The following is a 112,995-nucleotide window of genomic DNA, read 5'->3' on the forward strand; positions in this document are numbered from 1 at the left end:
ATGCAGAGCACGGTCTTCCGGGACCGGCCGGCCGCGCTGTGGGAGTTCACCTTCAAGGGCCGGGCCCGGGAGTTCCGGGCCGTCGACCTCGGCTTCGGGCGCCCCGGCGGGAACGAGTACGCGCTGTACCTGTCGGCGCCCAGCGCCGACTGGGACAAACACAAGAAGGTCTTCGACGTCGTCAGGGACGGCCTGCGGCTGCCCGACGAGCACTGACGGCTTCCCCACGAGCACCGACACGCCGGATCGGGGGTCCCTCAGGGGCGACCCTGATGCCCGCCCGCAGCCTGCCGTGTGACGATCTGTACATGACCACCGCTCCGCCGCCCGGCAGCCCTCCCTTGCGCAAGCTCTACCGCAGTGCCGACGGACGCATGCTCGGCGGCGTGGCGCGCGGCCTGGCCGGTCACCTGGCCCTGCCGGTGTCGTGGGTGCGGGTGGCGTTCGTCGCGCTGCTCATGGCGAAGGGCATGGGCGCGCTGCTGTACGCGGTGTTCTGGTTCGTCGTGCCGCTGGGCGTCGGCGGCGTGGAGGCGGCTCCCCGTCAGGTCTTCGACGAGGCGGGGGCCGACGGCCGGCGCCGGTTGTTCGCCCGCAAGCCCGACCGGGGGCAGGTCTTCGCCCTGCTGGCCCTGGTGGTCAGCGCCGTCGTCTTCCTGGACCGGCTGCGCCTGGGCAGCGCCGACGCCTACCTGTGGCCCGTGCTGCTGATCGGCGCGGGCGTCGCCCTGGTGTGGCGTCAGGCCGACAACGCCCGCCGTGCGCACTGGATGGAGGTCGGCCGCAGCAGCCGCGTGCTGCCGCTGGCCCGCGCCGCGGCCGGTGTGCTGCTCGTGGGCGTCGGCGTGACGGGCATAGCGGTGCTGCAGGGCTCGGCCGGGCACCTGGGCACCGTGCTCCAGGCGTCGCTGGCGGTGCTGGTCGGCATCGCGCTGCTGGCCGGTCCGTCGGTCGTGCGGATGGCCCAGGACCTCTCCGCGGAGCGCACGATGCGCATCCGGGCCCAGGAGCGTGCCGAGGTGGCCGCGCACGTCCACGACTCCGTCCTGCACACCCTCACCCTGATCCAGCGCAACGCGGAGGATCCGCGCGAAGTGGCCCGCCTCGCCCGGTCCCAGGAGCGGGAGCTGCGCAACTGGCTGTACGACCCGGAGGGCCGCGGCAAGGACGAGGACGCCGAGCCCAAGACGCTGGCCGAGGCCGTGCGCGGCACGGCGGGCGAGGTCGAGGACCTCCACGGCGTGCAGATCGAGGTCGTCGTGGTCGGCGACTGCGCCCTGGACGAGCGTCTGGGCGCCCAGCTGCAGGCCGCCCGCGAGGCCATGGTCAACGCGGCCAAGTACGGTGGCCAGGGCGGTGCCGTGCAGGTGTACGCGGAGGTGGAGGGCCGTACGGTCTTCATCTCGGTGCGCGACCGCGGGCCGGGCTTCGACCCGGACGCGGTGCCGGAGGACAGGATGGGCGTCCGCGAGTCGATCATCGGCCGGATGCAGCGCCACGGCGGCACCGCGCGACTGCGATCCGCACCCGGTGGGGGGACGGAAGTGGAGCTGGAGATGGAGAGGGCGGAGAAGGCGACATGACGACCGAGGAGACCGAGGGCGCCGCGCGGCGGCACGTGCGGGTGGTGCTGGTCGACGACCACCGGATGTTCCGCACGGGCGTGCAGGCCGAGATCGGCGACACGGCCGCGACGGGCGTGGAGGTCGTCGGCGAGGCCGCCGACGTCGACCAGGCGGTCACGGTGATCACCGCGACCCGGCCCGACGTGGTCCTGCTGGACGTGCACCTGCCCGGGGGCGGCGGCGTGGAGGTGCTGCGCCGCAGCGCGCCCCTGATGGCCGCCCAGGAGGCGCCCGTGCGCTTCCTCGCGCTGTCGGTCTCCGACGCCGCCGACGACGTCATCGGCGTGATCCGCGGCGGGGCGCGCGGCTACGTCACCAAGACGATCACCGGCACGGACCTGATCGACGCGATCTTCCGGGTCAAGGACGGCGACGCCGTCTTCTCGCCCCGCCTGGCCGGCTTCGTCCTCGACGCCTTCGCCTCGACGGACGCCCCGCCGGTCGACGAGGACCTCGACCGGCTCACGCAGCGCGAGCGCGAGGTGCTGCGCCTGATCGCGCGCGGCTACGCCTACAAGGAGATCGCCAAGCAGCTGTTCATCTCCGTCAAGACCGTGGAGTCGCACGTCTCGGCGGTGCTGCGCAAGCTGCAGCTGTCCAACCGGCACGAGCTGACCCGCTGGGCGACGGCGCGCCGGCTGGTCTGACCACACCCTGCTGCAGGGCCTGTCCGACCACGCTCCGAGCACGGCCGTGCGTGCACGGTCGTGTGAGCAGGGCCGCTGGAACCTTCCCGTCCGGCTGTGCCTCTAAGCGGACGTGAGTCTGACGGGAACACCCTTCTTGCTGACCGTGGTCGCGCTGGTGCTGCTGGCCCTCGTGCTGCCGCTCACGCTGTGGACGAAGATCGGCGGTCCCCGGCTGCTGCGGCAGGCGGCGCGGCTGGTCATGCTGCTCTTCGCGCAGGTCACCGGCATAGCCCTGGTGTTCGTGATCGTCAACAACGCCAACGGCCTCTTCGACACCTGGGGCGACCTGCTGGGCACCGGCGACCACGTCAACGCGGCCGCCGACCTCGGCCCGGACGGCACCGGCGGCAAGAAGGTCGACCACGAGCCGAAGGTCGTCCAGTCGTTCCGTCCCGCCTCCGACAAGCGCATGGGCCCGGGCGTCCAGGAGACCCAGCTGAAGGGCCGGATATCCGGCGTCGAGGGCGAGGTGTACGTCTGGCTGCCGCCGCAGTACGACGACCCGGCGTACAAGGACAAGAAGTTCCCCGTGGTCGAGGTGCTGCCCGGCTTCCCCGGCTCGGCCAAGGCGTGGTTCGGCACGCTGAACGTCAACACCCAGCTCAAGCCCATGATGGAACGGGGCGAGGTCGCCCCCTTCGTCATCGTCGCGCCCCGCACCGCCCTGCTCGGCGACACCGACACCGGCTGCGCCAACATCCCCGGCAAGGTCAACGCCGACACCTGGCTCAGCGTCGACGTCCGCAAGATGGTCACCGACACCTTCCGCGTCGAGGACAAGCCCGACGGCTGGGCCGTCGCCGGCTACTCCGCGGGGGCCCACTGCGCCACCCGGCTGGCCGTCGCCCACCCCGACCGCTACCGCGCCGGCGTGGGCCTGTCCGGCTACAACGACCCCGCCGGCGAGCCCGCCTCCCTCACCGCGCGCACCCCCGAGCTGCGCGAGGAGAACAACCCGCTGAAGATGCTGCAGCGGGCCGCGACCCCGCCGCGGGTGGCGCTGTTCCTCTCCGGCGCCGAGGCCGACGGCTACCAGGGCGGCCTGGCGCTCAAGCAGGCGGCCAAGCCGCCGACGACGGTCCAGGTGACCTTGATACCGGCGGGCGCGGGCGGCCACGGGACGGCCGTGTGGAAGCGCCAGGTGCCGGACGTCTTCAAGTGGCTGACCAAGCAGGTCGCGCACTGAGGTCCCGGAGCCACTGAGGTCCCGGAGCCACCAAGACCCCGGGCCGCTGCTCACGCCGGCCGGGACGCGCCCGCGAAGGGCATCTCGTCGATCGGCGCGACGCGCACCGGCGCCCCCGGGTGCGGGGCGTGGATCATCTTCCCGTCGCCGACGTACAGCCCGACGTGGCTGATGCCCGAGTAGAAGAAGACCAGGTCGCCGGGGGCGAGCTGGGAGCGGGCGATGCGCCGGCCCGCGTTGATCTGGGTGTACGTGGTGCGCGGCAGCGACACCCCGGCCGCCTGCCAGGCCGCCTGGGTCAGCCCCGAGCAGTCGAAGGCGTCGGGCCCCGTGGCGCCCCACACGTACGGCTTGCCCAGCGCGGCGTACGCGAAGGCCACGGCACGCGCGGCGCGGCCCTGGACGGCCTGCGACACCGCCTCCTGCGCGCCGGCCGCCGCCCCCGCCGCGGTGTCCGCCGCGGCGGGGGCGGCGGAGGTGGCCGTGTCGGCGGCCCCGACGGCCGTGCGCTCGGCCGCCGAGAGCCGGTCCAGCAGCTGCCGGGCCGAGTCCAGCCGCTCCTCGATGGTGCGCTTGTGCGCGGCGAGTGCGGCCTCCTCCTGCCGGATCTCCTTCAGCCGGTCCTCGGCGGTGGTGCGCACCTGCTGGACGTCGCGCAGGTCCTGGCGCACCCGGGCCAGGGCGCCGGCCTGTTCCTGGCCGGCGCGCTCGGCCAGGGAGGCGTCCTGCAGGAACCGGTCCGGGCTGCTGGAGAGCAGCAGCCGCACGCCGGCGGGGACGCCGCCCTGGCGGTACTGGGCGGTGGCGAAGGAGCCCAGCGCGTTGCGGGCGGCGTTCAGGCGCTCGGTGCGGCGGGCGGCCTCGTCCTGGAGCCGGCCGAGCGCACTGCGCGCCCGCTCGGCGCGCTCCTTGACCCCGTTGTACTGCTCGGTGGCCACCTCGGCCTGCTGGTAGTACCGGCTCACCTGGGCCCGGACCTCGGCGACGGTGGGCGTGGGGGCGGCGTGCCCGGTGCCCTCCAGGACCGTGGCCGTGGCGGCTCCCGCGAGGGCGAGCGTGGCCGCGGTGCGGGCCGTGCCGCCGGCGAGCGGGCGCTGCTTGGGCTTTCGGTGCGTCGCCACGTCGGCCGTCACTTCCTTCTTCGTCCAGCGGGCTTCTTCGTCCAGCGGGGTTTTCGTCCAGCCGGGCCGGCGGCGGCCCGCACGAGGGGGGAGGGGCGGGCCGCCGCGTCTGGAGGAGGACGCTAAACCTCGGACCCGGCCGGAAACGGGCATGACCGCTATTGCCCTGAATCTGCTGTTTGCCGACCGGCAATGGCGTACGGTCCCGGCCGAGTCGTAAGGATCCGGCCACGGACTGATCGAAGTCCCGATCCCCGGCCACCTGCCGACGGGCGGGTGGTATGGCCCCATTAGGGTCGCTGGCATGGACGTACTCATTCACGCCGTCGTCGGCCTGCACATCGTCGGCATCGCGGCCCTCCTCGGCGGCTTCCTGACCCAGATGAAGGCCATGGGCCAGGGCACGGCGCGCATGACGCCGGCGATGCTGCACGGCGCGCTGACCATGCTGGTCACCGGCGTCGCGCTGGTCGGCCTGCACCAGACGCAGGGCGACACGATCAACACCATCAAGATCGGCGTGAAGCTGGCCCTGCTCGTGGTGATCCTCGGCCTGGTCTACGTCAAGCGGGACGAGGAGAAGGTCGAGTCCGCGGCGCTCGGCACGGTCGGCGCGCTGACCGCGGCCAACATCTTCATCGCCGTGCTGTGGGTCTGACGACCGGCGCGTGTGTGGTGCGGGCCACTGTCGGCCGGATCGTCCGGCCGGGTGTCGGTGGGGCCGCCTAGACTCGGGAGGCGATGAGCAGCCTCTTTGACGACAGCTTCCTGGCGGACTTCGCCCCCTCGGACCCCTCCGGCGAGGAGGCCCCGCCGCCCCCGGAGGACACGGAGCCCGAGCCCCTGCCGGACGACCTGTTCGGCGGGGCGTTCGACGTGCCCGTCCCCCGCGAGGCGTACTACCGCGACGGCGCCCACCGGCCCGTCGTGGACCCCGAGGCGCTGCTGGACGGGATGAACGACCAGCAGCGCGCCGCCGTCGTGCACACCGGCTCGCCGCTGCTCATCGTCGCGGGCGCGGGCTCCGGCAAGACGCGCGTGCTCACCCACCGCATCGCGCACCTGCTGGGCGCGCGCGGCGTCCACCCCGGCCAGATCCTCGCGATCACCTTCACCAACAAGGCCGCGGGCGAGATGAAGGAGCGCGTCGAGCAGCTGGTCGGCCCGCGCGCCCACGCGATGTGGGTGATGACCTTCCACAGCGCGTGCGTGCGCATCCTGCGCCGCGAGAGCAAGAAGCTCGGCTTCACGTCGTCCTTCTCGATCTACGACGCGGCCGACTCCAAGCGGCTGATGGCGCTCGTCTGCCGCGACCTGGACCTCGACCCGAAGAAGTTCCCGCCGAAGTCCTTCAGCGCGAAGATCTCCAACCTCAAGAACGAGCTCATCGACGAGGAGGCCTTCGCCGCGCAGGCCGCCGACGGCTTCGAGAAGACGCTGGCCGAGGCGTACGCGATGTACCAGTCGCGGCTGCGCGAGGCCAACGCGCTGGACTTCGACGACATCATCATGACCACGGTCCACCTGCTGCAGGCCTTCCCGGACGTGGCCGAGCACTACCGCCGCCGCTTCCGGCACGTCCTGGTCGACGAGTACCAGGACACCAACCACGCGCAGTACACGCTCGTGCGCGAGCTCGTGGGCACGCCGGAGACGTCGGGCGAGGAGGGCCCCGCCGAGCTGTGCGTGGTGGGCGACGCCGACCAGTCCATCTACGCCTTCCGCGGCGCGACCATCCGCAACATCCTCCAGTTCGAGGAGGACTACCCGGACGCCACCACGATCCTGCTGGAGCAGAACTACCGCTCCACGCAGACCATCCTCAACGCCGCCAACGCGGTGATCGAGCGCAACGAGAACCGCCGCCCCAAGAACCTGTGGACGCAGGCCGGCGCCGGCGCCGCCATCACCGGCTACGTCGCCGACACCGAGCACGACGAGGCCCAGTTCGTCGCCGACGAGATCGACCGCCTCACCGACGCCGGCGACGCCAAGGCCGGCGACGTGGCGGTCTTCTACCGCACCAACGCCCAGTCCCGTGTGTTCGAGGAGATCTTCATCCGGGTCGGGCTGCCCTACAAGGTCGTCGGCGGCGTGCGCTTCTACGAGCGCAAGGAGGTCCGCGACGTCCTCGCGTACCTGCGCGTCCTGGCCAACCCCGAGGACACCGTCCCGCTGCGGCGCATCCTCAACGTGCCCAAGCGCGGCATCGGCGAGCGCGCCGAGGCCATGATCGACGCACTCGCGCTGCGCGAGAAGGTCAGCTTCGCCCAGGCCCTGCGCCGCGTCGACGAGGCGTACGGCATGGCGCCCCGCTCCACCAACGCCGTCAAGCGCTTCAACGCGCTGATGGAGGAGCTGCGCACCGTCGTGGAGTCCGGCGCCGGACCGGCCACCGTGCTGGAGGCCGTCCTGGAGCGGACGGGCTACCTCGCCGAGCTGCAGTCCTCCACCGACCCCCAGGACGAGACCCGCATCGAGAACCTCCAGGAGCTCGCCGCGGTGGCCCTGGAGTTCGAGCAGGAGCGCACGGAGGACGAGCCGGGCACGCTGGCCGACTTCCTGGAGAAGGTCGCCCTCGTCGCCGACTCCGACCAGATCCCCGACGAGGACGAGGAGGGCAGCGGCGTCATCACGCTGATGACCCTCCACACGGCGAAGGGCCTCGAGTTCCCCGTCGTCTTCCTCACGGGCATGGAGGACGGCGTCTTCCCCCACCAGCGCGCCCTCGGCCAGACCAAGGAGCTGGAGGAGGAGCGGCGCCTGGCCTACGTGGGCATCACCCGCGCCCGCGAGCGGCTCTACCTGACCCGCTCCAGCATGCGCAGCGCCTGGGGCCAGCCCTCGTACAACCCGCCGTCGCGGTTCCTGGAGGAGATCCCCGACCAGTACGTGACGTGGCGCCGCACCGGGGCCGCCACGCCGTCGGCGTCCTCCCTGGGCGCCGGCTCCGGGATCACCTCCGGCTTCTCCTCGCGCAGCACCACGTCGCGGGCCCAGCCGAGCGGCTTCGCGACACGGCGGGCGAAGGACCGGCAGGTGGTCGCGCTGACCATCGGCGACCGCGTCACGCACGACTCCTTCGGCCTCGGCACGGTCGTGGGCGTCAAGGGCAGCGGCGACAACGCGGAGGCGACGATCGACTTCGGCGACGAGAAGCCGAAGCGGCTTTTGCTTCGCTATGCGCCGGTGGAGAAGCTCTGACGTTCGGCTGAGGGGCGCCCCCACGGGGCGCCCCTGTCAGGTCGGGTCCAGGTCGTGGCTGCGCAGCCACGGCAGGGGGTCTATGGCCGAGCCGCCGGGGCGTACCTCGAAGTGCAGGTGCGGTCCGGTGGAGTTGCCGGAGTTGCCGGAGTAGGCGATGACGTCGCCGGCCTTCACCGGGCCCGAGCGGATCTTGTAGCTGCTCAGGTGGCAGTACCAGGTCTCGGTGCCGTCGGCCGAGGTCACCTTGGCCATGTTGCCGTAGGCCACGTTGTACTGCGTGGTGACCGTGCCGTCGGTCGCCGCCATGACGGGCGTGCCGTAGGCGACGGGGAAGTCGATGCCGGTGTGCACCGACATCCAGTTGACGCCCGCCTGGCCGTAGTAGGCGCTCAGCCCGTGCTGCGTGACCGGCAGCGAGAACTTCGGCCGCTCCCGCTCCTTGCGGGCGGCCTCCTCGGCCTTGCGCTTGCGCTCCTCCTCCTGCCGGAGCTTGAGGTCCAGCCGCTCCTGGGTGCGGCTGGCGCGGGAGGCGAAGTCGTCGGCGCCCTGGCTGAGCCCGGCGAGCTGAGTGTCGAGCTTGCTGTTGGCGGCCGCGGTCTTGACGGAGGCGTCGGGGGCCGCGGCGGCGGTGGTCTGCTTGTCGTCCTTGGCGGCGCCGCCCGTCACGACGGACGCGGCGGCGATGCCCGCGACGCCCATGACGGCGACCGAGGGCACGGCGACGGTGAGCAGGGCGCGGCGGTGCGGGCGCTGGCCCGGGCGGTGCCCGGCGCGGCCGGCGGCGCCGCCCTTGCGGCGGCCGGAGCGGGCCTGGCGGGGGAGGGGGACGGCCGGCGCGTCGTCGGGCAGCGCCTCTGCGGGCGCCTCGGCCTCGGGCTCCTCGATGACGAGCATGGCGCGGGTCTCGGCGTCGGCCATGGTCGCGGCCGCCGGTGCGGGGTCCGCGGTGGCGGCCGAGAGGTCGACCATGAGGGTCGGCGTCGGCTGGGCGGCCGCGGGTGCGGCGTCGGCGTACGCGCTGGTGTCCCAGGTCTGGGTCTGCTGGGCGGCGAGGTCGCCCCACTGCCCGGAGGCGTCCCAGTACGTGTTCTGGCCGCCGTGGGTGTCCCACGTGGCGGCGTGGCCGTGGCCGGCGGTGTCCCACTGGCCCGACTGACCAGACTGACCAGACTGGTCCCACTGGCCGGAGTGCTGCTGACCGCTGTCGTACGAACCGCTGCCGTAGGAGCCGGTGTCGTAGGAGCCGGTGTCATGGGAACCCGTGTGCCAGGCGCCGGAGTCGTACTGGCCCGACTGCGCGGGATCACTCCAATGGCCGGAGGTGTCCCATTGCCCGGAGGGGTGCCCGCCGTAGGTCTCGTAGCCGCTGGTGTTCCACGTCTGGGTGTGGCCCTGGGCGTCCCAGGAGCCGGTCGTGTCCCACTGACCGGTGCCGGTGCCGTCGTAACCGGCGTAACTCTGCTGCTCGTACGAGGAGGGGTAGTGCCCCTGCCCAAAAGGGGCGTCGGGAGCGGGAACGGGCCGATCCGGGCCCGCCGACGGGTGACGGTCGTTCACCACCACATCCATTTCGCCTTGGCAGTCAGGAGAATTAGCGGCGACTGTACCCGGCGGTATGCGGCGGCGACAATCTTCCCCCTCTTACGGGCGTGGAGTACCCGGGTATTTAGCCGCCTTTTGGCGGACTGACCCACTCCGGAAGAGATGGTGTTCGATATTCGTTCGAGAACGGTCAGGCGACCGAGACGGCCCCCGCCGCCCCCGCCTGCGCCTCTTCGGTGGTCAGCGCCTGCCTGATGCCCGCGGCCACGGCCGCATGCACCGGAAGTGCCAGATGTCCCACTCCGCTCACCCGCACGTTGCGCACCCGGAGATCGGGATGGTCGATTCGGGCGGTCTCGACCGGAACCATGATCTGATCCAGGTCGCTCCAGAAACCGATGAATTGTGTTGCACAATGCGGCGCCGGCTCCGCCAGCTCACGGATCACCTCGGAATCCGGACGCATCTGCCGCACCAGTGGATGCGCGGACGCGAGCGGCGCCACCCGGGTGCCGCCGTGCGGCGTGCCGAGGGTGACCAGCGTGCGCACCCGCGCGTGGCCACCCAGCCGCTGGACGTAATAGCGCGCGATCAGCCCGCCCAGGCTGTGCCCCACCATGTCGACCCGCTCGTGCCCGGTGCGCGCGCAGACCTCCTCCACGTGCCGGCCCAGCAGCCCGGCCGCCGTGCGCAGGTCGCACGTCAGGGGCGAGTAGTTGAGCGACCACACCAGCGGCCAGCCGTGCCGGCGCAGGGAACGGCGCAACAGTACGAACACCGAACGGTTGTCGATGAACCCGTGCAGCAGCAGCACCGGCGGCCGGCCCGCCGCCGGCCCCACGGACTCCTGCGGCGGCAGGGGCTCCGCCGCCAGTGCCTCCCCGCGGGGCACCGGAAGGCGGACCGGGCGCCGCTCCTGCGCCATGCCCGTCGGATACATGAGGACGTGCGCGGTCAGGATGACGAGCTCCAGCACGGTGGAGCGGACGAGCGCCGCCGTCGGGCGCACAAGAGCACAAGAGCGTATGAGAGTACAGAGAAAGGGCAAGGCCTTCATGGCCGACCGACCTCCCGAACAGCACACAGAAGGCGACCCTTTCCCCCGTGTGCCCTCGCGGGCAGCCGGTGGGCGGCGGGCCGTACCGCTGCGCCGTGCGGCTGCCGGCACAGGGGCCCGGCCGCGCCCCGCGGCTCCCCTCGCGACTGCTCCGTGGTCCGGCGGCTCGACGCGGAAGCGGGTGCGGTGACCCATGAGACGCGGGGTACGGGAGCGGTGCGTAGCGAATGTGGTGTCCCACGTGTGATTTCCCCCTCCCTCCGACCCGCGAAACGACCGGGTGCGGGATGCTGGACGTAACGTTCGTTCACATGGAGGCAGTGATGGGAGTGACCGGTCCGATCCGCGTGGTGGTGGCCAAGCCGGGCCTCGACGGCCACGATCGCGGGGCCAAGGTCATCGCGCGTGCGCTGCGCGACGCCGGCATGGAGGTCATCTACACCGGGCTCCACCAGACCCCCGAGCAGATCGTCGACACCGCGATCCAGGAGGACGCCGACGCCATCGGCCTGTCCATCCTCTCCGGCGCCCACAACACCCTCTTCGCCAAGGTGATAGAGCTCCTCAAGGAGCGGGACGCGGAGGACATCAAGGTCTTCGGCGGCGGCATCATCCCCGACGAGGACATCCCCCCGCTCAAGCGGATCGGCGTCGCCGAGATCTTCACGCCCGGCGCGACCACCACCGCGATCGTCGAGTGGGTCAACGCCAACGTCCGCCAGGCCGCCGAGGCCTGACGGGCCGCCCGGGTCGCTTGGGTCACCCGGGTCACCCGGGTCGTCCGGCGAGCTCCGCCAGCATCGTGGCGCGGAGGCGCAGCGTGCCCATCAGCCGCTGGAACGCCTCCGCCCAGTACCCCGGCGCACTGCCGGCCTCGGGCTGCCGCGGCAGCAGCTCCAGGGCCGCCAGCCGGTCCGCCTGGGCCGGGTCCAGACAGCGCTCCGCCATGCCCATCACCCCGCTGAAGCTCCACGGATAGCCGCCGGCGTCCCGCGCGGCGTCCAGCGCGTCCACCACGGCCGCCCCCAGCGGCTCGGCCCACGGCACCGCACACGCCCCCAGCAGCCGGAACGAGTCCGCCAGGCCGTTCGCCGCCACGAACCGCGCCACCCACTGCGCTCGTTCCCCCGCCGGCAGCGCCGACAACAACCTCGCCGGATCCAGCCACGCCGCACCCGGCGGCTCCGGCGGCGCGGCCGGCGGGCCCAGCAGCGCCCTCGCCCACCGCGCGTCCTGCTGCCGCACCGCCGCCCGCGCCCACGCCGCGTGCAGCTCCGGCTGCCAGCCGTCCGCCACCGGCAGCGCCACCGCCTCCTCCGGGCCGCCCACCCCCAACCGCTCGCACCACACCGCCAGCGGCGCCGCCTCCACCAGCTGACCCAGCCACCACGACCGCTCCCCGCGACCGGACGGCGGCTTCGCCACCACCCCGTCCCGCTCCATCGCCCGGTCGCACTCGTGCGGAGCCTCCACCACGATCCGCGGCCCGCTGCCCGCCGTACGGTCCAGGGCCACGCAGGACCGGGCCCGCTCCGCCATGCGCGCCGTGAGCGCCGAACCGGGCAGGGTGCACAGCAACTCCGCCGCGGCCGCCCTGACATTGCGGCTGCGGTCCGCCAGCGCCGCCTCCAGGAACGGCTCGTCGTCCGGGCCGAGACCCTCGCGCAGGGCATCGAGGAACAGCAACCGGTCCTCGGCACGCTCCTGCGCCCAGCTCCCCGCCAGCAGCTCCCGGCCCGCGGCGGCATCCCTGCGCCGCAGCGCGGTGAGCACCGCCACCCGCTCGGCGAACAGCCCCTCCTCCCACGTGCGCTGCCGCTCCTCCTCGCCCTCCGGCACCGCCCCGTGCGCACGCAGCGCGTACTTCCACTGCGGATTGAGCCGCGCCAGCCACAGGGCCCGGGGGCCGCCGAGGACGAGCGCCTCCGGACGCAGGTCGCTGCGGGCACGCGCCACCTCCAGCAGCGTGGGCAGCAACTCCTCGGGCGCCCGGTAACCGTGCCGGTTGGCGGCGGCCAGCCACTGCGGCAGCAACTCGGTCAGATCCGGCGCGCCGCCGTGCCGGGTGCCGCCGGCGAGCAGCGAGGCCAGGCGCCGGCGGGCGGCGGGCGGCAGACCGGGGCGGGGATCGTCGCCGGCGGGCGGGGGGAGGGGGCGGGGGATGCCGGGTTGCAGGGCGGCTCTGTGCTGCACGGTGCGGACGGCGGCTTCGTCGAGCAGGGCGACGGGGTCGCCGCCTTTGCGGTCGGTGCCGAGCAGTGCGGTGGCGACGAGCTCGTCCCAGTGTGCGGTCATGGCTCCTCCTGTGGTGTGTTGCCGGTACGCCTGCGGCGAGCCGTTCCCCAGCCCCGCCCTCTCCCCGTCTCCTAGCGGGGCTCCGCCCCCTAGCACCCCCGGGACCGGGCTCCGCCCGGTGTCCTCAATCGCCGGACGGGCTGAATTCGGCACCCGCCGGTTTGTGGGCAATCGTTCCGCTGGGCGGAACGGGTGGGCACAAACCGGCCCACCGGGCAGTACCACCCCGCGGCAGCCCTCACAGCGGCAGCAGCTCCTCCGCAGCCCACACGCCCAGCGGTGCGAACCCGCGGTGGCCGCACTCGCCGAACACCCGGACCGGGCGGCCCCCGGAGACCGCTGCCAGGTGCCACAGGCCCCCGTCGTCGCCCGGTACGGGCACCGCCTCCCCGGCCGCCGGATCGGCCAGCTGCCACCCCTCCTCCGCACCCCCCGGAGGGACCGGCACCACCCCCTCCAGCACCACCGGCCACCCCTCCACCCACGGGTCGTCCGCCAGCACCTCGCCGTACACCCGCAGCGCATCCGCGATGCCGGATCCCGGCGGCGGAGCCGCCGCCGGTGCCGGGGCGTCATAGGAAGGCCCCAATGCGGCCCGCAGCGGCCGCGCCCCCGCGTAGAACGCCAGCTCCGCATCGATCTCCAGCCCGACGGGCAGCGTCAGTTCGACGGGCCGCCCGCCCCCGCCGTACGCGAGCAGCAGCGCCATGCGTCCCGTCTTACGCCCCCGCAGCCAGATGCGCCGTGTCGTCAGGCGTCCGTCGTCGCTGTCGCGCTGGGCGAGGACGAGCCAGTGGTCCCGCACGGGCGGTCCGGTGGTGTTGGCCGGGAGGCCGACGCGGGAGCGGACGGTCGCGGCCAGGGCGGGCGGGAGCTCGTCCACCCGCAGGAAGCCCTGGTTCAGCGTGTGCAGGAGGGCGCATTCCTCCAGCATGTGTGAGGCCCGGGCCGCGCCGATGCCCGCCAGGTCGCGTACGCGGGCGGCCAGGCCCGGGGCCTGGGCGTCGACCATGCGGGCCGCCGTCTCGTCCCACTGCCCGTAGCCCGCGCCTTCCGCGGCGGCGAGTCCGCCCTGCAGGAGGTCGGTCAGTCGCTGCTCCAACTCGACGGCCCCCGCCGCGATCCGCTGTGTACGCCGCTCGGCGCGCCGCCGCCGCGCCAGCCACTGACCGACCCAGTCCGGCACGGCCGCCGCCTCCGCCTCCGGCACCTCGGCCGGCTGCCGGGACCACAACAGCAGCAGCCCGAGCGCGTGTTTGCATGGTGTCTTGCGGCTGGGGCAACTGCACTGGAAGTTCGTCCCTCCCAGGTCCACCACCGTCCGGTACGGCGTGCTGCCGCTGCCCTCGCACCACCCCCACACCGCGCTCGTACGCCTGCCCGTCCCCGACCACGGGCCGGGCCGCCCGAGCCGGTCGCCGGCCGCCCGTGATGCCGCGTCAGGTGCCAGTGCCAGCACCTGTTCCGCCGTCCTGCGCTCCCCCTGCGGATTCATGTCCACGACGCTAGGACCCCCCACTGACAACCGCCCGGAACCGCAGGTCAGGGCGATTGTCAGTGGGTGGGTGCAGGGTGGTCGCACATCCCGGAAGCGCACGACGAGGGGGACATCCGTGACCGTGCCCGGAACCGAGACCCAGGCCCTGCGACCGCACGCCGAGGACGCCTTCGCCGGCGAGCTGAAGGCCCTCGCCGCGGCCGACGACCGTCCCAGGCCCGCGCGGTGGAGGCTGTCGCCGTGGGCCGTCGCCACCTACCTGCTCGGCGGCACGCTGCCCGACGGCACCGTGATCACGCCGAAGTACGTCGGCCCGCGCCGCGTCGTCGAGGTGGCCGTCACCACGCTCGCCACCGACCGGGCGCTGCTGCTCCTGGGCGTGCCCGGCACCGCCAAGACGTGGGTGTCGGAGCACCTGGCCGCCGCCGTCAGCGGCGACTCCACCCTGCTGGTGCAGGGCACCGCAGGCACGGCGGAGGAGGCCGTCCGCTACGGCTGGGACTACGCCAGGCTGCTCTCCCACGGCCCCGGCCGCGAGGCCCTCGTGCCCAGTCCCGTCATGCGCGCCATGGCCCAGGGCACGACCGCCCGCATCGAGGAGCTCACCCGCATCCCGGCCGACGTGCAGGACACGCTCATCACGATCCTGTCCGAGAAGACCCTGCCCATTCCCGAGCTGGGCCAGGAGGTGCAGGCCGTGCGCGGCTTCAACCTCATCGCCACCGCCAACGACCGCGACCGCGGCGTCAACGACCTCTCCAGCGCGCTGCGCCGCCGCTTCAACACCGTCGTCCTGCCGCTGCCCGCCACCGCCGAGGAAGAGGTCGGCATCGTCGCCCGCCGCGTCGACCAGATCGGCCGCTCGCTCGAGCTGCCCGCCGCGCCGGACGCCGTCGAGGAGATCCGGCGCGTGGTGACGGTCTTCCGCGAACTGCGCGACGGGGTGACCGCCGACGGCCGCACCAGACTCAAGTCGCCCTCCGGCACGCTGTCGACGGCCGAGGCCATCTCCGTCGTCACCGGCGGCCTCGCGCTGGCCGCGCACTTCGGGGACGGCGTGCTGCGCGCCGGCGACGTGGCCGCCGGCGTCCTCGGCGCGGTCGTCCGCGACCCGGCGGCGGACCGCGTCGTCTGGCAGGAGTACCTGGAGACGGTCGTACGCGAGCGCGCCGGCTGGAAGGACTTCTACCGCGCCTGCCGCGAGGTGAGTGCGTGACCGGGCCCGCGCTGCTGGGGGTGCGCCACCACGGCCCGGGCTCCGCCCGGGCGGTGCGCGCGGCCCTGGAGCGGCTGCGGCCGGCCGCCGTGCTGGTCGAGGGACCGCCGGAGGCCGACGCCCTCGTCCACCACGCCGCCGATCCGCAGATGCGTCCGCCGGTCGCCCTGCTCGCCCATGTCGCCGGCGACCCCGGCCGGTCCGCCTTCTGGCCCTTCGCACGCTTCTCGCCCGAGTGGGTCGCCATCCGCTGGGCCCTCGACCACCGGGTGCCCGTCCGTTTCATCGACCTTCCCGCCGCGCACACCCTGGCCCTGGGGGAGCAGGACGACGGCGAGCAGGCCGGGCACGACCCGCTGGCGTTGCTCGCCGCGGCCGCCGGTCACGACGACCCCGAGCAGTGGTGGGAGGACGTCGTCGAGCACCGCCGCGACGACGATCCCTCCCACGACCCCTTCCCCGACCCCTTCCATGCCGTCGCCGAGGCCATGGGCGCACTGCGGGCGAGCCTGGGCGCGGCCGCCACCGGCGGGCGCGACGCCCGGCGCGAGGCGTACATGCGCCTCGAACTGCGCCGTGCCCGCCGCGCATTCGGCGACGGCATCGCCGTCGTGTGCGGCGCCTGGCACGTGCCCGCCCTCACCGGGAAGCACACCGTCACCGCCGACCGGCAGCTGCTCAAGGGGCTGCCCAAGGTCAGGACGGAGCTGAGCTGGGTGCCCTGGACCCACCGCCGGCTCGCCCGGCGCAGCGGCTACGGCGCCGGCATCGCCTCCCCCGGCTGGTACGCCCACCTCTTCGAGGCCCCCGACCGGCCGGTGGAGCGCTGGATGACCGCCGTCGCCCGGCTGCTGCGCGCCGAGGACCATCCCGTCTCCTCCGCGCACGTCATCGAGGCCGTACGGCTCGCGCAGACCCTCGCGGCCGTGCGCGGCCGTCCCCTGCCCGGGCTGGGCGAGACCGTGGACGCCGTGCGGGCCGTGATGTGCGAGGGCTCCGACGTCCCGCTCGCCCTGATCGGCGACCGGCTCGTCGTCGGCGACGACTTGGGCGAGGTCCCCGCTGCCGCACCCGCCTCGCCCCTGCAGCGCGACCTCGCCGCACTGCAGCGCAGCCTGCGGCTCAAGCCCGAGGCGGCCGCCCGCGACGTCGACCTCGACCTGCGCAAGGACACCGACGCCGCCCGCAGCCGGCTGCTGCACCGCCTGCGGCTCCTCGGCGTCGCCTGGGGCGAACCGGTCCGCTCCCGCGGCGGGCTCGGCACCTTCAAGGAGCCGTGGCGGCTGTGCTGGGAGCCCGAGCTGTCCGTGCGGCTCGCCGAGGCGTCCGCCTGGGGCACCACGGTGGAGGGCGCGGCGACGGCCCGGGCCGTCGCCGCGGCCGGGGAGGCCACCGCCCTCGCCGACGTCACCACCCTCGCCGAGCAGTGCCTGCTCGCCGGGCTCGGCGACGCCCTGCCCGACGTCATGCGCGCCCTCGCCGACCTCGCCGCCCTCGACTCCGACGTCGGCCACCTGGCGCAGGCCCTGCCCGCCCTCGTACGCGCCGTCCGCTACGGGGACGTGCGCCGCACGGACACCGCCGCCCTGGCCGGGGTGGCCGCGGGCCTGGCGGAGCGCGTCTTCGTCGGACTCCCGGCCGCCTGCTCGGGCCTCGACGCGGACGCCGCGGCCGGCATGCGCGGCCACGTCGACGCCGTCCACCAGGCGGTCGGCCTGCGGGCCGGGGCCGGGGCCGGTGACGGCGGCATGCGGGAGCGGTGGTCGGCCGTCCTCGCCACGCTCGCCGGGCGCAACGAGCTGCCCGGCGGCATCCGCGGCCGGGCCGCGCGGCTGCTGCTCGACGACGGCCGGCTGGAGGAGGAGCGCGCCGCCCGCCTCATGGGCCTGGCCCTCTCACCCGGTACGGACCCGGCCGAGGCCGCCGCCTGGATCGAGGGCTTCGTCGGCACCGGCGCCTCCGGCGGCATGCTCCTGCTGCACGACCAGCGCCTGCTGGGCCTGGTCGACACCTGGCTCACGGGCGTTGCGCCGGACGCCTTCCCGGCCGTCCTGCCACTGCTGCGCCGCACGTTCGCGGCCTTCGACCCGGGCATGCGCCGGGCCCTGGGCACCCGCCTGCGCCACGGCGCCGCCGCCCCCGCCCCGTCCGCCTCCGCACCACCGGGCTTCGCCCCCACCCGGGATCCCGCCCGCGCAACCGCGGTCCTGCCGACCCTGCGCCTGCTCCTGGGCCTGCCCACCCCCACCGGGCCGGCCGGGGCCGCATCCGACACCGAAAGGGCATCCGCATGACCGCCGACAGTCAGAACAGTCAGGGGAGCCCCGACCCCGTCGCCGAGCGGCTGCGCCGCTGGCGGTTGGTGCTCGGTGGGGAGCAGGACGGCACCGGGGCCGGGCTGCAGTCGCAGGACGTGGCCGTCGATCGCACGCTGGAGGCCGTCTACGGCGGTGGCGGTGCGGGGCTCGGGGGCTCCGCGCCGCGCGTGGTCCGGTGGCTGGGGGACATCCGTACGTACTTCCCCGCCTCCGTCGTCCGGGTGATGCAGCGTGATGCCATCGACCGCCTGGGGCTGTCGACGCTGCTCCTGGAGCCGGAGATGCTGGAGGCCGTCGAGGCGGACGTCCACCTCGTGGGCACGCTGCTGTCGCTGAACAAGGCGATGCCGGAGCGCGTGCGGGCGACCGCCCGGGCCGTCGTCGGCAAGGTCGTCCGCGAGCTGGAGGCGCGGCTGACGCAGCGCACCCGGGCGACCCTCGCCGGCGCGCTGGAGCGGTCGGCCCGCACCAGCCGGCCGCGGCACCGCGACATCGACTGGAACCGCACCATCCGTGCCAACCTCAAGAACTATCTGCCCGAGTACGGCACGGTCGTCCCCGAGCGGCTCGTCGGCCACGGCCGGGCCGCGCGGGCGGTGCGCAAGGAGGTGGTTCTGTGCGTCGACCAGTCCGCTTCGATGGCTCCCTCCGTCGTGTACGCCTCCGTCTTCGGCGCCGTCCTGGCGTCGATGCGCTCCCTCGACACCCGGCTGGTGGTCTTCGACACGTCCGTCGTGGATCTGACCGACCAGCTGGCCGACCCGGTGGACGTGCTCTTCGGCACGCAGCTGGGCGGCGGCACCGACATCGACCGGGCGCTGGCCCACTGCCAGTCCCGCATCACCCGCCCGGCGGACACGGTCGTGGTCCTGATCAGTGATCTGTACGAGGGCGGGATGCGCGGCGGCATGCTCAAGCGGGTGGCGGCGATGAAGGCGTCGGGCGTGCAGTTCGTGGCGCTGCTGGCGCTGTCGGACGAGGGGGCGCCGGCGTACGACCACGAGCACGCGGCGGCCCTGGCGGCGCTGGGCGTCCCGGCCTTCGCCTGTACGCCCGACCTGTTCCCGGAGGTGATGGCGGCGGCGCTGGAGAAGCGTCCGCTGCCGGTGCCGGCGGGGCGCCCGGCCGGCTGATCACGCCGACGGGTGATCGCAGCATGCTGTGAGCGTAATCACGGCCGGAGTGTGACCTGCGATTTAGGGGTCGCCCTCCCGCGGGGATAACCTGCGAGACGGACATGCCGCGTCAACGGTGAACGTGTGCCGCCCTCGTAATAGATCGCGTCCTCACGCTGCCCCGCGGCACGCCCGCGCAGACAACGAACCGCGATATCCAGAAAAGGGACGGACGCGCGTGGACCTGTTCGAGTACCAGGCGAGGGACCTCTTCGCCAAGCACGGTGTACCGGTGCTGGCCGGTGAAGTCATCGACACGCCTGAGGCGGCGCGCGAGGCCACTGAGCGTCTGGGCGGCCGTTCGGTCGTCAAGGCTCAGGTGAAGGTCGGCGGCCGCGGCAAGGCCGGCGGCGTGAAGCTGGCCGCCACCCCGGACGAGGCCGTCGCCCGCGCGACGGACATCCTCGGCATGGACATCAAGGGCCACACGGTTCACAAGGTCATGATCGCCGAGACCGCTCCGGAGATCGCCGAGGAGTACTACGTCTCGTACCTCCTCGACCGCACCAACCGCACCTTCCTTGCCATGGCGTCGGTCGCCGGCGGCATGGACATCGAGGAGGTCGCGGCCACGACCCCCGAGAAGCTCGCCAAGGTGCCGGTCGACGCCAACGAGGGCGTCACGATCGACAAGGCCCGCGAGATCGTCGCGCAGGCCGCCTTCCCGGCCGAGGTCGCCGAGCAGGTCGCCGAGGTCCTCGTGACCCTGTGGAAGACCTTCGTCGCCGAGGACGCGCTCCTCGTCGAGGTCAACCCGCTCGCCAAGGTCGCCGACGGCCGCGTCATCGCGCTCGACGGCAAGGTCTCCCTGGACGCCAACGCCGCGTTCCGCCAGCCCTCGCACGAGGAGCTCGAGGACAAGGCCGCCGCCGACCCGCTGGAGGCCGCGGCCAAGGCCAAGGGCCTGAACTACGTCAAGCTCGACGGCCAGGTCGGCATCATCGGCAACGGCGCGGGTCTCGTCATGAGCACCCTCGACGTCGTCGCCTACGCCGGTGAGAACCACGGCGGCGTCAAGCCCGCCAACTTCCTCGACATCGGTGGCGGCGCCTCCGCCGAGGTCATGGCCAACGGCCTGGAGATCATCCTCGGCGACCCGGACGTCAAGTCCGTCTTCGTCAACGTCTTCGGCGGCATCACCGCCTGCGACGCGGTCGCCAACGGCATCGTCCAGGCCCTGGCCCTGCTCGAGTCCAAGGGCGAGAAGGTCGAGAAGCCGCTCGTCGTGCGCCTCGACGGCAACAACGCGGAGCTGGGTCGCAAGATCCTGACCGACGCCAACCACCCGCTGGTGCAGCAGGTGGACACCATGGACGGCGCCGCCGAGCGCGCCGCCGAGCTGGCCGCTAAGTAAGGGACGAGGTCACCAGAAACATGGCTATCTTCCTCACCAAGGAATCCAAGGTCATCGTCCAGGGCATGACCGGCTCCGAGGGCCAGAAGCACACCAAGCGCATGCTGGCTTCCGGCACCAACATCGTCGGTGGCGTGAACCCGCGCAAGGCCGGCACGACGGTCGACTTCGACGGCACCGAGGTCCCGGTCTTCGGCTCCGTCAAGGAGGCCATGGAGAAGACCGGCGCCGACGTCACGGTCATCTTCGTCCCGGAGAAGTTCACCAAGGACGCCGTCGTCGAGGCCATCGAGGCCGAGATCGAGCTGGCCGTCGTCATCACCGAGGGCGTCGCGGTCCACGACACCGCCTCGTTCTGGGCGCTGGCCCAGGCCAAGGGCAACAAGACCCGCATCATCGGCCCCAACTGCCCGGGTCTGATCAGCCCCGGCCAGTCCAACGCGGGCATCATCCCGGCCGACATCACCAAGCCCGGCCGCATCGGTCTGGTGTCGAAGTCCGGCACCCTGACCTACCAGATGATGTACGAGCTGCGCGACATCGGCTTCAGCTCCTGCGTGGGCATCGGCGGTGACCCGATCATCGGCACCACCCACATCGACGCCCTCAAGGCGTTCCAGGAGGACCCCGAGACCGACCTGATCGTCATGATCGGCGAGATCGGTGGCGACGCCGAGGAGCGGGCCGCGGACTTCATCAAGGAGCACGTCACCAAGCCGGTCGTCGGCTACGTGGCCGGCTTCACCGCGCCCGAGGGCAAGACCATGGGCCACGCCGGCGCCATCGTCTCCGGCTCCTCCGGCACCGCGCAGGCCAAGAAGGAGGCCCTCGAGGCCGCGGGCGTGAAGGTCGGCAAGACGCCGTCCGAGACCGCCCTCCTGGCGCGCGCCGTCCTGGCCGGCTGACACCGGTAGCGACACGCCGCACGGGCCCGTCCCCCCTCGGGGGTACGGGCCCGTGCCCGTACCCCGGGACCCGTACGGCCCCTGCGACTCGTGCGACCCGTACGGCCCGTACGACACGACGGTCAAAAGGCGGCTACCAGCTCAAAAGCCGCGTTCTTGGCAGCATGGCCCTGTGAGCCACTACGCCGAGCAGGCCGAGCACGGGACGTCGTCACCGACGTACCGGCTGCCCGCCACGGCCGCCACGTCGGCCAGCACGGCCTTCGTCGGCGGAGTGCTCGCCGCCGGCCTCGGACTCGGCGCCTTCGCCATGGTCGTCCTCGCCATGTGGATCACCTCCCCCTACCCCGACAGCGGCCCCGGCGGAGCCCTGCGCATCGCCGCCGACCTGTGGCTGGCGGCCCACGGCGCCGCCCTCGTGCGCACCGAGACGCTGCCCGGCCCCGCCGCGCCCCTCGCGCTCACCCCGCTGCTGTGCGCCCTCGTGCCCTGCACCCTGCTCTACCGCGCCGCCCGGCACGCCCTCGAACCGCCCGAGGACATGCCGCCCGAAACCCCCGGCCCACCGCCCCGCGCCGCCTTCACCGCCATGGCCGGCGGCTACCTGCTCGTGGCCCTCGCCGCCGTCGTCTACGCCTGGTCCAGCCCCGTACGGCCCGACGCGCTCAGCGCGCTGCTGCAGCTGCCGCTGGTGACGGGCGCGTTCGTCGGCGCCGGCGTGTGGACGGCCGCCGGCCGGCCCGGACTGCCCGCCCCGCCCTTCGTACGCCGCACCGTGCCCGGACGGCTGCGCGGCTGGTTCACCAAGGCCCACCTCGCCGGCGTCGTCCGCGCGGCCGCCGTCACGACGGCAGTGCTCCTCGGCGGCGGACTCCTCCTCGTCGGCGGCGCCCTCGCCCTGCACGCGGGCGCCGCCCAGGAGGCGTTCGTCCAGCTGGCACCCCGGTGGTCGGGACGGGTGGCCCTCGCCCTCGCGAGCGCGGCCCTGCTGCCCAACGCGGCCATCTGGGCCGTGGCCTACGGGCTCGGGCCCGGCTTCACCGTCGGCGGCGGCAGCCTCGTGGCACCGCTGCACCCCACGCCCGACCGGCCCCTCCTGCCGCGCTTCCCCCTTCTCGCCGCACTGCCGTCGCCCGGCGAGGCCGGCCCGCTCGTCCTGGCCGCGGCCGCCGCCCTGGCCGCCGCTGCCGGCATCGCCCTCGCCCGCAGCGCCGTACCGCGCCGCGAACCGGCGGGCTACGGACTCGTCGCGGCGACCGCGGCGCTCGGCGCCCTGCTGTGCGGAGCGGTGATGACGGTCCTGGCGTACGCGGCGTCGGGCGCCATCGGCAACGGCACGCTCGCCTCCTTCGGCCCCCTGTACTGGCACACGGGGGCCGCGGCGGCGGCCTGGTCGGGCGCCATCGGCGTACCCGGGGCACTGGTGGTGCGGTGGCGCCGCCGCGCAGCGCGCAACGAGCCACTGCGGGACGAGGAAGGGGAACCGGTGCCGGTGCTCAAGGGGTGGCGGCGGGTGGGGTGGCTGCTGGGCCTGGCGGTCGAACCGGAGCCGGCGGTGCCGGCGGCGCCGATGCCTGATGCGGCGCCCGAGCCGGAGCCGGAGGCCGCGAAGCCGCGGCGGAGCTGGTGGCGGTCGCTGCTCGGGTGGTTCGGCTTCCGCGCCCCGGGAGAGGCGAAACCGCCGGCGCCGGACGAGGACGTCGTCTACGAGCCGGAGACGCTGCCGCTGATCTCGACGCGGCACGTGCGGCCGGCGGGGGAGGCGGAGCGCCGCCGGCGCTGGGCGGAGCTGAAGGATTCGGGCGGCGGCATCATGACCGATTTCCCCCCGGAGGAGCGCTGAGCGGGCCGGTTGCTGCCCGGTGGGCCGGTTTGTGCCCACCCGTTCCGCCCTGCGGAACGATTGCCCACAAACCGGCAGGGCCGGGGGTCCGGGGGCGGAGCCCCCGGTTTCGGGAAGGGGCGGGGTGGGGGAAGGCCCCGCAGGGCCCACCCCCCACCGCTCAGTCCTGGTTGTCCAGCAGCGGGCGGAGTTGCTTCGGCAAGTGCGTCTCGCACGCCGCCTTCGACGCCTGCGTCAGCGCGTCGTCCACGCACGTGTAGTAGTCGCGGTACGCGATGTGGAAGGCGAACGTCGCCGCCACGATCGCCAGCGCCAGGCCGCCCGTGACCAGTCCGCTCACCGCCGCCGTGGTCTGCGGCCGCAGGCCGCCGGGGACGGGTGGGGGCGCCGGGGTGTCGGGGCCGGGCGGCTTCGGTTTGGCGCGCAGGGAGCTGACGCCCCAGTAGACGGAGAGGGCGCCGAGGAGCAGGGCCACCTGGGGGATGCTGAAGAGGGCGAAGAAGAAGCCCCACATGCCGGCGAGGAGTGCGTAGCGGGCGCGCCGCTGGGCGGGGTCGGTGGGGTCCCAGCGCAGGCCGCCGGGGCCGCCGGGGCCGTTGCCGGGTCCGCCGCCGAAGTCGCCGCCCTGCCGGCCGGGCTGCCGGTTGCTCCACTGGCTGCCCCACGCGGGTGGCTGCTGCTTGTCGCGGTCGGGTTCGCCGGGGCCGGAGTCCGAGCCGGAGTCGTCGGAGTCGCCGGACGGGAGGCGCGGCTGCCAGGGCCGGTCCTCCCGGCCCTCCGGCGGTGCCGCGAAGGGATTGTCCCGGGTGTCCCGGGTGTCCCGGTCGTCGTCCCGCTCATGCATGTGGGGCATGTGGAGTGTGTCTTCCCCTTGATGGTCGTCCTGCGTCGAGCGTACGGCGACGCGTCCCGTGCCGACGCTACCCGGCGGGCGTGCCCCCGTCCCGTGGGGCCGGTTCCGCGTGCCGGTATCGTTGCTGGCGGTCGGCGGCTTCGTAGGGTCCCCCGTATCCGGCAGTGCCCTGCTTTCGTACGACCGCACAAATCGCAGCACCCGCACCCGCGAGAAAGGGCCTGCCGTGGCCGCCCCTGCTGGACGTCCCGCCCGCGTCGTCGTGCTCGTCTCCGGTTCGGGCACGAACCTGCAAGCGCTGCTCGATGCCGTGGCCGCCGATCCCGAGGGCTACGGCGCCCGTGTGGTGGCGGTCGGTGCCGACCGTGCGGGGATCGCCGGTCTGGAGCGGGCGGAGCGCGCCGGGCTGCCGACGTTCGTGTGCCCGGTGGCGGAGTACTCCTCGCGGGATGCGTGGGACGTCGCGCTGACCGCGGCGACCGCGGCGTACGAGCCGGACCTGGTGGTCTCCGCCGGTTTCATGAAGATCCTCGGCAAGGAGTTCCTGGCGCGCTTCGCGGGCCGGGTCGTGAACACCCATCCCGCGCTGCTGCCCAGTTTTCCCGGCGCCCACGGTGTGCGCGACGCCCTCGCGTACGGCGTGCGGGTGACCGGGTGCACGGTCCACTTCGTCGACGAGGGCGTCGACACGGGCCCGATCATCGCCCAGGGCGTGGTCGAGGTCCGGGAGGACGACGACGAGTCCGCGCTGCACGAGCGGATCAAGGAAGTCGAGCGCACGCTGCTCGTCGATGTCGTGGGGCGTCTCGCCCGCGACGGCTACCGCATAGAGGGACGAAAGGTAAGGATCCCGTGACCGCCGAAGTGACCGCCGAAGGTATGAAGCGGCCCGTCCGCCGGGCGCTGGTCAGCGTCTACGACAAGGCCGGGCTGGAGGAGCTGGCCCGTGGCCTGCACGAGGCCGGCGTGGAGCTGGTCTCCACCGGTTCGACGGCCGCCCGGATCGCGGCCGCGGGCGTGCCCGTCACGAAGGTCGAGGAGCTGACCGGTTTCCCGGAGTGCCTCGACGGCCGGGTCAAGACCCTGCACCCGCGCGTGCACGCCGGCATCCTCGCCGACCAGCGCCTGGAGGCGCACCGGGCGCAGCTGGAGGAGCTGGGCGTCGCCCCGTTCGAGCTGGTGGTCGTCAACCTCTACCCGTTCCGGGAGACGGTGGCCTCCGGTGCCTCCCCGGACGAGTGCGTCGAGCAGATCGACATCGGCGGTCCGTCGATGGTCCGCGCCGCGGCGAAGAACCACCCGTCGGTCGCCGTCGTGGTCAACCCCGGCCGGTACGCGGAGGTGCTCAAGGCCGTCGCGGACGGCGGTTTCGACCTCGCCGCCCGCAAGCGCCTGGCCGCGGAGGCGTTCCAGCACACGGCCGCGTACGACGTGGCGGTGGCCAACTGGTTCGCCACCGGCTACGCGGCCGCGGACGACAGCGGTTTCCCGGAGTTCCTGGGCGCCGCCTTCTCCCGCTCGAACGTGCTGCGCTACGGCGAGAACCCGCACCAGCCCGCCGCCCTGTACACGGACGGCAGCGGCACCGGCCTGGCGGCCGCCGAGCAGCTGCACGGCAAGGAGATGTCGTACAACAACTACGTCGACACCGAGGCCGCGCGCCGGGCGGCGTACGACCACGCCGACCCCTGTGTCGCGATCATCAAGCACGCCAACCCGTGCGGCATCGCGACCGGCGCGGACGTCGCCGAGGCGCACCGCAAGGCCCACGCCTGCGACCCGCTGTCGGCGTTCGGCGGTGTGATCGCCGTCAACCGCCCGGTCTCCGTCGCGATGGCCGAGCAGGTCGCGGAGATCTTCACCGAGGTCGTCGTCGCGCCGGACTACGAGGACGGCGCGGTCGAGATCCTCGCCCGCAAGAAGAACATCCGCGTGCTGCGCTGCCCCGACGCCCCGTGCGCGGTGAAGGAGGCCCGGCCGGTCGAGGGCGGGCTGCTGCTGCAGGAGAAGGACCGCCTGCAGGCCGGTGGCGACGACCCGGCGAACTGGACGCTCGCCACCGGCGAGGCGCTCGGCGCCGAGGAGCTGGCCGAGCTGGCCTTCGCCTGGAAGGCCTGCCGCGCGGTGAAGTCGAACGCGATCCTGCTGGCCAAGGGCGGTGCCACGGTCGGCGTGGGCATGGGCCAGGTCAACCGCGTGGACTCCGCGAAGCTGGCCGTCCAGCGGGCGGGCGAGGAGCGGGCCCGCGGTTCGTACGCCGCCTCGGACGCGTTCTTCCCCTTCCCGGACGGGCTGGAGGTGCTCACGTCCGCGGGCGTGAAGGCCGTGGTCCAGCCGGGCGGCTCGGTCCGCGACGAGCAGGTCGTGGAGGCCGCGAAGGCGGCGGGCGTGACGATGTACTTCACCGGCACCCGCCACTTCTTCCACTGACGCGCGTAAGGGCCGCGCCCCAATGGGGCGCGGCCCTTACGGCCGGTGCACCGACGGAATCAGTAGCGGGGGCGCTGGAACCATTCCGCCGACGTCCGCTTCGCAGCGAAAACGATCACCAGGATGGAACCGACGAAGGTGATCAGACCGAGGCCGTAGACGCCCAGCGTGAAGATGCCGCTGATGATGCCGAAGGAGGCGTAGACGATCGAGCCGACGCGCACGCCGTTGCGGCCCTTTGCGTAGCGCAGGGCCAGGACGAAACCGATGATCGCGAAGATCGCGGCGAGTGCCACGAAGAAGGAGATGACGCCCTTGCTGACGTCGGCGATGGTGTCCACGTCGACCGTGTCGCCCCGGGCCGTGGTGACCGTGCCGTTCGTTCCGGCGTCGCGGACCGCGTCGCTGATCTTGTTCGCGGCGTACGCGAAGAAGCCCGCCACGATGACGTGGATGACGGCGATCACGAGGAGCAGGACGTTCGCCGCCTTGGTGAGGCCCGGCATCGCCACCGGCCCCTGCGGCATCGGGTAGCCGCCGGGTGCCTGCGGGTACGCGCCGTACGGCGGGGGAGCCTGCTGCGGGTATCCGTAGCCCGGCGCGGGCGGCTGCTGCTGCGGGGGTCCGTAAGGGTTGTTGGGCTGGCCGAAGCTCATGGCGGGGAATTCCTTCGTCGACGTCGTGCGGGGACGACGCGGGCTGCCCGACGGGTGAGCCGGCTCGGCGGCCTTCCCCCCGGCTCGATGCCCGCGGCACGCCGATCATCGTTATTTGACATTCGAATTTTGTCCAGCTGATACCGCCCTATGCCTTTGTTCCTTTGGTGCAGATTGGAACCGGGGCCACTCGATCCGCGAGGATGGAAACATGACCGCCCAGATTCTCGATGGCAAGGCCGCCGCGGCCGCGATCAAGTCCGAACTGGCCTCCCGCGTGGAGGCGCTGAAGGCCCGGGGCGTCACCCCCGGCCTGGGAACGATCCTGGTCGGCGACGACCCCGGCAGCCAGAAGTACGTCGCGGGCAAGCACCGCGACTGCGCCGAGGTCGGCATCGCGTCGATCCAGCGCGAGCTGCCCGCCACCGCCACGCAGGAGGAGATCGAGGCGGTCGTCCGGGAGCTCAACGAGGACCCGGCCTGCACCGGCTACATCGTCCAGCTGCCGCTGCCCCGCGGCATCGACGAGAACCGCGTCCTGGAGCTGATGGACCCGGCCAAGGACGCCGACGGGCTGCACCCGACCAACCTCGGCCGGCTCGTCCTCAACGAGCCCGCCCCCCTGCCCTGCACCCCCAACGGCATCATCACGCTCCTGCGCCGGCACGGCGTCGAGCTGAACGGCGCCGAGGTCGTCGTCGTCGGCCGCGGCGTGACCATCGGCCGCCCCATGCCGCTGCTGCTGACCCGCCGCTCGGAGAACGCCACCGTCACCCAGTGCCACACCGGCACGCGCGACCTGGCCGCCCACCTCAAGCGGGCCGACATCATCGTGGCGGCGGCCGGCGTGCCGCACCTGATCAAGCCCGAGGACGTCAAGCCGGGCGCCGCCGTCCTCGACGTCGGCGTCAGCCGCGACGAGAACGGAAAGATCGTCGGCGATGTGCACCCGGGCGTGCACGAGGTCGCGGGCTGGATCTCCCCCAACCCGGGCGGCGTGGGCCCGATGACCCGCGCCCTGCTGCTGGTCAACGTCGTGGAGGCCGCCGAGCGCGCCGCCGGAGCCGCCGATGAGCACTGAGGGCAAGGAGCCGCGCCGGGGGGCCGGTGACCGGCCCGCCGGCCGGCTCACCCGCCGCCCGCCCCGGGTCACCCGCGACACCGCGCGCCCCGAGGGCGGCGGCCGCGCCGCGCCCGGCGGCGCCCCCGCCCCGGCCCGGCAGTGGCCGCTCCTGGCGGTGCTCGGCGTCACGGGGCTGGGCCTGCTGATCGTGGCGTTCGACGCGTTCCGCGTCGGCACGCTCGTGGTGGGCCTGGCGATGCTGGGCGGCGCCGCGCTGCGCTGGTGGCTGCCGTCGGTGGGCTGGCTGGCGGTGCGCTCCCGCTTCACGGACATGCTCACGTACGGCGGGATGGGCGCGGCGATCGTCCTGCTGGCGCTGATGGCCCAGCCGCACGCGTGGCTGAGGATCCCCTTCCTCGCGGGGATACTCCACTTCACGGTGCAGTGAGCGGCTCGGCGCCATGAGCACGCGACGGCGGCCCGTCCTCTCCCCCGTGAGAGGACGGGCCGCGCGCCGCTTCCCGCGGATCAGGCTCAGTGCGCGTCGAAGGCCCTCGCGTACAGGGAGTGCTTCGGCCCGGAGATCCGCAGGCGGATGTAGTACGCGTCGCCGGCGCGCACGTCGCCCGTCACCACCTGCTTCTCCGCGCCGTCGGCGCACCAGTCGGAGCCGTTGCTCCGGCCGACGACCTTGCGGTCCTTGGTGCGCACGATCTCGGCCTTGATCTTGGCGCCGTCGTGTCCGTAGCAGCCGTAGACAATGTGCAGGTTGCCGCGGTCGGGCACGAAGTCCGGCGTGGACCACTTGTTGGTCGGTCCGTGCGGCTGGTTGAAGAGCATGTGCCAGCCCTGCGTCCCGGCCCCGGCGGCCGGTGCGGCCTGGGCCGCGGGGGCGGCCAGCGCGAGGCCCGCTCCGAGGGCGGCCGTGGCGGCCGCGGCGGCGATGCTCCTGCGTGCGTTCATGGTCGGTTCCTCCCGTTGGTGTGGCGGCCGGTGCGGGGTGGACCGCACCGGCCGCTGGGTGCAGGAATGACTGTGATGCGCCACATCCGCAACGGCCAGTGGATCTCGGGGATTTGGGACGCGGCGGGACGTCCCTGCCGCTGACCTGGGGGGACGCCGCGTCCCAGGACGCCGCCGCGGGACGCCGGGCGGCTCGCCCGCGTGACCGGAAACCGTGCCGCCTGCCCGCAGGCGCGGGAACCGGGGGCTGCGGCTCGCCATCATGTGCGCACGGAGGCATCTCGCCTCCGGGGGAACGCGTGCGCGTATGGGGTGGAACATGACGCGTTGGACGGAGCTGCCCGGCTCGCTCGACGAGAGCGTGAGCCGGCTGGTCGTGCAGCTCAGAAGACTCAAGGACCACAGCGGGCTCAGCCTGTCCTCGCTCGCGGCCAAGACGTCGTACAGCCGTTCGTCCTGGGAGCGGTACCTCAACGGCAGGGCGCTGCCACCGCGCGAGGCCGTGGAGCAGCTCGCCCGGTTGTGCGGCGCCGACGTCCCGCGGCTGCTGGTGCTGCACGAAGTGGCCGAGCAGAGCTGGGCGCAGGAGAGGCAGGAGAAGGAGAAGAAGGAGCCGGACGCGCAGGACGCGCAGGACGCGCAGGGGGCGCCGCCCGTCGATGCCGGCCCCGGGCCGGCGCCCGCCGGGCACCGCGCCGGGCGGTGGACGGCCGTCCTCGTCGGTGCCGTGGTCGTGCTGGCCGTCGCCCTGGTCTCGGTGCTGCTGCTCACCCGTCCGTGGGAGGAGGACGACGGGCCGCCGTCGTCGGGTGGTGACACCCCGGCCCCGTTCGTCTTCGTGCAGGGCCGCTCCCGCCCGTGCGACGTGGAGAAGAAGGGCGGTGAACTGCGCGCCGGTTACAGCTCGACGCACACCACGCTGATGGACCTGAAGAGTTCGGGCTGGGAGGTGCTGGAGGCGCAGTGCCTGCTGCGGTACCACGGTTACGACCCGGGGATCACGGACGGCTCCTACGGGGAGCGCTCGAAGGCCGCCGCCCAGCGCTTCCAGAAGGACCGCGGCCTGGTCGTCGACGGCATCGTGGGGCCGGACACCTGGGAGGAGCTGCGCCGGTGAGCGGCGGGGCGCCCCTCCCGGCGGAGTGCGAGCGGCTGGCGGCCGGGTTGCGGGAGCTGAAGGACCGTACGGGGCTGAGCCTGGCCGCGCTGGGGCAGCGCACCTCGTACAGCAAGTCGTCCTGGGAGCGCTGCCTCAAGGGCAGGCAACTGCCGCCGCGGCAGGCGGTGGAGGCCCTGTGCCGGCTGGCGGGCGAACCGCCGGAGCGGCTGCTGGCGCTGTGGCAGCTGGCGGAGACGGCCTGGAGCGGCCGCGCCGGTTCCGCACCGCCGGCGCGGGAGACGGCGCGGGAGCCGGGCCGGGAGCCGGCGCTGCGGCAGGTGCGTGCGGAAGCCCCCACCAGGACCCGCCCGAAGCGGGTGTACGTGCTGTCGGGCGCCGGTGCCCTCGTCGCCGCCGTCGTGCTGCTGCCGGTGCTGCTGTCCGGCACCGGGCAGGACGCGGAGGTACGGGATTCCCGCAGCGCGGCGGCCGAGCAGCTCTCCGAGCCGGGGTGCAGGGGGCAGGGGTGCGACGGTGCGAACGCCTACGACATGGGGTGCGGCGCCCAGGGCATGGTGGTCACGCTGCTCAAGCAACGGGCGAGCGACGGTCAGCGCCTGGAGATCCGCTACGCCGAGCGCTGCGGGGCGGTGTGGGCGCGGGCCATGGGCCTGCACCTGGGCGACCGGGTCGAGCTGCGGCTGCCGGGTGCGGGGACGAAGGCGGTCACGGCCGCGAGCCGGCGGGAGACGGAGACGTACGTGTCGACGCCGATGACGGTCACCGGGGACCCGAACCGGGCCGAGGTCTGCCTGGTGCCGGCGGCGGGCGGCCGGCAGGAGTGCTTCGGCCGCGTCTGAGGCGACGCGGCCTGAAGTCGTCGCGTGGGAAGCGTGGCAAATGGGTAGGAAGAGGGTGTCGGAGTGCCGATGGCCGGTCCTCCACCCCCGTGGGAGGACCGGCCACCGGCCACCCTTCGAGGATCATGATCGCGACAAGCCGGAGCAAGGTCGGCGGTGCCGCTGTGGCACGCGCGTGACCGTTCCGGTACGAGGTCGCCCTTTCGTAGCAAGGGTGCCCGGACGTGTCACCGAACGGTGACAGGCGGCGCGCACGCCGCATGCCCGGGCGTGCGCCGGGGGCGCGCGCCCCACCGCGTGGATCAACCCCGAATGCTCTCGTGCGCCGGGTCCCCGGGAACTGACATGCTGATCCGAGGCATCCCCATGGGTAGCCGGAACCAGGCCGTGGAAGGGCGACGGGAGACCGCCGTACGCCACCGGGGGACAGGGGAGGGCAATGCCACGTTGGAGGGCGCTACCGGACGAACTCGATCCGCAGGTGCGCGAGTTCGCCGAACAGCTGCGCAGACTCGTCGAGCGCAGCGGGCTGAGCATCGCCGCCGTCGCCGACCGCACCGGGTACAGCAAGACGTCCTGGGAGCGCTACCTGAACGGCAGGCTGCTGCCGCCGCGCGGCGCGGCCGAGGCCCTCGCGGAGGCCACCGGCACCGATGTCGGGCACCTGGGCACGCTGTGGGAGCTGGCCGAGCGGGCCTGGAGCCGCTCGGAGCTGCGGCACGACGTGACGATGGAGGCGATCCGGGTCGCCGAGGCGCGCGCGGCCCTGGCCGGCTTCGGCACGCCGCCCGCGAACGGCGCCGCGGCCGCGCCCCGTACGGCCGCGCTGCACGGCGAGGGCCTGGGGGAGGGCCCGGACGGCACCGACCTCGGGCTGCCGCGGACGCCGGGCGCCGCCGACGTGCGGGACAAGGCCATTCCCGTACGGAAGCAGCGCAAGCCGAAGCGGTCGCGGAAGCCCAAGGAGGAAGCGGGCCCGTCGGAGCCACCGCAGGCGCAAGCGCCCCCGCCCCCCGGCCGGTTCGGCCCGCCCGCGGCCGCCCCGCCGCCCACCCGCCGCCGCAACGCGGTGCTGTTCGCCGTGGGCGCCGTGGGGGCGCTGTTCGTCGTCGCCGCGGTCGTCCTGCTGGTCGGCGCGGACGACAAGGGCAGGACGGCGCCCGGCGCCGCCGCCACGCCCAGCGTGTCCGTCGCGCCGTCGCTGCCCTCCGGCGTGCGGTGCACCGGGGCGGACTGCGCCGGCAAGGACCCGGAGAGCATGGGCTGCGGCGGCCGGCACGCCACGACGGCCGGCTCGGTGACGGTCGGCGCGGCGTACCTGGAGGTCCGCTACAGCGAGGTCTGCGGGGCGGCCTGGGCGCGCATCACGCAGGCCGGCCCGGGGGACACGCTGCGGATAACGTCCGCGGGGAGCGCCGGGGGCACGGAGAGCGGGCGGGTCGACCGGGGTGCGGACGGCCACACGCGCATGGTCGCCGTGTCCGACTCCCGGCAGGCGTCGGCGTGCGCAGCCCTGGTCTCGGGCCGCACGGGCTGCACGAAACGCCTCGCGGCGCAGAGCGCCCTGGGCCCACTGGGCTAGCCCCGCAGGGGCGCGGGGAACTGCGCGACAAGCCACGACGCGCCCGCAGGCGGGATGCCGTGCTTCGCCCGCTGCAGGCCGTCGGTGGCTGATCGCGCAGTTCCCCGCGCCCCTACGGGGCGCCGGACAGGCCCGGCGGCGCCGGTGCGGCACCGTGGTCCGCGAACCGTCCGCAAGGACGGTGAGGTGTTGCACACCGGGTCGGGGGTGCGGGGCGGGCGCGGTCGGATAGCCTGACGCCGGATCTCTTGATACCGAGAGAGATCCGCACACCTTGGGCAGGGACACCCACCAGCCAGTTCGCAGGAGACCGCCATGACCCGCACTCCCGTCAATGTCACCGTCACCGGCGCCGCCGGTCAGATCGGCTACGCGCTGCTCTTCCGCATCGCCTCCGGTCAGCTCCTCGGCGCGGACGTGCCCGTGAACCTGCGCCTGCTGGAGATCCCGCAGGGTCTGAAGGCCGCCGAGGGCACCGCCATGGAGCTCGACGACTGCGCCTTCCCGCTGCTGCGCAACATCGAGATCACCGACGACGCGAACGTGGCGTTCGACGGCGCCAACGTCGCGCTGCTGGTCGGCGCCCGTCCCCGTACCAAGGGCATGGAGCGCGGTGACCTGCTGGAGGCCAACGGCGGCATCTTCAAGCCGCAGGGCAAGGCCATCAACGACCACGCCGCGGACGACATCAAGGTCCTGGTCGTCGGCAACCCGGCCAACACCAACGCCCTGATCGCCCAGGCCGCCGCGCCGGACGTGCCGCGCGAGCGCTTCACCGCGATGACCCGTCTGGACCACAACCGCGCGCTGTCGCAGCTGGCGAAGAAGGCCGGCGTGGGCGTCTCCGAGATCAAGAAGCTGACGATCTGGGGCAACCACTCCGCCACGCAGTACCCGGACATCTTCCACGCCGAGATCGCCGGCAAGAACGCGGCCGAGGTCGTGAACGACGAGCAGTGGCTCGCCGACACCTTCATCCCGACCGTGGCCAAGCGCGGTGCGGCGATCATCGAGGCCCGTGGCGCCTCCTCGGCGGCCTCCGCGGCGAACGCCGCCATCGACCACGTGCACACCTGGGTCAACGGCACCGCCGCGGGCGACTGGACCTCGATGGCCATCCCGTCGGACGGCTCCTACGGCGTGCCCGAGGGCCTGATCTCCTCCTTCCCGGTCGTCGTGAAGAACGGCACCTACGAGATCGTCCAGGGCCTGGAGATCAACGAGTTCTCCCGCACCCGCATCGACGCCTCGGTGCAGGAGCTGGTGGAGGAGCGCGACGCCGTTCGCGAGCTCGGCCTCATCTGACCGAATTTCGCCTGGTCTGCCCCGACCGACCTCGTACGGGTGTCTCATGGTCACCCGTACGAGGCCGGTTTCCGGCCCGCCAATCGCCTCCCGACGGGGGCGGGGGCGGGCCTTCTGGCTTATTCTGGGTTCTTCCGAAAATGCGTCAACTCACTTTGTTCGAAGTGAAGTTCGACGGATCGGGGGATCGAAATGAGTCAATCCGCCCAGGAGTCCCCGACAGAGGCCACCCGGTTACTCTGCGCGGGGACGTACCTCGACATCGAGTTCCGCCGCCGCGTCATCGAAGAGCTGGTGGAGCATGAAGAAAGACCCACGGCCCCCTCGCTGGGCGTGGACGTGGTGCCGGTGCTCACCCACGCACTGCGCGCCCGCGGCCAGGACACCCTGACCGCCCTGTTCCTGCTGGCCCTGTGGGTGGCCTTCTTCGCCGTCGACCTCTCCACGGCGTCCCCGTCCTCCCAGGGAGTCGACCCCCTCACCGGCGCTCCCGTCGCCGAGGGCCCCGCCTTCCCGATCTGGTCGGGCGCCTACGCCCTGGTCTGTCTGATCCACTGGGGCGCCCACGCCGCCGCCGGCCGCGGCTCCGCCGCGTACGTCGTGGACAAGCGGACCCTGCGCCAGGCCCTCATCGGCAGCGGCGCCAACCGCGCCCTGCGCGCCCTGCTGCCGGTGGGCGTGCCGCTGATGACCCTCGCCTACTGGGTCGCCGCCTTCTGGGCGCTGGCCCAGGGCGCCCAGAACTGGGCGGCGATCGTCTTCCCGCTGCTGCTGGTGGTGCCCGTGTGGGCGCACCGGACGCGGGTCGCGGCCGTGATGCGCTCGGAGCTGAGCCGGCAGTCCTTCGCCACGGTGCCCAGGGCCTTCCCGGAGTCCGCGTACCACCGCAGGATCGCCCGGGCCATCGACCGCGAGCAGTACGCGGGCCTGACGATCTACGACCCCTCGCGGCCGTTCATCGGGATGGGCCGGCCGTACGAGCCCTGGTCCTTCGCGATGGAGCTCACCCGCAAGAAGGGCGCGCCCGGGGTCAATGGCGGCCCGGTGCCGCCGTTCACCGGCCGCACCGTCGTGGAGCTGATCCGGCCCCGGCTGGAGGGCCTGCGCCAGGCCGCCGCCGAGACCAGCCGGGACCGGCTGCGGGAGCTGGAGATCGACGAGTTCGTCTACCTGCCCGTCGGCCCGCAGCGGCCCGCCGTCTCCTACGACGAGCACACGGTGCAACGGCACCTGGCCGAGGCGGTCAACGAGGGCGGCGAGGCGCGCCGCTACTTCCTGCGGGTGCGCATCGGCGCGTGGGACGAGCAGGTCGTCGTCTCGGTCCTGGTCCGCGTGCACACCCAGGGCGGCATGCTCGTCCTGGAGGTGGTGCCGCACGTGCTGACGCCGGTGCGGCCGGAGTTCCGGGCGGTCGACGTGATCGCCGCGCGCGGCGACGACGACCTGCTGCGCGACGGCGTACGGGCGTTCCTGACGGCGCCCGCCGCCGGCTTCGCCTCCCTGGTGTCCACCGCGCGCTCGGCCGTCTCCGGCTTCCGTACCTGGCTGGCCGACCCCCGGCGGGCGGCGCCGGACGGACCGGCGACCTCGGTGCGCGAGCTCGCGGCGGCCCCGGACGTCTCCCTGTTCCAGGAGATGGACGTCAGCCGCTACGTGAAGACGGTCACCGACCGCATCGCCAGCGGGGTCCGGGCGGCGCTGCGCTCCCAGGGCTACGAGACCGACCAGTTCGAGCAGCAGATCGTGCAGATCAGCGAGGGCGGCATCTACATCGGTGCGATGAGCGGCGGCGCCGTCGCCCAGGGCGCCGGTGCCGAGGCCAAGCACCTCGCGGGAAGCGGGGGACGATGACGAGGGACGACAAGGACGAGGCCGAGGGCACCGGCCGCACGGGCGGCGGGGGCATCTCCATCGGATCGATCAGCGGCGGCGCGGTCGCCCAGGGCGAGCGCGCCAAGGCGGAGGACCGCTCCGAGCGCGTGGGCCAGCCGGAGGCACCGCCGGCCGGCGGTGCGGCGCCCGTGCCGCCGCCGGGAAACGGGGGGATGGCCGTCGGGGCGATGTCGGGCGGCGCCCTGGCGCAGGGCCGCGAGGCCCAGGCCACGGACGCCTCGCGGCAGCTGGTGACGGCCACGCCCGAACTGCTGGCCGCCGTCGCGCGGATGCGCGAGGAACTCGCGGTGCAGCAGCGCACCGCCGGTGACGGCCTCGACGAGGTCGACGCGGAACTGGCGGCCGTGCAGCGGGAGGCGGAGGTCGCCGGGCGGACGGGGCGCAGCCGGCTCGCCCGCCTGCGCACGCTCCTGACCAGCGGCGCCACGGCGGTCGGCGGCCTGGCGTCGCTGGCCGCCGTCGTCGAGGCGATCAGCCGCTTAGTGGCGTGAGGCGGCGAGGCACATGAGTTCCTTCTGGGACGCCGATCAGCAGAAGTGGGTCAGCCGGCCCTCCGACGGTACGGCGCCGTCGCACGACCCCGGCGACGAGCCGCCCTCCGGCGCCTCGCGCGCCTCGGTGCTGGCGGGCGCGCTGGCCGGGGTGGTGCTGGCCGGCGGCATCGGCACCGGCATCTGGGCGCTCGTCCACAACGGTGACGACGACAAGGGCGGCAGCACGAACCTCGTCACGCCCAGCGCGAGCCCGTGGCCGAGCCCGTCGCCGTCGTACACCTACGGTGGCACCTACGGCGGCACGTCGGGCGGCTACACCTACAACCCGTACCCCACGCCCACCTCCGGCATCTTCGGCTCGTCGGCCACGTCCGGCCCCGGGGCCCCGGCCGGTTTCGTCCGCACGGCGGACCCGTCCGGCTACCGCCTGGACGTGCCCACCGGCTGGCTGCGCAGCCAGCAGAAGACCAGCGTCTTCTACACCTCGCCCGGCGGCACCCGGCTCCTGCAGGTCTTCCCCTTCGACCCGCAGCGGGCCACGCCGTACGACTCGCTGGCGGAGTCCGAGACGTACATCTCGGGCTACAGCGGCTACCGCAAGAGCAGCCTGAGCCATGTCGTGGGCCCGGGCGACCCGGCGGAGCTGGAGTACACCTACGTCCAGCCCGACTCCACCACGCGCTACGTCGTCATGCGCGCCTACCGCGCGCCCGACGGCAACCAGTACGCCCTGCTCAGCGCCGGCCCGGACAGCGACCGCTCGGCGGTGCGCTCCGTGTACCGGGCGCTGGTGGACTCCTTCTGCCCGACGGGCCACTGCACGACGTGACCCTGCGCACCGGCCCGCCGCCGACCCCCGACGGGGCCGGCAGCGGGCCTTTTGTGTGACTTGTGCTGCGACTTGTGCGGCGCATCACTGCGCTTCCGGCTCCTGAGCTGCAAACCCGTGATCCCGAGTGACTCGGGTCACTCTTTGTCGAAGAAACGGCATAGCCCGTGGGCTTCTGGTTAGGGGCGTCCCGTTGCCGTCCCGGCCTTACCCCACGGGGCCGGGCCGGTGACGGGATCCGTTTTCCACCGGAAGGCAGTGAAGCAGTCATGTCGTCAACCGAGACCATCCACGTCGACGGGGTGTGGCGCTCCGCCGCGTCCGGCGCACGGCGGGAGGTGCTCGACCCGGCCGACGCCACGACGCTCGCCGTCGTCGCCGAGGGCGGCGTGGACGACACCGACGCCGCCGTGGCCGCGGCGGCCCGGGCGTTCGACGGCGGCGCCGGCGTCTGGCCGCGCACCCCGGTCGCCGAGCGGGCCGCCCTGCTGCGTCGCGTCGCGGACCTGCTGCAGCGCGACCGGGAGGAGATCGCGCTGGTCGAGAGCCGGGACACCGGCAAGACCCTGGAGGAGGGGCGCGTCGACGTCGACGACGTCACGGCCGCCTTCCGCTACTTCGCCGACCTCGTCGTGAACGAGGGCGGCGGCCGCGTCGTCGACGCCGGCTCCGACGAGGTGCACAGCGTCGTCGTGCACGAGCCCGTCGGCGTGTGCGCGCTCATCACCCCGTGGAACTACCCGCTGCTGCAGGCGAGTTGGAAGATCGCCCCGGCGCTGGCCGCGGGCAACACCTTCGTGATCAAGCCCAGCGAGGTCACCCCGCTGTCGACCGTGCACCTGGTGCGCCTGCTCGCCGAGGCCGGCCTGCCGGACGGTGTCGCCAACCTGGTCACGGGTGCCGGCGACCCCGTGGGCGCCCGCCTGGCCGAGCACCCCGACGTGGACCTGGTCTCCTTCACCGGCGGCCTCGCCAGCGGCGTCAAGGTCGCCCGGGCCGCGGCCCCGACCGTCAAGAAGGTCGCCCTCGAACTCGGCGGCAAGAACCCCAACGTCGTCTTCGCCGACGCCTGCGCCACCGACGAGGGCTTCGACACCGCCGTCGACCAGGCCCTCAACGCCGCCTTCATCCACAGCGGCCAGGTCTGCTCGGCCGGCGCCCGCCTCATCATCGAGGAGTCGGTGCGCGAGCGCTTCGTCGCCGAACTCGCCCGCCGCGCCGAGAAGATCAGGCTCGGCCGCGGCACCGAGAAGGGCGTCGAGTGCGGCCCGCTGGTCTCCGCCCAGCAGCTCGCCAAGGTCGAGGCGTACGTCGCCTCCGCCCTCGCCGAGGGCGCCGTGCTGCGCTGCGGCGGCCGCCGCCCCGAGCCGAGCGACGTGCGCCCCGAGGGCGGCTACTTCTACTCCCCGACGGTCCTCGACCTGTGCCACGGAGCAATGACGGTGGTACGCGAGGAGACCTTCGGCCCGATCCTCACCGTGGAGACCTTCCACACCGAGGACGAGGCCGTGGCCCTGGCCAACGACACCGAGTACGGGCTGGCGGGCGCCGTGTGGACCGCGGACGCGGGCCGCGCGCGGCGCGTGGCCGGCCGGATGCGGCACGGCACCGTGTGGATCAACGACTACCACCCCTACCTGCCGCAGGCGGAGTGGGGCGGCTTCGGCCGCTCCGGCACCGGCCGCGAGCTGGGGCCGGCGGGTCTGGCGGAGTACCGCGAGGCCAAGCACGTCTACCAGAACCTCGCCCCCAAGCCGGTGCGCTGGTTCGCGGGCTAGAGGGCCTGCCACCCCCGTACCCGTACGCAGGACAAGGAGTTCACCCCCCCATGCCCGTTTACGACTACGTCGTCATCGGCGGCGGCACCGCCGGCTCCGTCATCGCCTCCCGCCTCACCGAGGACCCCGACGTCACCGTCGCCGTCATCGAGGGCGGCCCCTCCGACGTCGACCGCGAGGACGTCCTGACCCTGCGCCGCTGGCTCGGCCTGCTCGGCGGCGACCTCGACTACGACTACCCCACCGTCGAACAGCCCCGCGGCAACAGCCACATCCGGCACAGCCGCGCCCGCGTGCTCGGCGGCTGCTCCTCGCACAACACCCTCATCTCCTTCAAGCCGCTGCCCGGCGACTGGAACGAGTGGGCCGAGGCCGGCGCCGAGGGCTGGGACGCGGAGTCCATGGACCCCTACTTCGCCCGGCTGCGCAACAACATCGTCCCCGTGGACGAGAAGGACCGCAACGCCATCGCCCGCGACTTCGTCGAGGCCGCCGGCAAGGCCGCGGACGTCCCCCGTATCGAGGGCTTCAACCGCAAGCCCTTCCACGAGGGCGTCGGCTTCTTCGACCTCGCCTACCACCCGGAGAACAACAAGCGCTCCTCCGCCTCCGTCGCCTACCTCCACCCCTTCCTCGACCGCCCCAACCTCCACCTGATGCTGGAGACCTGGGCGTACCGGCTGGAGCTGGAGGGCACCCGCGCCAAGGGCGTGCACGTGCGCACCAAGGACGGCGAGGAGGTGTACGTCGAGGCGGCGCGCGAGGTGCTGGTGTGCGCCGGCGCCGTCGACACCCCCCGGCTGCTGATGCTCTCCGGCATAGGCCCCAAGGCAGACCTGGAGGCGCTGGGCATACCCGTCGTCCACGACCTGCCGGGCGTCGGCGAGAACCTGCTCGACCACCCCGAGTCGGTCATCGTCTGGGAGACCGACGGCCCGATCCCCGAGAACTCCGCGATGGACTCCGACGCGGGCCTGTTCGTCCGGCGGGACCCGGCCGCGAACGGCCCGGACCTGATGTTCCACTTCTACCAGATCCCCTTCACCGACAACCCCGAGCGCCTGGGCTACGAGAAGCCCGCGCACGGCGTGTCGATGACCCCCAACATCCCCAAGCCGCGCAGCCGCGGCCGGCTCTACCTCACCAGCGCCGACCCCTCCGTCAAGCCCGCCCTCGACTTCCGCTACTTCACGGACGAGGAGGACTACGACGCCCGCACCCTCGTCGACGGCATCAAGCTCGCCCGCGAGATCGCGCGGACCGAGCCGCTGGCCGGCTGGCTCAAGCGCGAGGTCTGCCCCGGCCCGGACGTCACGACGGACGAGGCGATCAGCGAGTACGCCCGCAAGGTCGCCCACACCGTCTACCACCCGGCCGGCACCTGCCGCATGGGCGCGGTGACCGACGAGACGGCCGTCGTCGACCCGCAGCTGCGCATCCGCGGCCTGGAGGGCATCCGCATCGCCGACGCCTCCGTCTTCCCGACGATGCCGGCCGTCAACCCGATGATCGGCGTGCTGATGGTGGGGGAGAAGTGCGTCGACCTGCTTGCCCAGGCCCCCGAGAAGGAGGTGACACGGTGAACGCCTCCGCGCCCGCGTCCACGCCCGTGACCGCGCCCGTTTCCGCGCCCGTGACCTCGTCCGAGCAGGGCACGGCCGCCGCCGGCACGGCGGCCGCACCGCCCGTCTTCTCCGTCCGCAACCTGTGGAAGGTCTTCGGCCCCAAGGCCGAACGCGTCCCCGGCGGCCCGCTCGCCGAACTCGACGCGCAGGCCCTGCGCGAGCGCACCGGCTGCACGGTGGCCGTGCGCGACGTCTCCTTCGACGTCCGCCCCGGCGAATGCTTCGTCGTCATGGGCCTGTCCGGCTCCGGCAAGTCCACCCTCGTCCGCTGCCTGACCCGGCTCATCGAGCCCACCAGCGGCACCATCGCCATCGACGGCGAGGACGTGCGCGGCATGGACAAGGGCGCCCTGCGCGACCTGCGCCGGCACCGCGCCGCCATGGTCTTCCAGCACTTCGGCCTGCTGCCCCACCGCAGCGTCCTCGACAACGTCGCCTACGGCCTGGAGATCCAGGGCATGGCCAAGGCCGAACGCCGCGCCAAGGCCGCCGAGATGGTCGGAAAGGTCGGCCTGGAGGGCCTGGAGGCCCGCCGCCCCGGCCAGCTCTCCGGCGGCCAGCAGCAGCGCGTCGGCCTGGCCCGCGCCCTGGCCGCCGACCCCGAAGTGCTGCTGTTCGACGAGCCGTTCAGCGCACTCGACCCGCTGATCCGCCGCGACATGCAGGACGAGGTCGTCCGCCTCAACCGCGACGAGGGCCGCACCATGGTCTTCATCACCCACGACCTCGGCGAGGCCCTGCGCGTCGGCGACCGCATCGCCCTCATGCGCGGCGGCCGCGTCGTGCAGTGCGGAACCCCCGAGGAGATCGTCGGCTCGCCCGCCGACGACTACGTCCGCGACTTCGTCCGCGACGTGCCGCGCGAGCAGGTCCTGACCGTACGCCGCGCCATGCGGGCCGCCCTGCCGGGCGAGGCCGACACCGGCCCCGCCGTGGGCCCCGAGACCACCGTGGCCGACGCCATCGAGGCCGTCGCCCGCACCGGCTCGGCCGCGCGCGTCATGGACGGCAGGCGCTGCCTCGGCGTCGTCGACCACCGAGGTCTGCTGGGGGTGGTGGCCGGACTCGACGCGCCCGGACCCGACGCACCCGGCGAGGAGGCCCCCGGGAGGGCCGCGGCGTGAGTACCGTGCCGGTGACCGTCCCGGCTTCCCCCCGACCACGAACCGCCCTCCTGCGCACCCTGCTGCTGCCGGCAGCCGCGGCGACCGTCTTCGCCGCCCTCGCCGCCTGGCGCTACGGCAGCGGCAGCTGGCCCGGCGCACTGACCGCCGACTTCAGCGGCGCGCTCGGCCGGACCAACGACTGGATCATCGACAACCGCGACAGCCACTGGCTGTTCCTGTACTTCTTCGGGCACATCAGCAACGCCGTCATCACGGCGGTACGGGCGGTGTACGTCGTCCTGCTCGCCCTCGGCTGGGCCGGCGTCACCGCCGCCGCCACCCTGCTCTCCTGGCGGCTCGCCGGCCGCCGCGCCGGGCTGACCGCACTCGCCTCCTTCGCGGTGTGCGGCGCCCTCGGCATGTGGGTGCCCACCATGCGCACCCTCGCCCTCATGGTCGTCGCCGTCGCCCTGTCCCTCGTGGTCGGCGCCCTCCTGGGCCTGGCCGCCGGCCTCTCGGACCGCACCCACCGCGCCCTGCGCCCGGTCCTCGACACCATGCAGGCCCTGCCCGCCTTCGCCTACCTGCTGCCCGTCGTCCTCGTCTTCGGCATCGGCGTCGCCCCGGCCGTCCTCGCCACCGTCGTCTACGCCGCCCCGCCGATGGCCCGCCTGACGGCACTGGGCCTGCGCAGCACGGACAAGGGCGTCCTCGAAGCCGTCGACTCCCTCGGCGCCACCGGCCGCCAGCGCCTGCTGACCGCCCGCCTGCCCCTGGCCCGCCGCGAACTGCTGCTGGGCGTCAACCAGACGATCATGATGGCCCTGTCCATGGCCGTCATCGCCTCCGTCATCGGCGCCGACGGCCTGGGTGACCGCGTCTACCAGGCCCTCTCCACGGTCGACGTGGGCAGCGCCCTGGCAGCAGGCATCCCGATAGTCCTCCTGGCAATCGTCCTCGACCGGGCTGTGGGCGGCGACCGCCGCCGGTTGTGGGCAGGCGTTCCGCAGGGCGGAACGGGTGGGCACAACCGGCCACCGGGCCGCACCCGGGCTCGAACCGTCGCCTGGACGGCGCTGGCCGCAGCAGCGGTACTTCTCGGCCACTTCGCCGGCACGGCCTGGCCGGAATCCTGGACGGTGGACATCACGGTTCCCGTGAACACCGCCAAGGACTGGATGGTCACCCACCTCTACAACGGCATCCCCGGCATCGGCGGCACTGCGGACCTCGCCGCCCACTACACCGCCTGGTGCGTGGACCCCCTCCGGGACGCCCTCCAGGCCCTCCCGTGGTGGGCCGCCCTGATCCTCGTCGCTGTCCTCGCCCGCCTGATCGGTACGTGGCGTACGACGCTGACCGCCGTCCTCGCCCTGGCGGCGATCGGCGTGCTGGGCCGCTGGGACCCGGCAATGGACACCCTCTCCCAGGTCCTGGCGGCGGTGGCGGTCACCTTGGTCCTCGGTTTCGCCGTGGCCGTTGCCGCGGCCCGCAGCGACCGCGTGGAGCGCTGGCTGCGGCCGGTCCTGGACGTCTTCCAGACGATGCCGCAGTTCGTGTACCTGATCCCCGTCGTCGCCCTCTTCGGCGTCGGCCGGGCCCCGGCGGCCGCGGCCGCGATCGTGTACGCGCTGCCGGCGGTGGTCCGCATCGTCGGCCAGGGCCTGCGCCAGGTGGACGCGGGCGCCCTGGAGTCGGCGCGCTCGCTCGGCGCGACGGGCGGGCAGCAGCTGCGCCAGGTGCAGTTCCCGCTGGCGCGCCCGCAGCTGCTGCTGGCCGTGAACCAGGCCGTCGTCCTCGTCCTGTCCGTGGTGATCATCGGCGCCCTCGTGGGCGGCGGCGCGCTCGGCTACGACGTCGTCTTCGGCCTCGCCCAGGGCGACCTGGCCACCGGCCTGACGGCGGGTGTGGCCATCGCCTGCCTGGGCCTGGTGCTGGACAGGGTGACGCAGCCGACGAAGGCGAAGGAGGCGCAGTGACATGAAGCGCACACGATGGACGATCGCCGCGGCGACCGTGGCCGCCCTGGCCACGGCCACCGGCTGCGGCGCCGCCGACATGACCAAGCAGGCGTCCCCGTACGCGAACGCGGCGGGTGCGAAGACCGTCACCCTCTCCGTGCAGTCCTGGGTCGGCGCCCGCGCGAACGCGTCGGTTGCCAAGTACTTGCTGGAGAAGGAGCTGGGCTACCGCGTCGACACCGTCCAGGTGGACGAGGTCCCGGCGTGGGACGCGCTCAGCCAGGGCCGCGTGGACGCGATCCTGGAGGACTGGGGCCACCCGGACCAGGTCGAGCGCTACGTGAAGGACAAGAAGACCGTCACCGACGGCGGCGACCTGGGCGTGACCGGCCACATCGGCTGGTGGGTGCCCAAGTACTTCGCGGACGCCCACCCCGACGTCCTGGACTGGAAGAACCTCAACAAGTACGCCTCTTCCCTGCGCACCCCCGAAAGCGGCGGCAAGGGCCAGCTCCTGGACGGCTCGCCGTCCTACGTCACCAACGACAAGGCGCTGGTGAAGAACCTCAAGCTGGACTACGGGATCGTCTTCGCGGGCTCGGAGGCGGCGCAGATCACGCAGATCAAGCAGTTCGCGAAGGAGAAGCGCCCCTTCCTGACGTACTGGTACGAGCCGCAGTGGCTCTTCAACGAGGTTCCGCTGGTGGAGGTGAAACTCCCCCCGCACACGCAGGAGTGCGAGAAGAAGGGCACGGCCGACCCCTCGACGATCGACTGCGCCTACCCGACGACGTCCCTGAAGAAGTACCTCAACACCGACTTCGCGAAGAAGGGCGGCGACGCGGCACGCTTCCTGCGCAACTTCCACTGGACGAAGTCCGACCAGAACGAGGTCGCACAAATGATCGCGGAGGAAAAACTCTCCCCGGAAACGGCGGCAAAGCGCTGGGTGGACCGCCACCGCGACGTCTGGCAGCGCTGGCTGCCGTAGGGCCCGCCCCGTCAGGGGCGCGGGGAACTGCGCGACAGCCCCGACGCACCCGCAGATCGACACTGCCCCGCGCCCCTGGCGGGGCGCTGCACGATCCACCGGCAGCACCACCCCGGGGTCCGGGGCGGAGCCCCGGTTTCGGGAAGGGGTGGGGTGGGGGAAAGCCCCGCAGGGCGGCTAACCCGCCGACCCCAGCCGGCCCGCGATCGCCTCGACGGCACCCATCGCCTCCCGGTGCAGCCCACCCCCGAACGTCACGCGCGCGGCCCCCAGCGCCCCGAGCTCCCGGGGCGTGGGCCCGCCGCGCACGGCGAGGGCGTTGACGGGCGCGTCGAGGCCCGCCGCCAGGGCGGCAAGCGCCTCGCCCGGCGCGAGGATGGGGTACACGCAATCGGCCCCGGCGGCAACGTACAACCGCCCGCGCCCCAGCGCAGGTTCGACATCGTCCGCGCCCTTCAGAAACGTGTCGACGCGCGCATTGATCACCAGCGCATCCCCCGCCTCGGCCCGCACGGCCGCCAGCCAATCGGCCTGCTCCTGCGGCTCCTTGAGCCGCCCCGTACCGCGTTCGGTGTCCTCCAGGTTGCAGCCGACGGCGCCGGTGGCGAGCAGCCGGTCGACGAATTCGCGGGCGGGCAGCCCGTAGCCGTCCTCGACGTCGGCGGAGACGGCGATGCCGTCCGCGGCCACGGCCCGGACGATCCGGGCGACCGCCGCGAACATCTCGTCCGCCGGCGCGCTTCCGTCCGCGTACCCGAGCGAAGCCGAGACCCCCGCGCTCGGCGTCGCCAGGGCACGGAAGCCGGCGTCCGCGAAGATGCGGGCGGTGGCCGCGTCCCACGGGCCGGGGAGGACGAGGGGCCCCTCGGGCCCTTGCGGGTCGCGGTGGTGCAGCGCGCGGAACGCCGCCGCGCGGTCAGTCGTGGTCATGGCTCGACCGTATGCCGGGCGGGGCCCGCTCCCGTGGGCCACTTCCGTACGGGATTCCCGGGCCACTCCTGCCCCTTGGGGATCCGCGCGGATTGCGCAAACATGTTCCTCGTCCATCGGTTCGCCTCTTCGAGGGGGTAGCCCGTGAACGTCATCCGCAGAGCAGCCGTCGCCGGTGCCTTCGCCGCCGCGCTCGTGTCCGTCGCGGGACCGGCGGCCGCCCCGGCCTCCGCGGCCACCGGCGGGACGTCCGTGGCCGTGCCGGGCAGGTACACCATGGACGTCGGCAGCAACATCCGCGGCGACCACAAGCTCAACAGCCACATCTACGGCGTCGCCGGCCGGGGCGCCTACATCGACGTGGAGTGCTGGGCCCGCGGCGACGACGTGAACACCGGCAGGCACCACACCAACGTCTGGTACACCGGCGGCGTCTGGACCGGCTCCCGGTACCTGGACGACGTCTGGGTCTGGGGCGGCAACGTCGACACCCCGCACGACCCGCCGGGCGGCATGGCGCACTGCTGAGCACCTAATCGGTGACCCGGGGCACCCGCCAGACGCGGACGGTTCCGTCGGAACCTGCCGTGGCGAGCAGACGGGTGTCCCGGGAGAAGGCGACGCGGCTGATCACTCCGGTGTGACCGAGGAGGGGGCGGCCCAAGGCGGTGCCGTCGGCCGTGTTCCACAGGTGAATGCCACTGTCGTGGTCGGACATGGCGAGCACGCCTCCGTCGTCGCTCAGGGCCTGGAGCAATCCGGGACAGGCGAAGGTGGAGCCGTCGTCCCCCTTGGCCGTGTGCACCACTGCGATCGCTTTGTGGTCATCCCGGGCTGTGTACGCCATCACTTTGCCGTCGCTGCTGAACACTGCCTCGGCGGCCCGCCGGACGATACGGGTGCGGCCCGTGACGCCGTTCCACAGCAGGACGGACGGATAGCCGGCTTCGGTCGGGTTCAGCTCGGCGCCGACCGTTGCGTTCTCGCCGACCCACAGACGGCCGGTGGGAGCGCCGGGCACGCGTGTCCGATCGACGATGCGCCGGGTCCCGGTGTCCCACAGGATGATCTCCGACCCGTCCTCGGCGGCCACGGCGAGGTAGCGCCCGTCGCGGCTGAGCGTCGAATACGGGGCATTCGCGAGGGAGGGACCGTCGGACCAGCTGCGCTCGACCGCATCCCAGATCATGGTCGTGTCATTGGTCCCGGTGACGGCGAGGAACCGCCCGTCACCGCTGATGGCGCCGGGTCCGTTCCAGGAACCGAGCTGGTGCGGTGCACGGCCCACAGGGAGGTCCCAGTGGACGACCCGTTGCTGACCGGTTTTGTAGTCGGTGAGGACGGCCCCGATTCCGTGGTTATCCGCGGTCGGCGCAACGTCGAGTACGGAGTATCGCCCGCCCACGGTGGCGATGGTGCGGCCCTGCGCCTGCGCCCATGTGCACAGGCCGACGACTCCATGCTCCGTCCCGATGGCGAGGGTCTGGCTGTCATGTCCGAAACGCAGGGACTGGGTGAGGCCCAGGTCCCGCGGGGCGTCGATGACGTCACTGGTGATCACTGCCAGCGATTCGTCCGCCGGCAGCGCCTTCGTGACGCCCACGAGGACGCCCCCGGCGGCCGTAGCCGCCGCTCCCACCAGCACCCGTCGACGCGTCGGTGAGGCCGAGGGTGTGGTGGGCGCCCCGTCGCCGACCCGACCGGCGAGCTGTTCCTGCAGCCGGATGTGGCGGAACTGGTAGGTGCCCCCCGACTGCCGGAGCAGCCCCCGCGCTCGCGCGTCGGACAGAAAGGCCATCAGGTGCCACGGCAGACACCCCCGCAACGCCAGCACCGCCCGGGCGATCAGGAAGCGCATCCAGGCCCTGCTGAGCAGGATCAGCAGAAAGACGACCAGGCCGGGCAGGACGAAGGCCAGCCCGAACACGATCGAGCTTCCGCCCTCCTTCGGCAGTTCGGACATGATGTCGTCGTAGCTCTTCCCGGTGAGGTACCAGGGCGACGGTCGGCCGGGCCAGGCGGACCAGTGGGTCGTGAACTGCACGCCCAGCAGGCCGAGGGCCATCCCCACCACCAGGGCGAGGAGCGTCGTCGCGCCGGCCACGGTGCCCGCGGCCAGCGCGCCGATCATCGAGGACCGGCGGTCGAGCCGTACGAAGGCCGGGGGGCTGGCCTTGGCCGAGCGGCTGGGCGGTGCGTCGAGCCAGTGGTGCACGGCCATGGCCAGTCCGAGCGCGGTGGCCAGCGTCAGGCTGGCGGTGACGGCCATGACGAACAACTCGGTGTGGGCGAGCGGCCAGTCGCCGTCGAGTGAGAGGAACACCCACAGTCCCACCAGGAACGGCACGGTCGGCACCGCGACAAGTGCCGCGCCAGTGGCGAAGCCCCGGCGCAGCCGTCCCAGGGAGCCCCGGACCGCGAGCGACAACCGGCCCGGCGGGCGGCCTGCCGTCGCGTACCAGATGATGGTGGCCACCACCGCGAATCCGCCGCCGATCGCGGCACCGAACAGCAGGGCTCCCTTCAGGGCCACGTGGGAACCGAAGGCCGCCGCCCACGCCAGCGCCCCCACCATCAGCACCGCACCGATCCCGATGCCGATCCCCGGCGCCACCCAGGGCGACAGCAGTCGCTGGCTCATCAGCCACCACGCGAGGTCCCGTTCGCGGTGCCGGTGGAGGTACTCGGCGAGGAAGGTGAGCCAGCGCCTCGCGCGGTCGGCGTCCCAGCGGGGTTCGGTGTCGGCGGCCGGCTCGCCCGACGGCAGCCGCTCCGGCTCGTACGCCGCGTCGATCACGCGCCCCAGGACGTAGTCCTCGACGGCGTGCCGGCAGTCGAAGCGCTCGCCGTCGAGAAGGTCGCGCGGGGCGCCGCCGCCCCGCTGGTAGACGAGGCGGGTCAGCGAGACCATCAGCGGCGTGGACAGGGCCGCGGTGACGGCGCTGTCCGCCGTGTCGTTCTGCCGCAGGTGGGCGAAGACCGGGGTCCAGTCCGTGCCGGCCGGCCAGTCGACGTCCGACAGGTAGGCGATGACGTCCTCGACGCCGACGGGCTCGACCTCGACCACCGGCGCCCGCCGCAGTACCGGCGCGCCGCCCTCGATCACGTCCTCGTACTCGGCCGAGCGGCAGGTGACCACGATCGGCCGGTCGCCGCCCAGGGCGCGGTTGATCGACCGGATCGCGCTGCGGCGGGCGGACTCGGGGATCTCGTCCAGGCCGTCGAGGATGGGCAGCAGCAGTCCGCGTTCCAGCAGCGTGCGCGGCATCTCCTCGCGACCGCTGTAGTACGAGGCGGCCAGGGCCTGCACGATCCAGTCGTCGAGCCGCTCGCGCACCGGGTCCCAGGACGAGGCGGCCAGCAGCACCGGCACCGGGCCGCCGTCGCTGCGGGCCCGCAGCAGGCCGAGGGTGAGCAGGATGGCCAGCACGGTCTTGCCGGCGCCCGGTTCGCCGAGGACCACGAGCCGGCCGCTGGGCACCCTGGCGTACCCCTCGGCCAGTTGCGCCGTGGCCGCGTCGAACCTTCCGTCGAGCCGGCCGTCGAGCCGCAGCCGCAGGATGGTGCCCGCCGTGGTGCTGCCGGTGACCCGCTCCGGCGTGTCCGAGACCGCCCGCGCACTGGCCCGCCAGCTCAGGGGCAGCACCCGCGGATCGCGCAGGCTCCGCGCCGTGGCCTCCTCCGACCACTGGTCGCGGACCGTGCCGGCGAGGTCGTCCGCGATGGAGGCGGGGTCGCCCGGCGCCTCCTCGGGACGGAAGTAGTCGGCGAGGGCCACGGCCAGCGAGGCGACGGAGACGAGGAGACCGGGGACGGCGATCAGGCGCTCGGCGTCCTGGAGGTGCCCGGCGTACAGCCACACGGCGAACCCCGCGCTCGCCAGGCCGATACCGGTCAGCAGCACGTCGCGCAGCACGCGCCGGCGCGGCACCCGGGGTGGGGGACGGAACATGGTCCCATCGTGGGCGGCGACTTCGGGCCCGAGCCTCGCTCCGTGTGGGTTTCACCCCAACGGGGCGGCTCGTGCAGGCGTGTTACGGCTGGTAGGTGCCCGGCTGCTTGCGGGTCGTGACGGCGATGCGGTTCCACGCGTTGATCGTGACGATCGCCGCCAGCAGCCGGGCCAGTTCCTCGTCCGGGAAGTGCTGCGCCGCCCGCTCGTAGACCTCGTCCGGGACGAAGCCGTCGGTCAGGACGGTCACGGCCTCGGTCAGGGCGAGGGCGGCGCGTTCCTTCTCGGTGTAGTAGCCGTCGGCCTCCTCCCAGGCGCTGAGCAGGAAGATGCGCTCCTCGCTCTCGCCCGCCTTGCGGGCGTCCTTGGTGTGCATGTCGAGGCAGAAGGCGCAGCGGTTGAGCTGCGAGGCGCGGATCTTGACGAGTTCGAGGAGGGAGTGGTCCAGGCCCTCGCGGGAGGCGCGCTCCAGGCCGAGCATGGCCTGCCAGACGTTCGGGACGAGGGCGTGGAAATCGATGCGGTGGGGGGTCGTCGTGGTCATGGGGTCGACCGTAGTCCGGAAGTGGACCGGAGGTATGGTCCATTTCCATGGACGGATCGTGGGCCAATTCCGCGGGTGCCGGCACCGGCGGTGACCTCCACCTGGACCTGGAGCTGAGCGGCCCGGGCGGCGTGCGCGCCCGCCTCGTGCGCGCGCTGCGCGACGCCGTGCGCTCCGGCCGGCTGGCCCCCGGCACCCGCCTGCCCTCCTCCCGTACGCTCGCCGCCGACCTCGCCCTGGCCCGCAACACCGTCGCCGAGGCGTACGCCGAGCTCGTCGCCGAGGGCTGGCTCACCGCCCGGCGCGGCTCCGGCACCCGGGTCGCCCCGCGGCCCGCCGCGGCGCCCCGTACGACGGGTGTGCGGCGCACCGTGCCGCCGCTGCGGCCCCCGGTGGCGCCCACGTACGACCTGCGGCCCGGTACCGCCGACGTCTCCGCCTTCCCCCGCACCGAGTGGCTCGCCGCCGCCCGCCGCGCCCTGGCCGCTGCCCCCAACGAGGCCCTCGGCTACGGGGACGGGCAGGGCCGCCCCGAACTGCGCGCCGCCCTCGCCGGCTACCTCGCCCGGGCCCGCGGCGTGCGCACCGACCCCGGGCGCATCGTCGTCAGCGCCGGCTTCACCCAGGGCCTGGCCGTCCTCGGCCGCGTCCTGCACGCGCGGGGCGCCCGCGAGGTGGGCGTGGAGGCGTACGGCCTCGACTTCCACCGCGACGCCCTCGAACGGGCCGGCCTGCGCACCCGCCCCCTGCCCGTCGACGACCGCGGCGCGGTCGTGGCCGGGCTGGCGGGCCGGGACCGCAAGGGCGTGGGCGCCGTCCTGCTCAGCCCCGCCCACCAGTTCCCCACCGGCGGCGTCCTGCATCCCGACCGCCGTACCGCCGTCGTCGACTGGGCCACCCGCACCGGCGGGCTGGTCGTGGAGGACGACTACGACGGCGAGTTCCGCTACGACCGCCAGCCCGTCGGCGCCCTCCAGGGACTCGCCCCCGAACACGTCGTCTACTGCGGCACCTCCAGCAAGGCCCTCGCCCCCGGCCTGCGCCTGTCGTGGATGGTGCTGCCCGAACACCTCGTGCCGGAGGTGGTGCTGCTGCGGCGCACGGGGGAGTGGACGACGGGCCAGCTGGAGCAGCTCACCCTCGCCGAGTTCATCGACTGCGGCGCCTACGACCGGCACGTACGCGCCATGCGGCTGCGCTACCGGCGCCGCCGCGACCGGCTCGTCGCCGCCCTCGCCGCGCACGCCCCCCACATCGCCGTCACCGGCATCGCCGCCGGCCTGCACGCCGTCCTCGCCCTCCCGCCCGGCACCGAGGCCGCCACCCTGCGCGCGGCGGCCTGGCGCGGCCTGGCCCTGGAGGGCCTCGGCCGCTTCCGCCACCCGGGCGCCGACGGCGCCGGCGACGGCTTGATCGTGGCGTACGGCACGCCGGCCGACCACGCGTTCTCGGGCGCCCTGGAGGCACTGCTGAGCGTGCTGCCGCCGGCGGGTTAGGTGCGGGCGCGTCGTGGCTTGTCGCGCAGTTCCCCGCGCCCCTACGGGGCGCCCCGTAGGGGCGCGGGGAACTGCGCGATCGGCCAGTGACGGCCCGCAGACGAAGAGCCGTGCTGCGCCCGGCCCCCGCGGCGGCAGCCGCTTAGCAGCACTGCATGGTGATCCGTGCGCGGTCGAAGCGCCCCGCCGCCAGGTCCTCGGGGCGTATGAGCCAGTAGAGGGCACCGCAGTCGCCCCACATCATGTCGGCCTCGTCGTCGGTGTCGAACTGCGCGAGCAGCGTCCAGCGGCGGGCCTCCTCTGCCATGCGCGGGTCCTTCCACGACGTCCCCGGCCCCAGGAGGCCGTGTGCCACCTCCTCCTCCACCGGCCCCTGCACGGGCACGGCGTGGCCGCCGATGCGGTGCCCGACATCGCCCATGACGTCGTTGATCGCGTCGTCCAGCTCGTCGGGGACGTCGACGTCCTTGAGGACTTCCTCCGCGGCGTGGTGGTAGTGGTCGGGCGCGGTGACCGTGAGGCGCGCCGTGAGCCGGACGGCGGGGTGCGCGTCCAGCCCGTCCGGCGTGGGCCGTTCCGTGGTGACGGCCCCGGCCGGTATGTACAGGACCCGGGCGCCCGCGGCGCCGTCCGGATCGTCGCCGGAGAGGAACCCCTCCCCGTGCTCGCCCAGCTGCCCGTCGAAGTAGAAGAACGCCAGCGTGCCGTCCACCGGCAGCGCGACGTCCAACTCCCCGACGGGCAGCGCGGCGCAGTCCACCGAGGCGATGAAGCTGAGCGGCCCGTTCCCCTCCCAGACGGGCCACTCCACTCCCTCCGGCAGCGCCGGCCGCCCGCCCAGCTGCCCGACGACGGGCTCGCCCTCGTCGGCCGCGACCAGCCGGATCCCCGGCCGCAACAGGCCGATCCACTTCTCCGCGACGTCGGCGGGCAGGTGCGTACGGGCAAGCGCGTGCAGCGCCGCCCCGGTGGAACTCTGCGTCATGGAGATGATGATGCCGGGCACCACTGACAACGGGCTGGCTAGCATCGCGGGATGCCGCTTGTTGACATCACTTACGCCTCACATGTCCCGCAGGACGTTTTGCATCAACTGCGCTCTGTCCTGCCGCATTTGGTCTCGCTGGCCGTGGAGTGCCCCGAGGAGCCGTACGACGGCGACCTGCAGCCGGGGGACGTGGTGCTGCGCTTCCGCGAGTCCGGCCCGCTGGACAGTGGGGGCCTGGACGTGGTCGTGGAGATCCACTCGAAGTGGTTCGAGAGCCGGGCCGCGGACCGCCAGCGGCGCGTGGACGAGCTGCGCGAGCGCATGGCGACAGCTACGCCCGGGTTGGGGGACTTCGGGGTGTACCTGTCGTTGCCGGTGGCGGCGTGGTCCCAGGGGGAGGAGTAGTTCAGTGCCTTCAGTGGCCGGCGGCCTTGACCAGGGCGACGGCGGTACCGATCGCCGCGTCGGCCGTACCGGCCAGCAGCGCGACAACCAGGCCGCTGCCCATCCGGAGCCCGCTGTAGCAGCCCCAGGCGAACAGCGTCGCCACGCTGACCCCGGCTGCGGTGAGCAGCGCCGTATGCAGCGCAATCGCCCCGAGGGCGGACAGCAGGATGAGAATCAGCGGCCCGACGGCTGACAGCAGCAGCGGGCTGGAGACGAACAACGTCTCCCACAGGTACTGCTTGATCACCCCAGGCCGGTGCATGATCCGGTGCGCCTGCCCGTCCGCGACGATGGACGTCAGCCACAATCCCACCGCCGTGGCCGCGACCGACACGGCGGCAGTTGCCGGCCCGGCATGCCCGGAGTACGCCAGGGCGACGACCACCGCGATCATGGTGATCGTCGCGTACAGACGCTCCTTCAGCCGGGACGTCAGCAGGCCGATGCGATCGGCACCTTCTTCGTTCTGCGCGGACACCGGGGCCGTGCCATCCATGGTGACCACCGTAGGGCGAGGCACCGCCGCTACGGGCGCGCCATGCCCGGGGCGCTGCGCGATGTGGGTGCGGGTGCGGGTGCGGGTGGGTGGGTTTGGTGGTGGAGTGTGCGCTGCGCCGCTGCGCGGCTTGGGGGGCGGAGGGCCGGGCTGCGCCCTGGGGGCCCACCCGCTGCGCGGCTGGAAGGGCGAGCCCGGGAGTGTGTGGGTGCGCGGAATCGTTTGTCTGGTGGAGTGAGGCCCGCCGCTGCGCGGCTTGAGGGCGAGCCCCGTGCTGGCGGCGTTTCCCTTCCTTGTTGGGCGGTCGCTCCGCTTCGCTGCGCTGTCAGGAGGGCCCGAACCGGGTTGCGTGCCGTCTTGGCAGCGGAAACCCTCGCGGGGGTGCCCTCGCGGTGAGGGGTAAGGCTGCCAAGCCGCGCAGCGGCGGGCTTCACTGCGATCCGGGGTGACCTCCGCCTTGCGGGACTCGCCCTTCAGCCGCGCAGCGGCGCAGCTTCGCTTCATCACCCACCCCGGTGCCGGGCACCGCTCCCTTTCCGGGTGCGCGCTTCCAGCCGCGCAGCGGGTGGGCCGCCCAGGGCGCAGCCCGGCCCTCCGCCCCCCAAGCCGCGCAGCGGCGCAGCGTACACTCCGCCACCAAACCCACCCACCCAGCGCCCCGTAGGGGCGCGGGGAACTGCGCGAACGGCCACCGACGGCCCGCAGCCGACGCGCCACCTCCCGCGCCCTACGGGGGCGCTGGACACCGCCCTAGACCGGTGCCGTCGCGGGCCCCAGGCCCCCACGCAGGGCCTCGCGGACCGCGGCCATGCCGCGGCGCGTGGCCTCCACGGCGCCCGACACGTCCGCCGCCGGTGTGCTTCGGCACTCCCGGCAAGTGGCGGTCGCGTCCGCTCCCCGTACGACGCGGCCGCAGCCGCCTGCGCAGGTCAGCAGCGGTACGGGCGGTGGGGCCGCGGGAGCGGCCTCCGGCATCTTCCGCAGGAGCCGGTTGCGCACCAGCCCCGCCACGGAGTGGATCTGCGCAGGCAGCCCGGCCGTCAGTGCCTCCCGCACCTCCGCCAGCGTCGCCCCGCGCTCCAGCCACTCGCCCGCCAGGGGCGCCAGTTGCTGGATGTCGCGCCTGCCCAGCCGCAGTCTGCGTTCCTCGCGGGCGACGGACGCGAGCACGACCGCCCCGCGGTCGGCCAGCGGGTGGTGGGGAGGGAGGGATGTTGTCCCCCCGGTCTTTTCAGGGGAGCGACCGACCGGCGGGCACTCCGGTCCACCGACTGCCGGTTCCTCGGTACTCGGTGACGCCCACCCGTCCCGTACGGCCCGCGCCTCCTCGTCCGTGAGCGGGACGTTCGACACGAGCTGGAACGTCCCCCACCGCCCGCGCCGCCCCTGCGTGCGCCACTCGTGCACGTAGCCCTCGGCCTTCAGTTCGCGCTTGGCGCGCTGGAAGGCGGTCGTCTTGATCCCGGCGCGCCGGGCCGTGTCGGAGAGGGGCGGGGCGTCGGCCCCGGGCGGCAGCGAGACGTGCCAGGCCAGCAGGCGTACGGCGTCGGACGACAGCCGCGGGTTGCGCAGGATCTCGTTCGGAAGCTGAGTGAAGGAACGCGTGGGAGCGATAACATGCGTGGGCATTTGCGGGAGGACTCGTCTCCTAGCGGGTGTAGACCCCCGTTCGCCGGTTGCAGCCAGCGTCGGGGGTCGCTCCGTATACGGACGAAGCAACCCGATGAGCCGCAACGTACGGCAGACGCCCGCCCGGAAGCGCGCATTCCGTCATTCCGACACCCGTACGGGTTGCGGATCGACCAGCGCACGCTCCCAGTGCTGCGTGTCCGCGTACTCCCGCATGCTCACGATCTTCCCGTCGCGGATGGTGAAGACGCCGCTGTTCTTCTGCTGGTACGGCCGGCCGGTCCGGCCCGTCGCCCACGAATCCCACTCCACGAACACCTGATCGCCCTCACCGAAGAGGTTGGTCACCCGCAGACCGACCTCCCGCTCCGGGTCGAGGTGCGCGAAGGCGGTGGCCAGAAAGCCGTTGATCACCTGTTCCCGGCCCTCCCACGTGCCCGAGATCGGCAGATCCCCGGCGTACCAGCAACTGCCGTCGGCAGCCCACGCGTTCCAGATCGCATCCTGATCGCCCGCCGCCAGCGCGTCGAAGTAGGTGCGTACGACGTCCTTGGGTTCTGTGCTTGCCATGCGACGAGTCAAGCAGCGTAGGCGATGCCGACCAAGGAGCGATCAGCACTCGCGGCGATCACGAATCGTGATCGTCACGCGTGCGCGTACCGCTGATGGAACCCCATCACCGTCGCCATCTCCACCGCCGTCGCCCGATCCCCCTCCCGCAGCGCCCGCGCCCGCTTCCGCTTGATCGCCCGGCACTCCTCGCAGGGCGTGGGTGCGTGGGGGGCCGTGTACGCGGCCAACGCGGCCGTCAGCAGTTCTGCCTCGTACCCGGTGAGCGGATCGTGAATGGACAGGTACACCTGCCCGTCGACGGGCGGCTGCGGTACGACCTGCACGCTGCAGCCGTGCGCCTGGAAGGCGTCGGCGAGTTCGCGGGCGGTACGGGCAGCGGCATGGCGGAGGTTGTCGTGTGAGGGCATGGGTGGGGGTACCTCGGTCGTGGGGTGTGTGTCTCCGTTCCGGTTCTCAGCATCGCGCCGTGGGGCTACGCTCACCAGGGGTAACGGTTTTCGGTTTTCCAACTCGAAAACAGGTGGCACGGTGCCCGCACCCAAGGAACTCGACCCTTCCCGCTCCCTCCCCGCCCTCTACGGGGCGAAGCTGCGCAAACTGCGCATCCGGGCGGGCCTCACGCAGCGCGAACTCGGCGCGCTCGTGCCGATTGCGCACAGCCGGATTGCGCAATTCGAGCTCGGCAACGAGACGCCGCCGCGGGACGTTTCGGATCGCTTGGACGAGGTCCTCGGCGCGGACGGCGACCTGAAGGACTTGTGGTGCCATGTTGACCGTTTCCCGCTGCCGAATGCCTTCTTGAAGTACCGGGAGTACGAGAAGAAGGCGACTGCCATGCACAAGTACCAGGCGCACACCGTGCCTGGCCTGCTGCAGACGGAGGCGTATGCGCGGGAGATCATCCGCCATGTGCTGCCATGGTGCACTCCCGACGAAGTCGACGAGAAGGTTCAGCTGCGGCTTGCCCGGAAGGAAGTGCTCGCAAAGCAAGAGCCGCCTCTGCTTTGGGCGGTACTCGACGAGGCGGTGATTCGACGCCCGGTTGGCGGCGAATCTGTCATGCGCGAGCAACTGGCCTACCTGTTGGAAGCAGCAGCGGCGCCCAACGTTGAAATGCAGGTCTTGCCCTTCGCGGCCGGGGGTCACGCAGGCATGGGGGGATCGGTGACAGTTCTGTCGTTCGCCAATGCGCCAGACATTGTGTACCTGGAAGGCGGCACCCTGACCGGGTTGGTCAAGGACCGGCAGGACGTGGCACGGCATTCCCACCGGTATGACCGCCTTCATGCCTTGGCGCTTCCACCGGAAACGTCTGTGAGATGGATCGAGAAGGCCATGAAGGAGTTCAGCACATGCGAGCCGATGTGACTCATGTCGTTTGGCGGAAGTCGTCGTACAGTGACGGGCAGACGGACTGCCTTGAGGTGGGCGCCCTCTGGCGCAAGTCGACCTACAGCACTGGCCAAGAAGCCTGCCTTGAAGTGGGCGACCTTTGGCGGAAGTCGACGTACAGCGCCGGTCAAGAGGAATGCGTCGAAGTCGCCGACAACATACCCACCGGCCCCACCCCCGCCGTCGTCCCTGTCCGCGACAGCAAGAACCCCGCAGGCCCCGCCCTCCTGATCCCGGTCGGGGCCTGGTCCGCGTTCGTGGGCGCGCTCAAGGCGGGCGGCGCCCGGTAACGTACGGCGGGTCTTGCCGTACGGCCAGCCGCAGGCTCCCGTACCGCCGCCCCGCCGGCGGCCTACGCCATTGCTTCACGAAGGTCTAAAGGGCCAGGTGCCTGTCCGGCGGACCTTCGTCACGCAGGACCACGGCGCCCCGAAGGGGCGCGGGGAACTGCGCGACAAGCCACGACGCGCCCGCAGACGGGCAGCGTGTCGGCGGCGGGCCGTCGGTGGCCGATCGTGCCCACGTGGCGGCAGCCGCAAATCGGTACTGCCTCGCGGCTCCTAAGCGGCGCCGTGGACACCCAAGTGCGCCAGCACACCCCGCATGGCCCGCCGCACCACCGCGCGTGATTCGTCCGTCACGTCGCGCGTCTCGAAGCCGTGGTGGGCGTGCGGGGCGTCGATGACCTCAATGTTTGATCCGCAGTCCTCGGCCGCGGCAACGAACTCCTCCACCGTGGCGGCGATTTCCGGCATCTCCAGGCCCACCCGGGTGAGGAGGAACGGCAGCGCGCCCGCATGCGCGATCGCCGATGCCGCGCGGAAGCGGTCGCCGGTCAGGCCCCAGTTCGGGAGCGGCGCGAGGATCGGGTACGTGGCGGCGACGCACCGCAGCCACTGCGGCGGCGCGGCCAGCCAGTCGGCCGTCAGCAGCCCGCCGCCGGAGAAGAACCACAGTGCCACCCGATCGCCGTCGACGCGCGGGTCGGCTCGTACGAGTTCGACGGCGGCGGCAACATCGCCAGCCGCGCGTTCGTAGTCGCCGACGTCGTGGAGGCGGTGGTCGAGGGTGGCGCCGACGACGCCCTGTTCCGCGGCGTACCGGCCGTACCCCACGAACGTCGGCCAGTCGCGCGGCGTGGGCTGCGCGCCGGCCGGTACCGGGCCGCCGTGGACGAAGACGATCGCGGGCAGCGGACCGTCGGTGCCGGGCGGCAGGTACAGGTCGACGGTGCCGTGGCGCTCGCGCGGCACCTCGGGCACGTCCAGCAGGAACGGCCGCAGGTGGGTGGGCGGTTCGCCGGCTGCGGCCGGCTTGAGCCGGTGGCCCTCGCCGCCGGCCGCGGCGATCAGGACGTCGGCCAGTTCGTCCGGGCAGGAAAGCATCGGCCAGTGGCCGGTCGCGAGTTCGAAGAAGCTCGTGCGCGGGTCGGTGAGGGCCTGCAGGGCCGGGTCGCCGAGGCCAACGAGCATCTGCAGCATCTCGATGCTCGTGCCGCTGCCGGTGCACAGCACCCCCGTCGTGGGGACGGCGGCCACCGCGCCCGTCAGCCGCAGGGGCTGCACCAACGTGCCCACCGGCTGGGGCGTGGCGAGGGCGGTGAGGCGGTCGAGGGCGGCGGCCGGGATGCCGTCCGTACTGCCCCAGCGCTGCCACTCGGCGGCGTCGGCCGGGGGAGGAACTTCACCGTCCGGCCCGTCCGCCTCGGCCAGGCGCCGGGAGAGCTCCTGGTCGGGGACGGCGGCCAGGGCCGGTACGCCGTCCCGGGGCATGCCGGAGTCCACGTACACGATGCGGGCGATGCGGTCGGCGCGGCGGTCGGCGGCGCCGACGGCCGGGTGGATGCCGTAGTCGTGTCCTGCCAGCACGATCTGCCGTCCGGAGGCGGGATCGACGGCATCTATTGCTGCCAGGACGTCGGCGATGTGGGCTTCGAGGTCCGGGCCGCCGGTGAGGGCCGGCGTACGCACCTCGGCGCCGGCGGCGGTCAGGCGGGCGGCCGTGGCCTCCCACACGTGGGGGCCGGTGAAGACGCCCGGCACCAGGATGAACGTGGTCAATGCGGTGGTCATGGCGGTTACGTTAGGAACTCCCCTTGGTGGAGGTTCAAGTGTTCATGTCGCAGGACGGCCTGTGCAGCATCGGTGAGCTCGCGCAGTCGGCCGGCGTCACCGTCAAGACCGTCCGCTTCTACTCCGACCGCGGGCTGCTGCCGGAGGCGTGCCGCAGTGCCGGGGGACACCGCCGGTACGGGCCCGAGGCGCCGGACCGGCTGCGCCTGATCCGTTCCCTGCGGGCCCTGGGGCTGCCGGTGCCGGACGTGCGGCGGGTTCTCGACGAGGAGGCGGCGGGGGAGCGGGCGCTGGAGGACGCGGTCGCCGGGCAGTTGCGCGAGGTCGCCTCCGGCCTGAAGGCGCTGCGCTGGCGGGAGGCGGGGTTGCGGCTGGTGCAGGAGTGCCCGCCGGGGGAACGGGCCGAGCGGCTGCGGCTGGTGGGGGCGGTGACGGCGGCGCCGAGCACCGATGTGCTGGTGCGGTTCTGGCGGGCGTGGCTGCCGGCGCGGATGCCGGGCGGGGCGACGGAGCGGTTCCTGGAGGTGGCGGTGCCGCGGCCGCCCGACGAGCCGGCGCCGGCGCAGGTGTTGGCGTTCGCGCGGTTGTGCGCGCTGGTGTCCGCGCCGTGTACGGGCGCTGTGCGCCCGCAGCCGGAGGTTCACGGGGTGGCCGGTGCCCGCGGGGCGGCGGTGTTGTACGAGGGGCTGGCCGAGGCGTACGAACTGGCGGCCGTCGCCCTCCGGCGGAACCGGGCGCCGCAGCCCGGGGAGGCGCTGGACTGCTTCGTCGCCGCGTACGCGAGCGCGTACGGCACGCGCGACAGCGCCGCCTTCCGCCGGCGGCTGGCCGGGCAGCTGGGGTCCGACCCGCGGCTCGACCGCTACTGGGAGCTGGTGGCCGAGGTCGCGACGCCGCCCGGCGGGCGGCCGGAGCCGACCGCCGGGGTCGCGCACGACTGGCTGCTGGCGGCCCTCACCGCTCCTGCGGTGCAGGGATCACGGGCGGGTTGAGGCGGGCGAAGGCGGCCTGCCGCTCGTAGGGGAAGTACGGGTAGGGGGCGGGGCGGTGGCTCGCGGCGTCGAGCCGCGCGACCTGCTCGGGCGCGAGGGACCAGCCGACGGCGCCGAGGTTCTGGCGCAGCTGCTCCTCGTTGCGGGCGCCGATGAGGACGGTGGCGACGGTGGGGCGCTGCAGCAGCCAGTTGAGGGCGATCTGCGGCACGGCCTTGCCGGTTTCCTCGGCGATCTCGTCGAGCACGTCGACGACGCGGTACAGGTGCTCGTCGTCGACCGGCGGGCCGTAGTCGGCGGTCGCGTGCAGCCGGCTGTCGGCGGGCAGCGGCGTACCGCGGCGGATCTTCCCCGTCAGGCGGCCCCAGCCGAGCGGGCTCCAGACGATGGCGCCGAGGCCCTGGTCGACGGCGAGGGGCATGAGCTCCCACTCGTAGTCGCGGCCGATGAGGGAGTAGTAGACCTGGTGGGCGACGTAGCGGGGGTGGCCGTGGCGGTCGGCGGCGGCGAGGGACTTCATCGTCTGCCAGCCGGAGAAGTTGGAGACGCCGGTGTAGCGGACCTTGCCCGCGCGGACGAGGGCGTCGAGGGTGTCGAGCACCTCCTCGACCGGGGTGCCGGCGTCGAAGGCGTGCAGCTGCAGCAGGTCGATGTAGTCGGTGTCGAGCCGGCGCAGGGCGGCGTCGACGGCCGTGACGAGGCGGGAGCGCGAGGTGCCGGCGTCGAGGGGGCCGTCGCCGAGGGGCAGGCCGGTCTTGGTGGAGACGATCACCTGGTCGCGGCGGCCCTTGATCGCCTGGCCGAGCACCTCCTCGGAGGTGCCGGCGGAGTAGACGTCGGCGGTGTCGAACATGTTCACGCCGGCCTCCAGGCAGATGTCGACGAGGCGCCGCGCCTCGTCGCCGCCGACCGTGCCCCAGGCGCTGAAGAGCGGCCCCTGCCCGCCGAAGGTGCCGGCGCCGAAGCTGAGCGCGGGGACGAGGAGCCCGGAAGCGCCGAGTCGCCTGTATTCCATGCCCGTGCCCGTGCCCGTACCCGTGTCCGTGCCCGTGTCCATGTCCATGGGGAATCCCTCTCCGAGAGGCTAACGGGTCTATAGTTCCGTTAGTAGGGAAGATAGCAGGGCCGGAGCATTAATGGAACAGGAGTCCCGTTATGGCGGGTGAGGATGGGATGACGGGCGAGGCGGCCGAGCCGGGCACGGTGCGACCCGGGGGGCGTACGGCGCGCGTACGGGAAGCGGTGCTGCGCGCCGCCGAGGACGCCCTCACCGAGGCGGGCTTCGCCCGCCTCGACCTCACCGACGTCGCCCGCCGCGCAGGCGTCGGCAAGACGACGGTCTACCGCCGCTGGGGCACGGCCGCCGGCCTCGTCGCCGACCTCCTGCAGGACATGGCGGACCAGTCGGTACCGCGCACGGAGACCGGCACCCTCGGCGGCGACCTGCGCGCCAACGCCGACCTCGTCCGCCGTACGCTGACCGACCCGCGCCAGGGGCCCCTGTTCAAGGCCCTGATCACGGCCGCGACGTGCGACGAGAAGGCGGCGCAGGCCCTCCACCGCTTCTACGAACGGCGGGTGGAGGAGTGGGCCCCCTGCGTCGAACAGGCCGTGCAGCGCGGCGAACTCCCCGCCGGCACGGACCCCCGGGAGGTCGTCCGCGCCGTCTCCGCCCCCCTCTACTACCGCCTCCTGACGACCCCGGCCCCGCCGGACGAGGCCGCGGCGACGCAGGCGGCCGCGGCGGCGGAGGCGGCGGCGCGGGCGGGGGCGTACGTGCGGGGTTCCCTTAGGGGGCGGGACGCGGCGAATCCACCTCGCTCATGATCAGGCATGCCGGTGGGGCACATAAGTTGATGGGGCATCAGCTCGTCCGTACCGAAGAGCCGAGAAAGGCCCGGGTGTCCCATGCTTCCGTCCGGCAAGACCGCCGTTGTCGCCGCGCTGCTCGCCGGCGCCGTACTGCCCCAGGTGGCGGCGGCACCGGCCGACGCGGCCACGCCGCGCACGACCGCCCTCCAGCAGGCCCTGGACTCGACGGTGGCGGCCGGCGTGCCCGGCGCGGTCATCGAGGTACGGGAGGGGCGCAAGGTGTGGCGCGGGACGAGCGGTGTCGCGGAGCTGGGCAGCGGGCGGTCGGTGAAGGTCGAGGCCGGGGATCGTTTCCGGGCGGGGAGCGTCACCAAGAGCTTCGTCGCGACGGTCGTCCTGCAGCTCGTCGAGGAAGGAAAGGTCCGCCTCGACGACCCCGTCGAGCGCCACCTGCCCGGACTCGTACCGCCCGGCGCCCACGGCGAGCGCGTCACGGTACGGCAGTTGCTGAACCACACCAGCGGACTGCCGGACTTCCTGACCGACGTCCTGCTGCAGAAGCCCGACGCGATACGGACCCTGAGGACCGCCGACTACACGCCGCGCGAGCTGGTGGCACTGGCCGTGGAAAAGGGCTGGAAGTTCGACCCCGGCGCGAAGGGGGCCTGGGCGTACTCCAACACCAACTACGTCGTGCTCGGCCTCCTGGTGGAACGCCTCACCGGCCACTCGCTGGGCCAGGAACTCAACCGGCGCATCATCCACCCCCTCCACCTCAGCGGCACCTCCTTCCCCACCACCCCGCAGCTCCCGCCCGGCCCCCACCTCAACGGCTACGAATGGCTGGACGGCCCCACGGCCACCCCCACCGACCTCACCGAATTCAGCCCCGCGGCCATCTGGAGCGCCGGCACGCTGATCTCCACCACCCACGACCTCAACACCTTCTTCCGCGCCCTGGCCGACGGAAAGCTGCTGCCGCCGCGCCTGATGCGCGAGATGCACACCATGCAGCCCATGGGCCCCGACCGCGCGGGCCGCTCCTACGGCCTGGGCCTGGAAGGCACCATCAACTACTGCGGCAAGGACGCCCCGGTCTGGGGCCACAGCGGCAGCGTGGCGGGCTACAACACGTTCAGCTTCACGACGGCGGACGGCAAGCGGCAGGTGACCCTCGCACTCAACAGAAACTTCACGAAGACGCCGGAGGCGGACGCGGCGACGCAGCACGTCCTGAGCACGGCACTCTGCGGCGACTAGATGTACGAGGCCAGGACGTTGGTTACGCCGGCGCGTAGCCGCCGCACGGGCGTTCCTAACGCCAGGGATCGAGGGCGAGCTTCCCCCGGGTCCGGCCCGATTCGAGTTGCTCCAGCACCCTGGCCCCCTCGGCCAAGGGGTGGACCTCAGGGGTGCCGGGCGGGTACACACCGCGGGCGATGAGGGCCTCGATCTCGGCGAGCAACGTCCGGTACAGGGACGGGGCCGTGACCGCCAGCGCACCGATGTGCAGCCCCTTGACCTGGACCTGGTGGGTGAAGACCAGATCGTGCGTGGTCAGGGTGGCGTCGCCGGATGCCGCGCCGAACACGACGATGCGCCCGGTGAAGGGCTTGGTGACCGACAGGCTGGTCTTGAACGTGGCCTGTCCCACTGATTCCAGGACCAGATCGACCCCGCCGACCCGCCGGGTGATCTCCTGCGCCAGGTCGGGGTGCCGGCTGTCCAGGACTTCGTCGGCGCCGAGTGCTTCGACGGTGTCGTGCTTCGTGGGTGACGCCGTGGCGATCACCCGCGCACCGTAGTGGCGGGCGAGGCGGACGGCGGCCTGCCCCACGCCACCGGCCGCGGCATGCACGAGCACCACCTCGCCCGCCTTGATCTCGCCCAGGGTCTTCAGTGCTGCCAAGGCGGTGGCCCAGTTCAGCACCAGACCGAGAGCTTCGGCATCGCTCCAGCCGGACGGCACGGGCAGGACACCCGCGGCCGGCATCGTCATGTACTGCGCGAAGGCACCCGGTCCGGCTCCGACGACGTGGGTGCCGAGCCGAAGGGGGCTGTCGACGTCCGGGCCGACCCCCACGATCTCGCCGGCGGCCTCGAAGCCCGCCACATAGGGTGCCTGCGGGCCTCCTCCGTACGTTCCGTGAGACTGCATCACGTCAGCGAAGTTGACCCCGGCGGCCCCGACGCGGATCAGGTACTCGCCGGGCCCCGGGGTGGGCCGAGGGTGATCGGTCGTGAGGGCCAGATCCTTCGGTCCCGAGTGCGATCGCTGCACCAGTGCTCGTACGGTCTGCCCGGCAATGTGCTGCTCTTTGATCTCCATGCGCCGACCGTAGAAAGCTGACACTTGCGTCAAGGTCAAGTGACGGTCAGAGATCGGTGCGGCGGGCTTCGCGGAGGTAGGCGTCGAGTGCTGCCTGCTGATCTCTGAGAACGGCAATGCGGGCGGCGAGCCGATCACGATGACTCTGGACCTCGTGCAGGAACTCCGCGCCCACGGCGTCGGCTCCGGCATGGGATCCGTCGGTGAGGCTGGGGAGGGCATCCCTGATCAACCGCACGGGCAGCCCGGACTCCAGCAGCGAGCGGATGACGAGCACCCGGTCGATCGTGGACTGGCAGTAGTCGCGGAACCCATTGCCGAATCGGCCCGGGACGATCAAGCCCTCGTCCTCGTAGTGCCGCAACGATCTCGCACTCACACCGCTGACTCTGGAAGCTTCGCCGATCTTCACACCTGCAGCCAACGTCCAGGAGCACCGCGATCTTCCAGCCCGCGCTACGACGAAGCGAAGCGGGCACGTCATCCGCGCAGGACAAGCCACTCCTGGAGTTCGACGAGGTTTCCCTCGGGGTCCATGAGATGGGCGACGCGCATGCGGTCCGTCATGGGGGCAGGGCCGTGGACGAGCTCGGCTCCTCGCGCGGCGATGTCCTTGCAGGAGCGGCCGATGTCGTCAACCCGCAGGACGACAAGGGACCGGTAGCCGGTCGGGGCCGGCGCGAGGTCGCCCAGGACCTGGGCCATCTGCGTGCGGTCCTGCAAGGCGATGCCCGCGCCGCCCCCGTCGGGAGTGAACTTCGCGTACGGGCCTTCCTCCGCTTCGAACTGCGGCTTCAGGCCCAGGACATCCCGGTAGAAGCGATAGCAGCCGGCGAAGTCCGAAACGAGAAGGCGAATCTGGGCAAGTTCCATCGGGTCCCCCTGGAGAACGGCAGCGCGAGCATTCGGCCCCAGCAGCGTGACGAGGACCGACCAGGCGCTCTTATCTTTCGCTAAGAATGTTCCCCTAGCGTCGTGAGCATGATGACGCAACGTGGTGCAGTCGGATCTGTTGTCCTCGCAGCCGTGGTCTTGACGGCGGGCGCCGGGGTGGCCGGCGCGGCTCCTGCCCCCGCCTCGCCCCACGGCAAGGTGACGGACAACCTGTACATGTCGCTCGGCGCGTTCGAGGATGCCACGTCCGGCAAGGACCCCAAGGTCAAGACCATGATTGACCGCAAGGACATCGGCGGTGTGCAGGTGGTGGTGCCCTGGAAGGCCCTCGAAGGGCGGAAGGGGGAGTACAAGTGGTCGCGGCTGGACGCCGCCTTGACGTACCTCCAGCAACGTCACAAGAAGTTGTTCGTCCAGGTTCAGGACCGGTTCTTCGACGTGGACATGAAGGACGCCAACCTTCCCCAGTACGTGAAGGATGAGGGCGGAATCGCGCCGACGATCGACGAGAACCCCGACACCGTCACCTCCCACGGGGCCATGGCCGCACAGTGGAACAAAAAGGTGCGAGCGGACTTTCAGGGCCTGCTCAAGGCGATGGCCGAGAAGTTCGACGGCAAGCTCGCCGGAGTGAACCTGCCGGAGACCGCGGTCGAGGTGGACACCAAGAAGGACCGGGCCAAGTACACTTCGAAGTCCTACATCGACGCCGAGATCGACAACATGTCCTACGGCAAAAAGGTCTTCACCAAGACGCAGTTCATCCAGTACATCAACTTCTTGCCGGACGACGACGACCACAAGCGCATGAAGGAGATGTTCGACCTCGCCCGGGACAAGAGGATCGGCATCGGCGGCCCGGACACCCTGCCCGACCGGCCGTATCAGATGGCGAACTCCTACAAGTTCCTCCACGAATACAAGGGTTCGCTCCCCCTCGTCGCCATGGCCGTCCAGGAACCCGACGTCAAGGCCAAGGACCCCAAGACCGGCAAACCGTACACCCGCGAACGGTTCACGGACTTCGCCCGTGACTACCTTGGCGCGCGCGACCTCTTCTGGACCACGGAGGCGGACTGGCTGCAAAAGCCTGCGGCATGACAGGCGTGGACAACCTCGCCGCGGCGGCCTGCACCCCTGGTGCCGAACCGGTGGTGCAGGCCAAGGCCAATGGCCACTGACGGACACGGCACGCTGGCGGGGCCTGCGGACTTCGGCCGGCACCCACGGCGCGGCGAGGAACGTGGCCGGTGTGGTAGGACGGCTAGCCACAGTCACCAAGGAACACACCCGAGTCGGCGACGGAATACGCCTCGTACAGCGTGATCAGCTCCATCGGAACGGCCAGCAGGTTGAACCACAAGCAGACGAAGGCCGTCGCTCCCGGCCACTGTTGCCAGAGCGGGACGTTGTACCGCCGGTGGATCCGCGTGCCCACCAGCACGCAGGCGGCCACTGCCCCCAGGCCGAGGGCCAGGCCGAGCCATGCGGCGGCGTATTCCGAGATGGGGAAGGGCATGTGCCGGCATGCCAGCTGCTGCTTCCAGGACCAGTCGCCCTCAATGTCCTCCGCATGCATGGAACTGACAACGCCGCCTACGGTGAAAGCAGGCACAAGCAATCCCGTGATGGCTGTGCCGGGCGTCACGGGAAGCTGCTGGGGCGTTTCCTCGCACGTCGCGTTCGTGGTCATCGATTCCCCCCTGAGCGGCCGCAACCGCAACAGCCTACGGCGCGCTCAGGGGGGATCGAGTGTCGGTTCGGTTCGAGGTGTCAGTTCAGTACTGCTGCGAACATGCCGGGCTCGTAGGAGCCTCCCTTCTGGTGGACGAGGACGGCCAGGCGGTTGGCGGCGTTGATCAGGGCGACCAGGGAGATCAGGGCCGCGAGCTGGTCGTCGTCGTAGTGTTCGCGGGCCCGCGCCCAGGTTTCGTCGGAGACGCCCTCGTGGGCGTCGGCGAGGCGGGTGCCCTCCTCGGCGAAGGCCAGGGCCGCCCGTTCGGCCTCGGTGAACACCGTGGACTCGCGCCAGGCCGCGACCAGGCTCAGCCGGACCGCGGTTTCGCCGTCGGCCACGGCGTCCTTGGTGTGCAGGTCGACGCACCAGCCGCAGCCGTTGATCTGGCTGGCGCGCAGCGATACGAGGTGCTGCGTGGACGTCGGCAGCGGCGACTGCTGAACGGCCATGCCCGCGTTGGCGAAGCGCTTGAGGAACTTGTTGCCGAACTCGTTCTCGAACATGTTGAACCGGGTGTCCATCACGTCGTCGTCCTCTCTCGTGCTCTCTTGTGGTCGTGCACTGGGTGACCACAAGATGCCGACGGGCCGTTTTCTGTGACGGGACGCCGGTGTGGCTCATGTCACCGCCTGCCGGCGTCACAGGAGCGGCCCGGCCGGCGTCTTGTGCGCGTGACGCCAACAACCGACCCCGCCACCGAGGCCTTCGTCGCCCACCGCAACCTGCTGTTCACCGTCGCCTACGAGATGCTCGGCTCGGCCGCCGACGCCGAGGACGTCCTGCAGGAGACCTGGCTGCGGTGGGCGGACGTCGACCTCGACGCCGTGCGCGACCGGCGCGCGTACCTCGTGCGCATCACCACCCGCCAGGCGCTCAGCCGGCTGCGCGCGCTGGGCCGGCGCAAGGAGTCCTACGTCGGCTCCTGGCTGCCCGAGCCGCTGCTGACCGCCCCGGACGTGGCCGAGGACGTCGAGCTGGCCGACAGCGTCTCGATGGCGATGATGCTCGTCCTGGAGACGCTCGCGCCGACCGAGCGGGCGGTGTTCGTGCTGCGCGAGGTGTTCGACCTGGGGTACGACGAGATCGCCGAGGCCGTCGACAAGACGCCGGCCGCCGTGCGCCAGATCGCGCACCGCGCGCGGGCGCACGTGGCGGCGCGCCGGCCGCGCGGCGTCGTCTCCCGGAACGAGAGCCAGGACGCGCTCGACGCGTTCCGGCAGGCGACCGAGACGGGCGATCTGCAGCGCCTGCTGGACATCCTCGCGCCGGACGTCGTCCTCCTCGGCGACGGCGGCGGCATCAAGAAGGCCGTCCTGCGGCCGGTCGCGGGGGCCGACAAGGTGGGCCGTCTGCTGATCGGCGGGCTGGGCAAGGTCGCCGGCCGGTTCTCGATGCGGTCGGCGCAGGTCAACGGCCATCCGGCGCTGGTCATGTCCCTCGACGGCGCGATCGACACCGTGCTGGCGGTGCGCTTCGACGACGGCCTCATCTCCGGGCTGTACGCCGTGCGCAACCCGGAGAAGCTCTCGCACGTGGAGCGGGAGACCGCGCTGATGCGTCAGCTGCGCGAGCCGATGTAACCGTCGGGGCGTACGACGACGTGCGTGCCGGGCGAGGCGTCGTACGCCGCGTGGGCGTGGCCGTCGTGGTCGACGACGTACGGGCCGCCGGGCGCGGCGTCGCCCGGGCGCAGCACCGCGTACGCGTGGGGCGCGTCGGGGGCCGGGGCGCCGAAGGCCAGGCGGGTGGGGTGCGGGCCGCGGTAGAGGTCGAAGAGCCGGATCCGCCGGCCGTCCGGGTCGGTGACCGGCGCGTCGGGCGCGCGGTCGCCGGCGACGATGCGGCCCTGAGAGGCGGGGGCGGTCCGGTAGGTGACGTCCAGCTGGCGGGTGTGCTCGCCGCGTTCGAGCGCGTCCTCGGACTTGTCCTTGTAGCGCTGCAGCAGTTCCGAGGAGATGCCCAGGACGCGCGCCGCCGTCGCGCGCCGTTCGGTCTCGTACGTGTCGAGGAGTTCCGGCGAGCCGTCGGCCAGCTTCCAGCCGAGGTTGTAGGCGTCCTGCACGCCGGTGTTCAGGCCCTGGCCGCCGGTCGGCGGGTGGGCGTGCGCGGCGTCGCCGGCGAGGAGGACGCGCCCCACGCGGTAGCGCTCGGCCAGGCGGGCGTTGGGCCGCCAGATGCTCGACCAGGCGGGGCGGCTCAGCCGGACGCCGGTGACGAACCCGTCGAGGATCTCCTGCAGCGTCTCCAGCGGGGCTTCGGTGACGCCGTCGGGCAGGGGTGCGTGGTACTGGAAGAGCCGGTCCGCGCCGGGCAGCGGGCTCAGGTGGACGCCGCGCAGGGGATCGGAGGCGCGGGCGAACCAGTGGCCCCAGTCGTGGTCCAGGTCGTCCGCCGCCACGTCCGCGATCAGCATGCGCGTCGCCTCGTCCGTCGTTCCGGGGAAGGCGATGCCGAGCGCCTTGCGGACGGTGCTGCTCGCGCCGTCGGCGCCCACGAGGTAGGCGGCGCGCACGGTCTCGCCGGTCGACAGGCGGGCGGTCACCCCGTCCGCGTCCTGGGTGAAGCCGACGAGGGCGGTGCCGAGTTCGACGCGTACGCCGAGGCCGGCGAGCCGGTCCCGCAGGACGGCCTCCGTCTGCGACTGCCCGAGGACCCAGGGGTTCGGGTGCGGCACGTCGGGGGTCGGGGTCGCGGGCTCGACCATGCGCCGGTCCATGACGTGGGCTCCGTCGAGGTGGATGCGCGTCGCCCGCACCGGGCAACCCTGCCGGAGCACGGCGTCGAGGACGCCGAGGTCCTCGAAGACCTCGAGGGTACGCGGCTGGAGGGTGTCCCCGCGCGAGCCGGCGAAGTGCCGGTCCGCCTTGTCGACGACGCGGACGGCGAGGCCGCGCCGGGCGAGGTCGATGGCCAGGGTGAGGCCGGTCGGGCCGGCTCCGGCGATGAGCGTGTGCATGGGTCTGGGTCCCCCTCGGGTGAGTGAATGATGATTCACTGAATCTGTATTCATTTTCAGTGTTGATACCGTTCCCGTCAAGGGAGGTGCCGTGAAGCGCAAGGAAAGGGCGGCGGAGACCGAGGCCGCACTGAAGGCCGCGGCGAAGCGGGTGTTCGCCGAACGCGGCTACCTGGCCACGAAGATCACCGACATCACGGCCGAGGCCGGCCGCGCCGCGGGCTCCTTCTACAACCACTTCGGCAGCAAGGAAGCGCTGCTGGAGGCGCTCATGGCCGACATGGCGGCCGAGTCCGACACGGTGGCCGCGGAACCGGGGCACCTGAAGGACTTCACCGACCCCGAGGCCGTGCGCCAGCACGTCGCGGCGTACATCCGCCACTACCGCGAACACGTCGTCACGATCCGCGCCGTGCAGCAGGCGGCACTCGTCAACGAGGAGTTCGCCGCCACTGTGGACCGCCGCGCGGCTGCCGAGGCGAACGACATCCTCGACCACGTCACGGCCGTGACGGATGCCGGCCGCAGCCTGCCGGGGCCGCCGGAACTGGCCGTCCGCATGGCGTTCGGGCTGGTCCACACGTTCCTGCAGAGCTGGCGGCAGCAGTTCGACGCCCTCACGGACGACGAGGTGACGGAGGCGCTGACGCGCTTTGTCTATCGCGGGCTGAACGGGTGCGATTACGCGTAGCGCGGCCCTTCGTCTGCTGGTGCGTCGTGGCTTGTCGCGCAGTTCCCCGCGCCCCTTGCGGGGCCGCGGTAGCGTCATGCAGCGCCCCCTAGGGGCGCGGGGAACTGCGCGACAAGCCACAGTGCGCCCGCAGGCGGGGTTCAGAGGTGGCGCATTCGGCTGCGGGCCGCCGGTGGCTGATCGCGCAGTTCCCCGCGCCCCTGACGGGGGGCTGCACAAGATGGCGGGCCGTCGGTGGCCGGTCGCGCCCGCGCGGCGGCAGCCGCAGATCGACGCCGCCCCGCGCCCCTGCGGGGCGCCCAGTCGGGCGCCGTCCTACGCCAGGAGGCGTTGGGCGGCTTGTTGCATGACCTGGGCGCGGGTGCGCGGGCCGTGGTCGGCGGCTACGAGGTGGTTGCCGATCCACAGGGAGAAGGAGAGCAGGCAACGGACCTCGACCTCCTCCGCGTCCTGGCAGAAGTCGCCGTAGAGCTCGCGCAGGTAGGCCATGCGCCGGTTGTCGCAGCGGCGCAGGCGGCGGGCCACCGCCTCGTCGCGCCTGGCCCAGTCGCGGATCGCGAGGTCGGTGGTGACGTCGGAGGTCAGCCCGTCGGCGGACGAGGCGATGGCCGTCAGCCGCTGGAGCCTGGTGCGGGCGTCCCCGCCGTCCGCCTCGACGCGTTCGATGATCTCGTCGGTGACCTCGCGCTCCCAGGCGTCGAGCATTTCGTCGAGGAGTGCGTCGCGATTGCGGAAGTACCCGTAGAAGCCGCCCTTGCTGACGCCGAGCGCCTGGGCGAGCGACTCGATCCGTACGGCGTCCGGGCCGCCGGCGGAGAGCGCCTCCAGGCCCGCCTCGATCCACTTGCCGCGCGGCGTGCGGGCCACGGCCATGGTTGTGTCTCCCCTCACTGCTCCCGCATCTATACGGCTCCGTACAGATGTGCCTACCCTCGATTTATACGTCACCGTATAGACGGGGGTTGCTCGTGAAACTGCCCAGAACCTCTCACACTTCCCGCCCCCTGCGGATCCACGGGATCGCCGGCGACTTCCACCTGGAGGACGTGTGGGACCTGCCCACCCCGGGCGGCCCCGACGACCTGCCCCGCCTCGTGCGGCTGTTCACCGAGGGCGAGCTGATGGGCGGCACCTCGGGCGCCGCCCGCCTGCTCTTCGCGATCCGCTGGAAGCTCGGCAAGCTCTTCGGCTGGGACAAGCCCGCCGCCGGCTTCGGCGCCCGCGTCGCGACCCTGCAGGACCGCCTGCCGGACGACCTGCGCGACACCGTGCCGGCCGCCGTCCTCGGCGTCGGCGGTTTCCGCCCCCTGTACGCGACGCACGACGAGTGGGCGGCCGAAATGGCCAACAGCACCGTGCACGGCATCCTGCACCTGAGCTGGGTCCCGGCCCCCGGCGGCGGCCACCGCGGCCGGATGGCCGTACTCGTCAGGCCGAACGGCCTGTTCGGCACCTGCTACATGGCCGCCATCAAGCCGTTCCGGTACGCGGTGGTGTACCCCGCCCTCCTGCACGCGATCGGCCGCGAGTGGCAGCGGCAGGAACGGAAGCCGGCGGGGGATCAGGCCGCCCTGCGGAACGTCCGCCGGTAGGCCCCCGGCGACACGCCGATCGTCGCGTGCAGGTGGTGGCGCAGGGTCGCATCCGTGCCGAAGCCCGTGCGCTCGGCGATGCGGGCCACCGGCAGATCGCTCGTCTCCAGCAGGTGCCGGGCCAGGTCGGTGCGCTGCTGCACCAGCCACTGGCCCGGGCTCATGCCGACCTCGGCGCGGAAGCGGCGGGTGAACGTGCGCCGGCTCATCCCGGCGTGCCGGGCCAGGTCGGCGAGCTGCAGGGGCTCGTGGAGGCGGTCCAGGGCCCAGGCGCGCGTCGCGGAGGTGCTGGCGTCGGTGCTGGCCGGTACGGGACGCTCCACGTACTGCGCCTGCCCGCCCTCCCGCTGCGGCGGGATGACGCACAGGCGCGCCACCATGTTGGCCACCGCGCTGCCGTGGTCCTTGCGGATCAGGTGCAGGATCAGGTCGATGCCGGACGCCGCGCCCGCCGACGTCAGGACGCCGTCGGCGTCCACGAACAGCACGTCGGCGTCCAGGTCGACCCGCGGGTAGTGCCGCCGGAAGTGCTCGGCGTGGAACCAGTGCGTGGCCGCGGGCCGGTCCTCCAGCAGGCCCAGGGCCGCCAGCAGGAACGTGGAGACGCAGATGCCGACGATGCGGGCGTCCGGCCGGATCAGGGCCATCGCCTGCGCCACCGGCTCGGGCAGGGCCGCCCGGTGCGTGATCTGCGTGAACTCCTCGGCGCCGGGCACGACCACGGTGTCCGCGCCGGGCAGGACCTCTGCCGCGGCGTGCCCGACGTTGATCGTGTAGTCCGAGGACGTACGGACGGGCCCGCCGTCCAGCGAGCAGGTGAGCACCTCGTACAGCGGCCGGCCCGCGGCGTCCCGGGCGACGCCGAAGAGCCGTCCGGGCAGGCTGAGCTCGAACGGAATGACGCCGTCCAGCGCCAGGACCACCACACGATGCATGGCCCAATGTTTGCACATCATGGCCCCCGGGCCACTGTCCCGGCGTGCGCCGGCCGGAGAGGCTGGGCACCATGAGCAAGATGAAGGCGATCAGCCAGCACACGTACGGCGGCCCCGAGGTCGTGGAGCGCATCGAGACCGACCGCCCCGTCCCGGGCCCCTCCGAGGTGCTCGTCCGCGTCCGCGCGGCGGGCATGAACCCCACCGACTGGAAGCACCGCCAGGGCGCCGGCTTCCTCGACCGCCTGCCCCTGACCCTGGGCTGGGACGTCTCCGGCGTGGTCGAGGAGGTGGGCTGGGGCGTCACCCTCCACCAGCCGGGCGACGAGGTGTTCGGCATGCTCCCGTACCCGTACGGCGTGGGGTCCTTCGCCGAGTACGTGGTCGCCCCCGCCCGGGCGCTGGTCCGCAAGCCCGAGACGATCGACCACGTCCAGGCCGGCGCCATCCCGCTGGCCGCGCTCACCGCGTACCAGGTGCTCGTCGACGCGGCGGACGTCCGCCCCGGGCAGCGCGTCCTCATCCACGCCGCGGCGGGCGGCGTCGGCCACTTCGCCGTCCAGATCGCCAAGGCGCGCGGCGCGTACGTCATCGGCACGGCGAGCGCCCCCAAGCACGCGCTGCTGCGCGAGCTGGGCGCCGACGAGGTGATCGACTACCGCACCGAGGACTTCACGGCGATCGAGCCGGTCGACGTCGTCTTCGACACCATCGGCAACGAGACGGCCACCCGGTCGGTGGACGTGCTCAAGCCGGGCGGCCAGCTGATCAACATCGCCATCCGTGACTTCCCGGACGACCTCGCTGAACGGGCCGCCGCCCGCGGCGCTCGCGCCTACCCCCTCCTCGTCGAGGCCGACCAGGCGGGCATGCGCGCCATCGCCGACCTGGTGCGCGAGGGCAAGCTGAAGGCTGTCGTCGAGGCCGTCTTCCCGCTGGAGGACGCCGCCAAGGGCCACGCGCTGGGCGACACGGGCCGCGTCACGGGCAAGGTCGTGCTGACGGTTTCCTGACCGCCCCCTCAACTCCCCTTCTGTTTTCGGCAATTGCCGCTGTCCCGACCCCCTCCGCTCGCTACCGTTGCCGTCGATCGCGGTGGGGGAACGGGGAACGGGGGAGCGGACGTGGAGTATGCGGAAGGGGCCCTGCCATGGTCGGCCGAGTCGAGGGAAGAAGTGCTCGCCGGCCGGACACACGCCAACGTCGCCATGGCGCTCCACGGCGTGCGCGACCGGCTGACACCGGAGGGAGCGGGCCCGGTCGGGAGCGAGGCGTTCGTACGGGTCTACATGGCTGCCTACTACTACCTCGCACGGTGCAGCCATCTGCCCGAGGAGGAATGCGAATGGGAAGTCAATGCCTGCCGGTTCCTCTTCGGCCTCGTGCACGCGGCGGATCCCCGGCTCGTGCCGGAGGGGCTGCGCGAGGTGCTCGACCGGGACCCGCAGCGCGTGGTCCCTGCCTACGAGACCGTGCACGCCGTCGGCAGCGCCCTGCTCCTGAGCAGCGAGAGGGACGGGTTCGACGAAGGCATCGCCGCGAGCATCGCCCTCATCGCCTGGGCGCGCGAGGAGGCCCGGGGCACGCCCTCCGAGCCCCACATCACCTTCAACCTGGGCTCCGCCCTGGTGACCGTGGCCCGCTGCAAGGACGCACCGCCGGGTACGCGGGAGGCGGGCGTCCGCGCCATGCGCGAGGCTCTCGCCGCCCTGCCGGCCGGTGACCCGTTCCGCAAGCGCATGCTGACCGGGCTCCGGCAGGCGCTGGCAGGTCAGCCGCCGGCCGCGCATCCCGACGGCAGCCCCGAGGCCGAGATCACCGCGTACATACGGCACGGCGGACCGGAGCGGCTGGAGAGGGCCGTCGACCTGTTACGCGCGATCATCGACGCGCCCACGACCGGGGAGCAGGAACGCTCGCGACGCCGTGCCGAACTGGGGCAGGCGCTGCGGATACGCTTCGAGCTGACGGGCGAGCTGACCGACCTCGACGCCTCGATCGCCGAGCTGGAGGCCGTACTGGCAGCGGGCACCCCCGACGCCGAGGCGCGGGCCACCACCTTCTCCCTCCTGGCCGTCGCGCACCTCGCCCGGTACGTCCAACTCCAGGAACGCCCCGACCTGGAGGCGGCCACCCGGGCCGCACGGGCCGCGTGCGACGACCCGGCGACCGCCGCTTCGCCGGCCCACCCGCAGCGGCTCACCGACCGGGCCTCCGTCCTGACCATGCGGTACCGCGTCGGCGGCGACCTCGCCGACATCGACCAGGCCATCGACGACCTCACGTTCGCGGTGCACACCACGCCGCCGTCCCAGCACGACCACCCCGTGATGCTGATCAAGCTGGCCGTCGCCCTTGAGGAACGAGCCGTGCGCACGGGGGACATCAAGAGCCTCGACGCAGCCGAAAAACTCCTGCGGCCCCTGGCCGGCACCCCCTCGGACACCGGCCCCTCGGACGCCGGCCCCTCGGACTCCGGCCCTCACCAGTTGCTGGCCCGGATGGAACTGGGAGACGTCCTGCTCGCGCGGGCCACGCTGACGGGCGACGGCACCGGTCTCGCCGACGCGATCGACCAGTACGCGGCCGCCGCGCGGGCGTCCGCCCAGGACATCCGCAGCCGGCTGATATGCGCCCGCCGGTGGGCCACGGCAGCCGTCCAGCTCGGCGCACTGGGAGCCGCCCGCACCGCCTTCGACGTGGCGCTGGCCGACCTCCTGCCCAAGCTGGCCGGGCGGACGCTCGGCCGGGAGTCGCAGGAGGCGCGCCTGCGCGAGCTGCCCCCGCTGGCCACCACGGCCGCCACCGTCTCGCTCCTGGCCGGCGAGGCGGAGGAAGCACTCGTCCGCCTGGAACAGGGCCGTGGCGTCCTGCTGGCCCAGGCGCTCCGGCTGCGCGGCCGCCAGGACGAGCTCAGGGCCGCGTCCCGCCCGCTCGCCGACCGCTTCGAGCAGGTCTGCGCCGAGCTGGTCGCCCCGCACCGAAGCCCCGAGCAGCGCCGGCAGGCGGCGGGCGACTTCGACGCGCTGGTCGAGAAGATCCGCACCCTGCGCGGCCTGCAGGACTTCCAACGGCCGCCCAGCTGGCAAAAATTGAGGGAAGCGGCAGCACACGGGCCGGTCGCCGCGATCAACGTGTCCCCGCTGGGCTGCTTCGCCCTCCTGCTGACCCCCTCCACCGACGGGGGCGCACTCGACCACCTGCCCTTGAAGGTCACGGCGGACGACGTCGCCGCCCACGCCGAGACCTTCCACACCGCCGTCGCCGCGCTCACCGACCCGGCCACCCCCGGCCTCGAGCGCTACCGGCACGACGTCGCCATGAAGAGCACCCTGAGCTGGCTCGGCACCCACATCGCCGGCCCCGTCCTCGACCACCTCGGCCTCGGCCACCCCGGCCTCGACCGGCTCGGCCCTGGTGGGCCGCTGCCGCGGCTGTGGTGGTGCCCGACCGGCGTCCTGTCCCTGCTGCCGCTGCACGCTGCGGTGCTCCAGGACGGTGCGCACGTCCACGACCGGGTCGTCTCCTCGTACGTACCGACCCTCGGCTCCCTGCTCCACGCCCGCTCCCGGCCGGCACCGCAGCCCGGACGCGCCTCGCTCGCCGCGGTCGCCGTCGACGCCGGACCGTACCCGCGGCTGCACTCCCTGGACGAGGAGCTGGCCGTCACGAGCGCCATGCGGGCCCCGCGCGACGCATTGCGCGACACCGACGCCACGCCCGAGGCCGTACTCGCCGCCCTGCGCACCCACACCCACGCCCACCTCGCCTGCCACGGCGTACGGGACCCGGACGTCCCCTCCCGCAGCCGGCTCCTGCTGCACGGCGGCGAGCTGACCCTGCGCGAACTGGCCGCCGAACGGCTCCCGGACGCCGAGTTCGCGTACCTGTCGGCCTGCCACAGCGCGGCCACCGGCCAGGAACTGGCCGACGAAGTCCTCTCCGTGGCCTCCGCCTTCCAGCTGTGCGGCTACCGCCACGTGATCGGCAGCCTGTGGACCGTGACCGACGCCATGGGCCCGCTGCTGGCCGGCGAGGTCTACCGCAACCTCGCCGCACCGGACGCGCCCGGCCCGGCCCACGCCCTGCACCGGGCGGTCGCGACCCTGCGCGCCCACGACGACTACAACGACCCGCTGTTCTGGGCCTCGGTCGTCCACAGCGGACCGTGAAGGGCAGGGAGACATGGGAGACACAGGGGACATGGACGAGGACCGCGCGCTGCGCCCCGCCTTCTGCGCGGCAATGGCCTGGCTGGACGACGTCATGGCCGCCGAGGGCCGCGGCGACGCCCTGCGCGCCGCCGTGCAGGCCGTCCAGGCCGGGACGACGACCGTGCAGCAGGCGATCGCCGGCCTGGGCATCCCGCCACACGTCCTGACCGGTGCCACGGGGGCGACCCGCGGCGAGGGCGAGGGCGGAGCCCCCGGGTTCGTACCGCACTCCGCCGGCGAGGTGTACGTCTGCCCCGACGGCTGGTGCGGCCTGAAGGACGTCCGGCAACCGGGCGGCGCGCTGCCCGCCGGCGGCCGCTGCTGGCTGCGGGACCGGCCGCTGCGCGTCCTGGAGGCGTGAGCCGGTGGCCCCCGTCCTCGACGGCCTCGGCGAGAAGCTGGCCGAGAAGTGGGTGTCCGCGTCGGCGGCCCCCGGGCTGCTCCTCGTCGCGGCGAGCACGGCCGCCGCCGTGCTCGGCCACGGCCACGCCCTCGACGGCGGCCTCCTGCGCGAACGCGCCGGCCACTGGGCCGCGACGGCGGGACACTGGCCGGTCGCTGGCCAGGTAGCGGCGGTGGCGGTGGTCGTCCTCGCGTCGGTGGCGGCAGGGGCGTTCGTCCACACGTGCGCCGAGGAAACGGCCGTACGCCTGTGGACGGGGGACTGGCCGCGCGCGGCCCACGCACTCGAACGGCGGCTGACCGCGCGCAGGGCCGGGCGCTGGACACCCCTCCAGCAGCAGATCGACGCCATCCGCCGCGCCGCACCGGCCCACCACCGCCAGGACCCGGACCGCCGGCGGATCGACGAACTCGCCGCCCGCCGCGACCTGATCTCCCTCGCACAGCCGATCAGGCCCACGCACACCGGCGACCGGTTCGCCGCCACGGAGAGCCGCCTGCGCGGCCAGTACGGCATCGACCTCGCCGCCTGCTGGCCCCCCTTGTGGCTGGTGCTGCCGCAGGAGACCAGGACGGAGCTGCGCGCCTCGCGCAGCCGCTTCGACGCCGCCGTCGCCGGCTCGGTATGGGCCGGCTGCTACGCCGTCCTCGGCTGCCTCTGGTGGCCGGCCGCCGCCGGGGCCGCCGCCACCGGGCTGGTGGCCTGGCGGCGCGGCCGGCGGGCGGCCGCCGTGCACGCCGCCCTGGTCGAGGCCGCCGTCGACGTCCACCTGCGGAAACTGGCCGAGGACGTGGGCATCGCCGTCCCCCCGGGCACCCCGTGGGAGCCCCGCCTGGGCACCGCCCTCAACCGGCTCTTCCGCAAGGGCGCGTAGCGCCCCGTAGGGGCGCGGGGCAGTGTCGATCTGCGGCTGCCGCCGCGTGGGCGCGATCGGCGCCGGGCGCAGCACGGCAGCACTTCGCCTGCGGGCGCGTTGTGGCTTGTCGCGCAGTTCCCCGCGCCCCTACGGGGCGGACCGCCGTGCGGGTCGGGCGTGCGGCGTGGTTAGTGTGTGGACGCACTTTCGAACACGACGGGGGCGTCGCACATGGCACAAAAACAGCGAAAGCTGCGTTCCGGCACAGTGATACTCGGCGGCATGGGCATCCTTGCCACCGCCCTGACCTCCTGCGGCTCCGAACCGGACAAGCGCTGCGTGGACCGCAACAGCTACGAGGCCGGCAAGGGATACCGCGTCCTGGACTCCAAGGCCTGCAAGAGCAGCGGCTCGTCCGGCTCCGGCTCCGGCACCTGGTACTACGGCAGCTCCAACAGTTCCAACAGCTCCGGCCGCGCCGACAAGGGCACCTTCGACAAGAGCAAGGCCGTCTCCCGCGGCGGCTTCGGCTGCTCCTCGTCCAAGAGCCACTCCGGCTCCAGCGGCGGCTGAACCACCGGACACGTACGACCATGCAACGCCACCGCACCACCCCCCGCCCCGACTGGCAGCGCACCGTCGAGGAACAGGGCCTCATCTACCCCCTCACCCGCCACCCCGACGGCACCCTGCGCCCGTACTGGGACGAGAGCGCCTACTACTCCTTCACCCTCCCCGAGATCGAGGACCTCGAAGAGGTCGTCGCCGAACTCCACGCGATGTGCCTGGCCGCGGCCGCCCACATCGTCGAACACGAGCGCTACGCCGATCTCGGCATCCACGACGCACGCCTGGCCGCACTCATCGCCGAGTCCTGGCGGCGGCGCGAGGAACTGCCCTCTCTCTACGGCCGCTTCGACCTCCACTACGACGGCCGCGGTGGCCCGGCGAAGATGCTCGAGTACAACGCCGACACGCCCACCTCCCTCGTGGAGGCCGCCGGACCGCAGTGGTTCTGGATGGAGGAACGCTTCGCCGGAGTGCCGCACGCCGACCAGTGGAACTCCCTGCACGAACGCCTCGTCGCCGCCTGGCAACGCCAGGCCGCCCTGCTGCCGCCCGGCGCCCCCGTGCACTTCGCCCACTCCATCGGCGACGAGATCGGCGAAGACCTCATGACCACGGCCTACCTGCGCGAAACGGCCGAACAGGCCGGCCTCGCCACGGAAGCCATCTCCATGGAGGACATCGGCTGGGACGGCCTCTCCGGCCGCTTCGTCGACAAACGCCTCCGCTTCCTGCGGGCCTGCTTCAAGCTCTACCCCTGGGAATGGCTCGTCGACGACGACTTCGGCCCGCAGGCACTGGACACGCTCGACAACGGCGGCGGCACGGGGTCCACGCTGTGGATCGAGCCGCTGTGGAAGATGCTGCTGTCCAACAAGGCCCTGCTCGCCGTCCTGTGGGAGCTCTACCCGGACCACCCCAACCTCCTGCCCGCCCACCTCGACGGGCCCCGCGACCTGGCGCACACGACCGGGTACGCGGCCAAACCCCTCCTGGGCCGCGAGGGCGCCGGCATCACCCTCCACCCCCCGGGCACCCCACCCCCACCCCCACCGGCGGAACCCTGCTGCTACCAGCAACTGGCCCCGCTGCCGCAGTTCGACGGCAACCACGTCGTCCTCGGCGCCTGGATCGTCGACGGCGAACCGGCGGGCCTCGGCATCCGCGAGTCGTCGGGCCCCATCACGGACGGGTACGCCCGCTTCATCCCCCACGTCATCCTTTGATCGCACGGATATACGATGCGGACGTCTTGTCCGGCATTCATATCTGGAGATGTCGCTTTTGAACATCCGTCGCGCTCTCGTCTCGGCCGCCATCGCCGCCGCGGTGACCGCACCTGTCGCGCTGCTGCCCGCCACCTCCGCGTTCGCCGCGCAGTCGCAGGCGCAGGCCAAGCCCACCGTCGCGCAGCTGGAGAAGGCGGTGGCCGAGGCGCAGAAGGCGTACGACGACGCCTACGCGGCCGAGCGCGCGTCCTACCAGCGTTTCCGCACCGACGACTTCCCCGGCAAGCCCAAGATCGAGGCCGCCGAGGCCGCCGCCAAGACGGCCGCGAGCGCAAAGGCTGCCGCGGACAAGGCGCTCGCCGACGCGAAGGCGGCGCTCGCGGCGCTGCCGGCGACCGCCGGCGAGGCGGAGAAGTCCGCGGCCCAGAAGGCCGTCACCACCGCGGAAACCGCTGCCACGACGGCCGCTGCCGCGAAGGCCGACGCCGACGCGAAGCTGGAGGTGGCAGGCAAGGCCTGGTCCGACGAGCTGGTCGAGGCCACGCGCAACCACGGCAGGCTGCAGAACACCCTCCGCAAGGCCAAGACCGACCTCGACGCCGCCAAGAAGGCCCTGGCCGACGCCAAGGCCGGTGACAAGAAGGACGGTTCCGGCAGCGACAAGGGCGCGCCCAGCCCCGTGCCGAGTGCTCAGCCCACCAAGGGCGCCGCCGGCTCCGAGCCCACGGGCGCGGTGCCGTCCACCTCCCGGCCCGCCACCGCCAAGGCCGCCCCAAAGACCGGCTCCGGCTCCGCCTCCGGCAGCCTCGCCGAGACCGGCGCCTCCTCGTCCACCGGGCAGATCGCCCTCGCGGCCGGTGCCGCCGTGGTGGTCGGCGCCGGCGCGGTCTTCGCCGTCCGCCGCCGCAAGGCCGCCTCGCAGGCCTGACGAACCGCCCCCGTGGCGAGCGCCCGCGCCCTACGCCGCGCTCGCCGCCGGGGTCGTCAGGACCGCCCTCAGTTGGTCGAGGCCCCAGCCCAGGTCCTCCTTCGTGATGACCAGCGGGGGCGCGATGCGGATCGTCGTGCCGTGGGTGTCCTTGACCAGGACGCCGCGTTCCATCAGGCGTTCCGAGATCTCGCGGCCCGTGCCGTGTTCCGGGGCGATGTCGACGCCCGCCCACAGGCCGCGGCCGCGGACGGCGGTGACGGCGCCGGTGCCGGTGAGGAGGGTGAGCTGGTGGTGGAGGTGGTCGCCGAGGTCGGCCGCGCGGGCCTGGTACTCGCCGGTGCGCAGGAGGGCGATGACCTCCAGGGCCACCGCGCAGGCCAGGGGGTTGCCGCCGAAGGTGGAGCCGTGTTCGCCGGGGCGGTGGACGCCGAGGACGGCGCGGGAGGAGACCACCGCGGAGACCGGGACGACGCCGCCGCCGAGGGCCTTGCCCAGGACGTACATGTCGGGAACGACGCCCTCGTGCTCGCACGCGAACGTGCGGCCCGTGCGGCCCAGGCCCGACTGGATCTCGTCGGCGATGAAGAGGACGTTGCGCTCGGTCGTGAGCCGGCGGACGCCGGCCAGGTAGCCCGGCGGGGGGACGAGGACGCCGGCCTCGCCCTGGATCGGCTCCAGCAGCACGGCGACCGTGTGCTCGTCGACCGCCGCCTCCAGGGCGGCCAGGTCGCCGTAGGGGACGATCTCGAAGCCGGGCGTGTACGGACCGTAGTCGGCGCGGGCCTCGGGGTCGGTGGAGAAGCTGATGATCGTGGTGGTGCGGCCGTGGAAGTTGTTCTCGGCGACGACGATCTTCGCCCGTCCGTCCGGGACGCCCTTGACGCGGTAGCCCCACTTGCGGGCGGTCTTCACGGCGGTCTCGATGGCCTCCGCGCCGGTGTTCATCGGCAGGATCATCTCCATGCCGCACAGCTCGGCCAGCTCCGCGCTGAAACGGGCGAAGAGGTCGTGGTGGAAGGCCCGCGAGGTGAGCGTGACCCGGTCCAGCTGTCGTTTGGCCGCGTCGACGAGCCGCCGGTTGCCGTGGCCGAAGTTCAGCGCGGAGTAGCCGGCGAGCATGTCGAGGTAGCGGCGCCCCTCGATGTCGGTCATCCACGCGCCCTCGGCGGTGGCGACCACGACCGGCAGGGGGTGGTAGTTGTGGGCGCTGTGTTCCTCGGCGGCGGCGATGTTGCGTTCCGTGGCGGTCGTCAACGTGTGCTCCGTTCCTGTCCGGGGACGGCGGGCGGCGGGCGGCGCGGCGGCGGTCGGCAGTGCCGGTGTGGGTGCCCGTGCCGGTGTCGGCCATCGTGGCCGGGCGCCGACGCCTTTGTACACCCCTGAACCACCACCGCGGGGGCGCATTGCGACCGCTGACCCTGCGCGGCCCGCGCACCTGAGAGAATGTTGTGCATGGCCCTTGATCGTCCGCGCGCTCTCTCCGGTATCCAGCCCACCGCAGGCTCGTTCCACCTCGGGAACTACCTGGGTGCGGTCCGTCAGTACGTGGCTCTGCAGGAGTCGCACGACGCCTTCTACATGGTCGTCGACCTGCACGCCATCACCGTGCCGCAGGACCCGAAGGAGCTGCGGGCGAACACCCGCGTCGCCGCCGCCCAGCTGCTGGCCGCCGGCCTGGACCCGGAGCGCTGCACGCTCTTCGTCCAGAGCCACGTGCCCGAGCACGCGCAGCTGGCCTGGGTGATGAACTGCCTCACCGGCTTCGGCGAGGCCTCCCGCATGACGCAGTTCAAGGACAAGTCCGCCAAGCAGGGTGCCGACCGGACCACCGTCGGCCTGTTCACGTACCCGATCCTGCAGGTGGCCGACATCCTGCTGTACCAGGCGAACGCGGTGCCGGTCGGCGAGGACCAGCGCCAGCACATCGAGCTGACCCGCGACATCGCCGAGCGCTTCAACGGGCGCTTCGGGCAGACCTTCACCCTGCCGTCGGCGCACATCGTGCGCGAGACCGCGAAGATCTACGACCTGCAGGACCCGACGGCCAAGATGAGCAAGTCGTCGGCCACCCCCAAGGGCCTGATCAACCTGCTCGACGACCCCAAGGTCTCGGCCAAGAAGATCAAGAGCGCGGTCACCGACACCGACACGGTGATCCGCTTCGACGCGGAGAACAAGCCGGGCGTCAGCAACCTGCTGACGATCTACGCCACGCTGACCGGCACCACCGTCGCCGAGCTGGAGCAGCGGTACGAGGGCAAGGGCTACGGCGCGCTGAAGACCGACCTCGCCGACGTCGTGGTGGAGTGGGTCACCCCCTTCCGGGCCCGTACGCAGGAGTACCTGGACGACCCGGAGACGCTGGACGCGGTGCTGGCCAAGGGCGCGGAGAAGGCCCGGGCCGTCGCCGCCGAGACGCTGGCGCAGACCTACGACAGGATGGGCTTCCTGCCGGCGAAGCACTGATTCTGGCAGCGGGGGCGGCGCAGCCGCCACACTTGCCACGGGGACGTACAGGCGCACAGGAGGGAGAACGCAGTGGGGACCGTAACGCTCGGCGTTTCGATCGCGGTCCCGGAGCCGTACGGCAGCTTCCTCCAGAAGCGCCGCGAGAGCTTCGGCGACCCGCACGCCCACGGCATCCCCACGCACGTCACCCTGCTGCCGCCGACCGAGGTGGACGCCTCGTCGCTGCCCGCGATCGAGGCGCACCTCGCCGGGGTCGCGGCCGCGGGCCGGCCCTTTCGGATGCGGCTGAGCGGGACGGGCACCTTCCGCCCGCTCTCGCCCGTGGTCTTCGTCAACGTCGTCGAGGGCGCCACGGAGTGCGCCCGGCTGCAGAAGCAGCTGCGGGACGCCTCCGGTCCGGTGCCGCGGGAGCTGCAGTTCCCGTACCACCCGCACGTCACGGTGGCGCACGGCATCGCCGAGGAGGCCATGGACCGGGCCTTCGAGGAGCTCGCGCACTACGAGGCGGAGTGGACCATCGAGGGCTTCGCGCTGTACGAGCAGGGCGAGGACGGCATCTGGCGCCTGGAGCGCGACTTCCCCTTCGGCCCGTTCGGCACGGGCGCGCCGGGCACCGCGGCGGTGCCCGCCGCCGTGCCCCGGCAGGGCAGTACGTCCTCGCCGCTGCCGCGTCCCTTTCCGTAATCGCTGGGTCCGCGGGGTAGATGTCGTGTCATGGACTGGCTCACCCGCTTGCCCCTGGTCGGACCCGCCGTCGCGCGGGCCATGCGCACGCACGCCTGGCGCGCGTACGAAACACTCGACCGGGTGAAGTGGACGCGGCTCGCCGCGGCCATCACCTTCACGAGTTTCGTCGCCCTCTTCCCGCTGCTGACGCTCGGTGCCGCGGTCGCGGCCGCGCTGCTCAGCGAGGAACGCACCCACGATCTGGAGAACCGCCTGGCCCAGCAGGTGCCGGGCATCTCCGACAGCCTGAACATCGGCGGTTTCGTCGACAACGCCGGCACCGTCGGCCTGGTCGCGGGCGCCCTGCTGCTGTTCACCGGCATCAGCTGGGTCGGCTCGCTGCGCGAGTGCCTGCGCGTGGTGTGGGGACTGAAGGAGGACCCGGGCAATCCGTTCCTGCTCAGGCTCAAGGACGCCGGTGTGCTGCTGGGCCTGGGCGCGGTGGTGCTGGTGTCGGCCGGCTGCTCGGCGTTCGCCTCGGCCGCCGTCGACTGGGTGGCCGGGCACGCGGGCCTCAAGGGCGCGGGGATGGTGCTGACCGCCGCCGGGTTCTGCATCGCTGTCCTCGCGGACTTCCTGCTGATGCTCTACGTGCTCTCCCGGCTGCCGGGCGTCCTGCCGCCGCGCCGCCGCCTGGTGGAGGGCGCCCTGATCGGCGCGGTCGGCTTCGAGGTGCTCAAGCTGGTGCTGAGCGGCTATCTGCAGGGGGTGGCCGGCAAGAGCATGTACGGCGCCTTCGGCACCCCGGTCGCGCTGCTGCTGTGGATCAACTTCACGGCGAAGCTGACGCTCTTCTGTGCCGCGTGGACGGCGACGGATGCGCCCACGCGGCACGACGACGCCCCGTAGGGGCGCGGGGAACTGCGCGACCGGCCACCGACGGCCCGCAGCCGACGCGCCACCTCGGGTCCCGGGCGAGGCACGGCACTCCGTCTGCGGGCGCGTCGTGGCTTGTCGCGCCCACGCGGCGGAGCCGCAGATGGACACTGCCCCGCGCCCCCTACGGGGCGCTACGTGCTACTCCTTGGGCGGGCCCGCGTGGGACGGGCCCTTGCGGGCCCGGTGCGGCAGGGGGTGACGGCGGTTGACGACGTATCCGGCCACCGCGAGCACGGCCAGCGCGCCGCCGGTCAGGCCGACGGCCGTCCAGATGCCGTCGCTGCCGCCACCGGTGACCGCGGCCTGGGCGCCGCTGGGGCTCGACGCGCCCGAGCGCCCGGACTTGTCGGTGTCGAACGACCCCGACTTCGGCGGGACGAGCACACCGACCGGCTTGACGTGGCCGGCCGCCTCGAAGCCCCAGTCGAGCAGCATGCGGGTCTCCTCGTAGACCCGGTTGCGCTCCTTGATGTCCGGGTTCATGACGGTGACCAGCAGCTTCTTGCCGTCGTGCTGGGCGACGCCGGTGAAGGTGTTGCCCGCGTTGGTGGTGGAGCCGTTCTTCACGCCCGCCATGCCCTTGTACAGCGGGACGCCGTCCTGGCCGGTGAGCAGGCGGTTGGTGTTGACGATCTCCTTCGTCCGGCCGGGGTGCTCGTCGTCCGGGAACTGCGCACGGGCCGTCGAGCAGTACTCCCTGAAGTCCGCCTTCTGCAGCCCCGAACGGGCGAAGAGCGTGAGGTCGTACGCGCTGGAGACCTGGTCGTCGGCGTCGTAGCCGTCGGGCGTGATGACGTGCGTGTCGCGCGCCTGGAGGTCGTCGGCGTGCGCCTGCATGTCCCGGACGGTCTTGGCGACACCGCCGTTCATCGAGGACAGCACGTGCACCGCGTCGTTCCCCGAGCGCAGGAAGACGCCCATCCACATGTCGTGGACGGAGTAGGTCTGGCCCTCCTTCATGCCCACCTGGCTGCTGCCCTCGCCCATGCCCTCGAAGTCGGCCGCGCGCACCTGGTACTTGCGGGACTTCGGGAACTTCGGCAGCACGGTGTCGGCGAAGAGCATCTTCAGCGTGGAGGCCGGCGGCAGCTGCCAGTGGGCGTTGTGCGCGGCCAGGATCTCGCCGGACTCGGCGTCGGCCACCAGCCAGGACGCCCCGGACAGGTCACGGGGCAGCGCGGGCGCGCCCGGGCCCAGTTGCACCTGGGTGCCGGGCCGGCCCAGCAGATCGCCGCCGACCGTGGACATTCTGGCGGGCGGTTGCTTCGGCGGTGGCTTGGCCTTGCCGTCGGTGCGCCCTTCCACGGAGGGCGAGGCGCCCGGAGCCGCGGAGGACGCGGCCGGGCTCGGCACGGGGGCCGCGAGGGCGGGGGCGGCGGTCGCCAGGGGAAGCAGCAGGGAGGCGCCGGCCGCCAGCAGGGCCGCGGAGCGGCGTCGCGGCGTCGCGGAGTACCGCGGGGGGTGAGTTGTCGTCGTCGGCACGCACGTGAACGTACCTCCACGCCCGGCGAACCGGGACGGCGCCTCACGGCGGGGGCCCGCCGAGGACCCGATAGGACCAGTGCCGAAGCCGGAACGCATACTGAAACCCATGGTGAATTCTTCCGGGGATGCCGCCCCGCGAACCCCCGCGCCCGCCCCGGGCCCCGCTGTCCTGACCCGTCCCGTCTCCTGGTTCCTGCTCGCCTTCGGCGTCTGGAGCTGGGTCATCTGGGCCACTTTCATCAAGAATCTCTACAAGGACGGCAGCGGGCTGGCCTTCGACCGATCGGGTGACCCCACCACGTACTTCTGGGTGCACCTGGCTCTGGCGATCACCTCGTTTCTTCTGGGGACGGCTGTCGGCCTCATCGGGTTGCGCGGTGTGCGTGCCTTGCGGCGAACGTCATAGCTCGTACCGCTGCTTTCGGCCGATCACTTGACCGATTCCCCGGACGTACGCCCGTTCGCCTGTCTACGGTGATGCGCATCACTGGGCGGCAGGGGGAGGCGCAGGGCGATGCGGGGTGTCCGGATGCGATCGGCCGGGGTGTGGCTGGCACTGCTGGCGGCGGGCGCCGGCGGCTGCGGACTGCTCCCGGGGGACGACGAGGACGACCGTCCCCTGCGCGTCGGCACCACCGACACCGTCAGCGCCCTCGACCCGGCCGGCGCCTACGACGCGGGCTCCTGGGCGCTGTACGGCAACGTCTTCCAGTCGCTGCTCACCTTCACGCCCGGCTCCAACGCCCCCGTGCCCGACGCCGCCCGCAGCTGCGGCTTCCAGGGCGAGGACTTACGCACGTACGCGTGCACCCTGCGCCCGGACCTGAAGTTCGCCAACGGCGACCCGCTGACGGTCAAGGACGTGAAGTTCTCCTTCGACCGCATCGTCCGCATCAATTCGCCGCAGGGGCCCGGCCCGCTCATCGACACCCTGCGGTCCGTGGAGACCAGCGGGGACCGGGTCGTCTTCCGGCTGAAGGTGCCGGACGCCACCTTCCCCTTCAAGATCGCCACGGGGGCGGCCGCCATCGTCGACAGCAGCCGCTACCCCGCCGACCGGCTGCGCACCGGCACCGGCGTCGACGGCTCCGGCCCGTACGCGCTCACCTCCTACCGGCCCGGCGAGAGCGCCGACCTCGAACCCAACGCGCACTACCGCGGCGCGGTGAAGGAAACCGGCCACCCCGTGACCGTCCGCTACTTCCGCGATCCCGCGGGGCTGAGCCGGGCGTGGCACGACAAGGACCTCGACGTCGTCACCCGGCAGATGCCGCCCGGTGAGCTCGCCGGCCTCACCCCCTCGGACAGCGGCATCCGCATGAGCGCCAACGCCGCGGCCAACACCCGCTTCCTCGTCTTCAACCTCCGCCCCGGCGCACCGGCCGGACCGGTGGCCGTACGGCGGGCGGTGGCCGCCGCCGTCGACCGCCAGGCGCTCGCCCGCGACGTCCACCAGCGCACGGTCGAACCCCTGTACTCCCTCATCCCCCAGGGCCTGACCGGCCACGCCACCTCCTTCTTCGACACCTACCCCGCCCCCGACGCCGAACGGGCGCGCGGCATCCTGCAGGAGGCGGGCATCACCACGCCCGTGCGCTTCACCCTCGCCTACTCCCAGGGCGTGGCCACCGACCAGGAGGCCGCCCTCCTCAAACGCCAGCTGGAGGCCACCGGCCTGTTCCGGGTGGAGACCCGCAAGGCGGAGTGGAAGGAGTTCCAGGAGGGCTACGCGCGCGGCGCCTACGACGCGTACTGCGTCAGCTGGGTGGCCGACTTCCCCGACCCCGACACCTTCACCACGCCCCTGGTCGGCACCGACAACGCCCTCCACTCCGGCTACTCCGACCCCCGCGTCGACCGGCTCATCCGCCGCACCCAGCAGAACGACCAGCGCAGCCGCCTGGCGACCGACTTCCGCGCCATCCAGAAGATCGTGGCCGAGGACGTGCCCCTGGTGCCGCTGTGGCAGAAGAAGGACTACGTCCTGAGCACGTCCTCGGTCTCCGGCACGCAGTACGTCTCCGACGGCACGGGCATCTGGCGCCTGTGGCGCCTGGCCCGCATCTGAGCCCCCCGAAGGGGGGCGCGGGGAACTGCGCGACAAGCCACGACGCGCCCGCAGACGGGGTGGTGCGTCGACTGCGGGCCGTCGGTGGCCGATCGCGCAGTTCCCCGCGCCCCTGGGGGGCGCCCCTGACGGGGCGCGCCCCCTACAGCCCGTGGCGCGCCAGGAAGTCCGTGATCAGCTTCTGCCACTCCTGCGGGCGCTCGGCCGCCGGGACGTGACCGGTGGGCAGCTCGGCGTACTCCGCGCCCGGGATGCGGGAGGCCAGGAAGCGGGAGTTGGCGGGGGAGACCAGGGTGTCGTGCGTGGGCGCCACGACCAGTGTCGGGACCGAGACGCCCGGCAGGTCGGCGGTGGTGTCGGTCGCCAGGACCACCGCCGCCTGCTCGGCGGCACCCGCCGGGACGCCCTCGGCGAGGGTGTCGTAGAACGCCTCCAGCTCCTCCTCCGGCACCGCGTCGAAGAAGTCCGCGCCGAGGCCGGTCAGCGCCGTGAACCGGGCGAAGGAGCGCACGTCGCCCACGGCCAGCAGCCGCTGCCACAGGTCCAGGGAGGCGCGCACCCGGTTGTCGGGGCGGGCCAGACCGGCCGTCAGGACCAGACCCTTCACCCGCTCGGGGTGGCGGGCGGCGATGCGTACGGACACCAGGGTGCCCATCGAGTAGCCCAGCAGCGTGAAGGTCTCCAGGCCCGCCTCGTCGGCCGCGGCCAGCAGCGCGTCGGCGAGGCCGTCGGCGGTCAGCGGGACGGACGCGCGCGGGGTCGCGCCGGAGCCGGGGTAGTCGGGGGCCACCACCGTGTGGTGCTCGGCCAGGGCCGGAATCAGCGGCGCGTAGTTGCCCTCGATGCTGCCGCCCGCGCCGTGCGCGAGGAGGATGCCGGGGCCGGAGCCGTGGACGGTCGTGTGCAGACGCGGGTAGCCCGCGGGAATGTTCGTCATGCCTCGTAGGCTCCCCTTTGACATCAGTGTGAAGGTCAAGTCGTCAGGGGGATCCCATGCGGATAGGGGAACTGTCGCGCCGGACCGGGGTCAGCACGCGCCTGCTGCGCTACTACGAGGAGCAGGGGCTCCTGCAGCCCGAGCGCGACACCAACGGCTACCGCCGCTACCACGCGGACGCCGCCGAGCGCGTCGCGCGCATCCGCGAACTGCTCGCCGCCGGGCTGACCACCGACGTCATCCGCGCCCTGATGCCCTGCGCGCAGAGCGGCGGCCTGGTGGGCTGTGCACACTCCGACCGGCTGCTGGGCGACCAGCTGGCCCGCGTCGAGGACCAGATGGACGAACTGCGCCGCAAGCGGGAGGCGTTGCTGGAGGTGACCGGGGCGATGGAGACGCGCCGCCTGGAGGACGAGGCCCTGGCCGCGGCGGCCCTGAAGTCGGCCTGAGCGCGCGGCGGGACCGAACGCGCAAGGGCCCGCCGTCACCCGAAGGGGTGGCGGCGGGCCCTCAGCGGAAGGTCCTCACCGGAGGGTCAGAAGCGGCGTGTGATCAGCGCCCGCTTCACCTCCTGGATCGCCTTGGTGACCTCGATGCCACGCGGGCAGGCGTCCGTGCAGTTGAAGGTCGTGCGGCAACGCCACACGCCGTCCTTGTCGTTGAGGATCTCCAGGCGCTGCTCGCCGGCCTCGTCGCGCGAGTCGAAGATGAAGCGGTGCGCGTTGACGATCGCCGCCGGGCCGAAGTACTGGCCGTCGTTCCAGAACACCGGGCACGAGGAGGTGCACGCGGCGCACAGGATGCACTTGGTGGTGTCGTCGAAGCGCTCGCGGTCCTCGGCGGACTGCAGGCGCTCGCGCGTCGGCTCGTTGCCCTTGGTGATCAGGAAGGGCATGACATCGCGGTAGGCCTGGAAGAAGGGCTCCATGTCGACCACGAGGTCCTTCAGGACCGTCAGGCCCTTGATGGGCTCGACCGTGATCGGCTTGGCCGGGTTGATGTCCTTGATCAGCGTCTTGCACGCCAGGCGGTTCTTGCCGTTGATCCGCATGGCGTCGGAGCCGCAGATGCCGTGCGCGCAGGAGCGGCGGAAGGTGAGCGAGCCGTCCTGGTCCCACTTGATCTTGTGGAGACCGTCGAGCACGCGCTCCTTCGGGTCGATCTCCACCTGGAAGTCCTGCCAGGTGGCCTCCGCGGAGACCTCCGGGTTGAACCGGCGGATCCGGAAGGTGACCGTGATGTAGGGGGTGGCCCCGGCCGTCGCGTCGGCCTCGGCCTTGTCGAGAGTCGCGGTGCTCATCAGTACTTACGCTCCATCGGCTGGTAGCGGGTCTGCACGACCGGCTTGTAGTCGAGGCGGATCGACTCCTTGCCGCTCGCGTCCACCTCGCGGTACGCCATGGTGTGGCGCATGAAGTTGACGTCGTCGCGGTTGGGGTAGTCCTCGCGGTAGTGACCGCCGCGGGACTCCTTGCGCGCGAGCGCGGACACGGCCATGACCTCGGCCAGGTCGAGCAGGTTGCCCAGCTCGATGGCCTCCAGCAGGTCGGTGTTGAAGCGCTTGCCCTTGTCCTGGATGGCGACGTTCTTGTAGCGCTCGCGCAGCTCGGCGATCTTCTCGACGGCCATCTTGATCGTCTGCTCGGTGCGGAAGACCATGACGTTGGCGTCCATGGTCTCCTGCAGCTCCTTGCGCAGCTCGGCGACCCGCTCGGTGCCCGTGGAGTTGCGCAGACGCTCGACCTGCTCGACGACGAGGGAGGCCGGGTCCTCCGGCAGCTCGACGAAGTCGGCCTTCTGGCTGTACTCCGCGGCGGCGATGCCGGCGCGGCGGCCGAAGACGTTGATGTCGAGCAGCGAGTTGGTGCCCAGGCGGTTGGCGCCGTGCACGGACACGCAGGCGACCTCGCCGGCGGCGTACAGGCCGGGGACGACGGTGTCGTTGTCGGCCAGCACCTCGCCCTCGACGTTGGTCGGGATGCCGCCCATGGCGTAGTGCGCGGTGGGCTGGATCGGGATCGGGTCCGTGTAGGGCTCGATGCCGAGGTAGGTGCGCGCGAACTCGGTGATGTCCGGCAGCTTGGCGTCCAGCTGCTCCGGCGGCAGGTGGGTGAGGTCCAGGTAGACGTGGTCGCCCTCGGGACCGCAGCCGCGGCCCTCGCGGATCTCGGTGTAGATCGAGCGGGAGACGACGTCACGGGACGCGAGGTCCTTCATGACCGGCGCGTACTTCTCCATGAAGCGCTCGCCGTCCTTGTTGCGGAGGATGCCGCCCTCACCACGGGCGCCCTCCGTCAGCAGGATGCCCATGCGCCAGATGCCCGTCGGGTGGAACTGGAAGAACTCCATGTCCTCCAGCGGCAGGCCGCGGCGCCACACGGCGGCCTGGCCGTCACCCGTGAGGGTGTGCGCGTTGGAGGTCACCTTGAAGAACTTGCCGCAGCCGCCGGAGGCGTAGATCACGGCCTTCGCCTGGAAGACGTGGATCTCGCCGGTGGCCAGCTCGTACGCGACGACACCGGCCGACTTCTTGACGCCGTCGACCTCGGTGATCAGCTGGTCCAGGACGTAGAACTCGTTGAAGAACTCCACGCCCTCCTTGACGCAGTTCTGGTACAGCGTCTGGAGGATCATGTGGCCGGTGCGGTCGGCCGCGTAGCAGGAGCGGCGGACCGGGGCCTCGCCGTGGTTGCGGCTGTGACCGCCGAAGCGGCGCTGGTCGATGGTGCCGTCCGGGGTGCGGTTGAACGGCAGGCCCATCTTCTCGAGGTCGAGGACCGCGTCGATGGCCTCCTTCGCCAGGATCTCGGCGGCGTCCTGGTCGACCAGGTAGTCACCGCCCTTGACCGTGTCGAAGGTGTGCCACTCCCAGTTGTCCTCCTCGACGTTCGCGAGGGCGGCGGCCATGCCGCCCTGGGCGGCGCCGGTGTGGGAGCGGGTCGGGTAGAGCTTGGTGAGCACCGCCGTGCGGCTGCGCTTGGTCGACTCGATGGCCGCGCGCATGCCGGCGCCACCGGCGCCGACGATGACGGTGTCGTACTTGTGGATCTTCATGGTCGCGTCAGCCCCGGGCTCTAGCGGATGTTCGGGTCGAAGGTGAAGATCACCAGCGTGCCCAGCAGGACGGTGAACACCGTGGCGGTGTACAGCAGCATCTTCAGCCAGAAGCGGGTGTTGTCCCGCTCCGCGTAGTCGTTGATGACCGTGCGCAGGCCGTTCGCACCGTGCAGCATCGCGAGCCACAGCATGATCAGGTCCCAGGCCTGCCAGAACGGCGAGGCCCAGCGACCGGCGACGAAGGCGAAGCCGACCTTGGTCACGCCGCCGTCCAGCACGAGCTGGATCAGCAGGTGGCCGAGGACCAGGACGACCAGGAGGATGCCGGACAGGCGCATGAAGAGCCAGCCGTACATCTCGAAGTTGGTGCGGGTCGCCTTGGGCGTCTTCTTGGTGCGCTTGCGGGGCGCCTCGATGACCGGAGCCGGGTTGTCGGCGGAGTAGGCCGACACCTCGCTCACGGCCGCGGCGGGGGTGGTTTCAGCGGACATCTCGCTTCTCAGCTCCCGAACAGCGTGCGCAGCGTGTGCTGGAGCACGGGGTAGAAGGCGCCTGCCATCAGCACGACCCAGACACCGACGACGGTCCACAGCATCTGCTTCTGGTACCGCGGGCCCTTGGACCAGAAGTCCACCGCGATGACGCGGAGGCCGTTCAGCGCGTGGAAGAGGATGGCGGCCACCAGGCCGTACTCCATCACGTTGACGATGGGCGTCTTGTACGTGGCGACGACGTCGTCGTACGCCTCGGGGGAGACACGAACGAGAGCGGTGTCAAGGACGTGAACGAACAGGAAGAAGAAAATGAGGACGCCGGTGACTCGGTGAGCCACCCAGGACCACATGCCTTCCCGGCCGCGGTACAGCGTTCCAGCCGGCACGGAAAACCCTCCGGGAGCGGGATTGGGGCCTGCCGGCTTCACTGTCGGTCGGGCCCGGCCGGGTACGGTCCACCGGCCCTGGCCATCGTAGCGACGCCTTGTCGGTTCGGTCCCCCGGGGTGGCGGAGGTGTGATCAAACAGGCACGTACGGCCTAGGACGCCCGGGAACCGGGGAGTGGGCCCCGGGGCGGCTTGTCCGGTGCGTCCCGGCGTGTCCGGAGGGGAACGGCGGACAGATGGGAAGAAAAGCCATATCTTCCTCTTGAAGGCACCAATGGGGAGGTTCGCTCCATGGGCTCCACTGGTTCCACGGGACGCCCCGTCAGGATGACGCGGGCGTCCGCCGTCCGGGGGACGGTGGCCACCCTCGGCCTGCTCGCCACGATGACCCTGATGGGCTGCCCCGGCAAGGGGGCCGTCCACCCCTCCGGCAGCGACGACGCCCGCTCGCCCCAGGGCGGCAGCGCCTCCGCCCCGGCCTCCACCGCCTCCACCGGCGGCGCGGCCGCCGCGGAACCCGCCCCCGTCCCGGCCGCGGCACCCGCCACCGTGCCGGCCGTACGCCAGTACGACCGGCGCGACGGGCCCGGCTGGCGACCCGCCCGCGGCGCCCGCGTCGTCGCCGACCCCGACGGCCCCGCCGCCGACGAGGCCCGCCTCCTCGCCGGCGACCTCGGCCTCCCCTTCGACCGGGGCCCCGCCCGGGCCGGCGACGTCGAGCTCGTGCCCAGGGTCGGACAGGCCGGCGGACCCGAGGCGTACGAGCTCACCACCGAAGGCCGCAAGGTCACCATCACCTCCGCCGGCGACGCCGGCCTCTTCTACGGCACCCGCACCGTCGTCCAGGCCGTCCGCACCGGCGGCGGACTCCCCGAAGGCGTCATCAAGGACGCTCCCGACCGCCCCCAGCGCGGCCTGAACCTCGACATCGCCCGCAAGCACTTCCCCGCCGACTGGATCGAGGCCCGGCTCCGCGAAATGGCCGACCTCAAGCTCAACCAGCTCGGCCTGCACTTCTCCGACGACCAGGGCTTCCGCATCGAAAGCTCCAGCCACCCCGAGATCGTCTCCCAGCAGCACCTCACCAAGGCCGAAGTACGGCGCATCGTGCAGCTGGCCGGCTCGCTGCACATCACCGTCGTCCCCGAGATCGACTCGCCCGGGCACCTCGGGGCCGTCATCGCCGCCCACCCCGGCCTGCAGCTGCGCGACGCCACCGGCGCGGTGGCGCGCGGAGCCGTCGACATCTCCAACCCCGAATCCGCGCGGATCGTCGACGACCTCCTGCGGGAGTACGCGCCGCTCTTCCCCGGACGGTGGTTCCACCTCGGCGCCGACGAATACCGGGCCCTCATGGCCCGCGACCCCCAGACCTCCTACCCCGGCCTGGCCGACGCCGCCCGCCGCAAGTACGGGCCGCGGGCCAAGGTGCAGGACCTCGCCACCGGATGGCTCAACGACCGGGCCGCCGTCGTGCGCTCCCTGGGCCGCACGCCCAAGGCATGGAACGACGGCTTTTTCCCCGACGGAGTCGTCGTGCCCGACAAATCCATCGAAGTCGAGTACTGGACGGGCAAGGAGAACGGGGCGCGGAACCCGCAGGACTACCTGAACGAGGGACGGACGCTGGTCAATCTGAACGACGAGTTCCTCTACTACGTGCTCGGCGAACCCAATGACTTCCGGTACCCGACCGGGGAGCGGATCTACGGGGGCTGGGGGCCGGCGGTCCTGCGCGGCACGGCGGCCGCGTCGGCGGCGGGCCCGGACCGGGTCCTCGGCGGACGGCTGGCCGTGTGGTGCGATCGCGCCGGGGCGCAGACGCCCGAACAGGTGGCGGCGGGCATCCACGTGCCGCTGGCCGCGGTGGCCCAGCGCGTCTGGGACCCCCGGCCCCCGACCCGCCCGTGGCCCGACTTCCGCTCCCTGGCGGGGCGAGTGCGCCGCTGACGCCTGCGGCGGGCTGTTCCCCAGCCCCGCCCCTTCCCGAAACCGGGGCTCCGCCCCGGACCCCGGGGTGGTGCACGCCGGTGGGCGGGTTGGTGCCCACCCGTTCCGCCCTGCGGAACGCCTGCCCACCAACGGGTGCACCATCCAGCCCGTCCGGCGATTGAGGACACCGGGCGGAGCCCGGTCCGGGGGTGCTAGGGGGCGCAGCCCCGCTAGGAGACGGGGAGAGGGCGGGGCTGGGGAATCGCCCGCCGCAGGCGTTACCGGTGTGACGGACGGGGCCCACGCAGCGCTGTACCTGCCGGAGGCACTCCGAAACGGAAGGGACGCAGTCCATGGGCTTCTGGGGGCACTTATTAGTCGGCCGTGGCGGGGACCGGGCGCTCGCCGCCCGCCCGGTCCTCGCCACGGGGCGTGAACACCTCGTCCCGGCCGCCGCATTCACCGACGGCTGGCAGATGTGGTGCCGCATGGCGCCCGAGCCGCTGCGTCCGGCCGTCGAGGACGCCGTGGCCTCCGTCGACGACCTCGTGCGGGCCCTCGCCGACGACACGGGCGCGCCCGCGCTGGCGGCCGGCGTGCTGGCCGGTGACTGCGCGGTGGTGTTCGGGGCCGTGCCCGCGGGCACGCCGTGGGCGGCCTGTCTGGGCCGGGTGGCCCTGGCGCGGCACCTGGCCGGCACCGGGCTCGGGCCCGATGACATTTTTCCGGTTCCGCGCACGGCCGCGGCGCACTGCGCGGCCTGGGCCGCCGCGGCGGGGCGGGTGACGGATGCCGGTGCGCTGGCGCGGGTGCTGGCCGCCGATCCGGGGCCGGACGTGGTGGGGCTGTTCCGCGAACTGCTCGCCGGCCTCGGCATGGTGGAGGAGGCGCTGCCCGCGTGCGCGGTGGCGGGACGGGGACGGCCGGAGCCGCCACCCCCCACAGGAGAGGCTCCGACCGCCGTCCGCTGCGAACCCTGGTGAGGCCCGCACTTCCTACAGCGCCGGGAGGCGAAATTTCATCACAGTGGGGGACAGACAATCTCGGGCGCGTAGTATCACCCGCTCATGGCACTACCCCTGGGAGTCCTCACCGATGTATCCGTGCGGTCACTGCCGCGCCACTGCCGTGGGTCCTGACGGCCGGTGCGCCGCCTGCGGCGCGTACCAGCAGCAGGCGCCCGCCCCCTACCCGTACCCGGGTGTGCCCGGTGTGCCCGGCATGCCGCGGGTCGGCGGGGTCGACCTGCGCCGGGGGCTGCGCATCGCGCTGACCGTGCTGCTCTCGGCCATGATGCTGGTGCTGGTGTTCGACATCGCGGCGGCCGGCAAGGAACGCAGTGCGTGCGAGGAGCTGCTGCGGACGGGGTCGCTCGACGAGGCCGGCCGGCAGGCGCTGGAGGACGCCGACGCCTTCGCCACCGGTGTCGGCATCGTTCACTTCGTCCTGTTCGCGGCCACCGCGGCGGTGTGGGCCGTGTGGTTCCGCCGGATGCGGGTCAACGCCGAGATCTTCGCGCCCGGTACGCACCGCTTCGGCACCGGCTGGGCGGCGGGCGCGTGGTTCACGCCCGTGGTCAACCTGTGGTTCCCCAAGCAGATCGCCAACGACCTCTACCGGGCCAGCTCCCCGGCCGGCCCTCAGGCCGCGCCCAGGACGCTGCTGAACTGGTGGTGGGTGCTGTGGGTGACGTCCTTCGGTGTCGACGCGGTGAGCACCGTCTTCGACCGGGCCGCCACGGTCAAGCTCCGCGGCCTCGACCACGGCAGCTGGCGCGACGGCGTGGAGCTGATGAAGACCTCCCTCGTCCTGGACGCCTTCTCCTCCCTGCTGCTGCTCGCCGCCGCGCCCCTGGCGATCCTCGTCGTGCGGCAGCTGACGCGGATGCAGGAGCAGCGGGCGCTGGTGCACGCCCCGCACCCCCCGCACCCCCCGTTCCCCCCGACCTCCTACGGACCGTACGGCGCCGGTCCGGCGGCCTCCTGAATCGCAGGCACGACCCGTGGTGCAGGATGTGACCGTGCAGGGGGACGACGCTGAGCTGACCGCCGCCGTGCGTGCGGCGCAGAGCGGGGACGAGACGGCATTCCGTACGGTCTACCGGACCGTGCACCCCCGGCTGCTCGGATACGTGCGCACTCTCGTCGGCGACGCCGACGCGGAGGACGTGGCGTCGGAAACCTGGCTGCAGATAGCCCGTGACCTGGAGCGCTTCACCGGCGACGCCGACCGCTTCCGCGGCTGGGCCGCCCGCATAGCCCGCAACAGGGCGCTGGACCACATACGGATGCGCGGCCGGCGCCCCCTCATCGGCGGCGACGAGAGCGAACTGGCCGGCCGCGCCGGCGACGCGGACACCGCCGGGGAGGCGCTGGAGGCCCTCGGCACCGGGCGTACCCTCGCCCTCATCGCCCAGCTGCCGCAGGACCAGGCCGAGGCCGTGGTGCTGCGCGTGGTCGTCGGCCTCGACGCCAAGAGCGCCGCCGGGGTGCTGGGCAAGCGGCCGGGGGCGGTGCGCACCGCCGCGCACCGCGGGCTGCGGCGACTGGCCGAGATGGTGACGGCGGGGGCGGGCGCCGGCGGAGCGAATGCTTCCGCGGGTGTGACGCAATTGCGCATGCGGACGCAGAAGGACATGTGATGGCGGACGACCACCGGTACGAGCAGGGCTGGCTGGATGACGACGCCGTGGAGCGACTGCTGCGCGGCGAGCACCTCTCCGGCACCGCACCCGCCGACGCCCGGGCCACCGCCGACCACCTGACCGCGGCCCTGCGCGCCCTGACGGAACCGGCCGGTGCGGCCGGCACGGCGGCGCGCGGTGCGGACGCCCCGCTGCCCGGCGAGGAGGCGGCCCTGGCCGCCTTCCGCGAGGCCCGCGCGGGCCGGCCGGCGGCCCGGGCCGGCGCCGTGCGGCGCACGCCGTTCGCCGTCGTGCGGGCGTTCCTCGACCGGCCCACCAAGGCGCTCGCGCTCGCCCTCGCCGGGTGCGCGGTCGGCGGGGTGGCCGTCGCGGCCGGGGCCGGGGTGCTGCCCGGGCCCTTCGGGCGGTCGGACGGCGAGCCGGCGCCCGCCGCCAGCGTGACCGTCGCCGACGGCGGCGGCCCGCGCACCACCGCGCCCGCCACCCCCGGCCCCTCGCACGGCGCCACGCCCGGTCCGCGTCCCGGGCACAGCCCGGGGGCCTCCGGCACCCCGGGCCGCGGCACGGGCAAGCCCGGCGGGCCGAGCATCGAGCCGGGCCCCGACGGGCCCTCGCCCAGCCGGCGCGGTGACGGCAAGCCCGGCAAGGGCGGCACCGACACCGGCGAGAGCACCACAGGCGACGTCACCGGCAGCGCCCGCGCCACGGTCGCCAAGCTGTGCCGGGACTTCCTGGCCGACGGCAAGCGCACCGGAGGCGGCAAGGGCGTCGACGAGGACGGCGTGCGCGCCCTCGAGCGCAGCGCGGGCGGCGGCACCAGTGCCGTGCGCGCGTACTGCGAGCGCCTGCTCGCCGGGCTCGACGCCGGCACGTCCGGCAGCGGCTCGGACCTGGACGACCTGCTGCGCCGCGGCGCTCCGCGCACCCGCAGCCTGCCCCGTCCGAGCGTTTCCCAGCCGGCCGTCGCACAGGGTGTGACACTTTTGGGCACCACGACGCTGTAGGAAATGAGCCGACTGGTCATCGGCTGCGCAGGAGCCGGAGTTCCCCCCATGCAAAGCCGGCTCCACGCGCCCTGAGGCGCGGGCGGGGCTCTTCCCCCGGTCCTGCCCGCGCCCCCCTCGCACGCCCGGTTTGGTCACCGGTGCGTGGCGGCCCGGACCGGGCCCGCGCGGCCGCTACAGTCCAAGCGGAGGCCCGGGCCCGGGGCCGGCCGAAGCCCCGGAACGCAACCGCCCGGACGCTGCCTCCGACGGAGAGCGGGAGGCGTGCACCATGACGACCCGAGCGCGATCGACCGAGTCCGGGCTGCCCGTCCGGTCCGTCTACGGCCCCGAGGCCCTCGCCGGCTGGGACCCCGCCGACCGGCTCGGCGCCCCCGGCACGTACCCGTACACCCGCGGCATCCACCCGGACATGTACACCGGCCGGCCCTGGACGATGCGCCAGTACGCCGGCTTCGGCACGGCCGCCGAGTCCAACGCCCGCTACCGGCAGCTCATCGCCGCCGGCGGGCACGGGCTGTCGGTCGCCTTCGACCTGCCGACGCAGATGGGGTACGACTCCGACGCCCCGCAGGCGGCGGGCGAGGTCGGCAAGGTGGGCGTCGCCGTCGACTCGATCGAGGACATGCGGGAGCTCTTCGACGGCATCCCGCTGGACGAGGTCTCCACGTCCATGACCATCAACGCCCCGGCGGCCCTGTTGCTGCTGCTCTACCAGCTGGTGGCCGAGGAACAGGGCGTGCCCGGCGAGCGGCTGACCGGCACCGTGCAGAACGACGTGCTCAAGGAGTACATCGCCCGCGGCACCTACATCTTCCCGCCCCAGCCCTCCCTGCGGCTGACCGCCGACATCTTCGCCTACTGCCGCTCCGAGCTGCCGCGCTGGAACACCATCTCCGTCTCCGGCTACCACATGGCCGAAGCCGGCGCCTCGCCCGTGCAGGAGGTCGCCTTCACCCTGGCCGACGCCGTCGCCTACGTCCGCACCGCCGTCGCGGCCGGCATGCACGTCGACGACTTCGCGCCCAGGATCTCCTTCTTCTTCGTGGCCCGCACCACACTGCTGGAGGAGGTCGCCAAGTTCCGCGCGGCCCGGCGCATCTGGGCCCGGATCATGCGCGACGAGTTCGGCGCCCACGACCCCAAGTCGCAGATGCTGCGCTTCCACACCCAGACCGCGGGCGTGCAGCTCACCGCGCAGCAGCCCGAGGTCAACCTCGCCCGCGTCACCGTCCAGGCGCTGGCCGCCGTGCTCGGCGGCACCCAGTCGCTGCACACCAACTCCTACGACGAGGCCATCGCCCTCCCCACGGAGAAAGCGGCCCGCCTCGCGCTGCGCACCCAGCAGGTCCTGGCGTACGAGACGGACGTGCCCGCCACCGTCGACCCCTTCGCGGGCTCCTACGCCGTCGAGACCCTCACCGACGAACTGGAATTCGCGGCACTGGAGTTGATGGACGAGGTGGAGGGGCGCGGCGGCGCCGTGGCCGCCATCGAACAGGGCTTCCAGAAGGACGAGATCGAACGCAACGCCTACCGTATTGCGCAGGAGACCGACCGCGGCGAGCGGGTCGTCGTCGGCGTCAACCGCTTCCGCCTCGACGAGGAGGAGCCGTACGAGCCGCTGCGCGTCGACCCCGCCATCGAGGCCCGCCAGCGCGAGCGGCTCGCCCGGCTGCGGGCCGGCCGCGACGCCACGGCCGTCGAACAGGCGCTCACCGACCTGCGCACGGCCGCCGCCGGCACCACGCACAACGTCCTCCCCCCGATGAAGGAGGCCCTGCGGGCGCGGGCGACGGTGGGCGAGGTGTGCGGGTCCCTGCGCGAGGTGTGGGGCTCCCACACGCCCTCCGGCATGCACTGATGTGGGAGACACTGGTGGAATGTCCTCCCCGCGCCGCAGCTGTCCCGTCTGTGCCCGAGAAATCGCCGTCGTCGGCGGCCGCTACGCCCGCCACGACCCGCCGGGCCGCCGCGTGGCCACCTACGAGCTGATCTCCTGCCCCGGCTCGCGCCGCTCGGCCCCCCTGCTCACGACGGAGCCCCGGCTCTTCGACCCGGAGGAACCGCCGATGGAGGGCCAGCAGCAGCTGTTCTAGGGGCCGCTCCGGCGGCGCGAGGGCTAGCGCCCCGTCAGGGGCGCGGGGAACTGCGCGATCGGCCACCGACAGCCCGCAGAAGCGCTCCGGGCGCAGCCCGGCACTCCGCCTGCGGGCGCGTCGTGGCTTGTCGCGCAGTTCCCCGCGCCCCTACGGGGCGCCGGTCCGGCGGGAAAGGCCGGTCAACTCTGCGGCAGCAAACCGCACTCCGCAAGCGGCGCCGGCAGTGCCGATGCGTGTATCACGCCGAGGCGCTGCGTCGCCCGGGTCAGGGCGACGTACAGGTCACTGCCGCCGAACTCCGCCGGTTCCGCCACGAGCACCGTGTCGAACTCCAGGCCCTTGGCCTGCCGCGGGTCGAGCAGCACCACCGGGCGCGTCAGGTCGGGGGCGACGCCCCACGACGCGTCCGGCAGGGCCGTGGCCAGTGCCGGGAGCAGGGGAGCCGGGGCGATCACCGCCAGCCGGCCGGTGCCGTCCGTCTCCCGGGCCACCGCGGCGGCCACCGCGCCGGGGACGTCGGCGGTGTGCAGCGCCCAGGGGCGCACGCCCGTCGAGCGGACCGAGCGCGGCGGGGCGGCGGCGGGGTCGCCGGACGCGCGCAGGACGGCCGCCGCGACCTCCATGATCTCCGCGGGCGTCCGGTAGTTGACGCCCAGGCGCACGTGCTCGAAGCGGTCGCCGACGTACGGCGCGAGGGCCGCTTCCCAGGAGCCGACGCCGCCCGGTTCGGCGGTCTGCGCCGGGTCGCCGACCAGCGTCATCGAGCGGGTCGGGCAGCGGCGCATCAGCAGCCGCCAGGCCATCGCCGACAGCTCCTGCGCCTCGTCGACGATCACATGGCCGAACGCCCAGGTGCGGTCGGCGGCCGCGCGCTCGGCGGCGCTGCGGTGGTCGGCCTCCTCGTGGCGTTCGGCCAGGCGCTCGGCGTCGACCAGGTCGTGCGCGGCCAGCACCTCCGAGTCCTCGTCCTCGCGGTCCTCGAACTCCTGGGTGCGCGAGCCGTACGACAGGTCGAGCACGCCCTGGGCGTAGGCGATGCGTTCCTGCCGCTCGGCCTCGGCGGCGGCGCGGGCGGCGGAGTCGTCCTCGCCGAGGAGTTCGGCTGCCTCGTCCAGCAGCGGCACGTCGGCGGGCGTCCAGGCGCCGTCCCAGCCGGCCGCGGGCCGGCGGATCGCCTCCGCGTCGGCCTCGGCCAGGTGGCAGGGCTCGTCGAGGAAGTCCGCGACGAGCTGCTGCGGGACGAGCGCCGGCCACAGCTCCTCGATCGCGGCGTGCACCTCGCTGCTCCCCGCGACCGCCTTGCCGAGCTGGGCGATGTCGTCGGGGCCGAGGAAGTTGGGCCCGCCGTAGGGGTCGGCGCCGATGCGGTCGGCGAGCTGGGTGGTCAGCGCGTCGATGACGTGGAAGGCGAAGTAGGGGCGGGCGAGGTTGTGCGGCAGCTTCGTCGCACGGGCCGCCTGCCGGGCCGCGCGGGCGATGTCCGCGGTCAGCAGCAGCTCGCCGTCCTCGTGCGCGATGCGCAGCTCCGGGTCCGGCAGGATCTGCCGGTCGCGCACGTACGCGGCGAGGGCGCCGGCCATCTCCGCGCGCCCCTTGACCTCGGCGGCGCGCGGCGTGTCCGCCGCCGTCGCCCGCACCCCGGGGAACAGCTCGCCGGGCGTGGCCAGCAGGACGCCGGTCTCGCCGAGCGAGGGCAGCACCTCGCCGATGTAGCCGAGGAAGGCCGGGTTGGGGCCGACGATCAGCACGGCCCGCCGGGCCAGCTGCTCGCGGTGCGCGTAGAGCAGGTACGCCGCCCGGTGCAGGGCGACGACGGTCTTGCCGGTGCCGGGGCCGCCCTCCACCACGAGCACGCCGCGGTGCGGGGCGCGGATGATGCGGTCCTGCTCGGCCTGGATGGTCTGCACGATGTCGTGCATCCGCCCGGTGCGCGCCGCGTCCAGCGCGGCGAGCAGCACCGCGTCCGCGTCGCTGCCCTCGTGCCCGGTGCGCTCGGTGTCGGTCAGGTCCAGGATCTCGTCGTGCAGGGCGGTGACCCGCCGGCCCTGCATGCTGATGTGCCGGCGGCGCCGCAGCCCCATGGGCGTGTGCCCGGTGGCCAGGTAGAACGGCCGGGCGACCTCGGCGCGCCAGTCGACGACCAGCGGCGTGCGGTCGGGGTCGTCGCGCCGGATGCCGATCCGGCCGATGTGGTGGTCGCGCCCGTCGCGGAAGGCCAGGCGGCCGAAGCACAGCCCGTGCTCCCCGGCGTCGAAGGCCGCCAGCAGCCCCGTCTGCTCGGCCACCAGCACGTCGCGCTCCAGCCGCGACTGGAAGGTGTTCCCGGCGGGCACGAGCGCGGCGCGCAGCGCGGCTTCCGACCGGGTGCGCAGTTCGGTGAGGCGTTCGTGCAGCAGGTCGATGAATTCCTGCTCACGACGCATTTCCGCGTTCACCGCGGTTTCGGCGATTGACAATTCGGCTCCCGCACGGATATGATGGCCTCATCAAGCTTCCCCATGCGTTGAGTTGGGCTCAGGCATGGAAACAACCAATATACCCCGGCCGGATTTCGGCCGGGGTTATTTGTTGTCCGCGGAGCCCGCCGGGAGTGGCAAACGCCCGTACGGTTAACACGTGTTCGGCCACGGGAAGGGAACCCCCGTGACCGGTTACGGAAGTGAATGGCCCGAGGGCCTCGCCGCCCAGGCCCGGGCCCTCGCCGAGCGCGAGGTCAGTGCGCGCGAGCTCGTCGAGCGGGCCCTGCGCAGGATCGAGGCCACCCAGAGCACGATCAACGCCTTCCGGCTCGTCCGCGCCGAACGGGCCGTCGAGGAGGCCCGCGCGGCCGACGAGCGCCTCGCCGCCGGCGAACGCCTGCCGCTCCTGGGCGTGCCCGTGGCCGTCAAGGACGACATGGACCTGGCCGGCGAACCCACCGCCTTCGGCTGCCCCGGAATCTTCCCGCCGCAGCGCACCGACTGCGAGGCCGTGCGCCGATTACGTGCCGCCGGCGCCATCGTCGTCGGCAAGACGAACACCCCCGAGCTCGGCCAGTGGCCCGTCACCGACGGCCCGGCGTTCGGGGTGACCCGCAACCCCTGGAACCTCAAGCACACCCCCGGCGGCTCCTCCGGCGGCTCCGCCGCCGCCGTCGCCGCCGGGCTCGTCCCCGCGGCCCTCGGCTCCGACGGGGCCGGCTCCATCCGCATCCCCGCCGCCTGGACGCACCTGGTCGGCATCAAGCCGCAGCGCGGCCGCATCTCCACCTGGCCCCACCGCGAGGCCTTCCGCGGCATCACCTGCGACGGGCCGCTGGCCCGCAGCGTCGCCGACGCCGCCCTGCTGCTGCACGCCGCCGCCGGCTCCCACGAGGGCGACCTGCACCGCCCGCCCGCCGTCGACGTCCTCGCCGCCGCCGGCCACGAGCCCCGCCGCCGGCTGCGCATCGCCCTCTCCCTGCGCCCCGCCTTCGCCGCCGTACGCCACTGGCTGCACCCCGCCGTGCGCGCCGCCACCCTGCGCATCGCCGACCGGCTGGCCCTGCTCGGGCACGAGGTGGTGGAGGAGGAGCTGCGCTACGGGCCCATCGGGCTGGCCTTCGTGCCCCGCTCCATGGCGGGCATACGCGACTGGACGGCGCGCGTGCCCGACCGCGCGCTGCTCGACGCCCGCACCCGCGCCAACGCGCGCGGCGGGCTGCTGCTCGGCGGCGAGGTGCTGCGGGCGGCCCGCGCGGCCGAGGCACCGCTGCGGCGCCGGATCGGCGAGCTGTTCTGGCGGTTCGACGCCGTGCTGACCCCGACCACGGCCGTACCGCCGCTGCGCACCGGCGACCTGGCCGGGCTCCGCAGCCGCGACACCAACTCCCGCGTGATCGCCGCCTGCCCGTACGCCTGGCCGTGGAACGTGCTCGGCTGGCCGGCGGTCAGCGTGCCGTCGGGGCTGACGGAGGAGGGGCTGCCGACGGGCGTCCAGCTGCTCGGCCCCTCCAACAGCGAACCGCTGCTGATCTCGCTGGCCGCCCAGCTGGAGGCCGACCAGCGCTGGTACGAGACCTGGCCGCCGGGCCACCCGCGCTAGGGCGGAGCAGCACGGCACTTCGTCTGCGGGCGCGTCGTGGCTTGTCGCGCAGTTCCCCGCGCCCCTTACGGGGCCAGGACGTCGAGTTCTGCCATCGCGCCGGTGACGATCTCCCGCGTCAGGGCCTCCGCCCGCGCCGCGTCGTGTTCGCGCACCGCCTCGGCGACGCGCACGTGCAGGGTGACCGCGGCCGGGTCGGGGTCGGTGAACATCACGTGATGGCGCGTGCGGCCCGTGAGCACCTCGGCCACCACGTCCCCCAGCTGCGCGAACATCTCGTTCCCCGAGGACCGCAGGATCACCCGGTGGAAGGCGACGTCGTGGACCAAATACCCCTCCAGCTGCTGGCCGCGCGAGGTGGCCACCATGCCCAGGGCGTGCTCCGTCAGCTCCGCGCACTGCTCCGCGGTCGCGTGCCGGGCCGCCAGCCCGGCGGCGACCGGCTCGACCGCCGAGCGCAGCACCGTCAGCGAGCGCAGCTGGCGCGGGCGGTCCGGCCCGGCCAGCCGCCAGCGGATGACCTGCGGGTCGTAGACGTTCCACTCCTCGGCCGGCCGGACGGTCACCCCGACCCGGCGCCGGGAGGCGACCAGGCGCATGGCCTCCAGGACGCGTATGACCTCGCGGACGACGGTGCGCGAGACCTCGAACCGCTGCTCGAGTTCGTCCGTGCGCAGCACGCTGCCCGGCGGGTACTCCCCGGCCGTGATCGCGGGCCCCAGGGAGTCCAGCACGCGGGCGTGCAGTCCGTTGTCCATGCGCCCAGCGTACGGGCCGGCACACAGCGCAATAAGTATGACGTTTACATCACAGTGGCTTGAATAAGTCGTACTCATCCGTTTGGGTGGCCGGGTGATGAGCATTGTCGTGATGGGCGTCGCCGGCACCGGCAAGAGCACGGTCGGCGCCCTGGTGGCCCGGGCCCTGGACATGCCGTACGCCGACGGCGACGACCTCCACCCCGCCGCCAACATCGCCAAGATGACCGCCGGCATCCCCCTCGACGACGCCGACCGCGCCCCCTGGCTCGACGCCGTCGGCGCCTGGCTGCACCAACAGGCCGCGCACGGCCGCGGCGGCGTCGTCAGCTGCTCCGCCCTCAAACGCGCCTACCGCGACAGGCTGCGCGCCGCCGCCCCCGGCACCGTCTTCCTGCACCTCACCGGCGACCGCGACCTCATCGCCGCCCGGATGGCGGCCCGCACCGGCCACTTCATGAAACCCGGGCTGCTGGACTCGCAGTTCGCCACGCTCGAACCCCTCGGGGCCGACGAGGCCGGCGTCACCGTCGACGTCGCGCCCGGCCCGCGGACCGTGGCCGAACGGGCCGTCGCCGCCCTGACCCGACTCCCCTGAAGACTCCCTGAAGACCCTCTGAGGAAGCCCCGTGAGCACTCTCAGCGTCGAGATGCTGGCCGCGGCCCCCGCCGCACCGATCACCACTGCGGGCCATGCCCGGCTCGGCATCGCCGTCCTCGTCGGCATCGCCGTCATCGTCGTCCTCATCGGCCGGCTCAAGCTCCACGCCTTCCTGGCCCTGACCGTCGGCACGCTCGTCCTGGGCGTCGCGGCCGGCGCACCGCTGGAGAAGACCGTCGCCTCCTTCACCACCGGACTCGGCTCGACCGTCGCGGGCGTCGGCGTGCTCATCGCCCTCGGATCGATCCTGGGACGGCTGCTCGCGGACTCCGGCGGGGCCGACCGCATCGTCGACACCATCCTCGCCAGGGCCGGCACCCGCACCATGCCCTGGGCCATGGTGCTCATCGCCGGCGTCATCGGACTGCCGCTCTTCTTCGAGGTCGGCATCGTGCTGCTGGTGCCGGTCGTCCTGCTGGTCGCCCGGCGCGGCGGCCACTCCCTGATGCGCATCGGCATCCCCGCCCTGGCCGGCCTGTCCGTCATGCACGGCCTCGTCCCGCCCCACCCCGGACCGCTCGCCGCCGTCGACGCCATCGGCGCCGACCTCGGCGTCACCCTCGCGCTCGGCGTGCTGGTCGCCGTCCCCACGGCGGTGATCGCCGGACCGCTGTTCGCGCGGTACGCGGCACGGTGGGTGGACGTCGCACCGCCGCCGGCCCTGATACCGGAGCCCTCCGCCGAGCGCGAGGCGGACCGCCCTCGCCCCGGGTTCGCCGCCTCCGTCGCGACCGTGCTGCTGCCCGTGGCCCTCATGCTCGCCAAGGCCGTCACGGACGTCGTCGTCGACGACCCCCACCACCCCGTGCAGCGCGCGGCCGACGTCATCGGCTCACCCCTGATCGCACTGCTGCTGGCCGTCCTGGTCGGCATGGCCACCCTCGGCCGCGGCACCGACTCCGTCCCCGCCTCCGTCGAGAAGGCCTTCGCCCCCATCGCCGGCATCCTCCTCATCGTCGGCGCCGGCGGCGGCTTCAAACAGACCCTCGTGGACGCGGGCGTCGGCCGCATGATCCTGGAGGTCTCCAAGGACTGGTCCCTCTCCCCGCTGCTCCTGGCCTGGCTCATCGCCGTGGCCATCCGCCTGGCGACGGGCTCCGCGACGGTCGCCACGATCTCGGCCGCCGGCCTCGTCGCCCCCCTGGCGGCGGACATGAGCACGACGCACACGGCACTGCTGGTGCTGGCGGTGGGGGCGGGATCGCTGTTCTTCTCGCACGTCAACGATGCGGGGTTCTGGATGGTGAAGGAGTACTTCGGGATGACGGTGGGGGAGACGGTGCGGACGTGGTCCCTGATGGAGACGGTGGTCTCGGTGACGGGGCTGGTGAGCGTGCTGGGCCTTTCGCTGGTGCTGTAGGGGGGCGCCTGCGGCGGGCTGAGCCCCGGCCCCGCCCTTTCACCGTTTCCCGGGAGCAAGCCCCCGGACCCCCGGCCCCGCCGGTTTGTGGGCAGGCGTTCCGCAGGGCGGAACGGGTGGGCACAAACCGGCCCACCGGGCCGCACCACCCCCGGGCCCGTAGGGCCCTAACCGCCCACGACCCGCAGATAGTCCGGCACGCCGGCCACGTCATCCGCCGCCAACCCCACATACCCGTCCGGCCGGATCACGAACACCCCCGGCCCGTACGCCTCCTTCACGTACCCCTCCGCCGGCACCCGGCACACCCGCACCCACTCCGGCACCGGCACTGCCCCCGCCTCGTCCCCCACCACCAGCACCGTGAAGTGCGGCCCCCGGAACGCGTCGAAGAGCGCCCCGTCGGCCAGCGGCGCGTCCGGCGCGCGGTCGCCCGCCCTGAGGGCAGCGGCATCGGCACCGGCATCGGGCCCCAGCCCGCGCCGCGTCTCGCGGCTGAGCGCCCCGCCCCGGTACCCGAGTGTCAGCTGGTGCGTCTCGGGGCCGCGGACGGAGAAGCCCCCGTCGGCCCGGTCGGCGCGGAAGACGCGCTGGGAGAGGCCGAGGACGCCGCCGGCGATGCCGCGCCGTTCCTCGTCGTACGTGTCGAGCAGCGTGTCGTCGGCTCCGCGCCGCAGGACGGCTTCGAGCTTCCAGCCCAGGTTGTACGCGTCCTGGACGCTGGTGTTGAGGCCCTGTCCGCCGGACGGCGGGTGGACGTGGGCCGCGTCGCCGGCGAGCAGGACGTGGCCGACGCGGAAGCGTTCGGCCATGGCCACGCGGGGCCGGTAGACCGAGGCCCAGTGGATCTCGTGGACGGTCAGCCGGTGGCCGGTGCGTTCGCTCAGGAGCCGTCCGAGCGCCTCGGGCGTGGCGTCGCGGTCGATGTCGAGTTCGCGGCCGGGGTCGTCGAAGATGGCGATGATCTGCTTCGAAGTGGCGCCGGGCAGCTGGTTGATGGTCACCAGTCCGCCCTCGGCCCGCGGCCACATGTGCCAGTGGTCGGTGTCGAAGGCGTCGGCGTCCGGTCCGCCGAGCACGAGGTCGGCGACGATCGCACGCCCGGTGGTGACGTCGTTGCCGTGGAAGGGCACGCCGAGGGCCTTGCGGACGGTGCTGCGTCCGCCGTCGGTGGCGACCAGGTGGCGGGCCCGTACGGTGGCGCCGGTGCCGAGGGTGGCGGTGACTCCGTCCGCGTCCTGCTCGAAGCCGGTGAGTTCGGTGTCGAACTCCACGCTGCCGCCGAGTTCTTCGAGGCGTGTCCGCAGGATGTCGACGGTGCGCCGCTGCGGCAGCATCCGCGGGGTGCGGTAGGGGGTGCCGGGGGAGTCGGCGGCGGGTTCGGCCAGGGGGCGGGCTTCGCCGCGCCGGCGGCCGTCCCAGTTCTGGATGGGCAGGACGGGGCCGCTGTCGGCGAGGACGGCGTCCACCACCCCGAGGTCGTCGAACATCTCGAGGGTGCGCGGCTGGATGCCGGCGCCCCGGGAGCCGGGGAAGGTGCGCCCGGAGCGTTCGACGAGGCGGTGGGGTATGCCGCGGCGGGCGAGGTCGATGGCGAGGACGAGGCCGGTGGGGCCGGCTCCGGCGATCAGCACCTCGGTGTGCTCAGGGTCCATGGGGCGCCCCTCCCTTGTGCTTAACGTTGTTAAGTTCATGGCACTGTCAGCCTGAACTGAACAGCGTTAAGCTGTCAAGCGTGGCTTCTCGCATCGACCGGTCCCTCGTGGCCGACACCGCGCTCCGGCTGCTGAACGACGTGGGCCTGGAGGGCCTGACCCTGCGCCGGATCGCCCAGGAACTCGACTGCCGCGCCCCGGCCCTGTACTGGCACTTCAAGAACAAGCAGGAACTGCTCGACGAGATGGCGACGGTGATCTTCCGTCGCATGGCGGACGACCTGAGCGCCCTCGACCCGGGCGACTGGCGCACGTTCCTGGCCGACTGCGCGCGGGTGCAGCGCCGCACCCTGCTGGAGTACCGCGACGGCGCCAAGGTCTTCGGCGGCACCCGCTTCACGGACGACAGCTACGCGGGACCGCTGGAGGGGGCGATGCGGGTGCTGGTGGCCGCCGGCTTCACGCCGCGCGCGGCGGCCCGCGCCTGGTTCACCGTCAACACGTACACCATGGGCCACGTCATGGAGGAGCAGTCGGTCTACCCCGTCCCCGGCGGGGAGCGCGACCCGGTCTACGACCTGACCGAGCGCGCCCGCCGCATCGAGGGGCACCCGCTGGCCACCGAGGCGGGCTGGGAGGTGTTCGGCGACCTGGAGGCGGGCTTCGAGACCGGCCTGCGGGCCGTCGTCGCCGGTATCGAGGCGACCCTGCTACCTGCTCAGTGACCTGCGCAGCACGGGCGTGAACCGCCGCTCCACGAACCGGTGCAGCGCCCACGCCAGCACCAGCATCACCAGCAGCGTCAGCGCGAACGTCACGTACGAGGGGATGACCAGCCCCCGGTGCAGGGCGCCGATCACCACCCACCCCAGGTGCTCGTGCACCAGGTAGAACGGGTACGTCAGCGCGCCCGCGAGCGGAAGCCACCGCCACGTCGCCCAGCCCGTCCTGCCGGTGGCCACCGCCGCGACGGCCGCGTACCCGAGGGCGAGGACGGCGATGACGACGTAGGCGGAGCGGGTGGAGAAGTAGTGCGGGTTCGGCGGGTGGACGAGCCCCGCCACCGCGTAGTGCTGGCCGAGCAGGAAGCTCACGGCGACGATGCCCCAGGCGGTCGCGTCGTTGCCGAAGCGGTGCACCAGATACAGGCCGATGCCGCCGATGAAGAACATCGAGTGCTCCGGCATGACCACCACGCGCAGGAACTCCACGTGCGACGCCGTGGTGACGACCGTCATCAGCGTCCACGCCGCGCAGAACAGCACCACCCGCCGGCGCGAGGCGCCGGGCAGCACGACGAACAGCGCGAAGAGGGCGTAGAAGCGCACCTCCGCCCACAGCGTCCAGCACACCCCGAGCACCCGCTCGGCGCCCGCGGGCTGCTGGAGCATGGTGAGGTTGACGAGCGTGTCGCTGGGGGAGACCGCCTTGTACGCCACCCACGGCAGCGCGAAGACCAGCGTGACGAGCACGATCGCCGCCCAGTAGGCGGGGTAGAGGCGGGCGGCGCGCGAGGCGAAGAACGCGCGCAGGGGGCGGCCCCAGCCGCTCATGCAGATCACGAAGCCGCTGATGACGAAGAAGATCTGCACGCCCAGGCAGCCGTACGCGAACGCCGCCGACAGGTGCGGGAATTCGTGGCGCGGCGAGGCGCCCCAGGCGCGCGAGACGTCCCCGTCCCGGCCGCCGTAGTGGTACAGCGCCACCATCAGGGCGGCCACCAGCCGCAGCCCGTCCAGGGCGTACAGCCGCCCGGCGGGCCGGGCGGGCTCCTGCTGCGGCTGCGCCGCCTGCGCGGGAACGTCCAGGAGCGTCATGCCGGCCTCCGGCGCAGGGCCCGCACCCGGCGCACCAGCCTGCGCACGCGCCGGCTGCGGGGCAGGAAGGCGAGCTGGGCCGGGACGGCGCCGGGCAGCCCCAGCGCGGTCAGCCGGCGCCGTTTGAAGTAGCGCCACGTACGGGCGTCCAGGTGGGCGGCCAGGTAGCGCTCGGCGGCGGGGCGCAGCCCGGGCAGCACCTGCGGCTGCATCGCGAAGCCGACGGCGGCCAGCAGTCCTTCGAGGCCGGCCGGGGGCGGGGCACCGCCGCTGCTTTCCCCGACTTCCCCGACGTCCCCGACTTCCTCGACGTCGTCGAGGAGTGCGTCGACGAGTGTGACGGGCACGCGGTTGCTGTTCTGGTACGGGGTGAGGCGCTCCAGCAGCAGGCCGGTGCCCGCGCGGGCCACGGGCAGGCCGTAGAAGGTGCGTGCGGTGAGCAGGGCCGTGGAGAAGCAGGCGACGACGAGCGCGGGCCGCAGCCGCTGGTAGACGACCTCGGCGAGGACGGGCGTGTCCAGGACGGTCAGCCGGGCGCCGAGCCGCTGCGCCTCCTCCTCCAGCAGCGTCGACCAGCGGGCCGGGGCCGAGGGGTGCGGTTTGAAGACCACCTCGCGGTGCCCGCGGCCGACCGCACCGCGCAGCATGCGCACGTGCAGGCGCTCCTCCTCCTCGGGGGAGAGGATGTCCAGGGCCGACAGGTACTGGCCGAGCACGAGGGCCGCGCCCTCGGGCGCGGCGGGCAGCCCGGCCGCGCAGGCGTCCGCGAGCTCGGCCAGCACCTTGGTGAAGACCTCGCCCGGCACAACCACCTGCGGCACGCCGAACTCGGTCAGCAGCAGTGGTTCCAGGCCCGGCACCAGGTCGAGGTGGAGCAGGCGGCCCACCCGGGTGCCGATCAGCGGGTCGAGCCTGCTGCGCGTGGGGCCGTAGCTCATGAGCCCGTCGGCGTAGACGTCCAGGGCCGCGTCCGCGAACACCTGGGCGACCGCGAGGGCCGGGTTGACCTGCAGGGACTCCAGGGCGATGGAGATCTCGTCCGTCCCCAGCCCCCACAGCAGCCGCAGGTGCCGCTCCCACAGGGGGACGTCGTCCGGGCGCGGGGACCAGCCGGTGGGGTGCAGGGGGCTGATCGCCTCGTTCCACGACAGCACGCCGTCGAAGCGGGAGCGCAGCCGCTCGAAGCCCGGGGCGGTGTCGAAGGCGGGCGTGGTCTCGGGCACGGCCGCGGTGTTGGCGACGACCAGCAGGCGGCGGTCGGCGGCGGGGAAGAGCCCGGCGTCGAGGGCGGCGGCCAGGGTGGCGGCGCCGTACAGGGTGG

At 73.0% G+C, this 112,995-nt stretch carries 103 protein-coding genes (2 of these 103 cut by a window edge); 65 read left to right on the forward strand and 38 right to left on the reverse strand.

The features are described 5' to 3' along the window. The 4 genes from ABD361_RS01300 to ABD361_RS01315 form a co-directional block, all read left to right on the forward strand. Positions 1–216, forward strand: partial view of a serine/threonine-protein kinase gene (locus ABD361_RS01300; protein ID WP_344432698.1) — the end only. The gene continues 1,494 nt to the left of window position 1, outside the view; 216 of the gene's 1,710 nt are visible here — the last part of the coding sequence; its start codon lies off the left edge, out of view; the stop codon is at positions 214–216. A gap of 92 nt (positions 217–308) precedes the next feature. Next, positions 309–1,583, forward strand: coding sequence for a PspC domain-containing protein (locus ABD361_RS01305; protein ID WP_344432699.1), 1,275 nt, complete (start codon positions 309–311; stop codon positions 1,581–1,583). Then, positions 1,580–2,272, forward strand: coding sequence for a LuxR C-terminal-related transcriptional regulator (locus ABD361_RS01310; RefSeq protein ID WP_344432700.1), 693 nt, complete (start codon positions 1,580–1,582; stop codon positions 2,270–2,272). The genes ABD361_RS01305 and ABD361_RS01310 overlap by 4 nt, the downstream gene beginning before the upstream one ends. 112 nt (positions 2,273–2,384) lie before the next feature. Continuing rightward, positions 2,385–3,500, forward strand: coding sequence for an alpha/beta hydrolase (locus ABD361_RS01315; protein ID WP_344432701.1), 1,116 nt, complete (start codon positions 2,385–2,387; stop codon positions 3,498–3,500). 50 nt (positions 3,501–3,550) lie between these two features. Here ABD361_RS01315 and ABD361_RS01320 read toward each other — a convergent pair whose 3' ends face one another. Beyond that, complete coding sequence (locus ABD361_RS01320; RefSeq protein ID WP_344432702.1) at positions 3,551–4,621, reverse strand: C40 family peptidase; 1,071 nt, start codon at positions 4,619–4,621, stop codon at positions 3,551–3,553. 304 nt (positions 4,622–4,925) lie between these two features. Here ABD361_RS01320 and ABD361_RS01325 point away from each other — a divergent pair, with 304 nt between their 5' ends. Next, positions 4,926–5,279, forward strand: coding sequence for a hypothetical protein (locus ABD361_RS01325; protein WP_344432703.1), 354 nt, complete (start codon positions 4,926–4,928; stop codon positions 5,277–5,279). An 83-nt stretch (positions 5,280–5,362) separates the two neighbouring features. Further along, complete coding sequence (gene pcrA, locus ABD361_RS01330; protein WP_344432704.1) at positions 5,363–7,825, forward strand: DNA helicase PcrA; 2,463 nt, start codon at positions 5,363–5,365, stop codon at positions 7,823–7,825. 36 nt (positions 7,826–7,861) lie between these two features. On the opposite strand, the gene ABD361_RS01335 is transcribed toward pcrA, so the two are convergent. After that, positions 7,862–9,385 (reverse strand): M23 family metallopeptidase, encoded by a 1,524-nt coding sequence (locus ABD361_RS01335; protein WP_344432705.1) that lies wholly within the window; start codon positions 9,383–9,385, stop codon positions 7,862–7,864. 175 nt (positions 9,386–9,560) lie between these two features. Continuing rightward, positions 9,561–10,427 carry an esterase/lipase family protein gene (locus tag ABD361_RS01340; protein ID WP_344432706.1) on the reverse strand — a complete coding sequence of 289 codons (867 nt, stop codon included), beginning with the start codon at positions 10,425–10,427 and terminating at the stop codon, positions 9,561–9,563. 323 nt (positions 10,428–10,750) lie between these two features. Here ABD361_RS01340 and icmB point away from each other — a divergent pair, with 323 nt between their 5' ends. Continuing rightward, the gene (gene icmB, locus ABD361_RS01345; protein ID WP_344432707.1) at positions 10,751–11,164 is read left to right on the forward strand and encodes a coenzyme B12-dependent isobutyryl CoA mutase small subunit; all 414 of its coding nucleotides are present in this window, start codon (positions 10,751–10,753) and stop codon (positions 11,162–11,164) included. Positions 11,165–11,195: 31 nt separating this feature from the next. Here icmB and ABD361_RS01350 read toward each other — a convergent pair whose 3' ends face one another. Both ABD361_RS01350 and ABD361_RS01355 read right to left on the reverse strand, forming a co-directional pair. Beyond that, positions 11,196–12,722, reverse strand: a complete 1,527-nt coding sequence (locus ABD361_RS01350; protein WP_344432708.1) for a DUF5691 domain-containing protein — start codon at positions 12,720–12,722, stop codon at positions 11,196–11,198. A gap of 238 nt (positions 12,723–12,960) precedes the next feature. Beyond that, positions 12,961–14,217, reverse strand: a complete 1,257-nt coding sequence (locus ABD361_RS01355) for an SWIM zinc finger family protein (RefSeq protein ID WP_344432709.1) — start codon at positions 14,215–14,217, stop codon at positions 12,961–12,963. Between the two features lie 118 nt (positions 14,218–14,335). Between ABD361_RS01355 and ABD361_RS01360 the strand changes: the two genes are divergently transcribed. From ABD361_RS01360 to ABD361_RS01385, 6 genes are all read left to right on the forward strand, one after another. Next, positions 14,336–15,436 carry an ATP-binding protein gene (locus tag ABD361_RS01360; RefSeq protein ID WP_344432710.1) on the forward strand — a complete coding sequence of 367 codons (1,101 nt, stop codon included), beginning with the start codon at positions 14,336–14,338 and terminating at the stop codon, positions 15,434–15,436. Then, entirely contained in the window at positions 15,433–17,730 is a 2,298-nt protein-coding gene (locus ABD361_RS01365) for a DUF5682 family protein (RefSeq protein WP_344432711.1), read from the forward strand. Before ABD361_RS01360 ends, ABD361_RS01365 begins: the two co-directional genes overlap by 4 nt. Then, a complete protein-coding gene (locus ABD361_RS01370; RefSeq protein WP_344432712.1) occupies positions 17,727–18,887 on the forward strand; it encodes a VWA domain-containing protein in 1,161 nt (386 codons plus the stop codon). Before ABD361_RS01365 ends, ABD361_RS01370 begins: the two co-directional genes overlap by 4 nt. Positions 18,888–19,107: 220 nt before the next feature. Then, positions 19,108–20,283 carry an ADP-forming succinate--CoA ligase subunit beta gene (sucC, locus tag ABD361_RS01375; protein ID WP_344432713.1) on the forward strand — a complete coding sequence of 392 codons (1,176 nt, stop codon included), beginning with the start codon at positions 19,108–19,110 and terminating at the stop codon, positions 20,281–20,283. A gap of 20 nt (positions 20,284–20,303) precedes the next feature. Continuing rightward, positions 20,304–21,188, forward strand: coding sequence for a succinate--CoA ligase subunit alpha (sucD, locus tag ABD361_RS01380; RefSeq protein WP_344432714.1), 885 nt, complete (start codon positions 20,304–20,306; stop codon positions 21,186–21,188). A gap of 172 nt (positions 21,189–21,360) precedes the next feature. Continuing rightward, positions 21,361–23,031, forward strand: coding sequence for a cell division protein PerM (locus tag ABD361_RS01385; protein ID WP_344432715.1), 1,671 nt, complete (start codon positions 21,361–21,363; stop codon positions 23,029–23,031). A 160-nt stretch (positions 23,032–23,191) separates the two neighbouring features. Here ABD361_RS01385 and ABD361_RS01390 read toward each other — a convergent pair whose 3' ends face one another. After that, on the reverse strand, positions 23,192–23,884 hold the full coding sequence (locus tag ABD361_RS01390; protein ID WP_344432716.1) for a hypothetical protein: 693 nt from the start codon (positions 23,882–23,884) through the stop codon (positions 23,192–23,194). A gap of 226 nt (positions 23,885–24,110) precedes the next feature. On the opposite strand from ABD361_RS01390, the gene purN reads away from it, so the two are divergent. Continuing rightward, positions 24,111–24,740, forward strand: a complete 630-nt coding sequence (gene purN, locus ABD361_RS01395) for a phosphoribosylglycinamide formyltransferase (RefSeq protein ID WP_344432717.1) — start codon at positions 24,111–24,113, stop codon at positions 24,738–24,740. A gap of 23 nt (positions 24,741–24,763) precedes the next feature. Then, on the forward strand, positions 24,764–26,314 hold the full coding sequence (gene purH / locus ABD361_RS01400; protein WP_344432877.1) for a bifunctional phosphoribosylaminoimidazolecarboxamide formyltransferase/IMP cyclohydrolase: 1,551 nt from the start codon (positions 24,764–24,766) through the stop codon (positions 26,312–26,314). A 59-nt stretch (positions 26,315–26,373) separates the two neighbouring features. Here purH and ABD361_RS01405 read toward each other — a convergent pair whose 3' ends face one another. Continuing rightward, positions 26,374–26,970 carry a hypothetical protein gene (locus ABD361_RS01405; RefSeq protein ID WP_344432718.1) on the reverse strand — a complete coding sequence of 199 codons (597 nt, stop codon included), beginning with the start codon at positions 26,968–26,970 and terminating at the stop codon, positions 26,374–26,376. 211 nt (positions 26,971–27,181) lie between these two features. On the opposite strand from ABD361_RS01405, the gene ABD361_RS01410 reads away from it, so the two are divergent. Next, a complete protein-coding gene (locus ABD361_RS01410) occupies positions 27,182–28,051 on the forward strand; it encodes a bifunctional methylenetetrahydrofolate dehydrogenase/methenyltetrahydrofolate cyclohydrolase (protein WP_344432719.1) in 870 nt (289 codons plus the stop codon). Then, positions 28,041–28,481 carry a DUF3017 domain-containing protein gene (locus ABD361_RS01415; protein ID WP_344432720.1) on the forward strand — a complete coding sequence of 147 codons (441 nt, stop codon included), beginning with the start codon at positions 28,041–28,043 and terminating at the stop codon, positions 28,479–28,481. Before ABD361_RS01410 ends, ABD361_RS01415 begins: the two co-directional genes overlap by 11 nt. Positions 28,482–28,567: 86 nt before the next feature. Here the strand turns inward: ABD361_RS01415 and ABD361_RS01420 are convergent, their stop codons facing one another. Continuing rightward, a complete protein-coding gene (locus tag ABD361_RS01420; protein ID WP_344432721.1) occupies positions 28,568–28,996 on the reverse strand; it encodes a hypothetical protein in 429 nt (142 codons plus the stop codon). 319 nt (positions 28,997–29,315) lie between these two features. Between ABD361_RS01420 and ABD361_RS01425 the strand changes: the two genes are divergently transcribed. The 12 genes from ABD361_RS01425 to ABD361_RS01480 all read left to right on the forward strand — a co-directional run bounded on the left by ABD361_RS01425 (position 29,316) and on the right by ABD361_RS01480 (position 44,519). Then, positions 29,316–30,113: a helix-turn-helix domain-containing protein gene (locus tag ABD361_RS01425; RefSeq protein ID WP_344432722.1), complete on the forward strand. Its 798-nt coding sequence runs from the start codon at positions 29,316–29,318 to the stop codon at positions 30,111–30,113. Further along, on the forward strand, positions 30,110–30,955 hold the full coding sequence (locus tag ABD361_RS01430) for a helix-turn-helix domain-containing protein (RefSeq protein WP_344432723.1): 846 nt from the start codon (positions 30,110–30,112) through the stop codon (positions 30,953–30,955). Before ABD361_RS01425 ends, ABD361_RS01430 begins: the two co-directional genes overlap by 4 nt. A gap of 439 nt (positions 30,956–31,394) precedes the next feature. Beyond that, on the forward strand, positions 31,395–32,537 hold the full coding sequence (locus ABD361_RS01435; protein ID WP_344432724.1) for a helix-turn-helix domain-containing protein: 1,143 nt from the start codon (positions 31,395–31,397) through the stop codon (positions 32,535–32,537). 315 nt (positions 32,538–32,852) lie between these two features. Continuing rightward, entirely contained in the window at positions 32,853–33,842 is a 990-nt protein-coding gene (locus tag ABD361_RS01440; protein WP_344432725.1) for a malate dehydrogenase, read from the forward strand. A gap of 192 nt (positions 33,843–34,034) precedes the next feature. Further along, entirely contained in the window at positions 34,035–35,693 is a 1,659-nt protein-coding gene (locus ABD361_RS01445; protein WP_344432726.1) for a hypothetical protein, read from the forward strand. Next, positions 35,690–36,226 (forward strand): hypothetical protein, encoded by a 537-nt coding sequence (locus ABD361_RS01450; RefSeq protein ID WP_344432727.1) that lies wholly within the window; start codon positions 35,690–35,692, stop codon positions 36,224–36,226. Before ABD361_RS01445 ends, ABD361_RS01450 begins: the two co-directional genes overlap by 4 nt. A 13-nt stretch (positions 36,227–36,239) precedes the next feature. Continuing rightward, positions 36,240–37,058 (forward strand): hypothetical protein, encoded by an 819-nt coding sequence (locus tag ABD361_RS01455; protein WP_344432728.1) that lies wholly within the window; start codon positions 36,240–36,242, stop codon positions 37,056–37,058. Between the two features lie 269 nt (positions 37,059–37,327). After that, positions 37,328–38,836 (forward strand): aldehyde dehydrogenase family protein, encoded by a 1,509-nt coding sequence (locus ABD361_RS01460; RefSeq protein WP_344432729.1) that lies wholly within the window; start codon positions 37,328–37,330, stop codon positions 38,834–38,836. Between the two features lie 50 nt (positions 38,837–38,886). Next, positions 38,887–40,419, forward strand: a complete 1,533-nt coding sequence (locus ABD361_RS01465) for a GMC family oxidoreductase (RefSeq protein WP_344432730.1) — start codon at positions 38,887–38,889, stop codon at positions 40,417–40,419. Between the two features lie 50 nt (positions 40,420–40,469). Then, positions 40,470–41,585, forward strand: coding sequence for a quaternary amine ABC transporter ATP-binding protein (locus tag ABD361_RS01470; RefSeq protein ID WP_344432878.1), 1,116 nt, complete (start codon positions 40,470–40,472; stop codon positions 41,583–41,585). After that, positions 41,582–43,546 (forward strand): ABC transporter permease, encoded by a 1,965-nt coding sequence (locus ABD361_RS01475; RefSeq protein WP_344432731.1) that lies wholly within the window; start codon positions 41,582–41,584, stop codon positions 43,544–43,546. The genes ABD361_RS01470 and ABD361_RS01475 overlap by 4 nt, the downstream gene beginning before the upstream one ends. Position 43,547: 1 nt before the next feature. After that, positions 43,548–44,519: an ABC transporter substrate-binding protein gene (locus ABD361_RS01480; RefSeq protein ID WP_344432732.1), complete on the forward strand. Its 972-nt coding sequence runs from the start codon at positions 43,548–43,550 to the stop codon at positions 44,517–44,519. A 177-nt stretch (positions 44,520–44,696) separates the two neighbouring features. Here ABD361_RS01480 and ABD361_RS01485 read toward each other — a convergent pair whose 3' ends face one another. After that, positions 44,697–45,449, reverse strand: coding sequence for an isocitrate lyase/PEP mutase family protein (locus ABD361_RS01485; RefSeq protein ID WP_344432733.1), 753 nt, complete (start codon positions 45,447–45,449; stop codon positions 44,697–44,699). 144 nt (positions 45,450–45,593) lie between these two features. On the opposite strand from ABD361_RS01485, the gene ABD361_RS01490 reads away from it, so the two are divergent. Next, positions 45,594–45,977, forward strand: a complete 384-nt coding sequence (locus ABD361_RS01490) for a hypothetical protein (protein ID WP_344432734.1) — start codon at positions 45,594–45,596, stop codon at positions 45,975–45,977. Between the two features lie 4 nt (positions 45,978–45,981). Here the strand turns inward: ABD361_RS01490 and ABD361_RS01495 are convergent, their stop codons facing one another. Beyond that, positions 45,982–49,401 carry a hypothetical protein gene (locus tag ABD361_RS01495; protein ID WP_344432735.1) on the reverse strand — a complete coding sequence of 1,140 codons (3,420 nt, stop codon included), beginning with the start codon at positions 49,399–49,401 and terminating at the stop codon, positions 45,982–45,984. A gap of 82 nt (positions 49,402–49,483) precedes the next feature. Next, positions 49,484–49,945 (reverse strand): carboxymuconolactone decarboxylase family protein, encoded by a 462-nt coding sequence (locus ABD361_RS01500; protein ID WP_344432736.1) that lies wholly within the window; start codon positions 49,943–49,945, stop codon positions 49,484–49,486. 47 nt (positions 49,946–49,992) lie between these two features. On the opposite strand from ABD361_RS01500, the gene pdxR reads away from it, so the two are divergent. Further along, a complete protein-coding gene (gene pdxR / locus ABD361_RS01505) occupies positions 49,993–51,441 on the forward strand; it encodes a MocR-like pyridoxine biosynthesis transcription factor PdxR (RefSeq protein ID WP_344432737.1) in 1,449 nt (482 codons plus the stop codon). A gap of 142 nt (positions 51,442–51,583) precedes the next feature. Here the strand turns inward: pdxR and ABD361_RS01510 are convergent, their stop codons facing one another. Continuing rightward, positions 51,584–52,426, reverse strand: coding sequence for a YwqG family protein (locus ABD361_RS01510; protein WP_344432738.1), 843 nt, complete (start codon positions 52,424–52,426; stop codon positions 51,584–51,586). Between the two features lie 51 nt (positions 52,427–52,477). Here ABD361_RS01510 and ABD361_RS01515 point away from each other — a divergent pair, with 51 nt between their 5' ends. Further along, positions 52,478–52,834 (forward strand): hypothetical protein, encoded by a 357-nt coding sequence (locus ABD361_RS01515; protein ID WP_344432739.1) that lies wholly within the window; start codon positions 52,478–52,480, stop codon positions 52,832–52,834. A gap of 10 nt (positions 52,835–52,844) precedes the next feature. On the opposite strand, the gene ABD361_RS01520 is transcribed toward ABD361_RS01515, so the two are convergent. The 4 genes from ABD361_RS01520 to ABD361_RS01535 form a co-directional block, all read right to left on the reverse strand. Further along, the gene (locus ABD361_RS01520) at positions 52,845–53,372 is read right to left on the reverse strand and encodes a hypothetical protein (RefSeq protein ID WP_344432740.1); all 528 of its coding nucleotides are present in this window, start codon (positions 53,370–53,372) and stop codon (positions 52,845–52,847) included. Between the two features lie 750 nt (positions 53,373–54,122). Next, entirely contained in the window at positions 54,123–55,001 is an 879-nt protein-coding gene (locus ABD361_RS01525; RefSeq protein WP_344432741.1) for a hypothetical protein, read from the reverse strand. A gap of 141 nt (positions 55,002–55,142) precedes the next feature. Then, the gene (locus ABD361_RS01530; protein ID WP_344432742.1) at positions 55,143–55,571 is read right to left on the reverse strand and encodes a nuclear transport factor 2 family protein; all 429 of its coding nucleotides are present in this window, start codon (positions 55,569–55,571) and stop codon (positions 55,143–55,145) included. 74 nt (positions 55,572–55,645) lie between these two features. Continuing rightward, a complete protein-coding gene (locus tag ABD361_RS01535) occupies positions 55,646–55,981 on the reverse strand; it encodes a hypothetical protein (RefSeq protein ID WP_344432743.1) in 336 nt (111 codons plus the stop codon). A gap of 121 nt (positions 55,982–56,102) precedes the next feature. Between ABD361_RS01535 and ABD361_RS01540 the strand changes: the two genes are divergently transcribed. Continuing rightward, positions 56,103–56,942: a helix-turn-helix domain-containing protein gene (locus tag ABD361_RS01540; RefSeq protein WP_344432744.1), complete on the forward strand. Its 840-nt coding sequence runs from the start codon at positions 56,103–56,105 to the stop codon at positions 56,940–56,942. A gap of 113 nt (positions 56,943–57,055) precedes the next feature. Next, entirely contained in the window at positions 57,056–57,256 is a 201-nt protein-coding gene (locus ABD361_RS01545) for a DUF397 domain-containing protein (RefSeq protein ID WP_344432745.1), read from the forward strand. A gap of 270 nt (positions 57,257–57,526) precedes the next feature. On the opposite strand, the gene ABD361_RS01550 is transcribed toward ABD361_RS01545, so the two are convergent. After that, a complete protein-coding gene (locus tag ABD361_RS01550; protein ID WP_344432879.1) occupies positions 57,527–59,026 on the reverse strand; it encodes an alpha/beta hydrolase in 1,500 nt (499 codons plus the stop codon). Positions 59,027–59,076: 50 nt separating this feature from the next. Between ABD361_RS01550 and ABD361_RS01555 the strand changes: the two genes are divergently transcribed. Next, a complete protein-coding gene (locus tag ABD361_RS01555) occupies positions 59,077–60,030 on the forward strand; it encodes a helix-turn-helix domain-containing protein (RefSeq protein ID WP_344432746.1) in 954 nt (317 codons plus the stop codon). Here the strand turns inward: ABD361_RS01555 and ABD361_RS01560 are convergent. Beyond that, positions 59,993–61,045: an aldo/keto reductase gene (locus ABD361_RS01560; RefSeq protein WP_344432880.1), complete on the reverse strand. Its 1,053-nt coding sequence runs from the start codon at positions 61,043–61,045 to the stop codon at positions 59,993–59,995. The genes ABD361_RS01555 and ABD361_RS01560 overlap by 38 nt on opposite strands. A gap of 158 nt (positions 61,046–61,203) precedes the next feature. Between ABD361_RS01560 and ABD361_RS01565 the strand changes: the two genes are divergently transcribed. Both ABD361_RS01565 and ABD361_RS01570 read left to right on the forward strand, forming a co-directional pair. Continuing rightward, a complete protein-coding gene (locus ABD361_RS01565) occupies positions 61,204–61,857 on the forward strand; it encodes a TetR/AcrR family transcriptional regulator (RefSeq protein WP_344432881.1) in 654 nt (217 codons plus the stop codon). Positions 61,858–61,938: 81 nt separating this feature from the next. Next, entirely contained in the window at positions 61,939–63,102 is a 1,164-nt protein-coding gene (locus tag ABD361_RS01570; protein ID WP_344432747.1) for a serine hydrolase domain-containing protein, read from the forward strand. Between the two features lie 55 nt (positions 63,103–63,157). On the opposite strand, the gene ABD361_RS01575 is transcribed toward ABD361_RS01570, so the two are convergent. From ABD361_RS01575 to ABD361_RS01585, 3 genes are all read right to left on the reverse strand, one after another. Further along, positions 63,158–64,000 (reverse strand): zinc-binding dehydrogenase, encoded by an 843-nt coding sequence (locus tag ABD361_RS01575; protein ID WP_344432748.1) that lies wholly within the window; start codon positions 63,998–64,000, stop codon positions 63,158–63,160. 217 nt (positions 64,001–64,217) lie between these two features. After that, entirely contained in the window at positions 64,218–64,583 is a 366-nt protein-coding gene (locus ABD361_RS01580; RefSeq protein ID WP_344432749.1) for a MerR family transcriptional regulator, read from the reverse strand. 68 nt (positions 64,584–64,651) lie between these two features. Next, positions 64,652–65,044 (reverse strand): VOC family protein, encoded by a 393-nt coding sequence (locus tag ABD361_RS01585; RefSeq protein WP_344432750.1) that lies wholly within the window; start codon positions 65,042–65,044, stop codon positions 64,652–64,654. Between the two features lie 108 nt (positions 65,045–65,152). On the opposite strand from ABD361_RS01585, the gene ABD361_RS01590 reads away from it, so the two are divergent. Then, positions 65,153–66,166 (forward strand): hypothetical protein, encoded by a 1,014-nt coding sequence (locus tag ABD361_RS01590; protein WP_344432882.1) that lies wholly within the window; start codon positions 65,153–65,155, stop codon positions 66,164–66,166. 163 nt (positions 66,167–66,329) lie between these two features. Here ABD361_RS01590 and ABD361_RS01595 read toward each other — a convergent pair whose 3' ends face one another. Then, complete coding sequence (locus ABD361_RS01595; RefSeq protein WP_344432751.1) at positions 66,330–66,758, reverse strand: hypothetical protein; 429 nt, start codon at positions 66,756–66,758, stop codon at positions 66,330–66,332. Between the two features lie 80 nt (positions 66,759–66,838). Further along, positions 66,839–67,324, reverse strand: a complete 486-nt coding sequence (locus ABD361_RS01600; protein WP_344432883.1) for a carboxymuconolactone decarboxylase family protein — start codon at positions 67,322–67,324, stop codon at positions 66,839–66,841. A gap of 150 nt (positions 67,325–67,474) precedes the next feature. Between ABD361_RS01600 and ABD361_RS01605 the strand changes: the two genes are divergently transcribed. Next, on the forward strand, positions 67,475–68,383 hold the full coding sequence (locus ABD361_RS01605; protein WP_344432752.1) for an RNA polymerase sigma-70 factor: 909 nt from the start codon (positions 67,475–67,477) through the stop codon (positions 68,381–68,383). Here ABD361_RS01605 and ABD361_RS01610 read toward each other — a convergent pair. Then, positions 68,362–69,759 carry an FAD-dependent monooxygenase gene (locus ABD361_RS01610; RefSeq protein ID WP_344432753.1) on the reverse strand — a complete coding sequence of 466 codons (1,398 nt, stop codon included), beginning with the start codon at positions 69,757–69,759 and terminating at the stop codon, positions 68,362–68,364. The genes ABD361_RS01605 and ABD361_RS01610 overlap by 22 nt on opposite strands. Before the next feature lie 91 nt (positions 69,760–69,850). Here ABD361_RS01610 and ABD361_RS01615 point away from each other — a divergent pair, with 91 nt between their 5' ends. Continuing rightward, the gene (locus ABD361_RS01615; protein ID WP_344432754.1) at positions 69,851–70,450 is read left to right on the forward strand and encodes a TetR/AcrR family transcriptional regulator; all 600 of its coding nucleotides are present in this window, start codon (positions 69,851–69,853) and stop codon (positions 70,448–70,450) included. Positions 70,451–70,765: 315 nt separating this feature from the next. Here ABD361_RS01615 and ABD361_RS01620 read toward each other — a convergent pair whose 3' ends face one another. After that, positions 70,766–71,323, reverse strand: a complete 558-nt coding sequence (locus tag ABD361_RS01620; RefSeq protein ID WP_344432755.1) for a TetR/AcrR family transcriptional regulator — start codon at positions 71,321–71,323, stop codon at positions 70,766–70,768. Between the two features lie 95 nt (positions 71,324–71,418). On the opposite strand from ABD361_RS01620, the gene ABD361_RS01625 reads away from it, so the two are divergent. Continuing rightward, complete coding sequence (locus ABD361_RS01625; RefSeq protein WP_344432756.1) at positions 71,419–72,042, forward strand: DUF2867 domain-containing protein; 624 nt, start codon at positions 71,419–71,421, stop codon at positions 72,040–72,042. Here the strand turns inward: ABD361_RS01625 and ABD361_RS01630 are convergent. Next, positions 72,012–72,977: a GlxA family transcriptional regulator gene (locus ABD361_RS01630; protein WP_344432757.1), complete on the reverse strand. Its 966-nt coding sequence runs from the start codon at positions 72,975–72,977 to the stop codon at positions 72,012–72,014. The two genes, ABD361_RS01625 and ABD361_RS01630, sit on opposite strands and share 31 nt — an antisense overlap. Before the next feature lie 80 nt (positions 72,978–73,057). Between ABD361_RS01630 and ABD361_RS01635 the strand changes: the two genes are divergently transcribed. From ABD361_RS01635 to ABD361_RS01665, 7 genes are all read left to right on the forward strand, one after another. Continuing rightward, on the forward strand, positions 73,058–73,990 hold the full coding sequence (locus ABD361_RS01635; protein WP_344432884.1) for an NADP-dependent oxidoreductase: 933 nt from the start codon (positions 73,058–73,060) through the stop codon (positions 73,988–73,990). Between the two features lie 111 nt (positions 73,991–74,101). Then, on the forward strand, positions 74,102–77,149 hold the full coding sequence (locus ABD361_RS01640; RefSeq protein WP_344432758.1) for a CHAT domain-containing protein: 3,048 nt from the start codon (positions 74,102–74,104) through the stop codon (positions 77,147–77,149). A 13-nt stretch (positions 77,150–77,162) separates the two neighbouring features. After that, positions 77,163–77,552, forward strand: coding sequence for a hypothetical protein (locus ABD361_RS01645; protein ID WP_344432759.1), 390 nt, complete (start codon positions 77,163–77,165; stop codon positions 77,550–77,552). A 4-nt stretch (positions 77,553–77,556) separates the two neighbouring features. Further along, a complete protein-coding gene (locus ABD361_RS01650; RefSeq protein ID WP_344432760.1) occupies positions 77,557–78,468 on the forward strand; it encodes a hypothetical protein in 912 nt (303 codons plus the stop codon). A 213-nt stretch (positions 78,469–78,681) separates the two neighbouring features. Next, complete coding sequence (locus tag ABD361_RS01655; protein ID WP_344432761.1) at positions 78,682–79,023, forward strand: hypothetical protein; 342 nt, start codon at positions 78,682–78,684, stop codon at positions 79,021–79,023. 20 nt (positions 79,024–79,043) lie between these two features. Next, positions 79,044–80,243: a glutathionylspermidine synthase family protein gene (locus tag ABD361_RS01660; protein ID WP_344432762.1), complete on the forward strand. Its 1,200-nt coding sequence runs from the start codon at positions 79,044–79,046 to the stop codon at positions 80,241–80,243. Positions 80,244–80,292: 49 nt separating this feature from the next. After that, entirely contained in the window at positions 80,293–81,174 is an 882-nt protein-coding gene (locus ABD361_RS01665; RefSeq protein WP_344432763.1) for an LAETG motif-containing sortase-dependent surface protein, read from the forward strand. A 30-nt stretch (positions 81,175–81,204) separates the two neighbouring features. Here ABD361_RS01665 and rocD read toward each other — a convergent pair whose 3' ends face one another. After that, a complete protein-coding gene (gene rocD / locus ABD361_RS01670; RefSeq protein ID WP_344432765.1) occupies positions 81,205–82,431 on the reverse strand; it encodes an ornithine--oxo-acid transaminase in 1,227 nt (408 codons plus the stop codon). 198 nt (positions 82,432–82,629) lie between these two features. Here rocD and trpS point away from each other — a divergent pair, with 198 nt between their 5' ends. From trpS to ABD361_RS01685, 3 genes are all read left to right on the forward strand, one after another. Beyond that, entirely contained in the window at positions 82,630–83,643 is a 1,014-nt protein-coding gene (gene trpS / locus ABD361_RS01675; protein ID WP_344432766.1) for a tryptophan--tRNA ligase, read from the forward strand. A 72-nt stretch (positions 83,644–83,715) separates the two neighbouring features. Continuing rightward, complete coding sequence (locus ABD361_RS01680; protein ID WP_344432767.1) at positions 83,716–84,330, forward strand: 2'-5' RNA ligase family protein; 615 nt, start codon at positions 83,716–83,718, stop codon at positions 84,328–84,330. A gap of 30 nt (positions 84,331–84,360) precedes the next feature. Further along, the gene (locus tag ABD361_RS01685; protein ID WP_344432768.1) at positions 84,361–85,221 is read left to right on the forward strand and encodes a YihY/virulence factor BrkB family protein; all 861 of its coding nucleotides are present in this window, start codon (positions 84,361–84,363) and stop codon (positions 85,219–85,221) included. Positions 85,222–85,389: 168 nt separating this feature from the next. Here ABD361_RS01685 and ABD361_RS01690 read toward each other — a convergent pair whose 3' ends face one another. Continuing rightward, positions 85,390–86,733, reverse strand: a complete 1,344-nt coding sequence (locus tag ABD361_RS01690; RefSeq protein WP_486387900.1) for a D-alanyl-D-alanine carboxypeptidase family protein — start codon at positions 86,731–86,733, stop codon at positions 85,390–85,392. A 109-nt stretch (positions 86,734–86,842) separates the two neighbouring features. On the opposite strand from ABD361_RS01690, the gene ABD361_RS01695 reads away from it, so the two are divergent. Further along, a complete protein-coding gene (locus tag ABD361_RS01695) occupies positions 86,843–87,142 on the forward strand; it encodes an SCO4848 family membrane protein (RefSeq protein WP_344432770.1) in 300 nt (99 codons plus the stop codon). Between the two features lie 108 nt (positions 87,143–87,250). After that, positions 87,251–88,804, forward strand: coding sequence for an ABC transporter substrate-binding protein (locus tag ABD361_RS01700; RefSeq protein WP_425583107.1), 1,554 nt, complete (start codon positions 87,251–87,253; stop codon positions 88,802–88,804). Positions 88,805–88,946: 142 nt separating this feature from the next. Here the strand turns inward: ABD361_RS01700 and ABD361_RS01705 are convergent, their stop codons facing one another. Continuing rightward, positions 88,947–89,741: an alpha/beta fold hydrolase gene (locus tag ABD361_RS01705; protein WP_344432772.1), complete on the reverse strand. Its 795-nt coding sequence runs from the start codon at positions 89,739–89,741 to the stop codon at positions 88,947–88,949. Positions 89,742–89,797: 56 nt separating this feature from the next. Between ABD361_RS01705 and ABD361_RS01710 the strand changes: the two genes are divergently transcribed. Next, on the forward strand, positions 89,798–90,190 hold the full coding sequence (locus ABD361_RS01710) for a MerR family transcriptional regulator (RefSeq protein ID WP_344432773.1): 393 nt from the start codon (positions 89,798–89,800) through the stop codon (positions 90,188–90,190). Positions 90,191–90,276: 86 nt separating this feature from the next. Here the strand turns inward: ABD361_RS01710 and ABD361_RS01715 are convergent, their stop codons facing one another. The 4 genes from ABD361_RS01715 to sdhC are packed head-to-tail and all read right to left on the reverse strand — an operon-like array spanning position 90,277 to position 93,678. Beyond that, entirely contained in the window at positions 90,277–91,041 is a 765-nt protein-coding gene (locus ABD361_RS01715) for a succinate dehydrogenase iron-sulfur subunit (protein ID WP_344432774.1), read from the reverse strand. Next, positions 91,041–92,795, reverse strand: coding sequence for a succinate dehydrogenase flavoprotein subunit (gene sdhA, locus ABD361_RS01720; RefSeq protein ID WP_344432775.1), 1,755 nt, complete (start codon positions 92,793–92,795; stop codon positions 91,041–91,043). The genes ABD361_RS01715 and sdhA overlap by 1 nt, the downstream gene beginning before the upstream one ends. Positions 92,796–92,815: 20 nt before the next feature. Further along, a complete protein-coding gene (locus tag ABD361_RS01725) occupies positions 92,816–93,289 on the reverse strand; it encodes a succinate dehydrogenase hydrophobic membrane anchor subunit (protein WP_344432776.1) in 474 nt (157 codons plus the stop codon). Between the two features lie 8 nt (positions 93,290–93,297). Then, positions 93,298–93,678 carry a succinate dehydrogenase, cytochrome b556 subunit gene (sdhC, locus tag ABD361_RS01730; protein ID WP_344432777.1) on the reverse strand — a complete coding sequence of 127 codons (381 nt, stop codon included), beginning with the start codon at positions 93,676–93,678 and terminating at the stop codon, positions 93,298–93,300. Positions 93,679–94,006: 328 nt separating this feature from the next. Between sdhC and ABD361_RS01735 the strand changes: the two genes are divergently transcribed. The 7 genes from ABD361_RS01735 to ABD361_RS01765 all read left to right on the forward strand — a co-directional run bounded on the left by ABD361_RS01735 (position 94,007) and on the right by ABD361_RS01765 (position 101,358). Further along, positions 94,007–95,629 (forward strand): beta-N-acetylhexosaminidase, encoded by a 1,623-nt coding sequence (locus ABD361_RS01735; RefSeq protein WP_344432778.1) that lies wholly within the window; start codon positions 94,007–94,009, stop codon positions 95,627–95,629. A 335-nt stretch (positions 95,630–95,964) separates the two neighbouring features. Further along, a complete protein-coding gene (locus ABD361_RS01740; protein WP_344432779.1) occupies positions 95,965–96,594 on the forward strand; it encodes a hypothetical protein in 630 nt (209 codons plus the stop codon). 145 nt (positions 96,595–96,739) lie between these two features. After that, on the forward strand, positions 96,740–97,597 hold the full coding sequence (locus ABD361_RS01745) for a DUF4328 domain-containing protein (RefSeq protein ID WP_344432780.1): 858 nt from the start codon (positions 96,740–96,742) through the stop codon (positions 97,595–97,597). A gap of 34 nt (positions 97,598–97,631) precedes the next feature. Beyond that, positions 97,632–98,252 carry an RNA polymerase sigma factor gene (locus ABD361_RS01750; RefSeq protein ID WP_344432885.1) on the forward strand — a complete coding sequence of 207 codons (621 nt, stop codon included), beginning with the start codon at positions 97,632–97,634 and terminating at the stop codon, positions 98,250–98,252. After that, positions 98,252–99,259 carry a hypothetical protein gene (locus ABD361_RS01755; protein ID WP_344432781.1) on the forward strand — a complete coding sequence of 336 codons (1,008 nt, stop codon included), beginning with the start codon at positions 98,252–98,254 and terminating at the stop codon, positions 99,257–99,259. The genes ABD361_RS01750 and ABD361_RS01755 overlap by 1 nt, the downstream gene beginning before the upstream one ends. Before the next feature lie 271 nt (positions 99,260–99,530). Continuing rightward, positions 99,531–101,123 carry an acyl-CoA mutase large subunit family protein gene (locus tag ABD361_RS01760; protein ID WP_344432782.1) on the forward strand — a complete coding sequence of 531 codons (1,593 nt, stop codon included), beginning with the start codon at positions 99,531–99,533 and terminating at the stop codon, positions 101,121–101,123. A 19-nt stretch (positions 101,124–101,142) separates the two neighbouring features. Continuing rightward, positions 101,143–101,358 (forward strand): hypothetical protein, encoded by a 216-nt coding sequence (locus tag ABD361_RS01765; protein WP_344432783.1) that lies wholly within the window; start codon positions 101,143–101,145, stop codon positions 101,356–101,358. Positions 101,359–101,540: 182 nt separating this feature from the next. Here ABD361_RS01765 and ABD361_RS01770 read toward each other — a convergent pair whose 3' ends face one another. After that, positions 101,541–103,784 carry a HelD family protein gene (locus ABD361_RS01770; protein ID WP_344432784.1) on the reverse strand — a complete coding sequence of 748 codons (2,244 nt, stop codon included), beginning with the start codon at positions 103,782–103,784 and terminating at the stop codon, positions 101,541–101,543. Positions 103,785–104,004: 220 nt separating this feature from the next. Between ABD361_RS01770 and ABD361_RS01775 the strand changes: the two genes are divergently transcribed. Then, positions 104,005–105,423, forward strand: coding sequence for an amidase (locus ABD361_RS01775; RefSeq protein WP_344432785.1), 1,419 nt, complete (start codon positions 104,005–104,007; stop codon positions 105,421–105,423). A 65-nt stretch (positions 105,424–105,488) separates the two neighbouring features. Here the strand turns inward: ABD361_RS01775 and ABD361_RS01780 are convergent, their stop codons facing one another. Further along, positions 105,489–106,181 carry a FadR/GntR family transcriptional regulator gene (locus tag ABD361_RS01780; RefSeq protein ID WP_344432786.1) on the reverse strand — a complete coding sequence of 231 codons (693 nt, stop codon included), beginning with the start codon at positions 106,179–106,181 and terminating at the stop codon, positions 105,489–105,491. Positions 106,182–106,278: 97 nt separating this feature from the next. Between ABD361_RS01780 and ABD361_RS01785 the strand changes: the two genes are divergently transcribed. Both ABD361_RS01785 and ABD361_RS01790 read left to right on the forward strand, forming a co-directional pair. Next, positions 106,279–106,779, forward strand: a complete 501-nt coding sequence (locus ABD361_RS01785; protein ID WP_344432787.1) for a gluconokinase — start codon at positions 106,279–106,281, stop codon at positions 106,777–106,779. A gap of 31 nt (positions 106,780–106,810) precedes the next feature. Beyond that, positions 106,811–108,202 (forward strand): GntP family permease, encoded by a 1,392-nt coding sequence (locus tag ABD361_RS01790; protein ID WP_344432788.1) that lies wholly within the window; start codon positions 106,811–106,813, stop codon positions 108,200–108,202. A gap of 167 nt (positions 108,203–108,369) precedes the next feature. On the opposite strand, the gene ABD361_RS01795 is transcribed toward ABD361_RS01790, so the two are convergent. Beyond that, positions 108,370–109,857 (reverse strand): FAD-dependent monooxygenase, encoded by a 1,488-nt coding sequence (locus ABD361_RS01795; RefSeq protein ID WP_344432789.1) that lies wholly within the window; start codon positions 109,855–109,857, stop codon positions 108,370–108,372. Between the two features lie 80 nt (positions 109,858–109,937). Between ABD361_RS01795 and ABD361_RS01800 the strand changes: the two genes are divergently transcribed. Beyond that, the gene (locus tag ABD361_RS01800) at positions 109,938–110,582 is read left to right on the forward strand and encodes a TetR/AcrR family transcriptional regulator C-terminal domain-containing protein (protein ID WP_344432790.1); all 645 of its coding nucleotides are present in this window, start codon (positions 109,938–109,940) and stop codon (positions 110,580–110,582) included. Here ABD361_RS01800 and ABD361_RS01805 read toward each other — a convergent pair. Beyond that, positions 110,568–111,674, reverse strand: a complete 1,107-nt coding sequence (locus ABD361_RS01805; protein ID WP_344432791.1) for an acyltransferase family protein — start codon at positions 111,672–111,674, stop codon at positions 110,568–110,570. The genes ABD361_RS01800 and ABD361_RS01805 overlap by 15 nt on opposite strands. After that, positions 111,671–112,995: the 3' portion of a polysialyltransferase family glycosyltransferase gene (locus tag ABD361_RS01810; protein WP_344432792.1), read on the reverse strand. The gene runs 46 nt beyond the window's last position; only the last 1,325 of its 1,371 coding nucleotides appear in the window; its start codon lies off the right edge, out of view; its stop codon occupies positions 111,671–111,673. Before ABD361_RS01810 ends, ABD361_RS01805 begins: the two co-directional genes overlap by 4 nt.

Source organism: Streptomyces luteosporeus, assembly GCF_039532865.1.
In the GTDB taxonomy this organism is placed as follows: Bacteria; Actinomycetota; Actinomycetes; order Streptomycetales; family Streptomycetaceae; genus Streptomyces; species Streptomyces luteosporeus.

Coding starts and splice junctions, on each gene's coding strand:
- ABD361_RS01425 (WP_344432722.1), top strand. CDS start 29,316: ATGACGCGTTGGACGGAGCTGCCCGGCTCGCTCGACGAGAGCGTGAGC.
- ABD361_RS01740 (WP_344432779.1), top strand. CDS start 95,965: ATGGGCTTCTGGGGGCACTTATTAGTCGGCCGTGGCGGGGACCGGGCG.
- ABD361_RS01665 (WP_344432763.1), top strand. CDS start 80,293: ATGTCGCTTTTGAACATCCGTCGCGCTCTCGTCTCGGCCGCCATCGCC.
- ABD361_RS01715 (WP_344432774.1), bottom strand. CDS start 91,041: ATGAGCACCGCGACTCTCGACAAGGCCGAGGCCGACGCGACGGCCGGG.
- ABD361_RS01590 (WP_344432882.1), top strand. CDS start 65,153: ATGATGACGCAACGTGGTGCAGTCGGATCTGTTGTCCTCGCAGCCGTG.
- ABD361_RS01660 (WP_344432762.1), top strand. CDS start 79,044: ATGCAACGCCACCGCACCACCCCCCGCCCCGACTGGCAGCGCACCGTC.
- icmB (WP_344432707.1), top strand. CDS start 10,751: ATGGGAGTGACCGGTCCGATCCGCGTGGTGGTGGCCAAGCCGGGCCTC.
- ABD361_RS01765 (WP_344432783.1), top strand. CDS start 101,143: ATGTCCTCCCCGCGCCGCAGCTGTCCCGTCTGTGCCCGAGAAATCGCC.
- sucD (WP_344432714.1), top strand. CDS start 20,304: ATGGCTATCTTCCTCACCAAGGAATCCAAGGTCATCGTCCAGGGCATG.
- ABD361_RS01460 (WP_344432729.1), top strand. CDS start 37,328: ATGTCGTCAACCGAGACCATCCACGTCGACGGGGTGTGGCGCTCCGCC.
- ABD361_RS01525 (WP_344432741.1), bottom strand. CDS start 55,001: ATGCCCACGCATGTTATCGCTCCCACGCGTTCCTTCACTCAGCTTCCG.
- ABD361_RS01725 (WP_344432776.1), bottom strand. CDS start 93,289: ATGTCCGCTGAAACCACCCCCGCCGCGGCCGTGAGCGAGGTGTCGGCC.
- ABD361_RS01735 (WP_344432778.1), top strand. CDS start 94,007: ATGACGCGGGCGTCCGCCGTCCGGGGGACGGTGGCCACCCTCGGCCTG.
- ABD361_RS01570 (WP_344432747.1), top strand. CDS start 61,939: ATGCTTCCGTCCGGCAAGACCGCCGTTGTCGCCGCGCTGCTCGCCGGC.
- ABD361_RS01435 (WP_344432724.1), top strand. CDS start 31,395: ATGCCACGTTGGAGGGCGCTACCGGACGAACTCGATCCGCAGGTGCGC.
- pcrA (WP_344432704.1), top strand. CDS start 5,363: ATGAGCAGCCTCTTTGACGACAGCTTCCTGGCGGACTTCGCCCCCTCG.
- ABD361_RS01695 (WP_344432770.1), top strand. CDS start 86,843: ATGGTGAATTCTTCCGGGGATGCCGCCCCGCGAACCCCCGCGCCCGCC.
- ABD361_RS01630 (WP_344432757.1), bottom strand. CDS start 72,977: ATGCATCGTGTGGTGGTCCTGGCGCTGGACGGCGTCATTCCGTTCGAG.
- ABD361_RS01770 (WP_344432784.1), bottom strand. CDS start 103,784: ATGCGTCGTGAGCAGGAATTCATCGACCTGCTGCACGAACGCCTCACC.
- ABD361_RS01445 (WP_344432726.1), top strand. CDS start 34,035: ATGAGTCAATCCGCCCAGGAGTCCCCGACAGAGGCCACCCGGTTACTC.
- ABD361_RS01785 (WP_344432787.1), top strand. CDS start 106,279: ATGAGCATTGTCGTGATGGGCGTCGCCGGCACCGGCAAGAGCACGGTC.
- ABD361_RS01780 (WP_344432786.1), bottom strand. CDS start 106,181: ATGGACAACGGACTGCACGCCCGCGTGCTGGACTCCCTGGGGCCCGCG.
- ABD361_RS01305 (WP_344432699.1), top strand. CDS start 309: ATGACCACCGCTCCGCCGCCCGGCAGCCCTCCCTTGCGCAAGCTCTAC.
- ABD361_RS01655 (WP_344432761.1), top strand. CDS start 78,682: ATGGCACAAAAACAGCGAAAGCTGCGTTCCGGCACAGTGATACTCGGC.
- ABD361_RS01600 (WP_344432883.1), bottom strand. CDS start 67,324: ATGGACACCCGGTTCAACATGTTCGAGAACGAGTTCGGCAACAAGTTC.
- ABD361_RS01575 (WP_344432748.1), bottom strand. CDS start 64,000: ATGCAGTCTCACGGAACGTACGGAGGAGGCCCGCAGGCACCCTATGTG.
- ABD361_RS01515 (WP_344432739.1), top strand. CDS start 52,478: ATGCCGCTTGTTGACATCACTTACGCCTCACATGTCCCGCAGGACGTT.
- ABD361_RS01710 (WP_344432773.1), top strand. CDS start 89,798: ATGCGGATAGGGGAACTGTCGCGCCGGACCGGGGTCAGCACGCGCCTG.
- ABD361_RS01530 (WP_344432742.1), bottom strand. CDS start 55,571: ATGGCAAGCACAGAACCCAAGGACGTCGTACGCACCTACTTCGACGCG.
- ABD361_RS01440 (WP_344432725.1), top strand. CDS start 32,853: ATGACCCGCACTCCCGTCAATGTCACCGTCACCGGCGCCGCCGGTCAG.
- ABD361_RS01805 (WP_344432791.1), bottom strand. CDS start 111,674: ATGACGCTCCTGGACGTTCCCGCGCAGGCGGCGCAGCCGCAGCAGGAG.
- ABD361_RS01350 (WP_344432708.1), bottom strand. CDS start 12,722: ATGACCGCACACTGGGACGAGCTCGTCGCCACCGCACTGCTCGGCACC.
- ABD361_RS01700 (WP_425583107.1), top strand. CDS start 87,251: ATGCGGGGTGTCCGGATGCGATCGGCCGGGGTGTGGCTGGCACTGCTG.
- ABD361_RS01595 (WP_344432751.1), bottom strand. CDS start 66,758: ATGACCACGAACGCGACGTGCGAGGAAACGCCCCAGCAGCTTCCCGTG.
- ABD361_RS01610 (WP_344432753.1), bottom strand. CDS start 69,759: ATGCACACGCTCATCGCCGGAGCCGGCCCGACCGGCCTCACCCTGGCC.
- ABD361_RS01535 (WP_344432743.1), bottom strand. CDS start 55,981: ATGCCCTCACACGACAACCTCCGCCATGCCGCTGCCCGTACCGCCCGC.
- ABD361_RS01390 (WP_344432716.1), bottom strand. CDS start 23,884: ATGCCCCACATGCATGAGCGGGACGACGACCGGGACACCCGGGACACC.
- ABD361_RS01795 (WP_344432789.1), bottom strand. CDS start 109,857: ATGGACCCTGAGCACACCGAGGTGCTGATCGCCGGAGCCGGCCCCACC.
- ABD361_RS01410 (WP_344432719.1), top strand. CDS start 27,182: ATGACCGCCCAGATTCTCGATGGCAAGGCCGCCGCGGCCGCGATCAAG.
- ABD361_RS01450 (WP_344432727.1), top strand. CDS start 35,690: ATGACGAGGGACGACAAGGACGAGGCCGAGGGCACCGGCCGCACGGGC.
- ABD361_RS01565 (WP_344432881.1), top strand. CDS start 61,204: ATGACGGGCGAGGCGGCCGAGCCGGGCACGGTGCGACCCGGGGGGCGT.
- ABD361_RS01340 (WP_344432706.1), bottom strand. CDS start 10,427: ATGAAGGCCTTGCCCTTTCTCTGTACTCTCATACGCTCTTGTGCTCTT.
- sdhA (WP_344432775.1), bottom strand. CDS start 92,795: ATGAAGATCCACAAGTACGACACCGTCATCGTCGGCGCCGGTGGCGCC.
- ABD361_RS01510 (WP_344432738.1), bottom strand. CDS start 52,426: ATGACGCAGAGTTCCACCGGGGCGGCGCTGCACGCGCTTGCCCGTACG.
- ABD361_RS01310 (WP_344432700.1), top strand. CDS start 1,580: ATGACGACCGAGGAGACCGAGGGCGCCGCGCGGCGGCACGTGCGGGTG.
- ABD361_RS01370 (WP_344432712.1), top strand. CDS start 17,727: ATGACCGCCGACAGTCAGAACAGTCAGGGGAGCCCCGACCCCGTCGCC.
- ABD361_RS01635 (WP_344432884.1), top strand. CDS start 73,058: ATGAAGGCGATCAGCCAGCACACGTACGGCGGCCCCGAGGTCGTGGAG.
- ABD361_RS01620 (WP_344432755.1), bottom strand. CDS start 71,323: ATGGCCGTGGCCCGCACGCCGCGCGGCAAGTGGATCGAGGCGGGCCTG.
- ABD361_RS01480 (WP_344432732.1), top strand. CDS start 43,548: ATGAAGCGCACACGATGGACGATCGCCGCGGCGACCGTGGCCGCCCTG.
- ABD361_RS01705 (WP_344432772.1), bottom strand. CDS start 89,741: ATGACGAACATTCCCGCGGGCTACCCGCGTCTGCACACGACCGTCCAC.
- ABD361_RS01520 (WP_344432740.1), bottom strand. CDS start 53,372: ATGGATGGCACGGCCCCGGTGTCCGCGCAGAACGAAGAAGGTGCCGAT.
- purH (WP_344432877.1), top strand. CDS start 24,764: ATGAAGCGGCCCGTCCGCCGGGCGCTGGTCAGCGTCTACGACAAGGCC.
- ABD361_RS01685 (WP_344432768.1), top strand. CDS start 84,361: ATGGACTGGCTCACCCGCTTGCCCCTGGTCGGACCCGCCGTCGCGCGG.
- ABD361_RS01755 (WP_344432781.1), top strand. CDS start 98,252: ATGGCGGACGACCACCGGTACGAGCAGGGCTGGCTGGATGACGACGCC.
- ABD361_RS01405 (WP_344432718.1), bottom strand. CDS start 26,970: ATGAGCTTCGGCCAGCCCAACAACCCTTACGGACCCCCGCAGCAGCAG.
- ABD361_RS01500 (WP_344432736.1), bottom strand. CDS start 49,945: ATGACCACGACGACCCCCCACCGCATCGATTTCCACGCCCTCGTCCCG.
- ABD361_RS01760 (WP_344432782.1), top strand. CDS start 99,531: ATGACGACCCGAGCGCGATCGACCGAGTCCGGGCTGCCCGTCCGGTCC.
- ABD361_RS01560 (WP_344432880.1), bottom strand. CDS start 61,045: ATGGAATACAGGCGACTCGGCGCTTCCGGGCTCCTCGTCCCCGCGCTC.
- ABD361_RS01415 (WP_344432720.1), top strand. CDS start 28,041: ATGAGCACTGAGGGCAAGGAGCCGCGCCGGGGGGCCGGTGACCGGCCC.
- ABD361_RS01325 (WP_344432703.1), top strand. CDS start 4,926: ATGGACGTACTCATTCACGCCGTCGTCGGCCTGCACATCGTCGGCATC.
- ABD361_RS01485 (WP_344432733.1), bottom strand. CDS start 45,449: ATGACCACGACTGACCGCGCGGCGGCGTTCCGCGCGCTGCACCACCGC.
- ABD361_RS01420 (WP_344432721.1), bottom strand. CDS start 28,996: ATGAACGCACGCAGGAGCATCGCCGCCGCGGCCGCCACGGCCGCCCTC.
- ABD361_RS01355 (WP_344432709.1), bottom strand. CDS start 14,217: ATGAATCCGCAGGGGGAGCGCAGGACGGCGGAACAGGTGCTGGCACTG.
- trpS (WP_344432766.1), top strand. CDS start 82,630: ATGGCCCTTGATCGTCCGCGCGCTCTCTCCGGTATCCAGCCCACCGCA.
- pdxR (WP_344432737.1), top strand. CDS start 49,993: ATGGACGGATCGTGGGCCAATTCCGCGGGTGCCGGCACCGGCGGTGAC.
- ABD361_RS01455 (WP_344432728.1), top strand. CDS start 36,240: ATGAGTTCCTTCTGGGACGCCGATCAGCAGAAGTGGGTCAGCCGGCCC.
- ABD361_RS01495 (WP_344432735.1), bottom strand. CDS start 49,401: ATGTTCCGTCCCCCACCCCGGGTGCCGCGCCGGCGCGTGCTGCGCGAC.
- ABD361_RS01645 (WP_344432759.1), top strand. CDS start 77,163: ATGGGAGACACAGGGGACATGGACGAGGACCGCGCGCTGCGCCCCGCC.
- ABD361_RS01465 (WP_344432730.1), top strand. CDS start 38,887: ATGCCCGTTTACGACTACGTCGTCATCGGCGGCGGCACCGCCGGCTCC.
- ABD361_RS01585 (WP_344432750.1), bottom strand. CDS start 65,044: ATGGAACTTGCCCAGATTCGCCTTCTCGTTTCGGACTTCGCCGGCTGC.